Annotated in this window: 115 protein-coding genes and 10 pseudogenes (2 of these 125 running past the window's edge); 67 read left to right on the forward strand and 58 right to left on the reverse strand. The window is 64.4% G+C overall.

Going from position 1 to position 109,199, the window contains the following annotated elements; translation table 11 throughout:
* The 3 genes in view from HB778_RS03865 to HB778_RS03875 are tightly spaced (at most 3 nt apart) and all read right to left on the reverse strand, a layout consistent with a single transcriptional unit that may run on beyond the window.
* A protein-coding gene (locus tag HB778_RS03865) for a GNAT family N-acetyltransferase (RefSeq protein ID WP_183461617.1) crosses the window boundary here: on the reverse strand, window positions 1–1,231 show its 5' portion. 2 nt of this gene lie to the left of the window's left edge; only the first 1,231 of its 1,233 coding nucleotides appear in the window; its start codon is at window positions 1,229–1,231; the stop codon is cut by the window's left edge — 1 of its three bases falls inside, at window position 1.
* 3 nt (window positions 1,232–1,234) lie between these two features.
* Window positions 1,235–2,536, reverse strand: coding sequence for a hypothetical protein (locus tag HB778_RS03870; RefSeq protein WP_183461619.1), 1,302 nt, complete (start codon window positions 2,534–2,536; stop codon window positions 1,235–1,237).
* Window positions 2,533–3,702 (reverse strand): glycosyltransferase, encoded by a 1,170-nt coding sequence (locus HB778_RS03875; RefSeq protein WP_183461620.1) that lies wholly within the window; start codon window positions 3,700–3,702, stop codon window positions 2,533–2,535. Before HB778_RS03875 ends, HB778_RS03870 begins: the two co-directional genes overlap by 4 nt.
* Window positions 3,703–4,129: 427 nt before the next feature.
* Here HB778_RS03875 and HB778_RS03880 point away from each other — a divergent pair, with 427 nt between their 5' ends.
* On the forward strand, window positions 4,130–5,299 hold the full coding sequence (locus HB778_RS03880) for a DUF1972 domain-containing protein (RefSeq protein ID WP_183461622.1): 1,170 nt from the start codon (window positions 4,130–4,132) through the stop codon (window positions 5,297–5,299).
* Window positions 5,296–6,570: pseudogene (locus tag HB778_RS03885) on the forward strand (glycoside hydrolase family 5 protein). The gene HB778_RS03880 and the pseudogene HB778_RS03885 overlap by 4 nt, the downstream one beginning before the upstream one ends.
* Window positions 6,571–6,863: 293 nt before the next feature.
* Here the strand turns inward: HB778_RS03885 and HB778_RS03890 are convergent.
* Window positions 6,864–10,172: an autotransporter outer membrane beta-barrel domain-containing protein gene (locus HB778_RS03890; RefSeq protein WP_244661959.1), complete on the reverse strand. Its 3,309-nt coding sequence runs from the start codon at window positions 10,170–10,172 to the stop codon at window positions 6,864–6,866.
* 19 nt (window positions 10,173–10,191) lie between these two features.
* Here HB778_RS03890 and HB778_RS03895 point away from each other — a divergent pair, with 19 nt between their 5' ends.
* Window positions 10,192–10,503 (forward strand): hypothetical protein, encoded by a 312-nt coding sequence (locus tag HB778_RS03895; RefSeq protein WP_183461626.1) that lies wholly within the window; start codon window positions 10,192–10,194, stop codon window positions 10,501–10,503.
* A gap of 199 nt (window positions 10,504–10,702) precedes the next feature.
* On the opposite strand, the gene HB778_RS03900 is transcribed toward HB778_RS03895, so the two are convergent.
* The 3 genes from HB778_RS03900 to HB778_RS41245 are packed head-to-tail and all read right to left on the reverse strand — an operon-like array spanning window position 10,703 to window position 14,107.
* Window positions 10,703–12,019 carry a VpsF family polysaccharide biosynthesis protein gene (locus HB778_RS03900; RefSeq protein ID WP_183461628.1) on the reverse strand — a complete coding sequence of 439 codons (1,317 nt, stop codon included), beginning with the start codon at window positions 12,017–12,019 and terminating at the stop codon, window positions 10,703–10,705.
* Window position 12,020: 1 nt separating this feature from the next.
* Complete coding sequence (locus HB778_RS41240) at window positions 12,021–13,154, reverse strand: GNVR domain-containing protein (RefSeq protein WP_244661802.1); 1,134 nt, start codon at window positions 13,152–13,154, stop codon at window positions 12,021–12,023.
* Entirely contained in the window at window positions 13,151–14,107 is a 957-nt protein-coding gene (locus tag HB778_RS41245) for a GumC family protein (RefSeq protein ID WP_244661803.1), read from the reverse strand. The genes HB778_RS41240 and HB778_RS41245 overlap by 4 nt, the downstream gene beginning before the upstream one ends.
* Before the next feature lie 354 nt (window positions 14,108–14,461).
* On the opposite strand from HB778_RS41245, the gene HB778_RS03910 reads away from it, so the two are divergent.
* Both HB778_RS03910 and HB778_RS03915 read left to right on the forward strand, forming a co-directional pair.
* Entirely contained in the window at window positions 14,462–15,961 is a 1,500-nt protein-coding gene (locus tag HB778_RS03910) for a glucosamine inositolphosphorylceramide transferase family protein (RefSeq protein ID WP_183461630.1), read from the forward strand.
* Between the two features lie 95 nt (window positions 15,962–16,056).
* Window positions 16,057–17,265 carry an FAD-dependent oxidoreductase gene (locus HB778_RS03915; protein ID WP_183461631.1) on the forward strand — a complete coding sequence of 403 codons (1,209 nt, stop codon included), beginning with the start codon at window positions 16,057–16,059 and terminating at the stop codon, window positions 17,263–17,265.
* A 522-nt stretch (window positions 17,266–17,787) separates the two neighbouring features.
* Here the strand turns inward: HB778_RS03915 and HB778_RS03920 are convergent.
* The 5 genes from HB778_RS03920 to HB778_RS03940 all read right to left on the reverse strand — a co-directional run bounded on the left by HB778_RS03920 (window position 17,788) and on the right by HB778_RS03940 (window position 22,663).
* Window positions 17,788–18,642, reverse strand: a complete 855-nt coding sequence (locus tag HB778_RS03920) for a sugar phosphate isomerase/epimerase family protein (protein WP_183461633.1) — start codon at window positions 18,640–18,642, stop codon at window positions 17,788–17,790.
* A 1-nt stretch (window position 18,643) separates the two neighbouring features.
* A complete protein-coding gene (locus HB778_RS03925) occupies window positions 18,644–19,420 on the reverse strand; it encodes an ATP-binding cassette domain-containing protein (protein ID WP_183461636.1) in 777 nt (258 codons plus the stop codon).
* Complete coding sequence (locus HB778_RS03930) at window positions 19,417–20,388, reverse strand: ABC transporter permease (protein WP_183461638.1); 972 nt, start codon at window positions 20,386–20,388, stop codon at window positions 19,417–19,419. The genes HB778_RS03925 and HB778_RS03930 overlap by 4 nt, the downstream gene beginning before the upstream one ends.
* A 130-nt stretch (window positions 20,389–20,518) precedes the next feature.
* Entirely contained in the window at window positions 20,519–21,508 is a 990-nt protein-coding gene (locus tag HB778_RS03935) for a sugar ABC transporter substrate-binding protein (RefSeq protein ID WP_244661804.1), read from the reverse strand.
* A gap of 75 nt (window positions 21,509–21,583) precedes the next feature.
* Window positions 21,584–22,663, reverse strand: a complete 1,080-nt coding sequence (locus HB778_RS03940) for a LacI family DNA-binding transcriptional regulator (RefSeq protein ID WP_183461642.1) — start codon at window positions 22,661–22,663, stop codon at window positions 21,584–21,586.
* A gap of 202 nt (window positions 22,664–22,865) precedes the next feature.
* On the opposite strand from HB778_RS03940, the pseudogene HB778_RS03945 reads away from it, so the two are divergent.
* The 5 genes and pseudogenes from HB778_RS03945 to HB778_RS03965 all read left to right on the forward strand — a co-directional run.
* Window positions 22,866–23,898: pseudogene (locus tag HB778_RS03945) on the forward strand (hydroxyacid dehydrogenase).
* Between the two features lie 426 nt (window positions 23,899–24,324).
* Window positions 24,325–24,447: pseudogene (locus tag HB778_RS41250) on the forward strand (hydroxyacid dehydrogenase); the annotation flags it as partial.
* A 105-nt stretch (window positions 24,448–24,552) separates the two neighbouring features.
* A complete protein-coding gene (locus HB778_RS03955; RefSeq protein ID WP_183461646.1) occupies window positions 24,553–24,657 on the forward strand; it encodes a putative RiPP precursor in 105 nt (34 codons plus the stop codon).
* Between the two features lie 341 nt (window positions 24,658–24,998).
* Complete coding sequence (locus tag HB778_RS03960; protein WP_019859538.1) at window positions 24,999–25,214, forward strand: CsbD family protein; 216 nt, start codon at window positions 24,999–25,001, stop codon at window positions 25,212–25,214.
* A gap of 308 nt (window positions 25,215–25,522) precedes the next feature.
* Window positions 25,523–26,848, forward strand: a pseudogene (locus tag HB778_RS03965) (catalase); the annotation flags it as partial.
* 113 nt (window positions 26,849–26,961) lie between these two features.
* Here HB778_RS03965 and HB778_RS03970 read toward each other — a convergent pair.
* On the reverse strand, window positions 26,962–27,141 hold the full coding sequence (locus HB778_RS03970; RefSeq protein ID WP_183461650.1) for a hypothetical protein: 180 nt from the start codon (window positions 27,139–27,141) through the stop codon (window positions 26,962–26,964).
* Between the two features lie 247 nt (window positions 27,142–27,388).
* Here HB778_RS03970 and HB778_RS03975 point away from each other — a divergent pair, with 247 nt between their 5' ends.
* The 6 genes from HB778_RS03975 to HB778_RS04000 all read left to right on the forward strand — a co-directional run bounded on the left by HB778_RS03975 (window position 27,389) and on the right by HB778_RS04000 (window position 30,437).
* The gene (locus HB778_RS03975) at window positions 27,389–27,778 is read left to right on the forward strand and encodes a hypothetical protein (protein WP_183461652.1); all 390 of its coding nucleotides are present in this window, start codon (window positions 27,389–27,391) and stop codon (window positions 27,776–27,778) included.
* Between the two features lie 399 nt (window positions 27,779–28,177).
* A complete protein-coding gene (locus HB778_RS03980) occupies window positions 28,178–28,738 on the forward strand; it encodes a Crp/Fnr family transcriptional regulator (protein WP_348524674.1) in 561 nt (186 codons plus the stop codon).
* Between the two features lie 101 nt (window positions 28,739–28,839).
* Entirely contained in the window at window positions 28,840–29,049 is a 210-nt protein-coding gene (locus HB778_RS03985; protein WP_183461654.1) for a hypothetical protein, read from the forward strand.
* A 241-nt stretch (window positions 29,050–29,290) separates the two neighbouring features.
* On the forward strand, window positions 29,291–29,467 hold the full coding sequence (locus tag HB778_RS03990) for a hypothetical protein (RefSeq protein ID WP_183461656.1): 177 nt from the start codon (window positions 29,291–29,293) through the stop codon (window positions 29,465–29,467).
* A 7-nt stretch (window positions 29,468–29,474) separates the two neighbouring features.
* On the forward strand, window positions 29,475–29,948 hold the full coding sequence (locus tag HB778_RS03995) for a hypothetical protein (protein WP_183461658.1): 474 nt from the start codon (window positions 29,475–29,477) through the stop codon (window positions 29,946–29,948).
* A 297-nt stretch (window positions 29,949–30,245) separates the two neighbouring features.
* A complete protein-coding gene (locus tag HB778_RS04000) occupies window positions 30,246–30,437 on the forward strand; it encodes a hypothetical protein (protein ID WP_183461660.1) in 192 nt (63 codons plus the stop codon).
* A gap of 274 nt (window positions 30,438–30,711) precedes the next feature.
* Here HB778_RS04000 and HB778_RS04005 read toward each other — a convergent pair whose 3' ends face one another.
* The gene (locus tag HB778_RS04005) at window positions 30,712–31,005 is read right to left on the reverse strand and encodes a hypothetical protein (protein ID WP_183461662.1); all 294 of its coding nucleotides are present in this window, start codon (window positions 31,003–31,005) and stop codon (window positions 30,712–30,714) included.
* Between the two features lie 269 nt (window positions 31,006–31,274).
* Between HB778_RS04005 and HB778_RS04010 the strand changes: the two genes are divergently transcribed.
* Window positions 31,275–31,520, forward strand: coding sequence for a hypothetical protein (locus HB778_RS04010; protein ID WP_183461664.1), 246 nt, complete (start codon window positions 31,275–31,277; stop codon window positions 31,518–31,520).
* Between the two features lie 10 nt (window positions 31,521–31,530).
* Here HB778_RS04010 and HB778_RS04015 read toward each other — a convergent pair whose 3' ends face one another.
* Window positions 31,531–31,713: a hypothetical protein gene (locus HB778_RS04015; protein ID WP_183461666.1), complete on the reverse strand. Its 183-nt coding sequence runs from the start codon at window positions 31,711–31,713 to the stop codon at window positions 31,531–31,533.
* A gap of 126 nt (window positions 31,714–31,839) precedes the next feature.
* Here HB778_RS04015 and HB778_RS04020 point away from each other — a divergent pair, with 126 nt between their 5' ends.
* The gene (locus HB778_RS04020; RefSeq protein WP_244661805.1) at window positions 31,840–32,115 is read left to right on the forward strand and encodes a hypothetical protein; all 276 of its coding nucleotides are present in this window, start codon (window positions 31,840–31,842) and stop codon (window positions 32,113–32,115) included.
* Here the strand turns inward: HB778_RS04020 and HB778_RS04025 are convergent.
* Window positions 32,099–32,293, reverse strand: a complete 195-nt coding sequence (locus HB778_RS04025) for a hypothetical protein (RefSeq protein WP_183461668.1) — start codon at window positions 32,291–32,293, stop codon at window positions 32,099–32,101. The two genes, HB778_RS04020 and HB778_RS04025, sit on opposite strands and share 17 nt — an antisense overlap.
* A gap of 119 nt (window positions 32,294–32,412) precedes the next feature.
* Between HB778_RS04025 and HB778_RS04030 the strand changes: the two genes are divergently transcribed.
* Window positions 32,413–32,757: a low affinity iron permease family protein gene (locus tag HB778_RS04030; RefSeq protein ID WP_183461670.1), complete on the forward strand. Its 345-nt coding sequence runs from the start codon at window positions 32,413–32,415 to the stop codon at window positions 32,755–32,757.
* An 11-nt stretch (window positions 32,758–32,768) separates the two neighbouring features.
* On the opposite strand, the gene HB778_RS04035 is transcribed toward HB778_RS04030, so the two are convergent.
* Window positions 32,769–32,963 carry a hypothetical protein gene (locus tag HB778_RS04035; RefSeq protein WP_095200568.1) on the reverse strand — a complete coding sequence of 65 codons (195 nt, stop codon included), beginning with the start codon at window positions 32,961–32,963 and terminating at the stop codon, window positions 32,769–32,771.
* 182 nt (window positions 32,964–33,145) lie between these two features.
* Between HB778_RS04035 and HB778_RS04040 the strand changes: the two genes are divergently transcribed.
* Window positions 33,146–34,414 (forward strand): IS256 family transposase, encoded by a 1,269-nt coding sequence (locus tag HB778_RS04040; protein WP_183457400.1) that lies wholly within the window; start codon window positions 33,146–33,148, stop codon window positions 34,412–34,414.
* Between the two features lie 359 nt (window positions 34,415–34,773).
* Window positions 34,774–35,502 carry a Crp/Fnr family transcriptional regulator gene (locus HB778_RS04045; protein ID WP_183461672.1) on the forward strand — a complete coding sequence of 243 codons (729 nt, stop codon included), beginning with the start codon at window positions 34,774–34,776 and terminating at the stop codon, window positions 35,500–35,502.
* A gap of 142 nt (window positions 35,503–35,644) precedes the next feature.
* On the opposite strand, the gene HB778_RS04050 is transcribed toward HB778_RS04045, so the two are convergent.
* Together HB778_RS04050 and HB778_RS04055 are read right to left on the reverse strand one after the other, a co-directional pair.
* Window positions 35,645–35,998 carry a hypothetical protein gene (locus tag HB778_RS04050; RefSeq protein ID WP_183461674.1) on the reverse strand — a complete coding sequence of 118 codons (354 nt, stop codon included), beginning with the start codon at window positions 35,996–35,998 and terminating at the stop codon, window positions 35,645–35,647.
* Window positions 35,999–36,078: 80 nt separating this feature from the next.
* Window positions 36,079–36,369 (reverse strand): hypothetical protein, encoded by a 291-nt coding sequence (locus HB778_RS04055; protein WP_183461676.1) that lies wholly within the window; start codon window positions 36,367–36,369, stop codon window positions 36,079–36,081.
* 227 nt (window positions 36,370–36,596) lie between these two features.
* Between HB778_RS04055 and HB778_RS04060 the strand changes: the two genes are divergently transcribed.
* Entirely contained in the window at window positions 36,597–37,340 is a 744-nt protein-coding gene (locus HB778_RS04060; protein ID WP_183461677.1) for a helix-turn-helix domain-containing protein, read from the forward strand.
* A 149-nt stretch (window positions 37,341–37,489) separates the two neighbouring features.
* A complete protein-coding gene (locus tag HB778_RS04065; RefSeq protein ID WP_183461679.1) occupies window positions 37,490–38,164 on the forward strand; it encodes a GntR family transcriptional regulator in 675 nt (224 codons plus the stop codon).
* On the opposite strand, the gene HB778_RS04070 is transcribed toward HB778_RS04065, so the two are convergent.
* Together HB778_RS04070 and HB778_RS04075 are read right to left on the reverse strand one after the other, a co-directional pair.
* Window positions 38,161–39,408: an NAD(P)/FAD-dependent oxidoreductase gene (locus tag HB778_RS04070; RefSeq protein ID WP_183461680.1), complete on the reverse strand. Its 1,248-nt coding sequence runs from the start codon at window positions 39,406–39,408 to the stop codon at window positions 38,161–38,163. The two genes, HB778_RS04065 and HB778_RS04070, sit on opposite strands and share 4 nt — an antisense overlap.
* 61 nt (window positions 39,409–39,469) lie before the next feature.
* Window positions 39,470–40,858 (reverse strand): PLP-dependent aminotransferase family protein, encoded by a 1,389-nt coding sequence (locus HB778_RS04075; RefSeq protein ID WP_183461682.1) that lies wholly within the window; start codon window positions 40,856–40,858, stop codon window positions 39,470–39,472.
* A 288-nt stretch (window positions 40,859–41,146) separates the two neighbouring features.
* Between HB778_RS04075 and HB778_RS04080 the strand changes: the two genes are divergently transcribed.
* From HB778_RS04080 to HB778_RS04115, 8 genes are all read left to right on the forward strand, one after another.
* A complete protein-coding gene (locus HB778_RS04080) occupies window positions 41,147–42,274 on the forward strand; it encodes an ABC transporter ATP-binding protein (RefSeq protein ID WP_183461684.1) in 1,128 nt (375 codons plus the stop codon).
* A gap of 48 nt (window positions 42,275–42,322) precedes the next feature.
* Window positions 42,323–43,372 (forward strand): ABC transporter substrate-binding protein, encoded by a 1,050-nt coding sequence (locus HB778_RS04085; RefSeq protein ID WP_183461686.1) that lies wholly within the window; start codon window positions 42,323–42,325, stop codon window positions 43,370–43,372.
* Between the two features lie 2 nt (window positions 43,373–43,374).
* Window positions 43,375–44,655, forward strand: coding sequence for an ABC transporter permease (locus HB778_RS04090; protein ID WP_183461688.1), 1,281 nt, complete (start codon window positions 43,375–43,377; stop codon window positions 44,653–44,655).
* A gap of 2 nt (window positions 44,656–44,657) precedes the next feature.
* Window positions 44,658–45,485 carry an ABC transporter permease gene (locus HB778_RS04095; RefSeq protein WP_183461690.1) on the forward strand — a complete coding sequence of 276 codons (828 nt, stop codon included), beginning with the start codon at window positions 44,658–44,660 and terminating at the stop codon, window positions 45,483–45,485.
* A gap of 283 nt (window positions 45,486–45,768) precedes the next feature.
* Window positions 45,769–46,302, forward strand: coding sequence for a DUF2306 domain-containing protein (locus tag HB778_RS04100; RefSeq protein WP_183461692.1), 534 nt, complete (start codon window positions 45,769–45,771; stop codon window positions 46,300–46,302).
* A 469-nt stretch (window positions 46,303–46,771) separates the two neighbouring features.
* Complete coding sequence (locus HB778_RS04105; protein WP_183461694.1) at window positions 46,772–48,748, forward strand: acyltransferase family protein; 1,977 nt, start codon at window positions 46,772–46,774, stop codon at window positions 48,746–48,748.
* Window positions 48,749–49,184: 436 nt separating this feature from the next.
* A complete protein-coding gene (locus tag HB778_RS04110) occupies window positions 49,185–49,604 on the forward strand; it encodes a hypothetical protein (protein WP_183461696.1) in 420 nt (139 codons plus the stop codon).
* Window positions 49,605–49,681: 77 nt separating this feature from the next.
* On the forward strand, window positions 49,682–49,984 hold the full coding sequence (locus HB778_RS04115; protein ID WP_183461698.1) for a hypothetical protein: 303 nt from the start codon (window positions 49,682–49,684) through the stop codon (window positions 49,982–49,984).
* 57 nt (window positions 49,985–50,041) lie between these two features.
* Here HB778_RS04115 and HB778_RS43055 read toward each other — a convergent pair whose 3' ends face one another.
* Window positions 50,042–50,635, reverse strand: a complete 594-nt coding sequence (locus tag HB778_RS43055; protein ID WP_183464988.1) for a DUF6456 domain-containing protein — start codon at window positions 50,633–50,635, stop codon at window positions 50,042–50,044.
* A 475-nt stretch (window positions 50,636–51,110) separates the two neighbouring features.
* Window positions 51,111–51,725 (reverse strand): YdaU family protein, encoded by a 615-nt coding sequence (locus HB778_RS04125; protein ID WP_183461700.1) that lies wholly within the window; start codon window positions 51,723–51,725, stop codon window positions 51,111–51,113.
* 86 nt (window positions 51,726–51,811) lie between these two features.
* Here HB778_RS04125 and HB778_RS04130 point away from each other — a divergent pair, with 86 nt between their 5' ends.
* Both HB778_RS04130 and HB778_RS04135 read left to right on the forward strand, forming a co-directional pair.
* Window positions 51,812–52,093, forward strand: coding sequence for a DUF982 domain-containing protein (locus HB778_RS04130; protein ID WP_183461702.1), 282 nt, complete (start codon window positions 51,812–51,814; stop codon window positions 52,091–52,093).
* Window positions 52,094–52,192: 99 nt separating this feature from the next.
* Complete coding sequence (locus tag HB778_RS04135) at window positions 52,193–52,495, forward strand: DUF982 domain-containing protein (RefSeq protein ID WP_183464989.1); 303 nt, start codon at window positions 52,193–52,195, stop codon at window positions 52,493–52,495.
* Window positions 52,496–52,914: 419 nt separating this feature from the next.
* On the opposite strand, the gene HB778_RS04140 is transcribed toward HB778_RS04135, so the two are convergent.
* Together HB778_RS04140 and HB778_RS04145 are read right to left on the reverse strand one after the other, a co-directional pair.
* Window positions 52,915–53,598: a GcrA family cell cycle regulator gene (locus tag HB778_RS04140; RefSeq protein WP_183461704.1), complete on the reverse strand. Its 684-nt coding sequence runs from the start codon at window positions 53,596–53,598 to the stop codon at window positions 52,915–52,917.
* Between the two features lie 129 nt (window positions 53,599–53,727).
* On the reverse strand, window positions 53,728–54,150 hold the full coding sequence (locus HB778_RS04145) for a hypothetical protein (protein ID WP_183461706.1): 423 nt from the start codon (window positions 54,148–54,150) through the stop codon (window positions 53,728–53,730).
* Window positions 54,151–54,176: 26 nt separating this feature from the next.
* On the opposite strand from HB778_RS04145, the gene HB778_RS04150 reads away from it, so the two are divergent.
* Window positions 54,177–54,881 carry an XRE family transcriptional regulator gene (locus HB778_RS04150; RefSeq protein ID WP_183461708.1) on the forward strand — a complete coding sequence of 235 codons (705 nt, stop codon included), beginning with the start codon at window positions 54,177–54,179 and terminating at the stop codon, window positions 54,879–54,881.
* Between the two features lie 53 nt (window positions 54,882–54,934).
* Here HB778_RS04150 and HB778_RS04155 read toward each other — a convergent pair whose 3' ends face one another.
* A complete protein-coding gene (locus HB778_RS04155) occupies window positions 54,935–55,237 on the reverse strand; it encodes a hypothetical protein (protein WP_183461710.1) in 303 nt (100 codons plus the stop codon).
* A 180-nt stretch (window positions 55,238–55,417) separates the two neighbouring features.
* Between HB778_RS04155 and HB778_RS04160 the strand changes: the two genes are divergently transcribed.
* Complete coding sequence (locus tag HB778_RS04160; RefSeq protein WP_183461712.1) at window positions 55,418–55,780, forward strand: hypothetical protein; 363 nt, start codon at window positions 55,418–55,420, stop codon at window positions 55,778–55,780.
* Between the two features lie 97 nt (window positions 55,781–55,877).
* Window positions 55,878–56,456, forward strand: coding sequence for a flagellar basal body-associated protein FliL (locus tag HB778_RS04165; protein ID WP_244661807.1), 579 nt, complete (start codon window positions 55,878–55,880; stop codon window positions 56,454–56,456).
* Between the two features lie 195 nt (window positions 56,457–56,651).
* Here the strand turns inward: HB778_RS04165 and HB778_RS04170 are convergent, their stop codons facing one another.
* The 4 genes and pseudogenes from HB778_RS04170 to HB778_RS04180 form a co-directional block, all read right to left on the reverse strand.
* On the reverse strand, window positions 56,652–57,668 hold the full coding sequence (locus HB778_RS04170) for an ABC transporter permease (RefSeq protein WP_183461714.1): 1,017 nt from the start codon (window positions 57,666–57,668) through the stop codon (window positions 56,652–56,654).
* On the reverse strand, window positions 57,665–58,741 hold the full coding sequence (locus HB778_RS04175) for a sugar ABC transporter ATP-binding protein (protein ID WP_432421257.1): 1,077 nt from the start codon (window positions 58,739–58,741) through the stop codon (window positions 57,665–57,667). The genes HB778_RS04170 and HB778_RS04175 overlap by 4 nt, the downstream gene beginning before the upstream one ends.
* 42 nt (window positions 58,742–58,783) lie before the next feature.
* A pseudogene (locus HB778_RS43405) lies at window positions 58,784–59,164 on the reverse strand (ATP-binding cassette domain-containing protein); the annotation flags it as partial.
* A 309-nt stretch (window positions 59,165–59,473) separates the two neighbouring features.
* Window positions 59,474–60,421, reverse strand: a complete 948-nt coding sequence (locus HB778_RS04180; protein WP_096448447.1) for a substrate-binding domain-containing protein — start codon at window positions 60,419–60,421, stop codon at window positions 59,474–59,476.
* Between the two features lie 348 nt (window positions 60,422–60,769).
* On the opposite strand from HB778_RS04180, the gene HB778_RS04185 reads away from it, so the two are divergent.
* Genes HB778_RS04185 through HB778_RS04195 form a run of 3 tightly spaced genes read left to right on the forward strand, consistent with a single transcriptional unit; the run spans window position 60,770 to window position 62,099 of the window.
* Window positions 60,770–60,958 (forward strand): type II toxin-antitoxin system HicA family toxin, encoded by a 189-nt coding sequence (locus tag HB778_RS04185; protein ID WP_183461718.1) that lies wholly within the window; start codon window positions 60,770–60,772, stop codon window positions 60,956–60,958.
* Window positions 60,959–60,963: 5 nt separating this feature from the next.
* A complete protein-coding gene (locus tag HB778_RS04190) occupies window positions 60,964–61,365 on the forward strand; it encodes a type II toxin-antitoxin system HicB family antitoxin (protein ID WP_183461719.1) in 402 nt (133 codons plus the stop codon).
* Window positions 61,366–61,400: 35 nt separating this feature from the next.
* Window positions 61,401–62,099 (forward strand): RibD family protein, encoded by a 699-nt coding sequence (locus HB778_RS04195; protein ID WP_183461721.1) that lies wholly within the window; start codon window positions 61,401–61,403, stop codon window positions 62,097–62,099.
* 12 nt (window positions 62,100–62,111) lie between these two features.
* On the opposite strand, the gene HB778_RS04200 is transcribed toward HB778_RS04195, so the two are convergent.
* Window positions 62,112–62,996, reverse strand: a complete 885-nt coding sequence (locus tag HB778_RS04200) for an SDR family oxidoreductase (protein WP_183461723.1) — start codon at window positions 62,994–62,996, stop codon at window positions 62,112–62,114.
* Window positions 62,997–63,085: 89 nt separating this feature from the next.
* Between HB778_RS04200 and HB778_RS04205 the strand changes: the two are divergent.
* Window positions 63,086–63,917 (forward strand): annotated as a pseudogene (locus HB778_RS04205) (helix-turn-helix transcriptional regulator).
* Between the two features lie 27 nt (window positions 63,918–63,944).
* On the opposite strand, the gene HB778_RS04210 reads toward HB778_RS04205, so the two are convergent.
* From HB778_RS04210 to HB778_RS04220, 3 genes are read right to left on the reverse strand one after another with little or no spacing between them, the layout of a single operon-like run.
* A complete protein-coding gene (locus HB778_RS04210; RefSeq protein WP_183461725.1) occupies window positions 63,945–64,391 on the reverse strand; it encodes an SRPBCC family protein in 447 nt (148 codons plus the stop codon).
* On the reverse strand, window positions 64,388–65,170 hold the full coding sequence (locus HB778_RS04215; RefSeq protein ID WP_210308061.1) for an IclR family transcriptional regulator: 783 nt from the start codon (window positions 65,168–65,170) through the stop codon (window positions 64,388–64,390). Before HB778_RS04215 ends, HB778_RS04210 begins: the two co-directional genes overlap by 4 nt.
* 44 nt (window positions 65,171–65,214) lie before the next feature.
* A complete protein-coding gene (locus HB778_RS04220) occupies window positions 65,215–66,414 on the reverse strand; it encodes an adenosylhomocysteinase (protein ID WP_183461727.1) in 1,200 nt (399 codons plus the stop codon).
* A 179-nt stretch (window positions 66,415–66,593) separates the two neighbouring features.
* Between HB778_RS04220 and blh the strand changes: the two genes are divergently transcribed.
* The 5 genes and pseudogenes from blh to HB778_RS04245 all read left to right on the forward strand — a co-directional run bounded on the left by blh (window position 66,594) and on the right by HB778_RS04245 (window position 69,837).
* A complete protein-coding gene (gene blh, locus HB778_RS04225; protein WP_183464993.1) occupies window positions 66,594–67,889 on the forward strand; it encodes a bifunctional sulfur transferase/dioxygenase Blh in 1,296 nt (431 codons plus the stop codon).
* A 26-nt stretch (window positions 67,890–67,915) separates the two neighbouring features.
* Entirely contained in the window at window positions 67,916–68,221 is a 306-nt protein-coding gene (gene bigR / locus HB778_RS04230; RefSeq protein ID WP_183464992.1) for a sulfite-sensing transcriptional repressor BigR, read from the forward strand.
* Window positions 68,218–68,627, forward strand: a pseudogene (locus tag HB778_RS04235) (YeeE/YedE family protein). The gene bigR and the pseudogene HB778_RS04235 overlap by 4 nt, the downstream one beginning before the upstream one ends.
* A complete protein-coding gene (locus HB778_RS04240; RefSeq protein WP_183461729.1) occupies window positions 68,624–69,058 on the forward strand; it encodes a YeeE/YedE family protein in 435 nt (144 codons plus the stop codon). The pseudogene HB778_RS04235 and the gene HB778_RS04240 overlap by 4 nt, the downstream one beginning before the upstream one ends.
* Complete coding sequence (locus HB778_RS04245; protein WP_183461731.1) at window positions 69,055–69,837, forward strand: sulfite exporter TauE/SafE family protein; 783 nt, start codon at window positions 69,055–69,057, stop codon at window positions 69,835–69,837. The genes HB778_RS04240 and HB778_RS04245 overlap by 4 nt, the downstream gene beginning before the upstream one ends.
* Window positions 69,838–69,871: 34 nt before the next feature.
* Here the strand turns inward: HB778_RS04245 and HB778_RS04250 are convergent, their stop codons facing one another.
* The 9 genes and pseudogenes from HB778_RS04250 to HB778_RS04290 form a co-directional block, all read right to left on the reverse strand.
* On the reverse strand, window positions 69,872–70,363 hold the full coding sequence (locus HB778_RS04250; protein ID WP_348524676.1) for a class I SAM-dependent methyltransferase: 492 nt from the start codon (window positions 70,361–70,363) through the stop codon (window positions 69,872–69,874).
* Window positions 70,364–70,720: 357 nt separating this feature from the next.
* Complete coding sequence (gene arsK / locus HB778_RS04255; protein WP_183461735.1) at window positions 70,721–71,962, reverse strand: arsenite efflux MFS transporter ArsK; 1,242 nt, start codon at window positions 71,960–71,962, stop codon at window positions 70,721–70,723.
* Window positions 71,959–73,343, reverse strand: a pseudogene (locus HB778_RS04260) (NAD(P)-binding protein). Before HB778_RS04260 ends, arsK begins: the two are co-directional and overlap by 4 nt.
* Window positions 73,344–73,386: 43 nt before the next feature.
* On the reverse strand, window positions 73,387–73,707 hold the full coding sequence (locus HB778_RS04265; protein ID WP_010910714.1) for an ArsR/SmtB family transcription factor: 321 nt from the start codon (window positions 73,705–73,707) through the stop codon (window positions 73,387–73,389).
* A gap of 65 nt (window positions 73,708–73,772) precedes the next feature.
* Complete coding sequence (arsC, locus tag HB778_RS04270) at window positions 73,773–74,195, reverse strand: arsenate reductase (glutaredoxin) (RefSeq protein ID WP_183461737.1); 423 nt, start codon at window positions 74,193–74,195, stop codon at window positions 73,773–73,775.
* The gene (locus HB778_RS04275) at window positions 74,192–74,878 is read right to left on the reverse strand and encodes an aquaporin (RefSeq protein ID WP_183461739.1); all 687 of its coding nucleotides are present in this window, start codon (window positions 74,876–74,878) and stop codon (window positions 74,192–74,194) included. Before HB778_RS04275 ends, arsC begins: the two co-directional genes overlap by 4 nt.
* A gap of 7 nt (window positions 74,879–74,885) precedes the next feature.
* Complete coding sequence (locus HB778_RS04280) at window positions 74,886–75,218, reverse strand: ArsR/SmtB family transcription factor (protein ID WP_183461740.1); 333 nt, start codon at window positions 75,216–75,218, stop codon at window positions 74,886–74,888.
* 66 nt (window positions 75,219–75,284) lie between these two features.
* Complete coding sequence (locus HB778_RS04285) at window positions 75,285–77,198, reverse strand: diguanylate cyclase (protein ID WP_183461748.1); 1,914 nt, start codon at window positions 77,196–77,198, stop codon at window positions 75,285–75,287.
* 269 nt (window positions 77,199–77,467) lie between these two features.
* Window positions 77,468–78,301 carry an SDR family oxidoreductase gene (locus tag HB778_RS04290; RefSeq protein WP_183461750.1) on the reverse strand — a complete coding sequence of 278 codons (834 nt, stop codon included), beginning with the start codon at window positions 78,299–78,301 and terminating at the stop codon, window positions 77,468–77,470.
* A gap of 96 nt (window positions 78,302–78,397) precedes the next feature.
* On the opposite strand from HB778_RS04290, the pseudogene HB778_RS04295 reads away from it, so the two are divergent.
* Window positions 78,398–79,282 (forward strand): annotated as a pseudogene (locus tag HB778_RS04295) (LysR family transcriptional regulator); the annotation flags it as partial.
* Between the two features lie 11 nt (window positions 79,283–79,293).
* On the opposite strand, the gene HB778_RS04300 reads toward HB778_RS04295, so the two are convergent.
* A complete protein-coding gene (locus tag HB778_RS04300; protein ID WP_183461755.1) occupies window positions 79,294–80,199 on the reverse strand; it encodes a LysR family transcriptional regulator in 906 nt (301 codons plus the stop codon).
* Between the two features lie 93 nt (window positions 80,200–80,292).
* On the opposite strand from HB778_RS04300, the gene HB778_RS04305 reads away from it, so the two are divergent.
* The 5 genes from HB778_RS04305 to HB778_RS04325 all read left to right on the forward strand — a co-directional run bounded on the left by HB778_RS04305 (window position 80,293) and on the right by HB778_RS04325 (window position 83,790).
* Complete coding sequence (locus tag HB778_RS04305) at window positions 80,293–81,174, forward strand: aldo/keto reductase family oxidoreductase (protein WP_183461756.1); 882 nt, start codon at window positions 80,293–80,295, stop codon at window positions 81,172–81,174.
* A gap of 138 nt (window positions 81,175–81,312) precedes the next feature.
* Window positions 81,313–81,648 (forward strand): ArsR/SmtB family transcription factor, encoded by a 336-nt coding sequence (locus tag HB778_RS04310; protein WP_183461759.1) that lies wholly within the window; start codon window positions 81,313–81,315, stop codon window positions 81,646–81,648.
* Complete coding sequence (locus tag HB778_RS04315; RefSeq protein ID WP_183461761.1) at window positions 81,645–82,139, forward strand: SRPBCC family protein; 495 nt, start codon at window positions 81,645–81,647, stop codon at window positions 82,137–82,139. Before HB778_RS04310 ends, HB778_RS04315 begins: the two co-directional genes overlap by 4 nt.
* Entirely contained in the window at window positions 82,129–82,953 is an 825-nt protein-coding gene (locus HB778_RS04320) for an alpha/beta fold hydrolase (protein ID WP_183461764.1), read from the forward strand. Before HB778_RS04315 ends, HB778_RS04320 begins: the two co-directional genes overlap by 11 nt.
* Before the next feature lie 87 nt (window positions 82,954–83,040).
* On the forward strand, window positions 83,041–83,790 hold the full coding sequence (locus tag HB778_RS04325) for a pseudouridine synthase (RefSeq protein ID WP_183461766.1): 750 nt from the start codon (window positions 83,041–83,043) through the stop codon (window positions 83,788–83,790).
* Window positions 83,791–83,874: 84 nt separating this feature from the next.
* Here HB778_RS04325 and HB778_RS04330 read toward each other — a convergent pair whose 3' ends face one another.
* A complete protein-coding gene (locus tag HB778_RS04330) occupies window positions 83,875–84,144 on the reverse strand; it encodes a cyclase (protein WP_183461768.1) in 270 nt (89 codons plus the stop codon).
* A gap of 187 nt (window positions 84,145–84,331) precedes the next feature.
* Between HB778_RS04330 and HB778_RS04335 the strand changes: the two genes are divergently transcribed.
* The 4 genes from HB778_RS04335 (at window position 84,332) to HB778_RS04350 (ending at window position 87,511) form a co-directional block, all read left to right on the forward strand.
* Window positions 84,332–84,529 (forward strand): hypothetical protein, encoded by a 198-nt coding sequence (locus tag HB778_RS04335; RefSeq protein ID WP_183461770.1) that lies wholly within the window; start codon window positions 84,332–84,334, stop codon window positions 84,527–84,529.
* A 643-nt stretch (window positions 84,530–85,172) separates the two neighbouring features.
* On the forward strand, window positions 85,173–85,919 hold the full coding sequence (locus HB778_RS04340; protein ID WP_183461772.1) for an SDR family NAD(P)-dependent oxidoreductase: 747 nt from the start codon (window positions 85,173–85,175) through the stop codon (window positions 85,917–85,919).
* 42 nt (window positions 85,920–85,961) lie between these two features.
* On the forward strand, window positions 85,962–87,014 hold the full coding sequence (locus HB778_RS04345) for a sigma-70 family RNA polymerase sigma factor (RefSeq protein ID WP_183461774.1): 1,053 nt from the start codon (window positions 85,962–85,964) through the stop codon (window positions 87,012–87,014).
* Between the two features lie 95 nt (window positions 87,015–87,109).
* Entirely contained in the window at window positions 87,110–87,511 is a 402-nt protein-coding gene (locus HB778_RS04350) for a VOC family protein (RefSeq protein ID WP_183461776.1), read from the forward strand.
* 19 nt (window positions 87,512–87,530) lie between these two features.
* On the opposite strand, the gene HB778_RS04355 is transcribed toward HB778_RS04350, so the two are convergent.
* From HB778_RS04355 to HB778_RS04370, 4 genes are all read right to left on the reverse strand, one after another.
* Window positions 87,531–87,962: a nuclear transport factor 2 family protein gene (locus tag HB778_RS04355; RefSeq protein ID WP_183461778.1), complete on the reverse strand. Its 432-nt coding sequence runs from the start codon at window positions 87,960–87,962 to the stop codon at window positions 87,531–87,533.
* Window positions 87,963–88,044: 82 nt separating this feature from the next.
* Window positions 88,045–88,626, reverse strand: coding sequence for a histidine phosphatase family protein (locus HB778_RS04360; protein ID WP_183461780.1), 582 nt, complete (start codon window positions 88,624–88,626; stop codon window positions 88,045–88,047).
* 81 nt (window positions 88,627–88,707) lie between these two features.
* Window positions 88,708–91,905, reverse strand: coding sequence for an efflux RND transporter permease subunit (locus tag HB778_RS04365; RefSeq protein ID WP_183461782.1), 3,198 nt, complete (start codon window positions 91,903–91,905; stop codon window positions 88,708–88,710).
* Between the two features lie 4 nt (window positions 91,906–91,909).
* On the reverse strand, window positions 91,910–93,040 hold the full coding sequence (locus tag HB778_RS04370; RefSeq protein ID WP_183461784.1) for an efflux RND transporter periplasmic adaptor subunit: 1,131 nt from the start codon (window positions 93,038–93,040) through the stop codon (window positions 91,910–91,912).
* A gap of 233 nt (window positions 93,041–93,273) precedes the next feature.
* Here HB778_RS04370 and HB778_RS04375 point away from each other — a divergent pair, with 233 nt between their 5' ends.
* The 3 genes from HB778_RS04375 to HB778_RS04385 all read left to right on the forward strand — a co-directional run bounded on the left by HB778_RS04375 (window position 93,274) and on the right by HB778_RS04385 (window position 96,215).
* Window positions 93,274–94,806 carry an alkaline phosphatase family protein gene (locus HB778_RS04375; RefSeq protein WP_183461786.1) on the forward strand — a complete coding sequence of 511 codons (1,533 nt, stop codon included), beginning with the start codon at window positions 93,274–93,276 and terminating at the stop codon, window positions 94,804–94,806.
* A 288-nt stretch (window positions 94,807–95,094) separates the two neighbouring features.
* On the forward strand, window positions 95,095–95,544 hold the full coding sequence (locus HB778_RS04380; protein WP_183461788.1) for a universal stress protein: 450 nt from the start codon (window positions 95,095–95,097) through the stop codon (window positions 95,542–95,544).
* A gap of 113 nt (window positions 95,545–95,657) precedes the next feature.
* Window positions 95,658–96,215, forward strand: coding sequence for a sugar O-acetyltransferase (locus HB778_RS04385; protein WP_183461790.1), 558 nt, complete (start codon window positions 95,658–95,660; stop codon window positions 96,213–96,215).
* 8 nt (window positions 96,216–96,223) lie between these two features.
* Here HB778_RS04385 and HB778_RS04390 read toward each other — a convergent pair whose 3' ends face one another.
* The 3 genes from HB778_RS04390 to HB778_RS04400 are packed head-to-tail and all read right to left on the reverse strand — an operon-like array spanning window position 96,224 to window position 97,349.
* The gene (locus tag HB778_RS04390; protein WP_183461792.1) at window positions 96,224–96,973 is read right to left on the reverse strand and encodes a sulfite exporter TauE/SafE family protein; all 750 of its coding nucleotides are present in this window, start codon (window positions 96,971–96,973) and stop codon (window positions 96,224–96,226) included.
* 21 nt (window positions 96,974–96,994) lie between these two features.
* On the reverse strand, window positions 96,995–97,204 hold the full coding sequence (locus HB778_RS04395) for a hypothetical protein (protein ID WP_183461794.1): 210 nt from the start codon (window positions 97,202–97,204) through the stop codon (window positions 96,995–96,997).
* Complete coding sequence (locus HB778_RS04400; protein WP_183465333.1) at window positions 97,197–97,349, reverse strand: hypothetical protein; 153 nt, start codon at window positions 97,347–97,349, stop codon at window positions 97,197–97,199. The genes HB778_RS04395 and HB778_RS04400 overlap by 8 nt, the downstream gene beginning before the upstream one ends.
* On the opposite strand from HB778_RS04400, the pseudogene HB778_RS04405 reads away from it, so the two are divergent.
* Window positions 97,311–97,457: pseudogene (locus HB778_RS04405) on the forward strand (LysR family transcriptional regulator); the annotation flags it as partial. The gene HB778_RS04400 and the pseudogene HB778_RS04405 overlap by 39 nt on opposite strands.
* A gap of 84 nt (window positions 97,458–97,541) precedes the next feature.
* On the opposite strand, the gene HB778_RS04410 reads toward HB778_RS04405, so the two are convergent.
* On the reverse strand, window positions 97,542–98,270 hold the full coding sequence (locus tag HB778_RS04410) for an SDR family oxidoreductase (RefSeq protein WP_183461796.1): 729 nt from the start codon (window positions 98,268–98,270) through the stop codon (window positions 97,542–97,544).
* 135 nt (window positions 98,271–98,405) lie between these two features.
* Here HB778_RS04410 and HB778_RS04415 point away from each other — a divergent pair, with 135 nt between their 5' ends.
* Window positions 98,406–99,302, forward strand: a complete 897-nt coding sequence (locus HB778_RS04415) for an AraC family transcriptional regulator (protein ID WP_183461798.1) — start codon at window positions 98,406–98,408, stop codon at window positions 99,300–99,302.
* Between the two features lie 207 nt (window positions 99,303–99,509).
* On the opposite strand, the gene HB778_RS04420 is transcribed toward HB778_RS04415, so the two are convergent.
* Window positions 99,510–100,421: an AraC family transcriptional regulator gene (locus HB778_RS04420; protein WP_183461800.1), complete on the reverse strand. Its 912-nt coding sequence runs from the start codon at window positions 100,419–100,421 to the stop codon at window positions 99,510–99,512.
* Window positions 100,422–100,514: 93 nt separating this feature from the next.
* On the opposite strand from HB778_RS04420, the gene HB778_RS04425 reads away from it, so the two are divergent.
* The 7 genes from HB778_RS04425 to HB778_RS04455 all read left to right on the forward strand — a co-directional run bounded on the left by HB778_RS04425 (window position 100,515) and on the right by HB778_RS04455 (window position 106,188).
* Entirely contained in the window at window positions 100,515–101,252 is a 738-nt protein-coding gene (locus HB778_RS04425; RefSeq protein ID WP_183461802.1) for an SDR family oxidoreductase, read from the forward strand.
* Between the two features lie 110 nt (window positions 101,253–101,362).
* Window positions 101,363–101,866 carry an Lrp/AsnC family transcriptional regulator gene (locus HB778_RS04430; RefSeq protein WP_183461804.1) on the forward strand — a complete coding sequence of 168 codons (504 nt, stop codon included), beginning with the start codon at window positions 101,363–101,365 and terminating at the stop codon, window positions 101,864–101,866.
* Window positions 101,863–103,023 (forward strand): saccharopine dehydrogenase family protein, encoded by a 1,161-nt coding sequence (locus tag HB778_RS04435; RefSeq protein ID WP_183461806.1) that lies wholly within the window; start codon window positions 101,863–101,865, stop codon window positions 103,021–103,023. Before HB778_RS04430 ends, HB778_RS04435 begins: the two co-directional genes overlap by 4 nt.
* Before the next feature lie 102 nt (window positions 103,024–103,125).
* Entirely contained in the window at window positions 103,126–103,914 is a 789-nt protein-coding gene (locus HB778_RS04440; RefSeq protein ID WP_010910742.1) for an ABC transporter substrate-binding protein, read from the forward strand.
* Between the two features lie 131 nt (window positions 103,915–104,045).
* Window positions 104,046–104,717, forward strand: coding sequence for an amino acid ABC transporter permease (locus HB778_RS04445; RefSeq protein WP_183461808.1), 672 nt, complete (start codon window positions 104,046–104,048; stop codon window positions 104,715–104,717).
* A complete protein-coding gene (locus HB778_RS04450) occupies window positions 104,714–105,388 on the forward strand; it encodes an amino acid ABC transporter permease (protein ID WP_183461810.1) in 675 nt (224 codons plus the stop codon). The genes HB778_RS04445 and HB778_RS04450 overlap by 4 nt, the downstream gene beginning before the upstream one ends.
* A gap of 41 nt (window positions 105,389–105,429) precedes the next feature.
* Window positions 105,430–106,188 carry an amino acid ABC transporter ATP-binding protein gene (locus tag HB778_RS04455; protein ID WP_432421258.1) on the forward strand — a complete coding sequence of 253 codons (759 nt, stop codon included), beginning with the start codon at window positions 105,430–105,432 and terminating at the stop codon, window positions 106,186–106,188.
* 55 nt (window positions 106,189–106,243) lie between these two features.
* On the opposite strand, the gene HB778_RS41260 is transcribed toward HB778_RS04455, so the two are convergent.
* The 4 genes from HB778_RS41260 to HB778_RS04475 form a co-directional block, all read right to left on the reverse strand.
* On the reverse strand, window positions 106,244–106,780 hold the full coding sequence (locus tag HB778_RS41260) for a DUF6314 family protein (protein WP_244661808.1): 537 nt from the start codon (window positions 106,778–106,780) through the stop codon (window positions 106,244–106,246).
* Between the two features lie 44 nt (window positions 106,781–106,824).
* Window positions 106,825–107,964, reverse strand: coding sequence for a tetratricopeptide repeat protein (locus HB778_RS04465; RefSeq protein ID WP_183461812.1), 1,140 nt, complete (start codon window positions 107,962–107,964; stop codon window positions 106,825–106,827).
* Complete coding sequence (locus HB778_RS04470; RefSeq protein WP_183461814.1) at window positions 107,873–108,358, reverse strand: tetratricopeptide repeat protein; 486 nt, start codon at window positions 108,356–108,358, stop codon at window positions 107,873–107,875. Before HB778_RS04470 ends, HB778_RS04465 begins: the two co-directional genes overlap by 92 nt.
* A gap of 220 nt (window positions 108,359–108,578) precedes the next feature.
* Window positions 108,579–109,199: the end of a tetratricopeptide repeat protein gene (locus HB778_RS04475; RefSeq protein ID WP_432421259.1), read on the reverse strand. The gene runs 717 nt beyond the window's last position; only the last 621 of its 1,338 coding nucleotides appear in the window; its start codon lies off the right edge, out of view — the gene reads right to left on this strand; the stop codon is at window positions 108,579–108,581.

Raw genomic sequence — 109,199 nt, forward strand, 5'->3', positions numbered from 1 at the left:
AACGTCCTCCACGCGAACGCCGCAAACCTCGCATCAGTCCCTGGGCCACATTGAGCAGCCGTGGTTTGGATCGCACGAAGGCCTCGGTCCGGTTGCGGACATCGATTGCGGTGTTCGCCGCCCTGCCCCGCATCGTGTAGCCGTGGCAGAGTTCCACAAGAACCGAACCCTTGGCGCCCATATTTCCCTTGTAGCTCTGGTTGCCGACCGACAGGTCGAAATAGCCAAAGCCCTGCTGGCGTGCCCAGCTCATCAACCTGCCCATGATCAAGAGGCCCGGTGAGACGTTGGGCACGACGCTCTGGTCCATAGCTATCAGCAGAGCATGAACAGTCCCTTGATGGACCAGCAGATATTGAACCGCGATCAGCGCCTCGCCGACGCGCAGCCCGAACAGCCGCACCGAACCGTCCGTCAGGCCCTGCAGAGCTGCGTTGCGGTAGAACTCGACAACGGCCTCCTGCGTCAGCAGATCGAAGCGGCCAAGCTCGCGAAACCGGCTGAGCCGCATCCGCACCAGTTCGCCGAAGATATGCTCCACCTCGGCCGGCGTACCGGCCTCGACCAGTTCCACGCCACCGAGCCGTTCGAGGCGACGCCAGTCCTTGCCGAATTCCTTGACGAAGGAGGGCTTGCAAAGGCGCTTGAGGACGGTTTCCGGGTCGCCGTCGATGGCAAGACCAAAAGTGGTTTGGATGGAATCGCGCGCGGCCGCGAGCAAGGCCAGCGGATTGGCGACGCCGCTGATCCGCTGCGGTATTCCCGTGATATGGAAGCGGTCCGCCGGTGGCAGCACGGAACGCACCGCCGCCCACGCAGCCTGCGCGGATTGTGCGGTCCACGCGCTCGCATCGGCCAGCAGCGGTGCCGAATAGTCGCAGACGCCACAGCTCAGCCATTCGATCACCCGATGGCTGAAGGCTGGCCGCAGCATCAGCGGCACCAGCATTAAGGGCGCACCCGTCACCGCGTTGTTCACTTCAACGATGAGCAGTTCGGCACCTTGCGGCATCAGCCGCGCGACGATCCCCGCAGCCCACGCATAATTCTGGTGACCGGTGCACACACCGCTTTCCTGAAAGCGCAGCCAGAGCGGCCTGACCGCTTCGAGACTTGTGTGCAATCGCGCCGTGTAGGCGTCGTTCGCGAGAACGGCCACAGGATGGGAGGCTTCCCCTTCGGGCAAGCCGTCCACCGCAGCAATTTGCACTGCCTGGCCTGCCAAATCCATCTCCTATCGCCTCGCCGCGGCGAACGTGACCGCCCGCCGCCAGGAACCCAAGCGGCTGTTACGCTGCTGGTCCGGGTGCTCGATATTCCACATGCGGTGATGCACGAAATACCATGATGCCGCGAGCACGAAGATCTCGGAGACCGCGGAACCCAGCAGCGCCCACGGCGGGGACGCGATTGCCAGCAGCACGGCGATCAGCGCCAGCCCGACGATCGCGCCGCCCAAGGTTATGAAGGCGACGATGCGGAAATCGCCGAGGATCTCAAGCACGATGCGGGGCATGATGTAGAGCATGATCGGGATAAAATTCGCTGTCACGAAAAGCCCGATGAACCCGACCGAGGCATCCTGGAGAGCCTGGGATTTGATCATCGGCAGGACGAACAGGATGGCGCATCCATAGGCCAGGCCGCCGAGCCCCATGACCACCGACCAGATCTTCGCCTGCGCCCAGACGCGGCGCGTTTCGCCCAGCCGCATCAGCTTGGCCAGCTCCGGCTGCGTCATGTTCACGAAAGCAAGGCTGATGATGCGCAACGGGGCGAACAGCACGATCACCGCCGCCAGCGGTGCATAGGCGGCAGGCCCGGCAATGCCCGCGACCAGCAGCGCCAGGCATTGGCCCTGGATGTTGGTGGTGGTCGCGCTGAACGCCGACCAGCACAGCTGGCGCCACAGCCTGGTATAGCGCCGGCGCGTCGGCATGCGGAAGGAGATGCGGACCGTCCGGCGCGCCAGCCGGACCAGGACGAAGATGCCGACCACATTGGCCGCGGCAAGGGCATAGAACACGGTCTGCAGCGCGGCCCCCGCGAACCAGATCGCCAGCCCGGCGAACACGGTGCCGGAGATGGTGAAAGCCGCGTCGCTGATGGAGACGATCACCTGCTGGCGGCGCGCGAAGAAGGCCGTGCGCATATGGCTGCGCAGCGACCATGCGCCGACGAAGCAGCCGGCGGCAATGCCGCTCGGGTCGCCCAGGAGATGCATCAGGACAGCCGTGCCGACGGCCATCAGCAGCGCCACGACCAGCGCCGCCGTTCCGAACGCCACGTCATGGGCATCGACGCCGGCGCTGTTGGTGCTCTTGCCCATCCATATCGAGGCGGGAACCGCGGTGAGCGATCTGATGTAGGACAGGCCGACGCCGCCCATCACCATGGCGATGGCGAAAAGGCCGTAGCCTTGCGCCGACAGCATGTGCAGCAGCGCGATGTTGAGGGCAAAGTGAAAGCCGCTCTGCATCGCCTCGCCGCCGATCATCAGCACGAGGCGTCGTACCAGATGGATCGGGAACTTCACGGCCGTGTCTCCGCCTGGCGGGTGCTTGCCGTCCTGCCCGGCCTTGCGATCGCCGCTTTCAGCTTGTCGGCGGCGATCGCCGCGATCGCGGCGGCGGCGACCGGCTCACTGAAAATCGTCTCGTAGCGCTTGCGCCCGGCGGCGACAAAACCGCGCCAGGCCTCGGGGACTAGGATGATCTCCTGCAGTTTCGCGGCAAGGGCCGCTGCATCGCCCGGCGGAACATGCCAGCCGGTCTCGCCATCGGCGACCACCTCGACCAGACCGCCGATCGCCGACACCAGCGGCGGCCGGCCATAGGCCATCGCCTCGATGGCGACGCGGCCGAGCGATTCCGGACGCCGCGACGGCACGGTGACGATGTCGGCCCAGCGGTAATGCTCAGAAGGGTCCGGGATGAAGGGCAAGGCGCTGACCTGTCCGGCCAGCCCCATGGTCTCGACCAGTTCGGCGAGAGCGCGCTCGCGCTCGACGCTTTCGAAGGCGCCGCCGACCAGCCGCACCTCGATCCTCGACCTGAGTTCCGCCGGCAGCGAGGCGATCGCCTGCAAAAGCACTTCCTGGCCCTTGATCCGGTTGATGCGGCCAAGCAGCAGCACCCGCAGCGGGCGTTGGCCAGCATAGGTCATCGCTTGCGCCGCCGCCGGACCGGCAACGCCATTGTAGACAACGTAGGAGCGCGCGGATCTGGCCTCGCCGAAGGTGGCGCGCGTCGCTTTCGAGTTGAAGATGAGGTCGGCATGGCTCCAGTGCATCAGGCCGACGAGGATGCGGCGCAGCACGCCTTCGGGAATTTCGTGGATGTGCAGCAGTGCCTTGCTGGGCAACAGGCGCGACGCAAACGCATAGTCGGCGACGATCGAGGTGTTGACATAGACGAGGTCGCAAGCGCTGAGCCGCCGCCAGGCCCGCCACAGCGCCACCGGCAGCCGCGCCATCTCGACGGTCGCCAGCCTCAGCATTGCCTGGCGCCTCAGCACCCACAGCGGCTCGAAAACGATGCGGCTGGCATGAGGCTCCAGGATTTCGACGATCGGTCCGCTGCGCGGCAAGACCACCTCGATGTCGGCGGATGGAAACGCGGCGCGCAACGCTGCCACGCTCTCCGCGAAGCTGCGGTCGGAACCGTAGAGTTCGTACCCCTGATGGATGCAAGCAATCCGCATCTTCACATGCATCTTTCTGTCAGGGTGGTGAGACGATTCCGCAGCCTGACGCTATCGGCGGCCGGAAACTTCAAGCCAACACCCCTTTGGACTTCCCTCGTTGCCAGTGTGGTCATGAAACGGATGTTGAACCCGGATCACCACACCAATGCTGCACGCCCTCCGCCGATTCTGGCGCGCAGAAGTCCATTTGCAAGGATTATGCCGAGCTAATATATCCATTTGCGGGTCAACAAGCCCCGGCATCGCCTCGTTTCGATACACATACGTTGGGAAGGTTGACCGATAATGAAACAACCACGGCGGTTGGAACAAATATTTTACAACCCGGGTGCGACAATGGCTGGAATCGCGCCTGGCAGGGATATTGCAAGGCTGCGGTTTTAAGATGAGACAGTCAGCGGATCGAGCGGACCTGAAAGCAGCCATGAAATCGGAACAGCCTTCCATCCTGATCCTGGGGACGCGCGGCATCCCCGCCGCCCATGGCGGCTTCGAGACCTTCGCCGAGAAGCTGGCGCTGTTTCTGGCCGGGCGCGGCTGGAAGGTCGGCGTCTACTGCCAGGAGGAGGTCGAGCGGGTCGACCAGAGGGTGCGCGTCGACACATGGCGCGGCATCGACCTCATTCACGTCCAGGTCGCCTCGAAAGGCCCGCGCGCGACGCTGGAATTCGACTGGCAATGCGTGCTCGACGCCGCCCGGCGGCCCGGCGTTTGCCTTGTGCTCGGCTACAATGGCGCGGTCTTCCTGACCTGGCTCAGGCTGATGCGGCGCAAGGTCATCACCAATATGGACGGCATCGAGTGGCGCCGCCCCAAATGGGGGCGCGCGGCGCGCACATGGTTCTGGCTCAACGAGTGGATCGGCGCCTGGGCCTCGCACCGCCTGGTCGCCGACCATCCAGTGATTGCCGATCACCTGGCGACGCGCCGGCCGCGCAGCGCCATCGCCACCATCGCCTATGGCGCCGACCCGGTGACAGCGGCGCCCGAGGCGCCGGTGCGCGCGCTCGGCCTCGAGCCTGGAAAATACCTGATCTCGATCGCGCGGATCGAGCCCGACAACAACATCCTGCCGATCGTCGAAGCTTTCTGCAGCCAGAAGCGCGACATGAAACTGGTGGTGCTGGGCACGCTGTCCGACCAGATTCCCTATCACGTCGCGGTCCGCAAGGCGGCGAACGCCTCGGTGGTGCTGCCCGGCGCTATCTATGACCAGGCGGCGGTCAAGGCGCTCCGCTATCACGCCCGCGCCTATATGCATGGCCACACGGTCGGCGGCACCAACCCGTCGCTGGTCGAGGCGCTGGCCGCCGGCAACATGGTGATCGCGCATGACAATCCCTACAACAGATGGGTCGCGGGTGCGGCCGCCATCCATTTCACCGACACGCAAAGCTGCGCCGAGCGGATGCAGCAGGCGATGGAGGATGACGCGCTGGTCAAGGCCTGCGGCGAGGCCGCCAGGACACGCGCCCGCGAAGCCTTCCGCTGGGACGATGTCCTCTTGGCCTATGAGAACGAAGCCTACCGGCTTCTCGGCGTGAGCGCCCCAAGAACGGCCGCGATCGAACGCCCCTCGCCCGGCGCGGTATGACGGACTGGTCGCGACGGCGGGTTCTCGGCACCGCGCTGTCAACGGCGCTGGTGCCTGCCGCCGCTGCTCTGGCGCCGCTTTCCGTGCCATCCGCTCATGCCGCCGTCGGCGCATGGCCATTCCGCCGCGGTGTCAACGCCTGGCCCTGGTTTGCGCTGACGCGCGAATTTCCGGCACCGCGCACCGACTATGACTGGCCGCCCTTCCAGTCGCAGCGGCCGGTGCCAACCCCAGACGACCTCCGCCGGCTGCGCCAGACAGGGCTCGACTTCATCCGCCTGCCCGTCGATCCCGGCCCATTCCTGGCCGGAGACGCCACTACCCGCGGCAAGTTGCTGGACATGCTGGACGCCGCCGTCGCCGCCACGCTCGACGCTGGTCTCGGCATCATCGTCAACGTCCAGGCCAATGGCGCCACCCACTACTGGAACCCCGATCGCATGGTCTCCAGCACCGAAGCACCCGAATTCGCGGCCTATCGCGGGCTGGTCGGCGAGCTTGCCGGCAGGCTGGACCGGTTCACGCCAGGCATGGTGGCGCTGGAACCGGTCAACGAACCGGCGCAATCCTGCGATTCCAACGTCTGGTCGCAAGTCCAGGCGTCCCTGCTGACGGCGGCCAGGGCGTCATCCCGGACCTTGCCGCTGGTCGTCACCGGCGGCTGCGGCTCGATGGTGAGGGGGCTCTTGGCACTCGATCCGGCGCCGCTGGCTGCCTTCGAGCCGATCCTGTTCACCTTCCACTTCTATGAGCCCTATCTGTTCAGCCATCAGGGCGCGCCGTGGATGCGCGAGCCGGTCTATCACGCGCTGAACAACGTGCCATGGCCGGCCTCCGCCGGTTCGCTTGAGCAGACGCTGACCTCCGTCAAGGCACGCATGGCCGGGGATACCGAGACCTCCGAAGCCGACAAGAAGGCCGCCTATGCGGAAACCGAGCGCGTGCTGAAAGTCTATTTCGACGCTAAGCCCGACCGCTGGTTCATCGACAAATATCTCAGCCAGGCGCGCGACTGGGCCGACAGAAACGGCATCGCGCCGCAGCGCGTCATCATGGGCGAATTCGGCGCCCTGCGCACCGACGCCCACTATGTCGCCGCGCCAAACCCCGACCGCGCCCGCTACATATCAGATGTCAGGCAGAGCGCCGAGGCGGCCGGCTTCCCCCTGGGCCTTCTGGGACCTCTTCGACGGCATGGGCATGATGGACGGCACCAGCGCGCGCTGGACCCGGCGATGGTAGAGGCGCTTGGGTTGAGGATGCCGCAGTAGGCACCGCTCCATACAGGCTATCGTCGAGTTCCTTCGCGCCCCCCTCTGTCCTGCCGGACATCTCCCCCACAAGGGGGGAGATCGAACACGCGCCGGCTTTCGCCAATCGCCTATGCTGCAAGGGAGAGCCGGCGCCGAAACTGCCAATCTCCCCCAAGTGGGGGAGATGCCCGGCAGGGCAGAGGGGGCGCCGTAGAGCGCTACCTGCTGAAGCCTGGTAACTCCAGTCTCCCCGGTCCGGTCCGAATGGACAACCTCCCGAAAGCTCACACTTTAGAGCAGCCCGCCGCCCCTCAAAACACCATCTTCACCCCGACATTGGTGTCGATGCTGGCATTGTTGTTCAAGGCCGTGCCGTTGATGGCGCCGTAGAGCGAGACGGTGTCGGTCATCTTCCAGTTGCCACCAAGACCAAAGCTGATGCCGAAGAGGTTGCTGTCGCCTTCCGCCACTGTCGAGGCGATGCCGAGAAGGCTGACATCCGTGCCCGAGCCCTGGACGCGCTGCAGGGCGACGACACCGAGGGTGGTGGAGAGGCTCCAGCGCTCATTGTCGAATTCAAGCTTGGCCAGCGCCCGCTCCTCCAGGAAGCCGGTATAGTGCGAGGACACCGTCATGTCGGCGCTGGAGCCGGTTTCGCCGTAGCCCTCGGCGTCGACGCCGAGATAGCGGACGCGCAGTTGCGGCGTCAGGCTGACGCCGGGCTGCAGGGCGACCCGATAGCCAAGGGCGAGTTCAGGCGAGACGAAAGTCGAGCCATAGTCGCCGCTGGCCGTTTCCGTGGCGAGGCCGTTGGTGACCATGCGCTCGGAACGGTTCTTGGCATAGCCGCCAGTAACATTCCCCTCGACAAAGGCGGCACCGGGCGACCAGCTGCCATAGAGCCCTGCATAGTACCATTTGGACTTGAGCGAGGAATTGCCGTCGGTCCGGCTGTCCGCGAGACCGAAGAAGCCGCCGAGGCGCAGCGTGTCCGAGAAGCGATGATCGCCGCCGAAGGCAGCGCCGACGAAATTCATCCAGGAGGCTGCGCTGGCCGCGTCCTGCGAAGCGACGCTCCGCCCGGCCAGGACGCGCGACCAGACGATGTTGCCGGCGGCGTCGCCGACGGCGCCGTTCGAGAAGCCCGAGAACGCGTTTTCCTGGCCTGAGCCGGTCAGCGCCGCGGAGGTAAATGCCCTGTCGACGGCATTGTCGTCGGCATAGGCGAGCGCACCGCCGGAGGAACTGGCAACCGGCAGGGAGGAGGACGACAGCGACAGGGCGTCGCTGGCGATGCCCGAGAGCGAGCGGGTGATGTCGAGCGCGCTGCGCGCGCTGGCCTGCACCGCGGAACCATCGGCGACGATGATCTGGTTTTCCTTCACGACATAGGCGCTGCCGGCGGTGACGATCGCGTTGTCCGCGGCATCGTAGTTGGCGACGTCGAGGACCCAGCTGCCACGGCCGAAGCGGGTGGTGTTGCCGGTGGTGCCGGCATAGTCGATGACACCATCGAAGCGAGCGCCCTTGTCCAGGCCGATGCTATTGCCGTTGCTGTTCAACAGGACCGCCGCGTTGGCACCGGAGATCAGGCCGCTATTGGTCAGCGCGAGCATGCCATTGGCGTAGATTCCGGAATCGGAACCGGCGATGGTCCCCGAATTGTCGATCGTCGTCGTGGCAGCCAGCGAATAGACGCCGTGCAAGCCGGTGATCGTGCCGCTGTTGGTCAATGCCAGGGACCCATTGGCGGCCGCGGAATTAGCAGAGATGGCATCGTCATTCGTGCCGGTAATGCTCCCCGAATTGCTGATCGTCGTGGTTGCGAATCGCGAATAGACGCCGGAGTCGTTGGTGATCGTGCCGCTGTTGGTCAACGCCAGAGACGCATTGGCGGGTGCGTAGGCGGCAAAGACGCCAAAGCCACCCGTACCGGCGATCGTCCCCGAATTGTCGATCGTCGTGGTGACCTGCGAAAAGACGCCGGACGGGCCAGTGATCGTGCCGCTGTTGGTCAGCGCCAGGGACGCGTTGGCGACCAAGTTGTAAGTTTCGATGCCATAGGTCGCGCCGGCGATCGTGCCGGAATTGGCGATCGTTGTCGTTGCCAGCGAGACGACGCCGATGTCGCCGGTGATCGAGCCGCTGTTGGTCAATACCAGGGACGCGTCGGCGGCAGCGTCTTCCGCATACACGCCATACGCCTGGCCGAACGTGCCGGATATGGTCCCGGAATTGTCGATCGTCGTCGTGGCGAGCCGCGAATGGACACCGTACGCGCCGGTGATCGTGCCGCTGTTGGTCACCGTCAGAGATGCGTCGGCGGCCGCGTTTTCGGCATAAACGCCGGCATCGTAGACGCCGGTGATCGTGCCCGAATTGCCGATCGTCGTTTTGTCGACCAGCGAATCGACACCGTACTCGCCGGTGATCGTGCCGCTCTTGCCGTTGGTCAACGCCAGGGACGCGTTGGCGGCCGGGCTGTCCGCGTAGACGCCAGCGCCCCCCGTGCTGGTGATGCTTCCCGAATTGTCGATCGTCGTCGTGACGACCTGCGAGGAAACGCCGAATGTTGCGGTGATCGTGCCGCTGTTGGTCAACGCCAGGGACGTGTTGGCGTCGGTGCCGTCGGCGACGATGCCCGTGCCATAGACGCCTGAGTTGTAGATGTTGCCCGAATTGGTGATCTTCGTGGTGACGCCGTGGGCCGCGACACCATTCCAATTGCCCGAGTTGCCGATGGCGGAGATCCAGCCCGAATTGTCGAGTGTCAGGTCGCCGCCGGTCCAAATAGCCGCCGAAGCGCCCGAAATCGTGCCGGAATTGACAATAGTCGCACCGACAGTGGTGAAACCGTTGAAGACCGTATAGACTCCGATGTCGCCGCCGATCGTGCCGGTATTGGTCAGGCTGAAAGAGCCGACCGGCGTGTTTTTTATGTAGACTTCGGCGTGGATCCCATAGCCGCTGTCGGTCCAGATGCGCCCCGAATTCGTGATCACGGTGGTTCCGCCCCAGGCCCTGACAGCCGTGCTGTTGGTCGATGGGTCGGTGTCCGTGACGATGTCGCCCGAATTGTCCAGGGTCAGGTCGCCGATGGCCCTGAGGGCGAAGTAGCCGCCCGAGATCGTGCCGGAATTGGTCGCCTTCACCGTGTAGCCGTCGATGCCGAATGCCTGCCCCGCCATGATCCCTGTGTTCGTCAGGTCAAGGTAGTGGTCCCCATCGAGGGCGTACGCGCCTTCGATCCTGCCATCGTTGACGATCGTAGTGATGCCGCCAGAGCCCACGTTTATGGCTCCGCTCGATCCAAAGATGGTGGCGCCCAAGCGATTGGTCAGGGTCAGCGTTCCCTGCAACCGTATTGCCGAGGAGCCGTTGATCGAGCCGGCATTGTCGATCGTGGTGGTGTCGGTGCTCGCCGTATCCCGAACGCCGCCGATCATGCCCGTATTGGTGTTGGTCAGGTCGACAACGCCGCTCGTGCTGACCAGGCAGATCGCCGTCGCATTGGTGTAGGTCTGGTTGCTGAGGGACAGCTGGGGGCAACTGGCTCGCGCCACCGCGGGCGCGGCGAGGAGCGCGAGGATCGATGCGGAGGCGAGGAGAAACGGCTTCATCTTCACTGGGCGGGTCTCGATGGCTGGAACCAAATTGCCCCACCCTTGCCATGAATCCTTTGCGCAATCTTCTCATTCCAGAGAGCCGCGTCCGACTTTTTCTGGGAGGACTTTTGCGACTAAGTGCCTGGTATCCATGTCGCGAAGATCAGATGAGGCAACGGTCCAAACCTGGCGTGTTGCGCTTGACAATGGCCGCTGGGAGAAGCGCTGGCGCGGCGGATTTCCCCTGGCGTTCTGGGACCTCTTTGACGGCATCATGGACGACACCACGCACGCGCTGGACCCGGAGATGGTCGAGGCGCTTGGGTTGAGGATGCCCGCAGAATAGGCACCGTTCCTTGTAGGCAGCCGTCGCGTTCCTTGGCGCCCCCTCTGTCCTGCCGGACATCTCCCCACCAGGGGGAGATTGGCAGCTTTGGCGCCAGCTCGTTCCTTGCAACGTAGGCGATTGGCGAAGGCCGGCATGTATCCGATCTCCCCCTCGTGGGGGAGATGTCCGGCAGGACAGAGGGGGGCGCCGTAGAGCGCTAGCTTCGCCCGGCTTGCACCCTCTGCCCCACACCTCTTGCCGGCCTATAAAGCACCAGCGCGATCACCACGAATTTGGTCATCAGCGTCGTCTTCGAGGCAAGGCTCTCGGAGGTGTTGAGCAGGATCAGCCAGCCCAGCATCGTCAGCCAGATGCCGGAATGGCAGCGGCGCGCCACTTCGTGCATGAACAGGGCGAAGCCGACAAACAACAGCAAGGTGAAGAAGGCGCCCTGGTAGAGGACCAGGCGGATGATCGGGTTCTCGATGCCCTGCTCGAGACCACTGATGCGGCGCAGGCTTTCGATAAGGTCGATGTCCGGCCCGACGATCAGGTCGCGCAGTTCCACATGGTTGAACAGCTCGAACATCTCGACGCGGGCATTGGCGCTGCCACTGTCCGACACGAAGCGCTCCAGCAGCGCGTCGAAGAAACCGAATGACGCCGCGACCGCGATGACCACCGGCACCAGCGCGGCAAGGATGAGGCCGAGGGCCGCGCCAAGCAGGTTGACACGCCCCGTGCGCAGGCTACGCAGGCCCTGGATAAGCAAGTAGCAACCGCCGAGCACGATCGTCGTCACCATCGCGGACCGGCCGCCAAACGCGACCAGCGCCGCGAATTGCAGGCCGATCAGCCCGAGCCGCACTGGCATGGACAGCGATCGCGAACCGGAGAGCAGCGCCAGCACATAGACCGAGGTGACCGTGGCATTGGACAGCGGATGGCCCTGAAGCGCCGTCGAGCGCAGGTCGGCCATGAACACCTCGCCGTCGAGGCGATAGGGAAAGATCAGCGTCTTGCTGGCGAACTCGAACAAAGCGAGCAAAGCGTTCACGGTCATGATCGCATGCACGACTGTCTGCATCCGAGCGAATGTCTTCTCGTCGTCCTCGCCCAGCATCATCACCAGCAGCGCCGGCGCCACGAAGGTGTCGATCATGCCGGCCATGCCGGGACGCTGCCTGGCGATGACGACGAACAGCAGCACGATCGAGATGACCGCCATCAGTGTGCTGGCCGGCCGCCGGTCGGCGACGGCAACCATATAGCCGATCGGATTGCCGAAGGTGCAGGCGCGCCAGGCAAACACCAGCACGAGCAGGTAGGTCGACGGATGGATCTTGGTCGCCGGATTGCCGGTCAGGCCGTCGTAATTGTAGCCCACCAGCCACAGCATGCCGCCGGAGATGCTGAACAGCAACGCCACCGTTGCGACCAGGCCAAAGCTGGTCAGCCAGTCGACGGAGCTGCCGGCGACTTGACCCGAACCGGCCCAGCCGGCTGCCGGGTTGGTGGCCCGGATCGCAGCCATGTCAGGCCGCCTCGTCGACCAGCAAGGCGCCGGTCGGCAACCGCCCCATGACGGAAATGGCCTGCGAGGCCGCCGTGACGTCGGCCATCGGCGTCGAGTTGAGCGTCGCGACCATGACGATCTCGTCGACCATGGCGACCAGCGGCGAGGCGTTGAGATTGTCGGCCAGCGCGCCGCCGTCGACGACGACGAGGTCGAAGTTGCGGCCCGCCTGGGCCAGCATATGCTGCGTGAAATAGACGCCCTGCGCCTCGGAGAAGACGGCCGTCTGCCGGCCCCTGCCCAGAACCGCGACATTGCTGCCGGCCGTGTAGTGGCTCAGCGCCTCGAAGGCGTATTCGCCGCGCAGCACGTCGAGGAGACCGGGCTGCGGCTCCTTCTTGCCGCTGCCGGCATTGGTGTCGATGAACAGGACGCGGCTGCCCCTGGCTGCCGCGGCATTGGCGAGCAGGCGTGCCACCCGGCCCCGATGCGCGGCGTCTTCCGGCGGCGACGTCAGCAGGACGGACGGCACCAGCGGCCAGTTCGGCGGACGCCGGCTGGAAGCAAACAGGCGCCGCAGCGCCAGGCCCGCGACCGCATCCGTCTTCTGCCCCGCCGCGGCGGTGGCGCCGCCGAAAGGCCACCAACGGCGGCCACCGCCCGACCTTGCCGGCAGCACGCCAAACACCGGCGCGTCGATGGCCGATTGCATCTGCGCGCTGGAAAGCACGGTCGGCGAGGAATATTCCGCGATCAGCGCCAGCGCGGTGCCCAGCCCCAGCCCGCCGAAGAGGGCGCCGAACAGCAGCAGCGGCAAAGGCGGCCAGCTCTTCTTCAAGGCGGGCATGGCCTCGGAGATGATGCGCGCATTGGTGCTGTCGACATTGATCTGCTCGCGCGTTTCCTGCGCCCGCTGCAGATAGGTGGCATAGACGGAGCGCACGGCTTCGAGATCGCGCTGCAATTCGCGCAGCTTGACCGAGGCCTGGTCGGTGTCGAGCGACTTGCTCTTCATGCCGGCGACCTTGGCTTCCAGCGCCTGCTGGTTGGCCAGCGCCCGCTCGTAATCGGTCTCGGCGGCGGCGCCGATGCGGCCGAGTTCGCGCGCGATGAGCGCGCGCGTGTCGCGCAGCTGCTGCTGGGCGGCGATCATCGAGGGTGGCGCGGCCCGAGTTCCGTGCCGAGCTGCGAAACCTGGTCGACGAGCGTCGCCTCCTGCGCCCTAAGGCTCGAAATCACCGACGAGCGCATCGCTTCCGAGGTCGCATCAGGCGCGCCGCCGGACCGGCGCAGCTGGTCGACCTGCGCCTTCAGCGCCGCGGTGCGGCTTTGCGCGGCCGAGAGCTGCGTGTTGATCTCGGTCAGTTCCTGGTCGCTGACCAGGTTGCCCGCCGCCATCACCATGTTGTTGGCGGATTTGTAGGCCTCGACGGCATTCTCGGCTTTCTGCACGCGCTTGCGCTGTTCGTCCAGCCGCGCTGTGATGGAATCGGAAGCATCCGTCGCCATCTTCGCGCGCGCGCTCGCGTGGTCGGCCAGATAGGCTTGCGCGATGGCATTGGCGAGCTTCGCCGCCTTGTCGGCGCTCTTGGCGGTGACGATCACGTCGAGGACCAGAACCTTGTCGGCCCGCTTCACCGCCAGCACCCGGCGCAGCGCATCGAGTGTCTTGCCCGTCCTGTCGGTTTCGGCCGACCCCGAGCCCAGCACGCCGCCGAGCAAACGGCTCAGCAACCCGCCCTGCCCGTTGAATTCCGGATCCTCGGTCAGCTTGGTTGCCTCGATGGCCTTGAGCAGCACGCCCGTCGACTGGACGACGCTGACCTGGCTTTCCACCATGGTAATGCCGCCGTCGGGCGGAACGCGGCTCGGATTGACGTCGTTGGTGACCACCTGCAGGTCTTGCGGATCGATGATGATTTCCGCCACCGAGCTGTACAGCGCCGGCGTGAGCAAGCCATAGGCCAGCGTCACAAGGGTCAGCAGCGCGGCGGTGGCGATGATCAGGAAACGACGGCGCACCAATATGCGCTTCAGGTCACCCAGCTCGACGGTCGAGGATGCATAGGACGCCGTCGGCACGGGCTCCGGGGCAGCATATTGCATCGCCTCCGGAGCATGTTGTTGCGGCAACGAGAGCAGGGATGATTGCAAAGGTCGCTCCGACAACACTCCATGTGCCCCAAAAGATTAAATTGCGGCCTCAGCCTAGCTATTCCTTCAACTGTTAAAACACTGTTAATTATGTTGGGAGCTCGTCTGATTTTCGGCTGGCAGTTTACGCATTTTTGGCACGGAGTTTGCGTAATATTAGGCTCAGGCGCTGATACGGGCGCGAGCGAGCAGGAGACGAATGGAGATGGGGCAGCACTTAAGTCCAGCCCTGCCGTGCCGCCATCTCCCCTGCCCTGATATCGAACACCGGCCAGATACCGAACATCAAAACGCCAGGGGTGCGACATGCAAGTGAGCCTGCGCCTGGACAGCGAGTGCGTCCGTGCTTTTCACCTGCTGTTGCTGCAGCGGCTGGCGGCACTGGCGCAGGTCGAGATGTCCGTCGACGCCAGGCCTGCCGGGGGCGGCATTCCAGGCGGCGTCGCGGCATTGTTCCAGCTTGAGACGGTCCTCCATGGCCTGCCGGCGGACGGGCTGGCCAAGCGCCTGCCGCTGTCGGCGCTCGCTTCCTATCGCACCCAGCCACCCACCTCCCCTGACCTGGTGATCGACCTCTGCGGCGATGTGAGCTCGGAAGGAACGCGCGTCTGGCGCGTCACCTATGACGGCGCCGCCGGCGAAGCGGCTCTGCTGGCGCTGATCCTCGACGGCCGCACGCCGATTGCCCGCATCGAGGAGAACGGCGCCACCGTCGCCGAAGGACGCCTGGGCACCGAATATGGCGGCATCGCGCTCGCCGCCTTCCAGGACATGCTGGCGCGCACCGCAAGCCTGATCCTTGCGGCGATGACCGGCGCGGCGCGGACCATGCCGGTGCTGCCTGAGCCGGCGCAGGCCGGTGCCTCGCCGCAGATACCCTCGCCCACCAAGCTCGGCATCAGGGCGGGCAAGGCGCTGGCGCGGCGCGTCGTCCAGAAGATCTACCACCTCTGCTACAACGCCCCACACTGGAAGGTCGGCTGGCGCCAGACCAATGGCCGCGACCTGTTCGACCTGCGCGCGCATCCGGCATCGGGCTGGCAAGAGCTGCCCGACGACGGCAGCCGCTTCTACGCCGATCCGTTCCCGATCCTCTATCAGGGACAAGTGACGCTGTTCGTCGAGGACTATATCCACCGTCTGGGCCGGGCCATCATCTCCGCCGTGCCCTTCGGCCCATCGGGGCCGATCGGACGCCCTGAGCCGGTGCTCGACCTGCCCTACCACCTCTCCTACCCCTTCGTCTTCGAGCGCGACGGTGAGGTCTGGATGGTGCCGGAAAGCTGCGCCAACCGCACGGTCGACCTCTACCGCGCCACCGCCTTCCCCGGCGGATGGGTCAAGGAAGCGACGCTCTTGTCCGACATCGTCGCCAGCGACGCCACCTTGGTCGAGCATGGCGAACGCTGGTGGCTGTTCGCCACCGTCCGCGACGGCGGCGGCGCCTTCTCCGACGCGCTGCATCTGTGGTCGGCGCCGGATTTTCGCGGGCCGTGGACGCCGCATCCCAAAAATCCCGTGCTGGTCGACATCGCCTCGGCGCGGCCGGCCGGCCGCATGGTCGAACGCAACGGCCAATTGCTGCGTCCGGTGCAGGATTGCCGCAGGAGTTATGGCGCCGCCCTTGGCATCGCACGCGTCGCTCACCTTGATTTGAACGGCATGGAGCAGGTCGTCGAGACCATCTTAACTCCTGGCGCGCTATGGAATGGGCGCAAGCTGCACACGCTCAACGAGGCGGGCGGCCTGGAATTCATCGACGGCTCGGCGATCGCGCCGCGCTGGAAACAGCAGGTCCGCCGTTAAGGTAAACAAGTGTTACTACCGGGCACGCGCGTGGGTTGCTTGAGGTTGATAAAAGGCTGGAAGATATTTTCCACCACAGATTGTGGAGATGGAAGATGACTAGCAGAAAGGGCAGTGACATGACCCCCGCTGAGGCTGCCCCGACCGAAGTCGACGTGGCGATCATTGGCGCCGGAATGGCTGGCACCACCCTGGCAACGGTGTTGGGAAACGCCGGCCGCAAGGTGGCGCTGATCGACCCGCACCGCGTCCATCACGACGAGTTCCGGGCCGAGAAGATCGGCGCGAACCAGATGCGACTGTTCGAGAAGCTCGGTCTCGACAAGATGGTCATGCCTCTCGTCACCCCGTTTACCGACATCGATGTCTTCCGCCTCGGTCAATTCTTCGCACGTGAAAAGAAGTGGGAATACGCATTTTCCTACGGCGCGCTGATCAATGGCCTGCGCGATGCCTTGCCGTCGCAGGTACCGCTAACGGTCGGCAAGGTAACCGAGGTCTCGACCGGACCGGACCGGCAGCGGCTCGTGCTGGCCGACGGCACCGTCATCAATGCCCGCCTGCTGGTGGTGGCCACCGGCTACAGCGAATTGGTTCGGCGCGCCATCGGTGTCGAGCGCATCGAACTGTCGAAGGCGCATTCGCTGTCGATGGGATTCGACCTCGCCATTGCGCCGCGTGATTGCGCCTATCGGGCCGTCACCTGCTACGGCAAGCGGGCTTCGGACCGCATCGCCTATCTCACCGTCTTTCCGATCGGCGACAGGATGCGGGCGAACATGTTCGTCTATCGCACCGTCGCCGAACAGTGGACGCGGGATTTCCGCGCCGATCCGCAAAAGATGCTTTGCGAACTGATGCCGGAAATAGCGGCGCAGTGCGGCAATTTCGAAGTGGCGAGTCCCGTCGAGGTCAGGCAGGTCAATCTGACCACGACGCAAGGCCATCGTCGCGACGGGGTCGTCTTCATTGGCGATGCATTCGTGACGACTTGCCCGACGCCGGGCGTCGGCATCGGGCGGGTCATGATCGATGTCGATCAGCTGCATTCGGTTCACATTCCGCGCTGGCTGGAAACGCCAGGCATGGCGGCGGACAAGATCGGCGCTTTCTACGACGACCCGGTCAAGGTGGCTTCGGATGAGGAAGGTATGCGTGTGAGCGTCTACGCCAAGCAGATCACCACCGAAACCGGGCTGGAATGGCGCGTGCGGCGCCTGCGCAACAACACGGCGCGGCAGCTGATGATCATCGGCCGCAAGGTGCGCCATTTGGGACCGCGGCGGGAGCCCGGAATGGCGTGAGGGTCCTCCCACTCTCTTCCCGCCATCGAAGGCAGAGGCATCCTCCCTTCTCCTCCCCCGAGGAGAAGGGAAGCGCCTACCTTGTCTCGGGACGCCGGCCTCGCAGGATTTAGGTTCCTCGCTCCATGGAATGGGCTACGTCATGCACACATTTCCAAGCGGCTGGTCTTTGGCGATGGCGTGCATGGCAGCTTGGCGCATGCATTGTCTTATGCCGCGCTGGTCGACCCCCACTCCGTCTCGGCTTCGCCGAGCCACCTGCCGGGGCGAGCCACGGGTCTCGCCCGTCCTTCGGACCCCCGATCGACGGGGGAGAGGAAGGGCGCCAAGCTCTTTGCCGTCAACGCTCGTCCAGCAAAGCTCCCTTCCTTTCCCTCCGGAGGGGGAAGGTGGCGCTGCGAAGCAGCGACGGATTGGGGGAACCACGTGGCAATCAAGCCTCGGGCAGATCAGTCACGCCAGTCACACAAGATGTATGCATAGCGGAGATGAAATGGAGGAGAGGTGGCTCGGCCTTCCCCCTCACCCCAACTGCAGCCCAGCCTTCCTCGCCGCCTCGCGCAGGAACGGCAGGCCTACGCCGATCACATCATCCGGATTCTCCGCCACCGGTCGCCACACGGCGAGGCCGCCGGCGATGTCGACGTCGACATGGTTCATGCTCTCCAGCGTGATGGCGCCGGTGTAGCCGATATCGGCAATGGCTTTCATGCAGGCCGCCCAGTTGAGCATGCCGCGTCCCGGCACACCGCGATTGGCTTCCGAGACATGGACATAGCCGAGATGGGGCGCCGCCGCCTTGAAACCGGCCTCGAAACTCTCCTCCTCGATATGCATGTGGTAGGTGTCGAGATGGATGAAGATGTTGTCGGCGCCGACGCGCTCGATGATGCGCGTGGCGTCGATGCCGCGGTTGATCAGATGCGTCTCGTAGCGGTTGCAGGGCTCGATGCCGAGCTTCAGCCCATGTGCCTTGGCGGCCTTGGCCGCGCGCACCAGGAAGCGGCACATGCCGTCTATTTCCTCAGCGGTCGGCGCGCGTCCGGACGTCTTGCCGATCGTGCCATAGGTGACGCCGCCCAGCGCCCTGCTGCCCACCGCTTCGCAGACGCCAAAGGCCGGTTCGAGAAAGGCCAGCGCCTCGTCCGGCCGTACTGCCACGTCAAGTGAAGCCGGAAGGCCAAGCGACGGAATAAGCTCGACATTCCAGCGCTCGGCGAAAGCGCGCGTGCGCCTGGTGTCGATCTCTTCCGGACGCAGCAGCGGGATTTCGAGCAGGCCGATGCCAAGCCCCTTCAGCCGCTCCATCTGCGGCTCGATCAGGTCCAAATCCCAGACCGGAGCGATGGCGAAAGTGTGCAGTCCAAAGGTGTTCATCTCAGCCTCTCTGTTCGTGCGCCGCCGCGGCGCTGGTGTCGCCGCCGCCGACGATGCGGCCGACGACTTCATTCATGTTGGTCTTGGCCGTGGTGAGATTGGCCTCGGCGCGGCCGTGGCGCAGCACGACGATACGGTCGGTGACCGCCAGCACGTCGTTCAGCCGATGCGAGATCAGGATGACGGCGATACCTTCCGACTTCAGCCGGCGGATCAGGTCGAGCACGCTCTGCACCTCACGCACGGCAAGAGCTGCCGTCGGCTCGTCCATGATGACCAGTTTGGGATTGAAGGTCAGCGCACGCGCAATCGCCACCGTCTGCTGCTGGCCGCCAGAGAACGAGCCGACCGAGCGGTTGATCGAGGGCAGATGCGCGCCCAGCCGCTCGATCATCTTTGCCGCCTGCCGATCCATCTCGGCCTTGTCGACAAACCACGGAAACAGGCCGAACAGCTTCTTCACCGGTTCGCGGCCGAGGAAGATGTTGGCGGCCACGTCCTGCTGCTTGGCCAGTGACAGGTCCTGGTAGATCATCTCGATGCCGAGCTGGCGCCGCTGGCCGGGATCGAGCGGCAAGATATCCCGGCCGTCGAGCTGGATGGAGCCGGAATCGGCGCGATAAATGCCGGTGATGGTCTTCATCAACGTCGACTTGCCGGCGCCATTGTCGCCGACCAGGCCGATCACCTCGCCGGCCTCGACCGAGAGGTCGACGCCATGCAGCACGTCGACCGCGCCAAAACTCTTGCGGATGCCGTTGAGGACAAGGAGGGTCATACGCGTGACTCCTTGCGCACCTGGTACTGGTCGATGAAGACGGCCAGGATCAGCACCGCGCCAATCGCCATCTGCTGGTAATAGGATTGCACGGCAAGCAGCGTCAGCCCGTTCTGCAGCACGCCCATGATCAGCGCACCGATCATGGTGCCGAGGATCGAGGCGCGGCCGCCGAACAGATTGGTGCCGCCGATGATCGCCGCTGTGATGGCTGTCAGTTCGTAATTGATGCCGGCGGTCGGGTCACCGGCATTGACGCGGGCGGTGAACAGCAGCCCGGCGAGGCCCGCGAGCGCGCCCGACAGCGTGTAGATGATGCGGCGATGATGCTCGACGCGGATACCGGCGGCGCGTGCGGCACCCTCACTATCTCCCAGCGCCAGCGTGTGGCGGCCAAAGCGCGTATAGGCGAGCAGGCAGTGCGCGACAACAGCCGTCAGCACCAGCAGGATGACCGGCATCGGCACGCCGAACGGCCGGCCCTGGCCGATATAGACGATCTCGGGTGGCAGGCCGTAGATCGCCCTGCCCTGCGAGATGACCAGCGCCAGCCCGCGCGCCAGGCCAAGCATGCCGAGCGTGACGATGAACGCCGGCACGAAGGCACGGGTGACCAGCTGCCCGTTGATATAGCCGGCAATGCCGCCGGCGAGGATGCAGGCGAGAACCGCCAGCGGCGACCACCAGCTGAGATTGACGGCGACGAAGGCGCCGGCGACGCCGGACAAGCCCATGACCGAGCCCAGTGACAGATCGAGCCCGCCCGAGCCGATGACGAAGGTGGCGGCAATCGCCAGCACGCCGATCGTCGATGTCGCCAGCAGGATGTTGAGGAAATTGCTCAGCGACAGGAAATACGGGGACAGCACCGCCATGACGGCGCTGAGCGCCACCAGCACCAGCAGCGATTCCAGCCTGATATGAAGCCGTTCGACGGATGCGCGCTGCACCCGGGACCAGAATGACATTGGTTGCACCTTTGAGAGAGGGCAGTAGGGCAGTAAGGCAGTAGGGCAGTAGGTGAACAGAAGAGAGCCGAGACGCGCAAACCGTCTGGTTCCCCTACTGCCATACTGCCCTACTGCCCTATTCCCTTCCTTACTTCACGTATTCCAGCATCGGCTCCTTGCCGGCGTCGATGACCTCTTTGGTCAGCACCAGGGTCGGCACGGCGATGCTGTCTTCGACCTTCTCTCCGGCCAGCGCCTTCTTGACGTTTTCGACCGCCTGCTTGCCGACGAGGTAGGGCAGCTGCGCCACGGATGCATTGAGCCGGCCTTCCTTGATCGACTTCACCGCATCGGAATTGCCGTCGACGCCGATGATGGTCACCTGCGGACCCTTGCCGGCGGCGTAGACGGATTCCACGGCGCCCAGCGCCATGCCGTCATTGGCGCAGAAGATGGCGACGAGGTCGGGATGCGCCGTCAGCGTGTCGGTAGCGATCGATGCGGCCTTGCCGCGATCCCAGTCACCCGGCAGCGAGGCAACGATCTCCAGGCCGGGCGCCAGTTCCTTCAGCTTGTCGGCAAAGCCCTTGGCGCGCTTCTCGCCGGTGATGTTGCCCGACAGGCCCTCGATCACCAGCACCGGACCCTTGGCGTCCTTGCCGAGCTTGGAGACGAGATATTCGGCGCCTTGCGCGCCGGCGGCATTGTTGTCGGAGCCGATATGGAAGGTGACCTTGATGCCTTCCTTGTCGAGCACCGCCTGGTCGAGATTGTTGTCGAGGTCGACGATCTTGACGCCGGCCTCCTGCGCCACCTTCAGGCAGGGCAGAAGATTGGTCGAGTTGATGGCGGCGGTGATCATCGCCGCCGGCTTGCGCTCCAGCATGGTGTTGCACAGGTTCAGCTGCGGCTCGGCCGCCTGGTCGCTCTCGGCCGCCTGCTCGAAGATCTTGACGCCGGCGCCCTTGGCCCCGGCCTCGACGCCCTGGCTCATCGCGCCCCAGAACGGGTTGGCCAGCGTCTTCATCAGCACGCCGTATTCGGCGTCGTCAGCCCTCGCCGAATTCGCGGCGCACAGCGCCATGGCGACGCTAAAAGCGAGAGTAAATCGATTTATCTTTGGGATGAACGAGGTCATTTTGTTTCTCCTCCTGTTGATGTCTGATGCCGCGAGCCGTGGCCAGGCGCAGCGCTGGTTCGTCGACAATGGGGGCTATTGTCGGTTTCCTCCCCCGGAATGCGGGCCGTTGCCTGGCGAGCCAACGGATTCCCGCATCAAAACCCGGCAAGGCTCGAGCCGCGCTCTCGGCGGGCCCTCCTCGCCTTCAATCCTGGCAAACAGCGCCTCCATGGCGTGGCCTGCGATCTGGCGCACCGGCTGCACCACGGCGGCGATGGCCGGCCAGGTCACCTGCATCCATTCGGCATCGTCGAAGCCGACCAGCGAAATATCGTTGGGGCAATGCCAGCCGCGCCGGCGGAATTCCGACAGCGCCACCAGCGTGCCCTTGAGGAACAGCGAATAGACCGCCGTCGGGCGCCCGCTCCCACCCTTCCTTTCGCCCTTGTCAAAATAGTCGCGCAACTGCGCCCTGAGCGGTTCGACATCGGTTTCGGCAAGCACGACATCGATGCGCACATCCGGCGCCAGGTGCAGCGCGGTGGCGCGAAACCCGTCAAGGCGGGCGCGCACCGTTGCCGCCTGTTCGCCAAGGCCGACCACCAATATGTGGCGATGGCCCTTGCCGATCAGTTGGCCCGCCACTTCGGCGCTGGCGGCAGCACTGTCGGCCGACACCGTGTCGAAGGCGTCGTCGGACAGCACGCGGTCGATCAGCACACCGGTCATGCCATTGGCCTTCATGAAGGCGGCCGCCGGGCCATGCTCGTTGCGCACCGGCGCCAGCACCACGCCGGCTACCCGCCAGTCATGCATGCGGGCGAGGATCTCCGTTTCGCGTGCTTCCGATTCACGGCTCGACGCCGCCACCAGCGTGTAGCCGCGCTGTTCGGCGAGGCTTTCGAGCTGGGTGACCATTTGGCCGAAGAACTCGCTTTCGAATTCCGGCATGATGGCGCCGATGATGCGGCGCTTGGCCCGGCGCATGTCCGAGGCCAGCGGATCGACGCGATAACCAAGCTGTTCGATGGCATCCAGGACGCGTTGCGCATTCTCGGGCTTGACCGTGGTGACGCCGGCCATGACCTTGGAGACGGTGGCGGCGGATACGCCGGCACGGCTTGCCACGTCGTGGATCGACGCACGCCGCTGCTGGTCCTGCCTATGCGCCATTGTTCCTCCTCCCGAGGCGCGGACAGAGGCATTTTCCGTCCGCTGACGAAATGAGTAAATCGATTTTTCGCAGTTGTAAATCGGTTCATCGGCGGTATTTTAGCCACCGAGCCGCATATCGCCCAAAACTGTACAACGGTTTCGGGATAACGATATGGGCAAAGCAAAAATGCGGCGACGGATCGCGCCGGGAGGAATCGTCATGCCAAACAAGACCTTGCCGCTGGTCATCAGCGCGCCGGAACCGCGCTCGCTCGAGCTGATCTTCACGCCGCCGCAGCTGGCGCGCTTCAAGGCGAAATACCGCGTTGTCGAGACCACGCCCGACGGTGTCGCCAAACTGCCGGCCGATGTGCTTGACGAGGCCCGCTACATCGTCGGCCAGCCGCCAATCTCGCCGGAAACGCTCGACACGATGACGGCGCTGCGCTGCGTCTTCAATGTCGAGACCAACCTGCTCAACAACATGCCTTACGAGACGCTGTTCGCCCGCGGCATCCATGTTGTCACCACCGGTCTCGTCTTTGCCGAGCCGGTGGCCGAGCTTGGCCTTGCCATGGCGCTCAACCTTGCCCGCGACATCGTCGACGCCGACCTCGCCTTCCGCAAGGGCGAGGAGCTATGGGGCGGCGACGGCAACCAGACGGCGCGGCTCTTGTCCGGCGCCGATGTCGGCATCATCGGCTTCGGCGATCTCGGCCGCGCGCTGAACCGGCTGCTCACGGGCTTCCGCACCCGCACCAAAGTCTTCGATCCCTGGCTGCCGCCGTCGATCCTGATCGACAATGGCGTCGAACCGGCCTCGCTGGATGAGGTGCTGACGCAGAGCGACTTCGTCTTCGTCGTTGCTTCGGTGACCTCCGAGAACCAGGGTTTTCTCGGCGCGGACGCCTTTGCCTCGATGCGCAAAGGCGCTGCCTTCATCCTGCTCAGCCGCGCCGGCGTCGTCGATTTCCCCGCCTTGATGGCGGCGGTGAAGAAGCGGCCACATCGTCGCCGCCAGCGACGTCTTTCCCGAGGAGCCGCTGGCGGGCGACCATCCGGTTCGCACCCTGCCCGGCTTCCTGCGCTCGGCCCACCGCGCCGGCGCGCTCGACATTGCCTTCAAGCGGATGGGGGACATGGTGCTGGAAGACATGGACCTGATCGACCGCGGCCTGCCGCCGCTGCGCTCCAAGCGCGCCGAGCGCGAGACGGTGTCACGCATGCGCTCCAAGCCGGTGGACCGGAACTGACGGAAGGCGGCCGTTTCGCTGGTTTGTCCGTGGCTGGAGAAACCCCGCACACCATACACAGGCTCACACCCGCGATGGCCGCGCCATGACCGTGTTGGCGGTTGGCGGTCAGGCAATTGCACTATTGCTAATTTAGTGACAACTTAACTAAAGGATGCTGGCATAGGACGGATTCCAACCCACGGGTTGGAAATGGAGGTGGAAAGCGACATGTACTTTCCGCAATTTCTGGTCGGGATGTCTGCAACGACCATCGGCGTTGCGATCTGGGCCTATTTGGCGACCGGCTCGATCTGGGCGACCCTTGGCTGGTTCGTGCTGACGCTGGTCATCTTGCAGGCCGGTTACTTCGGCCTGGTCGTTCGCCTGCTGTTCAGGCGATCATCGAAACCATCGGACGCACGCTCGGCGACAGATTCGACAAGCATGGTCGACATGGTGCTGGAAGACATGAACCTGATCGACCGCGGCCTGCAGCCGCTGCACTCCAAGCCCGCCGAGCGCGAGACTGCGTCGCGCATGCGCTCCAAGCCGATGGACAAGAACTGATGGAAGAGCGGAAAGACGCGTCGGCATTGCGCCGCCCTGCCCGCGCGCTTGACAATGAGTCGGCATGCAACGACCCTCAGCCATTCGAACGGGCGGAGGACTCGAATGCGAAAGACCTATGACAAGCCGACATTCGTCAAACGGCAGAAACTGTCGGCGGTGACAGCGCAGGAAGCGGTCTCGGGCGGCCCAATCGGCCCGGCCGGTTAGTTTCTCGATTTTGAGTGATTGGAGACCTTCCGGCAGGCATCGAAGATCTGAGGCTTCAGACATAGGCGAGGTCTTGCGACCTCGCGCGGGGGAGTACTGGACAATCCGCAAGCCTCGAAAGCCCTCGCACCCAGCTGGTGGGCTTCCTGTTGTGATGGAACGATCATCTCGCTGACAGGTTTTGCAAATGGCCGGGCGGTGGACGCCCGGCCTACTCCAGAAGGCCCGTCACGATTCGCGTCGGTGGCGGGCCTTTTCGTTTGGCGCCCTCCCCGCGAGGAGCGGAACTTTCCAAACAAAGCGACGTTGGTCTCCGCAAACATTCCGCGAAAGGAAATCCCATGGGAAGCACCAGCGATAAGGCCTCGGGTCTCGCCAATCAGGCCGTCGGCAAGGCCAAGGAAGGTGTCGGCAAGGCCGTCGGCAATGACCGCCTGCGCGCCGAAGGCGCGGCACAGGAAGCCAAGGGCAAGGTCCAGAAGGCTGTCGGCGACGCCAAGTCCGCCGTCAAGGACGCAACCAACAAGACCGCCGCCGCGATCAACAAGAACCTCTGAGTTCTTCGCTCCTGAAAAAAACGACTGAAGGCCGCCGTGCGAACCGGCGGCCTTCTTGATGTCCGGATTTGAAATCGGCGGGGAACACATTGCCATCCCGGAGATTGAGGAACCAGCGCAGCCCGCGCATTGACCCCAGGGATTTTCCAATCATGGCGAAGCAAGCATCCACATTGGCGGGGACGGCCGCGACCATCCACGATCAGAAATTGCAGCGCGGCGAAGGCGGCGAACTGCACCAGACCGCGTCAGGTCCGACGCCGGTGTTGACCACCGCGCAAGGCGGCCCGGTCTCGGACGACCAGAACTCCTGGAACGAGGCGGTCAAGATCAACGGCGCCGATCCCGACTTCCATCGCCGCGACCTCTGGGACGCGATCCACGCCGGCAATTTCCCCGAATGGGAGCTGCAGCTGCAGCTGTTCGACCAGGCCTTCGCCGACAGTTTCGACTTCGACATCCTCGATCCGACCAAGCTCATTCCCGAGGAGCTGCTGCCGCCGATAGCGGTCGGCCGCCTGGTGCTCGATCGCATGCCCGACAATTTCTTCGCCGAGACAGAGCAGGTCGCGTTCATGACGCAGAACGTGCCGCCCGGCGTCGACTTCTCCAACGACCCGCTGCTGCAGGGCCGCAATTTCTCTTATCTCGACACGCAGATCAAACGGCTGGGCAGCACCAACTTCACCCACCTCCCGATCAACGCGCCGAAATGCCCCTTCCATAATTTCCCGCAGGATGGGCACATGGCGATGCGCAACCCGGTCGGCCGGGCCAACTATCAGCCCAATTCATGGGATGAAGGCCCGCGCGAATCGCCCGCCAGGGGATTCCGCTCCTTTGCCGAAGCCGAAACCGGACCGAAGGCCCGTTTGCGGTCGGAAACCTTTGCCGATCATTATAGCCAGGCGCGCCAGTTCTACATCAGCCAGCAGCCTGTCGAGCAGGGCCACATCGCCGCCGCACTGACCTTCGAGCTGAGCAAGGTGCAAACGCCGGTCATTCGCGAGCGCATCGTTTCCCATCTTCTCAACATCGATGACGCGTTGGCGCGCAAGGTGGCGGATGCGCTCGGCTTGAAGGCGATGCCGAAGCCTGCCGATGCGGCGGTGCCGACGCGTCGGGACCCTCCCGCGTCGGATGCGCTCAGCATCCTCAAGAACGGTCCCGGCCGCTTCGAGGGCCGCAAGCTTGGCATCCTGGTGACCGACGGCACCGACGCCGCCCTGCTCAATGCGCTGAAACAGGGACTGACCAAAGCCGGCGCGAAATTCGAGATCATCGCGCCGAAGGTCGGCGGCGCCAAGGCCAGCGACGGCAGCTGGATCGACGCGCAGCAGATGATCGCCGGCGCGCCATCGGTGCTCTACGATGCTATTGCGCTGTTGCCGGCAAAGCCCGCAATGGCCGACCTGCTGAAGGAACCCACCGCCCGCGACTTCGTCGCCGACGCCTTTGCGCATTGCAAATTCATCGGCTTCGTCGAGGCGGCGGCACCCCTCTTGGACAAGGCCGGCGTCGCCGAGGATGAGGCGGTCATCCCGCTTGCATCCGCCAGGGATGTCGCGGGCTTCATCACCAGGCTCGGCGACCTGCGCTTCTGGGCACGCGAACCGAAGGTGAAGCTGGGCTAAACTGCGACATGGATCTGGCTGCGCACACGGCACTGCCGCCGCAGTCAGATCCAGCCGCATATCCCTGGCGATTGTGAAGCCCGCTGCGAGATAGACGCCCTCGCCGGCGCAATTCAGGACGGTTCGGAGGCCTGCAGTCTCGTCAGTTGCTTCTCGGCTTCTTCGACAGCGTTGGCCATAACCCTGTCGAAATCGATCATCGCCTCGAGATGGCCATGGTCGGCGATGGATTTCCGCAGCATCCGGATTGCCAGGATCGCTTCGGCCATCGCCTGTTCGATGCTTACCACCATGGTGCGGTTCCTCGCTTCACAAATAAACCCTTCTGGAAGCGAGCGGTTCCACCCGGAGGTCCACCGCGACGCGAGGCTAGCGAGTTGGCCGAACAATGAAGGAGGTCGCTTGGTACGTTTCCGACAGTTCGCGGGACTGGCTAACCGATTGTCGGAAGCGTACAGTCTCTCTGTCGCTGGCCGTTGACTGGGCGCTGGCGCTTGAAAGAGCCGATCGCGCTTTCGCCCCACCGATGGGAAAGCGATGATGCCAAACGGTTCGGCGGACTCAAATCAGCTTTTGATCCTGGCCAAAGTGCTCGACGAGTATTGTCGCCAGGCCGGCATTGGTGACGGTCACGCTGCGCGGGAGCGGCTTGGCCGCCGCGTCATGGAACTGTTCCAGGGCGGCATGGACAAGTCCGCGGAATTGCATGCCGCCATGAACTCCAGCTACGCCGAATGGCTCGGCGAGGTCGATCGCCTGCCTTCATCTTCGCAACAGCCTGTCTTGTGGGCGATCGACCCTGCAATCACGGAACCATCCTCTGCCGAGACTGTTGATTCAGGTGGCGGCGGAGCATTGCGCTTCCCTCAAGCTGATGCGGTGGAGCACTCCGCCAATTCGTCGCCACACCCCTCCACAGAAGAGTTGTAAGCAAGCAGCGCATCCAGCTGCGGGTCCGCTTGTGTTTTCCTTGGCTCTGCTACCGTCGCTGAACGGAATGACTCGCTATCGGAATGTCGAAAGCGTACAGTTCGTCTGTCGCTAGCCACTGAACGGGCGCTGGCGCTTGAGAGTGTCGATCGTACTCCCGCCCCTGCGGGAGCTACGCGATGAATTACGAAATTCCAAAATCGACTGTCACCGGCCAAGCACTGGCTGACGAAACCTCCGCTCAGCCAAGATTCCGCAATGAACTGTTGCGCAAGATGAGCGGGCAGGACCTTGCGCTGCTTGAGCCCGGTCTGCACCGGACAGCTTTGCCGCTGAGAATGCCGCTTGTGACGCCCGGCGATTGCAGCCGTCTACTTCATCGAGCACGGCATTGCGTCGGTGGTCGCGCGCACGTCCGGCGGCCACGAGGCGGAGATCGGGTTCATCGGCTTTGAGGGAATGGCTGGATATTCGCTGGTGATGGCCGACAACCGCTCGCCGCAAGCCTGCTTCGTGCAACTCGAAGGCGAAGCGATGCGCATTGATGCAAACAGCTTTGACGCGGCTCTGACGGCCAGCCCCACATTGCGATTGTTCCTGTTGCGCTTCGTCAATTCTCTGCAGATCCAGACCGGGTATACCGCACTTGTCAACGCGCGGCTGAAGTTGGCAGGTCGCCTGGCTCGGTGGTTGCTGATGTGCGACGACCGCGTGGTGGGCGTGCGGTTTTCCATTACCCACGAATTCCTCGCCACGATGCTTGGCGTAAGACGGCCAGGCGTCACCATCGCCCTGCAGGAATTGGAAGGTCTCGCTCTGATCCGATCTCGCCGGGGTGAGGTTGTCATCCTGGACCGGCCTGGGCTGATTGCGCTGGCGCGCGGCGGATATGGGGTACCGGAAGCTGAATATGCCAGGCTTTTGGGAGCGGTCGGTTCGGAGTCTGAATTGACTGGCTAACGGATTGTCGGAAGCGTACAATTCTCAAGTCGTCCGCCGTCTACGGCACACGGACGCTTGGGAGCCAAATCAGGTGCTTTCGCCCTTTCGGGAGGAAAGTCATGACTGAAGCAGAACAACCAAACATTCTGCCGCCCAATCTTATTCCAGATGGCGTCGAAGTCACCGAGACCATGGGCGAATGGCGTGTTCGGGTCGTCATCAACGGCAAAGCGCATCTGAGCACGTTTGATGTGGAATCCTACGCCCGGTCCTTTGCCGATAGCCAGCGCATGCGCGTAGGGCTGACCCGGCTCGCGTCACGCCTTTAGTGCGAATTGCCTGCGCCAGATTGTCGGTTTGGTACCAATACCAACCAAAGAAATGTCGGAACCGTACGGTTTTCACCAAGTAAACATCGAAGTTTATTAAAATTTAATATTATTCGACCGATACGACATAGTTAATAGACGGCGCCTTGTTTAAGTGCTTAATCAAAATGTCATCAGCTTTTGCACGGGCGCTGGTGCTTGAGAGCGCTTAACATTCTCCCGCCCAAGCGGGAGCTATGCAGTGACCGTCAACCGGCCAAACATGTTTTCCAGAATTCCGATAGAGCGAAGTGGCGGCACCATTTCGGTGCTTTGTACACTTCCTCAAATGGCCGACGCCTTGGCAGACGGCTGGCCATCCGATGGCCCCATGTTTCTGGCGGCACTTGCCGCTCCCGACAGCTACATGAAGGAGTGAACGCGAAATGCCCATCACCCTGCGCACGACACTTTGCGAAACGAGAGATGCGTTGCATGTGCTGCGACGGGCTTTGTATGTCCGTGGGCATATCGACGCCATGGAAGAGATCGACTCCCTCATAGGGGTCGCAGAAGACAAGGCAGTCCACGCGATCGGCACCATTGACCGGACGGAGATTCGAAAGCCTGTCCTGGCTGCGGTCGCACATCCGGCGGAGCCGGCGGGTATTGTTGTGCCGATTGCGGGGCCGAAGAACCTTGGCGAGCTTCGGGACCAAGGCATGGGCCTCAGCGCCTATTGCGGCAATCCACGCTGCGGTCATCTGCGTTCGCTGGATCTCGATGGCCTGATCGAGACCTACGGCACCCACTATGATTTCAACACCGAAAGGCGGCTGGCATCGAAGCTCGTCTGCAAACGGTGCCAGAATGTTGGAGGGAGATTGGTCGTCGTTTCCGATAAAAGGCCCCGGTATTGAAGACCGGGCGACGGCCTAACCTCTGAGCCGCTCGTGCTGTGCGCGGACGGAACCTTTTGCATGACAACCCGTTCCTGGTAGCGTCTCGGAAGCCCCCCGCCGACAAGGCGCCGGAAAGTTAGTCAAACAACTTTTCATTGAGCCCGCCACTGCCCCTCGGTGGCGGGCTTACATTTGTCGGTACCAAGGCTCGCTATCCGATTGTCGGAAGCGTACAGTGTCGTTGTCGCTGGCCACTGAACGGGCGCTGGCGCTTGAGAGTGTACATCGTACTCCCGCCCTGAGGGAGTTGAGACGATGAACGACGACACCGACAGCCCAGTCTCTGCCCTCGATTTCCATACCCTTCGCAGCGCATTCAAAAGTCTGGTCGCCGAAGGCTTGCTGCCTGAAGCCATGTGGGTTAGCCATGCCGAGGAAATGGTCAGGCACCTGACCGGATCGAGTGTTGTCGACCCTGAGATTATCCTTCGGATCATCCGCAAGTAGAGCCGGCTTGAAAACCCAGGATCAGTCCGCGGCATCGTGCGCGTTTGACTTGGATCGGAATGCCCGGTTTCGCTCGGTCTCGAGTGACCGGACCTTCCTGCGGACCTCTTCATTTGCAACGCCGACCAGCGCATCTATCTCGAACATTTCATGATGCCCGCTGCCGGCAATCGCCTTGTGGGCTGTTGCGAACATCAACGGGCCCGCTCTTGTCAAAGCCTGGGCCCATTGTCAGGCAATGACCCATGAATTGTCGGAAACGTACAATCGAGATTCAGGCGGCGCGGCCAAACTCGTTCTGGACGATGTCGAGAAGCAGACCGTCATTGTCCCAACCGACAGGCTCTTTCAGTCGCCAATCGCACCCCGAGCGGTCGAAAACGACCGGTGCCGAATAGAGCTGTGCGAAGCCAAGCACCAGCCGTTCGGCGTCGGCGAACGACAGGTCGCCGTGGCGGTCGGCCAATTGAGCGGCCAGGATCGGAACGTTCACAATTCCAAACTCATAGATTGTCTTGACCAAGGTGTAATTCAGGTCGTCGCGCAGTTCGATCGGGTGGTTGTGCATGGCAAACTCCTGTCCGCAGGACTGGGTTTTCCCTCACTTTCACTATGCGCCAGGCGTTTCGCCAAAGCAAGACAATTGTCAAAAAAATATTAATAAAATCAATTAGTTAGTATATTTAGCCAGTGACGTGACCGAGGCCCTTTGAGTAGCAGATGCAACAAATGCATTTGGCTACCTCGGAACCAAACAGGCCATTGGCAGATTGTGAGGCACATAAGTCACTTACTCATTCGGCTCACCGGCTGGATTGCCGGAAGCAGGAGGCCATGATGACCGACAATCTTGAACGCCCCGAACGACTGCAGGTCATGCTGAACAAAGAGGAATTCGCGGCGCTCGACACATGGCGTTTCGATAAGCGCATGCCGAGCCGCGCGGCTGCGGTGCGTGAGCTGCTGCGCCGCGGCCTGGCCGCCGAGGGCTTTCTGCATGCCAACAGCGGCACCCGTTCAGCCGACTTCGGTCTTCTGAGCGGCGAACAGGGCGCCAGCAAGACCAAGCGTGCGGATGGGTGAGGATATCAGGCTACCGCGCCGACGGCGGATCGATGGCGTCCGCCGGGTCTTCGAAGCTTAAGACCTCGATCAGCATTTCGACAGGCGCGACCAGGCCCTCGAGGGTGGCACGTATGCCCAATGTCACCACAACAAGGTGATCTTCAGCCTCGCAATTGTCGTTCGCCAGCCTGGCGGTGAGCGGCCTCTTCACTTGCGGTTGATCCACTCGCTCTCAAGCACCAGCGCCCGTTTCGTGGCCGGTGACCCCTGACCTCTAAGGCGATTGCGAGCGCGCGCAACAACAAATGTGGTGTCGTTTTCGTACCGAGCGGCCCGGTTGCTGGAACGTTTTCTGCCGGCTCGCATTTTGACTGCCACCGAACCAAAGGAGAATACCGTGGCCCGACTGCCTCAGGACAAGGACCGGATTGAACGCGCTACCCGCGAAGCTCAATCGATCATTGCCATCGAACGCGAGGCGCGTGAGGCAAAGACCGCCCGGCTGCGAGAGCAGCGGCTTTCATCGGAGGCCCCGGCTTCCGCCGGCGCCACTGCGGCAAAACGCAAGCCCGGCGCCCGAAAGGCGACGCACAAAACTAGCGACGCGAGATGAACTCGTGCTCGACGCCCTCGTCTTCGTCGACCACTCTGAACCAGCGGTTCTGCAAGGCCGGCGTCCAAATCGTTTTGCCGGTGATCTTCTGCAGGGCTTCAAGAGCGGTTGTGCCGCTGGCGAGATGCGATGCCGAAGGCTCACCGCCGTCCATTTCGTGGATCTGATAGCGTGGCATGGCTGTCCTTCCTCTCAGCCAAACTTCGAGAGGTCACCTAGATTCCTGGAACGAAATTCCTTCGACGAACTTGCTGACATTATGGGCCTCGGTACGCGTCACGACCATTGGTGGGTGGCATGAACAAATTCCTTTTCATCGCCGCAGATTTCCTGTCTCGCCCGCCGGGTTTCTACGTCATGATCATCGCCATGGTGGTGTGTACCGCTTTGGTGCCTTTCGGTCTGACAAACGCCGTCACCTATGCGCTATCGGTCGCGGCCATCGTCATCACCGGCGTCGTCTTGATCCAGGGCTACCGCGACACCGCCGCCATCCATGCCAAGCTCGACGAGATTATCGTCGCGCTCAACGACGCCAGAAACGATGTTGTCGGGCTGGAACATGCCGACCCGGAGGAAATCAAGGCCAAGCTCGTCAAGCTCGAAGAAGAGGCGGCGCGAACCGCCACTGACCAGGCGTAAATCGGCAAGACCTACCTGCGCACGATCCACTCCACAATGTCCGGGTCGATCTCGTCAAGTTCGGTCAATTCGCGCGCCAGCACCCGGGCGTGCATGCGCCATTCGCGTTCGGTGATGCGATTTTCCACGACCAATTTCCTGAAGGCGCCGCGAAGAATCTCGCAGTCGAACGCCGTTACCCTTTTGCCTGAATGGTCCTCTGCCATTTCAGCCTCCGCGTCGATGGCGGGAGCACCTGAGTTGGCTACCAAGCGTCCGTGTGCCGTGTGAGGCGGACGACATAAGAAGCGGAGCTATGGCTGAAACTGGGTGATGACGGTTTGAGAAGGGCGGCGTATCGAGGCGGGTGATGAAGCCTGCCAGAACCTCTCAAGGAGAGCGATACGCCATGAACGAGACTATCAACATTGTTCGCCTTCGTCAGCCCGACGAAATCGATGATCCCCTGACGGATGTGCTTCGCACCGGCGCGCGCAAATTGCTGGCGCAGGCGATCGAGATGGAGGCCGAAGCGTTTCTTGCCGAGATGCGGGATCTCAAGCTTCCGGACGGACGTGACCGGCTGGTCCGGCACGGTCACGGGCCGGAGCGGAGCATCCAGACGGGGATCGGGGCGGTGCCCGTCAGCCGGGTGAAGGTCCGGGATCGCGGCGCGAACGGTGAAGCGGAGCGCATCCGTTTTTCCTCATCGATCCTGCCGAAATGGGCGCGTCGGACACGAAGTCTGGATGCGCTTCTTCCCGTTCTCTATCTGCGCGGCATTTCGACGGGCGACTTTCAGGAAGCTCTGGCAGCTCTGTTGGGCAAGGAGGCGCCGAACCTCTCACCCTCGGTGATCACGCGACTGACGGCGGAGTGGGGCATCGAATACGATCGTTGGCAAAAGCGCGATCTTTCGGCGCGCCGCTATGTGTATGTGTGGGCGGACGGGGTCTACCTGCAGGCCCGGATGGAAGATCATGCCGAATGCATGCTGGTCCTGATCGGCGCCACGCCCGAGGGCAAGAAAGAGCTGCTCGGCTTCCAGACCGGCATTCGTGAGAGCGCACAGAGCTGGCGCGAGCTGCTGGTCGACGTCAAGCGTCGTGGCCTGCAGATCGCGCCCGATCTTGCCGTCGGCGACGGCGCGCTTGGCTTCTGGAAAGCGCTCGATGAGCTCCTTCCCGGCACCAAGCACCAGCGATGCTGGGTGCACAAGACAGCCAACGTGCTCAACAAGGTGCCGAAATCGGTGCAGGCCGCCATGAAGACGGACTTGCGCGAAATCTTTTCCGCCCCGAACCGAGCCTCAGCCGAGACGGCGATTGCCGTCTTTGTCGAGAAATATGATGCGAAATACGGCAAGGCGGTCGACTGCCTGACCAAAGATCAGAATGCCTTGCTGGCGTTCTACGATTTCCCCGCCGAACATTGGGATCATCTGCGAACGTCCAATCCCATCGAGAGCGTCTTTGCGACCGTTCGCCATCGCACGGTGCGTACCAAGGGCTCACTCTCCTCGAAAACCGCCAGGCTGATGGTCTTCAAGCTGGTCATGGCCGCGGCCAGGACGTGGCGACGACTGAAAGGACAAAATCAGTTGCCTAAACTCATCGCAGGTGCAACGTTCCAGGATGGAATCGAGGTCATTGAACTGAAGCCGCAGAGCGCCGCTTGATCAGCCTCGTCACCCAAATTGCAGCATAGCTCTAAGAAGCGTACGCTTTCGTACAAAAATAGCGAGTCAATTCGCGGTGGGAACAATGGCCCTGCTTCAAGGCAAGGGTCCAAGAGATATGTGGCCCAAGAGATATGTCGGTTTCGTACCAAGCTGAGTTTGGTACGTTTCCGACACTAACGCTGCGGTCGATCTTCTCGTATGCGAAACGGTGAGAGGGGACGCCGTGCATCGAATTCCAGACCGCATTCCTAGGTTTCTTGGTCCCGAGTCCCCATATCCATGCAATCGTCGGCACGTTGATACGGGCGCGGACGGCTGGGAGATCGGATGGCTCTTGCCCTGCATTGGGCCGCGCCATGACTGAATTTGATCCCGACCGAAATCAATACCAAAACCAGCTGCTGCTGCGCATGAGCGCGGATGATCTCGCATTGCTGGAGCCGCATATGCAGCGTTGCGAATTGCCGCTGCGCATGATGCTTGTCACGCCCAATGTCGCGATAGAGGCCGTCTACTTTATCGAACAAGGCATTGGTTCGGTTGTCGCCAGGACGACGAGCGGCCGAGACGCGGAGGTGGGCTTCATCGGCTTCGAGGGCATGACCGGGTCCACCCTGGTGATGGGCGACGACCGTGCCGCGCATGCCTGTTTCGTGCAGCTCGAAGGCGAGGCCATCCGCATCGATGCCGCCCCGTTCAACGCGGCCCTTGCGGCGAGCCCGACCTTGCGCCTGTTCCTGCTGCGCTTCGTCAACACGCTGCACACCCAGGCCGGCTGCACCGCGCTGGTCAATGCAAGGCTGAAACTCGAGGAGCGTCTGGCACGCTGGCTGCTGATGTGCGACGACCGGGTGCCTGGCGAACGCCTTGCCATCACCCACGAGTTTCTGTCCATCATGCTTGGCGTGCGGCGGCCTGGCGTCACAGTCGCCCTGCAATTGCTGGAAGGCCGCGCGCTGATCCGCTCGCGCCGTGGCGAGATCGTCATTCGCAACCGCGCCGGACTGCTGGAACTCGCCAATGGCAGTTACGGCGAACCCGAAGCCGAATATGCCAGGCTGATCGGCGAGATCATGCCAGGCTGATCGGTGAGATCATGCCGGGCTGATCGGAAAGATCATGCCAGGCTGATCGGCGAGATCATGCCAGGCTGATCGGAAAGATCATGCCAGGCTGATCGGAAAGATCATGCCGGGCTGATGGGTGAGATCGTCGCCGGCCGACACATCAAGCGTCGGCATCCTCGCCGAACGTCCCCGCATCCGAAGCCACGGCACTTGCGCCGCGCCCGGTCTCGTCGCTTGCCTCCATGACGACCAGCCGCGCTGGTGGCGAATAGGCAGGCATGCTGATCTGATGCCACAGTCCGTCGAACTCTTCCGCCGTGCCCGGATGCTCGAAGAATGGCACACGCGGATCGAGCGGTGTCACGTCGAAGCGCTGCCCGGTCAGGAGGCTCTCGACGACGACATGCTTGTCGAGAATGTCGCCTGGAGACATCAGCCAGCCGCGCACCACCCGCCAGTCCGGATGTTCAGCGACAAAATCATTGCCGTTCTCATGCGCGTCGCAGCCGTCCATGAGAGACAGGCCCAACCTGAAATATCTGTAAGGGACCAGGACCGCCGCGCGGCTGCCGGCGCGAAGTCTGGCGAAAAGGCTCAAGGCAGGCGCCGCACGCGCGTCGCTGCCTTGCCCGCGCCCGGCTTGACCGCCCTCGTCTGGAAGTGGGCAACCGTGCCGTTTGCGCCGACGGGCGCATCCCTGCCAACCGGCATGCCGGCATGCTCCAGGCCAGCGAGCTTGCACCTGGTCTGCTCGGCCGCCGCGCCGATCAGGCAATCGATGGCGAACATGGTGCCGGCGTGATCGCTTGCCGCGACCGCCTGGCGGATCTTGCTCAATTGAGTGTAAGTATAGTCGAGAATATCGATCAACTCTGCGTGGTCCAAAGCACTCTCCATCATTCGATGTCGAGAGGCCGATCCAGGGTCGCTCTTCGCCTGAAGCTACGCCCATTCGCATGGCTTGCATAGGCGATATGTACGAAATCGTACAATTCGCGCCGGCCAGGCTATTGGCCAAAGGTCCCATTCGCGGCAGCGCGATGTTGTGCGAGATTGGCGCAATATAAGCAATTGCTGAATAATGGTCCGGACGGCTGTCGAGGGGCGGTGTCGTGCCAATCCGCAAGAATCTTGCCGCGAATCTGCGACGGCTGGTCTCCGGCCATGCGTCGGTGGCCGCCGTATGCCGCGGGCTGAACATGAGCCGCACGCAGTTCGAGCGCTATTTGCAAGGCAAGAGCGTGCCCAACCGGGCCACGGCGAAACTGATCTGCGCCTATTTCCGCATCGACGAGGATGAACTGTACCGCGCGCCGGAAGCCCCCGCGCCCGCACACCCGACCCTGTTGCCGATCCACCAGAGGCTTTACGAGAACATGGTGCGCGGCCCGGCTCCAGCCGTCGCCGGCGGCACCTATTTCACCTACTTTGCGGTTCCCGACCGTCCCGATCTTGTGATGCGGTCGGTCACCTTCGTGCGGCGCGAGGCCGAGCTGGTGACCTTCAGGCGCGTAACCCGCTGGGCCGAGGGCCATCGTCAGGGCGGAGCGCGGGCGCCGGGCTGGCACTATGGCGTGGCGATCTCGCGGCTGAACTGGATCTATTTCGCCGGGATCAACCGCCGGCAGACCGGCGAGCCGTCGATCGTGGCCGTGCAGTGGGCGCCGTTCTCGGAGCCGGTCCTGGTCGGCAACGCCTTCATCCTGACCCACGCGGGGCCAGTCAGCGTAAAGGTCATCATGCGCCAGGAGGTCCGCCGGATCAGCCTGAGACAGGCGCTGCAAATGTCGGGGATCGTCAGCCTCGACGACCCGCGCCTCGACCAGCTCGTGGCCAGCCTTTTCCGCGAAGGCTAGAGTGGCATCCCAGGTCAACAAAGATTAGCTTTGGCCAACAAGAGGTTGGCCGGGACCGACAAGGTCGGCCGGGACCGACAAGGTCGGCCGGGACCGACAAGGGTCGGCCTGGACCGACAAGGGTCGGCCTGGGAATGCAAGGGTTCGCGATGCTCAACAGTTTCGACTATGGCGGCAAGGAAGCCGACACCGTGCACGCACTGGAGGAGGACATCATCTTCGGCCGGCTGGCGCCGGGCGAACGGCTGGTCGAGGACGTGCTGCTCGCCCGCTTCCCGGTCTCGCGCCACACCATCCGCCAGGCGCTGTACCAGTTGGAAAAGCTCGGCATCGTCACGCGTGAGCGCAACAAGGGTGCCATGGTGCGCCGGCTCTCGCCCGACGAGGTACGGCAGATCTACGAAGTGCGCGAAATGCTGCAGCGCCAGGCCGCGCTGATGATCCGCCTGCCGGTCAGCGACGCGCTGATCGCGCAACTGGAGGAGATCCACCGCATCTACAGCGGCCATGTCGATGCAGGCTATCTCAGAGGCATCCACGAGGCCAACGACCGCTTCCATCTCACAATGTTCTCGGCCTGCGGCAACGCCTACCTCGTCTCCTCGATCGAACACTATATGCGGCTCAGCCTGCCGGTGCGGGCCAATTCGCTGGCCGACCGAGAAAAGCTCGACGTCTCGCGCCAGCACCACTGGATGATGATCGAGGCGCTGAAGCGCCGGGACAATTGGGTGCTTGCGCAGCTCTGCGTCGACCATCTGCAGCCGAGCAAGGTGTTTTATCTCCAGGAGATCGAGACAGCGCCGGCGGGTGGCGCTGGTTAGAACCGCCCAGCTGAAAACGGCGCGAGTCTTTCGCTGTTGGGCCGCCGGTCGGCGATGAGGTCGCCAACCAGCCGCGCGGTGACGGCCGAGAGCGTCAGTCCGAGATGGCCGTGGCCGAAGGCGTAGATGACGTTGCGATTGCCGGGCGACGGGCCGATGACCGGCCTCGAATCCGGCAGCGACGGGCGGAAGCCCAGCCATCGCGACGACGGCGGGCCGAGCGTGGGGAAGAACTGGCGCACGCCGCGATCGAGCAGCGCCAGCCGGCGCGGATTGGGTGGCGAGGCCAGGCGGCCGAGTTCCACCGTGCCGGCGACACGCAGCCGGCCGGCCATCGGCGTCATGTAGAAGCCGAGATCGACCGGGCACACCGGACGCGTCAACACCGGCGTCGGCGTCGCGAATTCAAGGTGATAGCCGCGCTCGGTTTCGAGCGGGATGCGGTCGCCGGCCTGTGCCGCCAGCGGCCGCGAAAAGGCTCCGGCGGCGATCACCACCTTGCTGGCGCGCAGGCTGAGGCCGGGGCCGCTGAGTTCGACGCCGCCGGCATCGGCGCGCAGCCCTGTCACCTCGCCCCGCAGCAAGGCGGCACCCCGGTCCGTCGCCGCCTTGAGCAGCCGCGCCATCATGGTTCGGGGATCGGTCAGGTTCATCGATTGCGGAAAGAACAGGCCGCCGCCCTGCACCGCCGGCAGGTTCGGTTCCAGCGCGGCCACTTCACCGGGGCTCAGCACCGCTTGGTCGACGCCGAATTCGGCGCGCAACGCCCGGCTCGACGCGCCGCCGGCAAGATCATTCAGGCGGCGATAGAGGTAGAGGCAGCCATTGCGGCGCAGCAAATCGCCGGCATCGGCCTCGTCAGCCATCTCCTCCCACGCCGGCAGGGAATCGGCCAGCAGGCCGGCCATCGCCACGGCGTTGGCATGGGTGGCGGCAGGCAGCGATTGCCTGACGAACCGCAGCAGCCATGGCGCCAGATGCAGCAGCGCCGTCCAGCGCAGCGAAAACGGGCTGTCGGGGTCGAGAAGCAATTTTGGCAACGCGCGCAGCACCGCGGGATTGCCGACCGGCATGCAGGCATATTCGGCCAGCGTGCCTGCATTGCCTGATGAGGCGCCCGAGCCCGGCTCGTTGGGATCGATGAGCAGGACTTCGCGGCCGTCGCTGGCCAGGCGCAGCGCCGTCGCCAGCCCGACCACGCCGGCGCCGATGACGGCGATCTCGACACTCTTCGAAGCTGTCACTTGCTGTTCCCCCATGCCTGTCCTTGTCCCAAAACCGCTGCGCACTTTTGGGCGGCAGGCATCAGACAAAACCCGGCAGCTGCAGGTGCCCGGCCGACAGCAGCTCGGCCATGGTGGTCAGCGCGGTGCGCAGATCGTCCTGCGAGCGCGCAGCACCCACATTGATGCGCACGCCATGCTGGACCGGTTCGCGGCCGACAGCGAAGGCGTCGCCCGGCAGCAGCGCCACGCCGCGCTCCAGGCAGGTGCGGGCAAAGCCGGCACCGCGCCAAGGCTCGGGCAGGCGCAGCCAGGCATGGGTGGCGCTCGGCTGGCTCTGCACATCGTAGCGGCCGAGGATTTCGCTGAGGATCGCCTGGCGCTGGCGCAGTTCGTGTTTCTGCACCTCGATGATGCGCGCTGCCGCGCCGTCCTCGATCATCCGTGCGCCGATCAGCGCCGTCAGCGGGCTGATGCTCCAGCAATTGATGCGCAGCGCCGCCGCGACCTGGCCGGCAATGGCGCGTGGCGCGATGACGAAGCCAAGCCTGAGGCCCGGCGCCAGGCATTTCGACAGCGCGCCGATATGCACCGTCAGCTCCGGCTCCAGGCTGGCGAAGGAGGGCAAGGCCTCGTCGGCCAGCGGCCGGTAGACGTCGTCCTCGATGATCAGGACATTGTGGCGGCGCGCGACGGCGGCAAGCTCGTGGCGGCGCGCTTCGCTCAGCGTAATGGTCGTCGGATTGTGCAGCGTCGGCACCAGGAATACCGCGCGGGGGCGCAGCTGCGCGCAGGCGGCGTCGAAAGCATCCGGCCGCATGCCGCCGCGATCCATGGCGACGCCCCTGAGATCGAGCCCATGCACCCGGCAGAGCGCGTTGATGCCCTGATAGGTCACCTCGTCGGCAAGCACCACCTCGCCCTGCCTGGTCACCGCGCCAAGCAGGCAGTCGAGCCCGTGCTGGGCGCCGGCCGCCAGCACCACGCGGCCGGGGTCGCCATCGCCGGCAACGGTCTTCAGCCAGTCGGCGACGGCCACGCGCGCCCACAGTGGCCCTTCCGGCGGATGGTAGTCCTGCAGCGAGGCATAGTGCGGATCCCTGGGCAGGCGCGGCAACAGCACCGCCAGCGCGTCGAGATAGGCCGAGGTGGCGGGCCGGTTGACCGAGAGGTCGATGATGCCGCTCTCGTCGCTCGGCGCCGAGACGAAGCCGGGCCGCTCGGCCGCCTGCCTGGCCGCCACGGTCGTGCCCCGCCCCGGCCGCGCCTCCAGCAGGCCGCGCTGCTGCAGCGTCGCCAGCGCCCGCGTCACCGTGGTGACGTTGATGCCGAGCGCGCGCGCAATGTCACGCTGCGGCGGCAACCGGTCGCCGACCGCCAGCGTGCCCGTGGCAATGCGCTCGGCGATCGCGTCGGCCAGACGACGATAGACCGGACTTTCATCCTCGGTAAGGCGGAGATCGCTGAGCATGCTGGATGGATTCGGGGCTTCGGCTTCGTCGTGGGCTTAGCATAAGACAATTCGCCGGACAATAGCACTTGTGTGACATGAATTCGGCTTTCCCAGCTGAAAATATCACACAATCGCGGCAAATACCGGCTTGACGGTCAAAGTTGTATGCATCTATGCTCGATTTCAGATAGATTGTGTGAGCATACAAGTTTGAATGACCCGCCGAGACGCGGGCATCCAATGGGACGGAACCATGCATCACAAGCCGCATAGTGTTTCAGCCGCTGCGTTTCGGGATCGCGTCCAATGAGCGCCCTGGCCGCATTATCGCCAGCGCCTGCCGCCGGCCCGGCTTTCGTCGATTTCGTCGATGTCGAGAAATCCTATGACGGCCGCGCCTTCGCGGTGACGCGGCTCAACCTCGGCGTCGCGCGCGGCGAATTCCTGACCCTGCTCGGCCCTTCCGGTTCGGGCAAGACGACGACGCTCAACATGCTGGCCGGTTTCGAACGGCCGACCAGCGGCACCATCACGCTGGAGGGCAGGCCGGTCGACCGCTTGCCGCCCTACCAGCGCAACATCGGCATGGTGTTCCAGAACTACGCCCTGTTTCCGCACATGACCGTTGAGGAGAATGTCGCCTTCCCGCTGTCCGTGCGCCAGGTCAGCAAGGCCGATATCGCGGCCCGTGTGGCGCGCGCGCTGGACATGGTGCGGCTGAAGCAGTTCGGCGACCGCAAGCCGGCGCAGCTTTCCGGTGGCCAGCAGCAGCGTGTGGCGCTGGCCCGCGCGCTGGTGTTCGAGCCGAGCCTGGTGCTGATGGACGAGCCGCTCGGTGCGCTGGACAAGAAACTGCGCGAGCACATGCAGCTCGAGATCAAGCAGATCCACACCATGCTCGGCGTCACCATCGTCTACGTCACCCACGACCAGAGCGAGGCGCTGACCATGTCGGACCGCGTCGCCGTCTTCAACAATGGCGCCATCGCCCAGCTCGGCTCGCCCGACGATCTCTACAACGCCCCGCAAAGCTCCTTCGTGGCGAGCTTCATCGGCGAGAACAACACCCTGGAAGGCGTCGTCGACCGCGTCTCCGGCCAGCAATGCCGCGTGCGGCTGACCGGCGGCGGCGAGCTCACCGCGCTCGCCATCGGCGTGGCGCAAGGTACTGCCTGCCACGTCGCCATCCGCCCGGAGCGGCTGAGCCTGACGCCGGCCGGCGGCAACGCCCTGCCCGCGACCGTCGATGGCCGCATCTATCTCGGCGACCATCTGCGCCTGCTCGCCAGGCTCGGAAACGACCAGGTGCTGACCGTCAAGGTCGGCCCCGAGGCAACCATGGCCAATGGCGAGGCCGTCACAGTGTCCTGCGCGCCGGGTGACTGCCGCGCCTTTCCTGCCGATGCCTCGGCCGCCAAGGCGGGGCCGTCCTGAACCAGCAATCTCAAGAACAGGTCCATCTCAAAAACAGGGGAAGAAAAAATGAAAATCGCAAAGACCCGGCTGCTCGTATTCACAGCGGCCACCGCACTCTTCACCATCGGCCATGCCTTCGCCGACGAATTGTCGATCATGGCCAGCGGCGGCGCCTGGCAGGACGCCCAGCGCAAGGCCTGGTTCGAGCCGTTCAGCAAGGAGACCGGCGCAAAAATCCTCGAGCAGGAATATCTCGGCGATCTCGGCAAGGTCAAAGCCATGGTCGACACCGGCAACGTGCCGATCGATTTGGTGACGGTGGAAACCGCGACCGTGCTGCAAGGCTGCGACGCAGGCATCCTGGAGCGCCTCGACTATGCCAAGATCGGACCGCGCGACAAATTCATCGAAGGCTCGGCGCTGGATTGCGGTGTCGGGCTCGATGCTTACGGCGACATCCTCGCCTATGACCCGACCGTGCTGAAGGAAGCGCCGACCTCGGTGCTCGACCTCTTCGACACCAAGAAATTCCCGGGCAAGCGCGCCATGCGCAAATTCCCGGCGCAGAACCTGGAATGGGCATTGATGGCCGATGGCGTCGCACCCGCCGACGTCTACAAGGTTCTGGCGACGCCGGAAGGCGTCGACCGCGCCTTCAAGAAGCTCGACACCATCAAGAAGGACATTGTCTGGTGGGATGCCGGCGCGCAGCCGGCGCAATTGCTCGCCTCGCAGGAAGTGGTGATGACCACCGCCTGGAACGGCCGCATCCAGAACGCCATCGACACCGACAAGAAGCCGTTCAAGATCGTCTGGAACAACCAGATCCTCGAATACGACATGATCGCCATTCCGAAGGGCGCCAAGAACCCGGATCTCGCCTACAAATACCTCGCCTATATCTCGAAGCCGGAAAACAACGCCAAGCTCGCCAGCTACATCACCTACGGGCCGGTGCGCACCGACGCTGCCTCCTTCGTCGCGGCCGATGCCTTGCCGAAATTGCCCAATGCCCCCGACCATCTTGCCGGCGCCTATCTCGTCGCCGACACCGAGTTCTGGGGCGACTATGGCGAAGACCTGGTCAAGCGCTTCAACGCCTGGCTGGCCCAGTAAGGATGTCGGCCTTGCTGCCCAGCGAACTCGACCGGCCCGCGCTGGCCCGCGGCCGGTCAGCCGCCGACGCTGACCCAAGGTCGGTGTCGGCGGCGCTGCGGCGCGCCGAATTCGGCGACCGGCTGCGCACGCTGGCGCTGGCTGCCCCCCTGCTCCTGCTTCTCGCCTTAAGCTTCGGCATCCCGATCGTGCTTTTGCTGTCGCGCGCCGTCTACGACCCGACCATCGCCGACGCTCTGCCGCGCACCAGCGTGGCCCTTGCCGACTGGAACGGCCAGGGCCTGCCCGGTGACGCCGCCTTCATCGCGCTCGCCGCCGATCTCAGCGAAAACCAGGCCAAGGGCGCCGCCTACGAACTGGCCAAGGCGCTCAACGCCCGCCTGCCCGGCGCCCGCAGCCAGGTGCTGAAAACCGTACGCCAGCTCGAAGCCGCCGGCGGCAAGCCGCCGCTCGACATCATGAAAGCCGTGCCCTTCTGGTCGGCGCCCGGCACCTGGCCGGTGATCGCCAACGGCACCCACGCCATCACCTCGTTCTATCTGTTGAGCGCGCTCGATCTCAGGTGGAACGCCGATGGCGGCATCGAGCGCGTGCCACCCGAACAGGCGATCTTCCTGCAAGTGTTCCTGCGCACCTTCTTCGTCGCGGCAGCGGTGACGCTTGCCACCTTGCTGCTCGGCTTCCCCTTGGCCTATCTCATATCAAGCGTGCCGAAGGGACTGGCGGCGATCCTGATCGTGGCGGTGCTGTTGCCGTTCTGGACCTCGATCCTGGTGCGCACCGCGGCCTGGACGGTGCTTTTGCAGAAATTCGGCCTCGTCAACGACCTGCTTCTGTGGCTCGGCATCGCCTCCGAGCGGCTCGACCTGATGTACAGCCGTATCGGCCTGATCATCGCCATGACGCATATCCAGCTGCCGTTCACGCTGCTGCCGATCTACTCCGTCATGCGCACCATCGCGCCCTCGCAGATGAAGGCCGCCTATTCGCTCGGCGCAAAACCCTTCACCGCCTTCCGGCGCGTCTATCTCCCGCAGGTTTTCCCGGGCGTCATGGCCGGCTGCCTGCTCACCTTCATCCTGTGCCTCGGCTACTACATCACCCCCGCCCTGATCGGCGGCGCCAGCGACCAGCTGATCAGCAATTTCATCGCCAACTACGTCAATGTCGAACTGAACTGGGAGATGGCGGCCGCACTGAGCTTCATCCTGCTCGTCTTCACCCTGGCCCTGTTCGGCATCTTCGCCCGGATCCTCGGCCTCGACCGCCTGAAGATGGTGTAGCCATGCTGTTGTCGCCCTATCCGACCCCTGGTGAACGCATCCGCGTCGCGCTGCTCTGGCTGTGGTGCGGACTGGTCATCCTGTTCCTGCTGGTGCCGATCCTCATTCCCGTGCCGCTCTCCTTCAACAGCGGCGCCTTCTTCATCTTCCCGCTCGAAGGCCTGTCGACACGCTGGTACGAGGTGGTGCTGGGCACGCAGCGCTGGCAGTCGGCGATCGGCAACAGCCTGATCGTCGCCTTCGGCACGACGCTGATCGCCACCACGCTCGGCACGCTGACGGCCATCGCACTGTCCAACGAGAAGTTTCCCGGCCGCCGCATCGTCATGCCGCTGCTGCTCTCGCCGCTGATCGTGCCGGTGGTGATCACCGCCGTCGGCTCGTATCTGTTCTACGCCCGCGTTGGCCTCGCCAGCACCTATGCCGGCATCATCCTGGCGCATACCGCCCTTGCCAGCCCCTTCGTCGTCGTCACCGTCGGCGCCAGCCTCACCGGCTTCGACCGCAATCTGATGCGCGCCGCCGCCATCTCCGGCGCGAAACCGCTGACCGCTTTCTTCCGCGTGATGCTGCCGCTGATCCTGCCCGGCGTGCTTTCGGGCGCGGCCTTCGCCTTCGTCACCTCCTTCGACGAGGTGGTGGTGGTGCAGTTCCTGGCCAGTGCCGGCCAGCGCACCATGCCGCTCGAAATGTTCATCGGCCTGCGTGAAAAACTCTCGCCCGCCATCACCGCCGCCGCGACGCTGATGATGGCGCTGTCGATCGTGCTGTTGGTGGTGGCGAACCTTCTGGCCCGGCGCGGCCAGGGCCGACGGGCAGCAGCCGGCTGAGGCCGGTTTCGACAGCCATCGGCAATCCGGCGCGGAAACAGTGAAACTTTTCGCGCGGCGTTCTCGTTGCTGCCGGCATCGCCTTCCCAAGGCGATCGCAGACCTCCGATCATGCCCCGCCGGCCCCCTGCTGGTGGGGCTTTTTTTGAGGCAGCCGGCGCGGAGCAATCAGGGAGCCGGAAGTTTCAAATCGGCCGGACCCCGGCACCTCTGGTCAACTCCCGGCGCCCTTGCTGCCCCGACGCCCCATCGGCCATAATCCGCCCTCTCGCGGAGAACACCTATGTCGCTCAGCCCGTTGCTCCAGGCTTCGCCCGTCATCCAGCTCCACGCGCTGATCGCCATTGCCGCGCTGCTGCTCGGCGCCATGCAGCTCTGGCGCAGCAAGGGCGACCGGCTGCACCGGGCGCTTGGCCGCGTCTGGGTGGCGCTGATGGCGACGGTCGCCGGCTCCGGCCTGTTCATCTGGACGATCCGGCTGTGGGGACCGTTCAGCCCGATCCACCTTCTGTCGGTTCTGGTGCTGGTGATGCTGTGGCGCGGCGTGCGCGCCGCGCGCGGCGGCAACATTGCCGCACACCGCCGCATCATGCAGGGCACCTACATTTTCGGCCTGATCATTACCGGGCTTTTGACCTTCATTCCCGGCCGCACCATGTATGCCGCCGCCTTCGGCCCCCAGGGCGCGACGCCACAAAAGCTGCTGGTCTTTGCCGGCCTGGTCATGGCGGCGGCCGCCGCCGGCCTCTATGCCGCGCGCGGTGCACGGGCGGCAGCGCCGCCCATGCGTGGAGAATCGCGGCCCGGAAGCGCATAGAGCCGCAGCTTGCAGGCCGGCTGGACGGCATGTGCCAAGCCGCGATCGAGATGTCAGCCGGGTGGCGGCGACCGGAAAGCCCGCCCTGTCGCATTGTCACCACGAACGGGCCGGCGAAAATCCCCGCTCAGACCGGGCCGGACGCAACGAACGCGACGACGGCGGACAGTTTTTCGCGCTTCACGAGAACCGGCTTTTCGTAAGTCTTCTTCATGGAATGCCCCAATGCCCCAGGATTTGCCCGCGCAGGTCGCTACGGAAGCCCTTGCTTGTCAAGCAAACGCCCAACAAGGTTCCGTGATCGCCGGCCGGAATTCGCGGCCGTCCCATCGTTGCGGGTCGAGACATCCTCCGATTTTATCCGCTTCCTTGTTCTGGCCATGTTGCACTGCGAAAGAAATGCTGCATTGCGATATCGGCTGACCGGGCCGACATGCGCGGCGGGCTGGGGCACAACGAAGGAGCTATAGTGGCGGCATCGTTCCGGCCTGATATCCAGGGATTGCGCGCGCTGGCGGTCGGCGGCGTCGTTGCCTATCATTTCGGCCTCACCGCCCTGCCCGGCGGTTTTGCCGGCGTCGACATCTTCTTCGTCATTTCCGGCTGGCTGATCACCACGCATTTGATGCACGAGATCACCGAGACCGGCCGGCTCGACCTCTTGCGTTTCTATGCCCGGCGCGCCCGGCGCCTTCTACCGGCGGCCCTGTTCGTCATCCTGGCGACGCTCGCCGCCGGCTACTTCATCCTGGCACCGCAGGAGCAGGCGCTCTATTCGCGCGGCGCCATGTTCGCCTCGGCCTATGCCATCAATCTGTGGCTGTTGCGCTGGTCGTTCGACTATTTCGCTTCGGATGCCTTAAGCAATCCCTTCATCCACTTCTGGTCGCTGTCGGTGGAGGAGCAGTTCTATCTCGTCTGGCCGGCGCTGCTGCTGTTCGCCGCCTGGCTGCATCCGGGCAAACGCATGGCCGTGATCGTGATCGGCGTCGCCGGCCTCGCCTCCTTCACCGCCTGCCTGTGGCTCACCAGCCTCTCGCCGGCCTGGGCCTTCTACTTCTCGCCGCTGCGCGCCTGGGAGTTCGCCGCCGGCGGGCTGGCGACGCTGGCGCCGGCGACATTGCTGCGGAACCGCGCATGGCTGCGGGCCGCACTAGGCTGGCTCGGCCTGGCGCTGATCGCCGTCGCCTATCTCTGCTTGAGCGAAGACCTGCCCTTCCCTGGCTGGTACGCGCTGCTGCCGGTCGCCGGCACGGTGCTGGTGCTGCTGAGCGGCGCCGGCGAAGAACACGACAAGCACACAGCCAGCCCAACCGGCTGGCAGGCCCTCACGCCCGCCGCAGCACTCTCGCTGCCGCCTCTGCAATGGATCGGCGCGCTCTCCTATTCGCTCTATCTCTGGCACTGGCCTGTCATCGTCTATGCCGGCATGCTGGCGCCGGATCTCACCGCCCCGCAGCGCCTTGGCTGCGGGGCCTTGGCGCTGGCGCTGGCATTCCTCACCTATCATTTGATCGAAAACCCGGCGCGGCGCGGCGGCTGGCTGACCGTTGGCGTTCGAGCGCTGGCTCCGGCGCTTGCGCTGACTGGCGTGGGTGTGGCGGTGGCCTATGCCAATGCGCATCTGGCCACCCGCAATATCGACCCGGCCCAGCGCGGCATCGAACAGGCGGCCGAACAGCCTTCCACGGCCCGCGCCACCGACGAAAACTGCCTGCTCGACTTCCACACGGTGAAGCCCAAACCTTGCACCTTCGGCGCGGCCGACGCCGCCCACACCATCGTGCTGTTCGGCGATTCGCACGCCGACCACTGGTCGACGCCGCTGGTCGAAGCGGCCAGACGCAACGACACCAAGGTCGTCACCTATCTCAAATCCTCGTGCCGCGCCTCGCGGCTGCCGACCTTCAGCGCGGTGCTGAAGCGCGACTACACCGAATGCGACGCCTGGCGCGAACAGGCGATCGCCGACATCATCCGCCGCAAGCCGCGCCTGGTGGTGATCTCCGAATTCTCGATCGGCAACCTGACGCGCGACATGCCCGCCGCCGGCCGCAAGGCCGAAACCGCGCGCTGGCAGGCCGGCCTGCGCTCCACCTTGCAGGCGTTCAGCCAGGCCGGCGTCGAGACCGCCGTCATCCGCGACACACCGATCGGCGACAGTTTTGCGGACTCCTGCGTTGCCCGAGCGCTATGGTGGCGCGAGCCCCCCTCGAACTGCGACACGCCGAGGGCGCAGGCCGCCAATGACAGTGCCGCCGCGCAAGAGCGCGCCGTGGTCAAAAGCGTACCCGACACGCTCTACGTCGACCTCACCGACCGCTTCTGCGGCCCGACGGAGTGCCACGTCTTCATCGGTGGAAAGCTGGCCTTCCGCGACCGGCATCATCTGGCGACGGCGTTCGCAGAGACATTGGAGGGGCCGATTGAGAGGGCGCTGTTTTAGGGGGTGAGGCGCCCTTCCTTCTCCCCCTTGCGGGGCCTGAAGGGCGGGCGAGACCCGTGGCTCGCCCCGGGGTGGCCTCGCGAAGCGAGGTCGGATGAGGGATGCTCCAGCTTGACGCCGACGGCACTCCGTCACCCACCCCTCAACCGTCTCGGCGCTGCGCGCCGATCCACCTTCTCCCACAAGGGGAGAAGGAAAGAGCCGCTCAGCCACCCCCAGCCAACTTCGCCACATAGCGCTCAAGCGTCACCACGCCACGCTCGGACCTGGTCGGCGGGTAGTAGGCTCTTCGAAACGCATGCGCTTTATACTGATGACCTTGAGACGTTTTTGGTTTTGCGATTGATTGGGAGCAGTTTCGGGCCGGAATCAATTCTGAAAAATTTCAACACGTCTGGGATCAAAATAGGTGTCTAGGATGGGCGGGATAGACTTGTTGAAGCGGCTGGCGGTCAATCTTGTTGCCTTGGCGCTGGCCACGTTTATCGGATCAGTCGCCGTCACCCAGGTCGCCTATGTGTTTCACGTCCATGTGGCAAAGAACCCGATGGCTCCGCTTGTCCTAGGATTCCTCATTGCGCTTATCGTAGCCGCGATTGCGCCAAGGACAGCGTTCTGGCCAAGGTTTCTCGTGTTCACCGGCATTTTCCTCTTGGAACTTGCCTTGTACGTCGTCTTTACCAATACGATGCTGTTCCTTTTAGAGCACTACTGGAGTGGAAATTTGGAGGCGGCCAAACCTTGGCTGCATATCGGCTTGTTGATGCACATCATAACCTTCGTGGCCGGCCTCTTGGTGCTGCGCCGGTTTCGGCTACCAAAACCTACCGAGATCGACGTGGATTGGGCTCGGTAGCCAGTCCATTTGCAAATCCATGGAACGGGACCGCCCCTCGGGGGTTATATTAGATCGACCTTGAGAAGGAGGTAGCCATGAAGAAGCTCCTGCTTGCCTCGGTTATCGCCATTGCTTCGGCGGCGGCGATGATCGCCCCGGCCAACGCCCGCAGTCACGTCTTTATCGGCATCGGCGGCTACAACGACTATTATGGCAACGACTATTATGATGGTTATGAGGACTATGGCGGCCGCTATGTCTATAGCCCCTACGACCCCTACGATGACGGCTACAGGCCGCGCTATTTCCACCGGCACCACCACCGTTGCCACATCGAAGTGATCAATCACTGGCGTCATCATCACAGGATCATCGAGGAAGTCCGCGTCTGCGGATAAACTGAACTTGTGAACTGATCCGGCCGGCATTGCCGGTCGGATTGTTTTGCGGGCCCCTCACCGCGCCATCATCATCCCATAGTGCACCGCCAGCAGGTCGAGCCCGACCTTCAGCAGCTTCGTCACCACATCCCTTCCCTCGCCCGTTTGTTCCGCCAGGCTCTTGATCGAGCCACCCGCGCAACAAACTTTCTGCACCACCGCCGCGACCTCCCGGTGTCCCAGCGCTCTCGTTGCGGCGGCATGCGCCCGGCCGGCGTCGAGCACGCTGTCGGCGATGCCGCCGCCATGGCGGCCGCCGCCGACGCGCTCGCTCCAGCGCATCGGTTTCACGCCGGCCTGCTGGCTGCACTGAAAGTCCTCGCGGTAGCGCTGGCCGGCCTCGCGCTGCTGGCGCGACAGCGAGGTGATGCCGATGAGCGGATCGACATTGCGCACCCGCACGATGCCGCCGGTGGAGGTGTAGCCGTCGTTCGACACTTCGTAGACGCGCCGTGCTTCGGCCGTGCCGGCGTTGAGCCGCTTGCGGCCGAAGGCGTCGTCGCTGAGCGCGAAATCATGGCCGACCTCCCGGCGGATGCGCACCTGCTCGGCCTCGCCCTTGGGGAGCTTCGGCGCCTGCGGTTTGGCGGGTTTGGCCTTTTTGGGCATGGGGTGGCTCCTTGGGCTTGGGGATGTTGGATAGTGGGCTGGGCCTTGCAGAACTTGGGTTCCTCGCCCCCGCAAAGCGGGGAGAGGTGGATCGGGCGAAGCCCGAGACGGAGCGGGGGCAGCGCCGACGGTCGAAGAGAAGGCGACACGGCGAAACAAGTAATCTCGTGCTCCATTCTCAACCGGCTTTGGTTTCAGACAGGGCGTCCCCCTCTCCGTCCCGGCTTCGCCGGGCCACCTCTCCCCGCTTTGCGGGGGCGAGGAACCCAGGACTTGCGAGGCCGCCCGTCTCGCCATCAGCTCGCGCATCACCCGCCGCTCCCGCACCTCGATGCAGAGCTGCGCGCTCGATGGGCAGAACTGGGCGTTGCCGCTCTTCACCTCGCCGCGCACGAAGCGCTGGATGGCGGCTTGCAGATCGGCAAGCTCGGCGTCGCGCACAGCACTGAGATAGCCGCGCATCTGCATGTCGACATCAGTCAGGGCGGATTGCGGGAAGCATGAGAACATCGCGGCAAGCGCCTTCGTCGCCTGCTGCAGTTCGGCTGCGGTCATGGCTGCGGATCTCCTCGATGATGGTGTTGGCGGCGTCGGTATGGGTTTTCGGCCGCTGCCAGCCGGGTTTTTTCTCCGACAAGACCGGAGCCGTTTTGTTACCTGCAGGGGAAAAAGCGGAAGCTTTTTCACTCTGGTTTCTGGAGTCTGGAGAATGCCGCGGCAAAGCGCCGGCATTTGCCGCCCCATGTGCCTTTGTTTTCAAGGCGGTGGCGGCTCCGCCGCGCGCGCCGGCGGCGGCCCTCGCCTCGCTTTTGACCTGCGCCTTGTGCAGCTCTTTCGTCAGCCTTTTATGGCCGATCTCGCCCGCCTCGCGCTCGAAGAAGGTCAACAGATCGGCGCTGATGGCGCGCCATCTTTTCTGGGAAAGGCGCGTGATCCGCGCCAGCTTGGCGTCGTCGTCGGGCAGCCGGCCGCCGGCGTTCCACATCGCCATCAGCATGAGCATGTAGGCGCCGATCTGTTCGGTGGAGAGCTGCAACGTGTCGCCGACGAAATCGGAGACGTAGAGCTGCATGAACGGCCGCTCGCTCATGCCGGCCCCATGCTTGCACGCTCGCTAATGGAACCAGCCGCAGGCCCGCACGTTATGACGCGACCATGCCAGAGGGAGGTTTGCCGATGACGGCGTTCATGCCGATTACGCTGCGTTTTTGCGACAACAAGACCATGCTGGTCGGCTCGGTGGCCGACGCCGAGGCGGCATTGCGACACCAGTGGCCCGACAAGACGGCACCCGCCTATGTCGAAGCTGCAAGGTTGGTCAGGCTGGCGGTCGAGGGCAGTTGCTGCCCGCGCACCGCCTTCGAGGCCTTCAGCAAGGCCGCCCGGCAACAGGACATATTGGTAGCCAAGCCGCGAAGCCGGGCGCATGATTGGCTCGACGCCGCCGCCAACCCGTGACGCCCGCGCGAAGGCGATGCAACCGCTTGGCGGCCTCGCGCGTTTATAAGCGTCGGCTTGAAAGCCGCGCCGAGATCGAGGGTGAACGCCGTGGGTACGATGAAAACGCCGCTCAAAGTAAGCCTGGACGGACATGTCGAGGAGATCGACAGCGTCAGTGATGCCGCCGACTTCCTGCAACGCTGGCCGATCGATCGGCGCGGCCACATCTACCGCAGCGCGCTCAACGCCTGCAGTGCCGCGATCGCGGCGCAGATTTCCGAATCCGACGCGATGAAAGTGTTCACCGGCTTTGCCCGCGTCGCCGGCATCCTGGTTGCCGAAGCTGGCCCGGCCATGCGGCTGGAGCCACGCAGCGTGCAAAGCCGCATGCCCAAACAGGGCCGACAGATACCGAAATAGGCCAAGCGTCTTTCTCCCCGTCACTATACGGGGGTGAGGCGTGGTCCGCGCAGCGGACGAAAAGCCAATTGCTTGGCTTTTCGAACAACGAACGCCCGGCAGGGCAGGCAGCGCCAGCGCTCCCGAGGCTTGATTGCCACGTGGTTCCCCCAATCCGTCGCTGCTTCGCAGCGCCACCTTCCCCTCCGGAGGGAAAGGAAGGGAGCTTTGCTGGACGAGCGTTGACGGCAAAAAAGCCTGGCGCCTTTCCTCGACCCCGTCGATCGGGGAGAGGTGGCTCGGCGAAGCCGAGACGGAGTGGGGGTCGACCAGCGCCGCATAAGCCAATGCATGCGCCAGGCTGCAATGCACGCTATCGCCTAAGACCATCTGCTTGGAAATGTGTACATGCCGTAGCTTTGAACGGGGAGAAGGGAAGCTCACTGACAAACCCGCCGCTGAAACCGCGCCTGGTGGTAGCTGCAGTAGCTTTTCAGCGCCTTCGTGCGCATGCCGCAGCACAGCATGTCGGCGCCGGGCCGGCCGCCTGGCGCGTCGTTTTCCGGGTCCTCTTCCAGCGTCAGGTCCAGCGGCGCACGGCAGCGGGAAAACAGGCAGTCGATGAAGCGCATCGCCACGCCATGCGGCTGGCGGCCGATCGGTCCGCGCTGCGGTGCCGGCACCTTGAAACGGTAGGCTTCGCCATCGGCGATCAGCATGCCCACCTCGCGCACGAACAGACGCGGCGGCAGCCAGGCCGGCGAAGCGTCGCGCCTGGCCCCGGCTTTGTTCTTGCGCGGGATGGTGTCCTCGGCGGCATGGACGCCGGTGCGTTTTTCCGCAACCGCCTTGCCGTTGGCCTTGTCCTTTGCCCGCTTTGCTCCCGCCGGCTTGCGCACTGTCCGTTCGCCTGCAGCTTGTCTCGCGGCCGGCGGCATCCCCCGCCCATTGGCAAAGCCGATCGCACCCAGCATGGCGTTGCGGTGGACGATGCCGATGATGGCGTTGCGCGAGACTGGGCTGCTGCGCAGCGCGCTGAACGCCGCCGCGATCCGCGAGGCTGAAAGCCCCTCCTTCAGCCAGCGGGCGATCTCTTGCAGTTCGGCGTCGCTATAGCTTGCCATGTCCAGGCTCCATCCAGGGGTACGCCTTCGGCCGCGCTCGAGAGCGCACCGTCGGCCAGGCGTCAGGGTGCGGGCCCGGTCCGGGCCACGGTCAGGGTGTTCGGTTCGGAAACCGGCTCGCGGCCGGTATCAGCCGGAGCGGATCGAGTGCCCGGCGGCCAGGCGCGCCAGCCGCGCCTCGGCGGCCTTACTGTCGGGGGCGGAAACCGCCCTGCCCGTCATCGGCTCGAACAGGATGACGGTCTGCGTGCGGATGCAGGAGCGCGCATAGGGACCGGCAGCGTGCCGATCGAATGGGGGGCCGAAGCCGAGGGGAGCGGCGGCTCCGGCCGTTCCGGCCGCCGCTGACGGGCGGGCCGGACCCGAGGCATCAAAGCGCTCGGGCTTCGCCCCGGCCGGGGAGGACGGCCGGGACGGAAGGGAATAGCTGGCGACTTCGGTCGCCCTGTTTGCCTCACGGGAGGCTGGCGCTACGGCGCCATCAAAGCTGGACAGGTTTTGCATGGCCAGATATAAGCATAACTCAAAAATAGATGCAAGCCATTCTTTCATAGACGAGAGCCGCTTTCATCGCTCACATGGGCGCCATGGCCAAAACGGAACTGTCGATCAAGGTCGGGGCGGCGATACGCCAGGCGCGCAAGCAGCGCGGCCTGGTCATGCGCCACATTGCCGAGCACAACGACACCGATGTCGCTGCCGTCGGCAATTGGGAAACCGGGCGCAATTTGCCCAAGACCGAGAACCTGTTGAAGACCGCCGCCTTCTTGCGCGTCGACCCGGTCGCGCTGGGCAAAGGCGAGGTCGTCTTCCTCGACGATGCCGGCCCGGTGGCCGATGCCGAGATCGTCACCGATGCCGGCCCGATGCCCGCCGGCTCAATGGATATCGAGGTGCTGGGTGCCGCGGTCGGCGGCGACGACGGCGACTTCACCTTCAACGGCGAACCCGCCGGCTACGTCCAGCGCCCGCCTGGCGTGCGCAACCTGCCGAAAGTCTTCGCGCTGCATGTGCTGAGCGACTCCATGGTGCCGCGCTACGAACCCGGCGACCTGATCTATTGCGGCGGCCGCGACGCCGTGCCCGGCGACCATGTGGTGATCGAGACATTTCCGGAGGAGAACGAGAAGAACGGCAAGGCCTTCGTCAAGAAGCTGGTCAAGCGCACCGCGGGCGAGCTGGTGGTCGAGCAGTACAATCCGCCGAAGACGCTGACATTCAACCGCTATGCGATCAAGCATGTCTGGCGGGTTATACCGCTGAAGGAACTGCTGGGGTATTGAGGCGGGACGCCCCTTCCTTCTCCCCTTGTGGGAGAAGGAAGAACGATCCCCCCTCAAGCCCGTCTCGACCCCTCCACCAACACCTCCCGGTCGCTCAGCATCTGCGCCTCGCTGCGCACGCGCTGGCGCTCGTCGACGAAGGCGGCCTGGATCGAGATCGCCGTGCCCGGCAGCCCGTCGGCGCGGCAGGCCGAGCAGACGATGCGGCCCGAAAGTTCCGCCAGCGGCGTGTTGCCCGTCACCCCGAAACGCCGGAGCTCATCCGGTTTCCACCACCTGTTGCGGCCGCAATCGGCGCATTCGACCGATATCGAGACGACATGCGCGATAACTGGTTTCCTGCCCGGCAATGCCATTGCCCCTCCACCCCGTTTGTTCCTGATTTGTTCGTATATTCCTGCGTTTTGAGCTGGGAGTCGAGTCGCAGTTTTAACACTTCTCCAGAAGTTTCCCTTTTACCAATTTTTGAGTTATGCTTTCATAAACTCACAAACGTGAGTCGGCAGGGAATTGCCGCATCAGACCCGGGAGCAACGATGGATGCCGCCGATTTCGCCCGCGCCTGCGGTTACACCGGCGACAGCCCTGCTCTGCTCGAAGCCTTCGAGGCGATCCGCCGCAACGGCATCGCGCAGGCCCGCCAGGATCATTTCCGGCGCAAGGCCGTCATCGACGCGCTGAAGCAGTCGGAGCCGCTGTTCCTGGCCGCGATCGGCCCGGCGCTGTCGGCGGACGAAGCCATCGAGGACACCGCCCGCTTCATCGCCTGCTGGCGCAACATGCCGCGCTGGCGCCAGGAGCGGCGCCTGCCCGACCTCGTCAGGGCGAGGCAGCAGCGTCTCGTGGCGCGCTTCTTCCGCCGCTACGGCCATCGCCTGTGGGCGCTCGAAGCGGCTTGAGCCGCCTGCAATTGACCATCCGGCTGGCCTGACCGGCCCTGATTCCGTCGGATTGCTGCGCTGATTGGTGCTTCGAAACCCGCCGGAAGGACCCACCATGAAACGCCTTGTTCTCGCCGCCCTTTGGATCATGGCGCTTGCTCTGTCCGCGCACGCCGCCGGCGACACAACCACCGGGCTTGCCGACATCACGGTGCTGATCGTGCGCCATGGCGAAAAGCCCGACAGCGGCCCCGGCCTGTCGCCCGAGGGCGAAGCCCGCGCCCAGGCCTATGTCGCCTATTTCCAGCCCTTCCTACTCGACGGCGTCGCCTTCCGGCCCGATATGCTGGTGGCCAGTGCCGATTCCAAGAGCAGCGCGCGCGAACGGCTGACGCTGACGCCGCTCAGCCAGGCGCTGAAACTGCCGATCGACCAGCGCTTCGCCGACCACGAAGTCCAGAACCTCGTCGCCGCGCTGTCGACTGAAAGCCACGGCAAGTCGATCCTGATCGCCTGGCATCACGGCCAGCTGGCCAAACTCATCAAGGCTTTCGGCGCCGACCCAAAGACGCTGCTGCCGAACGGCAAATGGCCTGATGATGTCTTCAACTGGGTGGTGGTGCTGCGCTTCGACCATACCGGGCAGCTGGAGCCGGATTCGGCGCGGGTGATTGAGGAGAAGCTGGCGGGTTAAAATGACCTACGCTGATGCGAGGCACCCCCCTCTGTCCTGCCGGACATCTCCCCCGCAAGGGGGAGATTGGTAGTTTCGTCGGCTTCGCTTTTTCCTCAGCGTTGAAAATTTGCGAAAGCCGTCATGACATCCGATCTCCCCCTTGCGGGGGAGATGTCCGGCAGGACAGAGGGGGTGCCTGGGCGCGACCTCTCCCTACCGCCTCACCCGCGACTTCAACCACCGGTCAAACGCCACCGCCAGGATCAGGATCAACCCGATCACGATGCTCTGCGTGTAGGACGACACATTGTTGAACTGCAGCCCGTTCTGCAACACGCCAATCAGCGCGGCGCCCACCACCGTGCCGCCGACCGAGCCGATGCCGCCGAACAGCGAGGTGCCGCCGATGACGACGGCGGAGATGACCGTCAGCTCGTAGCCGATACCGGCGACCGCTTCGGAAGAATTCAGCCGCGCCGACAGCACGAAGGCCGCGAGCCCGGCGAAGAAGCCGACGATGACATAGACCGAAACCAGGATGCGGTCGACGCGCAGGCCCGACAGGCGCGCGGCCTCGGCATTGCCGCCGACGGCATAGACGGCGCGGCCATAGCGCGTGTAGCGCAGCACGATGTGGCACAGGATCGCGGCGATGGCGAAGATGATTGCCGGCACCGGCACCGGGCCGATCAGCCCCGTGCCGAACCAGCGCATCGAGGCGTCGAAGCCGGAGATCGGCCCGCCATTGGAGATGGTCAGCGTCAGCCCGCGAAACACCGTCAGCCCGCCCAGTGTGACGACGAAGGGCGGCACTTTCAGCCTGGTGATGGCAAGCCCCTGCACGCCGCCGGCGGCAGCACCGACGATGACGGCGGCCAGCAGCGCCGCGAACCAGCCATAGCCCTGCGTGCCTGAGGTCGACAGCGACAGCGTGTTGGCCGCCCCGCCCTTGGCGATGACGGCGGCGACCATGCCGCAGAAGGCGAGCAGCGAGCCGACCGACAGGTCGATGCCGGCGGTGAGGATGACGAAGGTCATGCCGAGCGCGATCAGCCCGGTGATCGAGATTTGCCTTGTGATGTTGAACAGATTGATCGGGTCGATGAAGCTCGGCTTCAGCACGGTGAAGACGATGACCAGCGCCGCCAGGAACAGCAGCGGCCCGAAACTCATCAACAGCCGTGCGATCGTCACGCCGCCGCGCTGGTTCTGTTCTTCGGCGATGCTCATCGTGCCTGTCCCTCCGCATCCCGCCCAAGCGCATCTTGGCTGTCGAGCGCCATCAGTTCCATCAGTTTTTCCTCGTTCGCCTCGACGCCCGGCATCTCACCGGTGATGCGGCCCCGGCGCATGGTGACGATGCGGTCCGACACCGCCAGCACTTCGGGCAGTTCGGACGAGATCATCATCACCGCAATGCCGCGCGCCGCAAGCTGCACCAGGATCTGGTGCACCTCGGCCTTGGCGCCGACATCGACGCCGCGCGTCGGCTCGTCGACGATCAGCACTTTCGGGTCGCGCGCCAGCCAGCGCGCCAGGATCACCTTCTGCTGGTTGCCGCCCGACAGGCCCTCGATCGCCTGCTCCGCCGAGGCCATGCGGATCGACAGCATCTTGCGGAAGCCGGAAAGCGCGTCGCGCTCGCGCCGCTCGGCCATGAAGCCGAAACCGTTGCTGAATGTGCCCAGCGAGGCGACGGAGAAATTCGGCAGGATGCCCAAAGCGGCAAAGATCGCCTGGTGCTTGCGGTCCTCCGGCACCAGGCCGATGCCGAGCGCGATGGCATCCGCCGGCGAGGCCGGCGCGATCGGTTTGCCGTCGAGCGTGATGGTGCCTGCAGCGATACGGTCGGCCCCAAAGATGGCGCGCGCCAGCTCCGTGCGGCCGGAACCGACAAGCCCGGCCACGCCGAGAATTTCGCCGGCCTTGAGGTCGATGTCGACGCCGTCGAGCACGATGGCATGCGGCGCTTCGGGATCGCGCACGGTGCGCAGGCCGCGCACCGACAGCACGACATCGCCGGCGACCGCGCGCTGCGCCGGCCGCGCGTAAAGTTCGGAAGCGGCGCGGCCGACCATCTTCTCGATGATGCGCGGCAACTGGATCGGTCGCCCCTTGTCGCGGTCGAGATGCCCGGCCAGCCGGCCGTCGCGCAGCACCGTCATGCGGTCGCAAATGGCGGAGGCCTCCTCCAGCCGGTGGGTGACGAACATGATGGCGACCTTGTCCTGGCGCAGCCGATCCATGATCGACAACAGCCGCTGCACCTCGGTCTCGGTCAGCGCCGAGGTCGGCTCGTCCATGATGATCAGCCGGCTCTTCAGCGACAGCGCCCGGGCGATCTCGACCAGTTGCTGTTCGGCCACCGACAGCGCCGAGACCGGCGTCATCGGATCGATGGACAAGCCGACGCGAGCGATGATGTCTCGCGACGACGCCTCCATCCGCCGCCAGTTGACCAGCCCCAGCGGCCCGACCGGCGCGCGGCCGATGAAAATGTTCTCGGCCACCGTCAGCGTCGGGATCAGGCTGAGTTCCTGGTAGATGGTGACGATGCCGAGCCGCTTGGCATCCTGCGGACTGGACGGCGCGTAGTCGGCGCCGTCGAAAGTGATGCGCCCGCTGGACGGTGGCATGACGCCCGACAGGATTTTCAAAAGCGTCGATTTGCCGGCGCCGTTTTCGCCGAGCAGACCGAGGATTTCGCCAGGGCGGATGTCGAGGGAGACATCGCTCAGCGCGGTGACGCCGGAGAAGTGTTTGGTGACGCCGTCGACGGCGAGCAGGGCGGCTTCAGCTGGCAAGGGTTGCTCCCGGATTGTGGCAGGCCGCGGGACAGCGCCCCCTCTGTCCTGCCGGACATCTCCCCCACGAGGGGGAGATTGGCAGTTTTGCCGGCAGCGCCTGTTCTGCAAGGCCGGCGATTGGCGAAAGCGGAGACGACGTCCGATCTCCCCCGTGTGGGGGAGATGTCCGGCAGGACAGAGGGGGCGCTGTCCCGCCAACCTTGCCAATGAGCCTGTCCCCGCCAAGTTCTACTTCGTCTCGCTCAACCTCTCGGCCTTATCAAGATTGTCCTTGCCGATGACGATCGGTGTCAACAGCACCAGCTTCTCCTTCGGCTCGGTCTTGTTCTTGGCGTAAGCGACCGCGATCTGCACGGCGGTGCGCGATTGCTGGCCGGGGAACTGTTCGACCGTGCCGGCGAGCTTGCCGTCGCGCACGGCAACCAGCGCCTCGGGAAGCGCGTCGAAGCCGTAGATCTTGACGTCGGTGAAGTTGCGCGCAGCACACGCCTCGAGCGCGCCGAGCGCCATGTCGTCATTGGCGCAGATGATGGCGTCCGGCTTGCCGTTGGCGGCAAGGCCGGCTTCCGTCACCGACAGCGCTTCGGCGCGGGCGAAGTTGGCGGTCTGCTCGAAGATGATCTGGTACTTGTCCTTCAGCGGATCGAGCACATTGTGCACGCCCTTGTTGCGGTCGATCGCCGGACCAGCACCCGGCTGGCCCTGCAGATGGAACAGCTTGGCGCCGTTGGGGAACGCCGCCACCATGGCGCTGGCCTCCGCCTCGCCGCCCTTGACATTGTCGGCGCCGACATGCGCCAGGATGCCCTGGACACCGTCGACCCGGCGGTCGATCGTCACCACGGGAACGCCGGCCTTGACGGCTTCCTCGATGGCCGGCGCCAGCGCGTTGACGTCGAGCGGCGAAATGACGATGGCGTTGACCTTCTGCACCAGCGCCGCCTCGATGTCGGCGGTCTGCTTGGTGGCCGAATTCTGGCCGTCGCTTTCGGTCAGGTTGACGCCCTGGGCGGCGGCTTCCGCCTTGATCTCGTTCAGCATGTGCACGAAGAACGGAAAGCCGAGATTGGGCACCGAGCCCAGTATGGTGAGCTTGTCCTCGGCGAATGCCGAAGGCGCGGCCAGCATCATGGCGCCCGCGGCCACGGACGTCATCAGGAATTCACGTCTGTTCATGGTTGATCCTCCTCCACAAGAACGCACAATCCCCAAGACCGGATCGGTCTTGGGAAGGGATCGTGCGTCGGTTCAAAGTGTTGGAGCATCCTCCTTGCGCGGGACCGCGCATGCCGCTCCAGCTGATCGCCGTTGCAAAAACTGCCTCCCATCGGCACCAGCCTGGGGATGCTAACCCAGGGTCAACCATTTGCGCAACATCGATATAACAGTGCTGGGCAGCCAATTATCGGAATTGTCGGAATTTTGGATTGCCGGTTTCCTGCGCGTCGGTGGTTCGGGCCGGGAAGCGAGAGCGCGGCTTGACATTTCGGTTGAAAGGCCAATTTTCAGTGTGTATAAATACACATGAACAGCGCTGACATTATCCGCCTGTTGCAAGCTGATGGTTGGTTCGAGGTTGCCCGCAAGGGCAGCCATGCGCAATTCAAACACCGTGACAAGCAAGGGCGGGTCACCGTTCCCCACCCCAAGCGTGACATCCCAATAGGCACTCTGCGCAGCATCGAAAAGCAATCTGGACTGAAACTGAGGTGACGGACATGAAGCAGTATATCGGACTTATCCATAAGGATGCCGGCAGCGACTTCGGTGTGTCTTTCCCTGATTTCCCAGGCGTGATTACCGCCGGCAAGGATCTGGATGACGCCCGGTCCATGGCTGAAGAGGCCCTCGCCCTCCACATCGAAGGGCTGGTCGAGGATGGCGAAGCCATTCCGGAGCCTTCCAGTCTGGAGGCTGTGATGGCAGACGCCGATAATCGCGACGGTGTTGCAATCCTGGTCGCCGCCAGGACCGAGGCGAGGAAGGCGGTGCGTATCAACGTGACGTTGCCGGACGACGTTCTCCGGCGGATCGATGCCTTTGCCGAAGCCCATGGCTATACGCGATCCGGGTTTCTCGCGAAGGCGGCTGAGAAAGCGATGGAGCTTGAATCGGCCTGATGCATGTCACCCAAAAGTAATCCCTGGAGAATTGCATGAAGCCGCACATCATCTGCCATATGCTCGCCTCGCTCGACGGCAGCCTTCATCCCAGCCGCTACACAGCCAGTCCGGATGGGACCACGGCGGAGTGGTCAGGCCTGTATGAGCAGATCCACGGCGACCTCCAAGGTGACGCCTGGATCGTCGGCCGCGTCACCATGGCCGAGATGAGCAAGGCCGGTGCGCACCCGCCGGCGCAAATCGGCAAGGTCGACCGGCCGCATCATTTCGCGCAGCGCGATGCGGGAACCTATGCCGTGGCGCTCGATGCCTCGGGCAAGCTCCACTTCGCCAAGCCGGATGTCGGCGGTGACCATGTCGTGGTGCTGCTCGGGCACGGCGTCTCCGACAGCCATCTGGCCGAGCTCGCCGCCGACGGCGTGTCCTACATCGTGTCGGAAACGACTGATATCGACCTCGCCGCCATGCTCGACGTGCTCGGGCGTGAACTCGGCATCAGCCGGCTGCTGCTCGAAGGCGGCGCCGGCATCAACGGCTCCTTCTTCGCGGCAGGGCTTGTCGATGAGCTTAGCCTGCTCGTTGCACCCGCGTTCGATGCGCGGGCGGGAAACCAGGGCTTTGTCGAGTTCGGCGAAAGCGGCCTCGCCGGCAAGATGCAGCTGTCGCTGACAAGTTGCGAAACGCTGGCGCATGGGCTCATCCACTTGCGCTACGCCGTCAGCCCTGGCTGAGGCCGTAGCGCATCAATAGCGCATGGCGTCGAGGTCGGCGATCAGCGTCGGGCCGGTCGGATGCCAGCCGAGCCGGGCCTGGGTCAGCGCGCTGGAGGCTGGCAGGTCCGCCGGGGCGAACATAGCCATCCAGCCAAAGTGTTCCGCCGCCTTTTCCGGCGCGATCGAAACGACCGGCAATTTCAGACCCCTGCCAAGCGCCTCGGCGATGGCGCGCACCTCGACGCCTTCCTCGCCGACGGCGTTGTAGCGTGCGCCGGGCTGCCGCTTTTCCACGGCAAGCCGATAGAGGCGCGCCACGTCGAGCAGGTGGCCCGCCGAGAAGCGGTTGCGGCCCTCGCCGACATAGGCCGAGACGCCTTTGTGGCGCGCGATCTCGATGAGCGGCGTGATGAGGCCTTGCTTGACCGGATTGTGGACCTGCGGCAGGCGCATCACCGACACATTGACGCCGGCCTCCAGCAAGGCATTGCCGGCGAGTTCCGAGGCGATGCGCGGATTGGGATGGCTTGCGTTGAAGACGTCCTCGACCGCCACCTGGCCATGTCCGGGGCTGCCCATGCCGACACCCGACGTGATGACCAGCGGCCGGTCGGATCCGGCCAGCGCTGCGCCGAGGGCGGCGATGACACGCTTGTCCTTTTCGCAATTCTCGGCAAAGCGCGAAAAATCATGGTCGAAGGCGGTGTGGATCACGGCGTCCGCCTTCGCCGCGCCGTCGCGCAGACCCTCTGGCTCTTCAAGCGTCCCGCGATGCACCTCGGCGCCTGCCGCAACCAGCGCTTCGGCGCCGGCGTCGGAGCGGGTGACGCCGACCACCTCATGGCCGGCCTGGATGAGTTCGGGAACGATGGCCGAGCCGATGAAACCGGTCGCGCCGGTGAGAAAGATACGCATGCAAAATCTCCTGACAGTTGCCTGCGTAATATCGACGGTCTATTATTCCATTAAAGTAGTGACTTTATCATGGTATAGTCTTTAACAGGATGGCTAACAGGATGCCCACCCCCGGCTCACTCGCTGCCTTCCTGAAGGACCGGCGCACCCGGCTCGATCCCGCCTCGTTCGGCTTTTCCGGGCGCCGGCGCACGCCGAAGGCTGCGCCGCGAAGAGGTCGCCCAGCGCGCCAACATCAGCCCGACCTGGTACACATGGCTGGAACAGGGTCGCGGCGGCGCGCCTTCGGCCGATGTGCTGAACCGCATCGCCAAGGGACTATTGTTGACCGAGGCCGAGCGCGAACATCTCTTCATGCTCGGGCTCGGGCGCCCGCCCGAGGTCCGCTACCGGGGTGACGAGGGCGTCAGCCCCCGGCTGCAGCGCCTCATCGACACGCTCGAGGCCAGCCCCGCTTTGGTCAAGACCGCGACCTGGGACGTCGTCGCCTGGAACCGCGCCGCCGAGATCGTGCTGACCGACTATGGCACCATCCCCGCCGGCCGGCGCAACATATTGCGCTTCATGTTCCTCACGCCCCACATCCGCGCCAAGCAGCACGATTGGCAAAACCTCGCCCGTTTCGTGGTCGGCGCGTTCCGGGCCGATGCGGCGCGCGCCGGCGCGGTCTCCGAGGTGACGCAGCTGGTGGACGAACTGTGCAGCGGCAGCCCCGAGTTCGCTAAGCTGTGGCAGGAGAACGACGTGCTTGCCCATGGCGACGGAACAAAGCGCCTGAAGCACCCGGAACTGGGCGACATCGAGCTGGAATACTCGTCCTTCGCGGTCGACGGCAGGCCGGATCTGAACCTGACCGTCTACAACCCGATCGACAGCGATGTCGCCGACCGCATCCGGGCGCTGGCCCGGCGCCCCAGGTAAGACCGGCGCCGCTGCGATGGCGCCTGCTCAAGTTCGTTCGCACACCGCCTTCAGGATCTGCAAGGTCGGGCCCCAGTAGAGATTGGCATGCGGGCGGATCGCCGGTTCGGCGAAGTCGCTGAGCGTCAGCGTCAGCAGCGTGCCTCCGTCAGCCGGCGCCAGGACGAAGCTGACCAGCGTGTGGTTTTCCGGCGCGTCCGCCAGGCGCGAGGCCGACAGTGTGCTCCAGTAGCTGTAGGCAAAGCTCTTCTCCGGCTCGAACGCGCGGACCGTGCCGTGGTTTTCGAACGGCATGCCATGCAGCAGCCCGCTGATCACGATCGTCCCGCCGGCATGCCCCTGCAGGCTGACGGTCAGGTCCTCGTCCGACATCCATTGCGGGATCAGTTCGGGCGCCGTCAGCACGTGCCAGACTTTGGCCGGTTTGGCATCAATGGCAACGGTCTTGACTATCGGTGCGGAGGGATCGGTCATGGCGCGCTTTGGCCTGATGGCTCGGGCGCCAACACCAGCCCGATCTCCCGCGCCGCCTGCGCGGCATGGCGGCGCACGGTGGCAAGGTCGAGCATGCTGTAGGTGGTCGCCACATAGGGCACGGTGAGTGCTGCGACCGAGTGGCCGAACGGCCCGATCACCGGAAAGGCAAGATCGATGACGCCCGGCTGCAACCCGTCGGCGACCTCCTCATGGCCGGCTGCGCGGATGCGGGCAAGCGCATCGCGCACATCGCCCTTTTCATCAGGGATACCAGAGGCTTGCAGCCATTGATTAACTCTGTCCTGCGGCTGGAACGCCATCAGCGTGCGGCCGGTGGCGGTGGCGAACAGCGGAAACTCGGCGCCGACGCGCACCCGGAAGCCGAACGCCGCCGGGCTTTCCACCTGCGCCAGGATCAGCACCCGCCCGGCATTGTGGACGCCGAGATTGCAGGATTGCTGGATCGCGTCGGACAGCCGCCGCATCGACGGCAGCGCCGCCTGGACGAGGCCGCGCAGCGGCTCGTGCCGGTGCGCCAGCTCGAACAGGCGCGGCGACAGGAAATAGAGCCCGGCCGGGCGATCGCGAAAAATGTAGCCGCGCCGCTCCAGCGCCTGCAGCACGCGGTAGATCTGGTGGATCGAGCGGCCGACCGCCTCGGAAATCTGACCCTGGTTCAGCCCGTCCTTCTGCTCGGCCAGGAGTTCGATGATGTCGAACGCCTTGTCCAGGGCCGGTACCGAATAATCCGGCGCGTCAGCAATTTTGCCAGCCATGCAAGCTTTCCAGCACCAGAATCAGGAATTACGGGCAAGTATAGTCAGCGTGCCGCCCCCATCGTAGCCATCATCAGCCGGGCGATACGCCGGTTGATGTCGTCTGGCACCGGCTGCGCGCCTGCCGCCAGCCTTTCGCCCTTCACCACCCGCTCCAGCGACAGCGCCTGCAGCATGAAGCCGATATCCATGGATTCGATCGAATTGCCCTTCGGCTCGACGCCGGCAAGGTTGAACATGCGCCCCTCGGCGACAAGGATGACATGCCTTCCATTGGCGAGGTCGAGACGCCGCAAGGTACCGTCGAGATCGGTGGTGCTGGTCGTCACGGCGGCGAGACCCTCAGTGTCGATCTCCCACGGGAAATGCCCGGAATTGGCGAGCACCGCGCCATCCGCCATGGCGGCGATCGCCTCGGCCGGCAGCACGCCGGCGCGGCCGGTGGCGGTGATGAACACTTCCGCCCACGGGGCAAGGTCGGCCAGCGGTGCCACCCGATAGCCGTCGAGGGCGGCCTCCAGCGCCTTGATCTCGTCGACCTCGACAACGGCCACCCGGCCTCCGAGCGCGCGCAGATATTGCGCGATGCCGCGCCCGCACCAGCCATAGCCGATGACGCAGAAGCGGCGGCCAGGGATCATCAGATTGGTGATGCGCATGAAGCTTTCGACCACCGACTGGCCGACCGCGTGCTTGTTCTCGCCGATCGCCTTCAGGGGGCTGTCGTTGATGACGATGGACGCGAACGGCACCTTGCCGGCCAGCTCGCCACGCAGCCGGTCGCCGCCCGACGTCGTCTCTTCGGTGCCGCCAAGGATGGACGCCGCCCTGCCGCGTTCGACAATGCCGGCGGAAAGGTCGGCGCCATTGTCGAGCAGCATGTCGGGCTCCGCATCCAGCACGCGTGCCAGATTGGCGTGATGGTCGGCCAGCGTGTCGGCGCGGCGGCCGAACACGCCGATACCCTGGCTTTGCAGGAAGGCGACGACATCATCCTGCGTCGAACCGTGATTGCCGGTACCGATTATCTCGGCGCCGCCTTCGGCCAGCACTTCGAGCAGCACCGCCGTCTTCGGCTCGATATGCAGCGACATGCCGATGCGCCTGCCGGCGAAGGGGCGGCTGGCACGGAACTCTTCACGCAGCGTGGCCAGCATCGCCATGCGCGAACGGATCCAGGCGACACGGCCGCGACCACGCTCGGCCAGCGCGGCGGTCGCCGGATTGGCTTGGGCTTGGGTCATTCGAAGTCTCCGATCACGATCCACATTTTCCATATACAAAAAAGTTTTTGCATATGGCGAATATGACAGAAGATCGTCAGGCCGGCAACCCGGCCGCGAATTTCCAGGCAGGCACCTTGTGCGAGCTTTCATTATACATTATATGCAATTGTATATTGATAGGAATACAGGTGCCCGAGATGACCATGATCCGTGTAAATGACGTGTTGAGCGTCGGTCCCCAGCCCTCGATCTCCGAAATCCGGTCGCTTGCCTTCCATGGCTTTGCGGGAATGATCAACGCCCGTCCTGACGAGGAAGAGGCCTCCCAGCCCGGAAACGCCGCCGAGCGGGAAGCGGCTGGTCACGCCGATGTTTCCTACGCCTTCATACCCGTGACCATGCCGACCATCACCGAGGCGGACATGTGGGCCTTCCAGGCGGCTATGGCCGATGCCGGCGGCCCGGTCTTTGCGCATTGCAAGACCGGCACGCGCGCCCTGACCCTGTATGTACTGGGCGAGGCACTCGATGGCCGTATGTCATCCCAGGATATCGCGGCTCTCGGCTTGAAACTCGGCATCGACCTGTCGGCGGCGTCGCGATGGTTCGAAGCGCACAGGCAACTGCGACCGGAGGTGAAGGGGTTCTTCGATCCCCGGACAGGGAGCGTGCAATATGTGGTTTCGGACCCGGATACCCGAAAATGCGCCATTGTCGATCCGGTTCTTGATTTCGACGAGAAGTCCGGAGCGACCACGACGCGCAACGCCGACGCGCTGCTTTCCTATGTTGCGGAGAACGGGTTGAGTGTCGAATGGATACTCGACACCCATCCTCATGCCGACCATTTGTCGGCCGCGCAGTATCTGAAGCAGAAGACGGGCGCCCCGACCGCGATCGGAGCGCCGGTGGTCGATGTCCAGCGCCTGTGGCGGGGCATCTACAACTGGCCCGAACTTCGTGTCGACGGCTCGCAATGGGACAGGCTGTTCTCGGATGGCGACACGTTCAAGGTCGGTTCCATAGCCGCGCGCGTCATGTTTTCGCCCGGTCACACCTTGGCGTCGATCACCTACGTGATCGGCAACGCGGCCTTTGTTCACGACACCATCTTCATGCCTGACAGCGGCACGGCTCGTGCCGACTTCCCAGGTGGTGACGCCCGCATCCTGTGGAAATCGATCCAGAATATCCTGGAACTTCCGGACGAAACCCGCCTGTTTACAGGCCATGACTACCAGCCGGGCGGACGCGCGCCGAAGTGGGAAAGCACGGTCGGCGAGCAGAAGCGCGCCAATGCACACCTGGCCGGCGTGGACGAAGAGGCCTTTGCCGGATTGCGTGTGGCGCGTGACCGAACGCTGCCGATGCCGAAACTCATCCTGCATGCCTTGCAGGTCAACATCCAGGCGGGGCGTCTGCCGGAGCCGGAAGCAAACGGTACGCGCTATCTGAAATTTCCCCTCGATGCATTGCAAGGAGCCGTGTGGTGAGCGAGATCCAGCCTGATGCGGTGAAGATGTCGCCCGCCGCCATGGAATCGCGCGCCGGTGAAGTGGCGGCTCTGTTGAAGATCCTGGCGCATCCAATGCGGCTGATGCTCGTCTGCACCCTTGTCGAAGGCGAGTATTCGGTCAGCCGGCTGGAAGAAATGCTCGGCATCCATCAACCGAGCCTTTCCCAGCAACTGACGGTGTTGCGCGACGCCAACATTGTGGAAACGCGGCGAGACGGCAAACAGATCTTCTACCGGCTGACCGCCGAGAAGGCCGCTCAATTGGTGGCGGCACTTTACACGATCTTCTGTTCGGACGGCCGGCCATGACCTCATATCTCATATCCCTTCTTGGCGGAGCCCTTATCGGTCTTTCCTGCGCCGTCCTGCTGATCCTGAACGGCAGGATCGCCGGCGTCAGCGGGATTGTCGGCAGGGTGGTCCAGGGCATCGATGTCTGGACAAACGCCGCCTTCGTCGCCGGACTGCTGCTTGGCCCGGTGGTGTACTTCGCGGCCTTTCATCATTGGCCAACCGTGACCGTGACGGCGTCGCTGCCATTGATCATGCTTGCGGGATTGCTGGTCGGCTTTGGCTCCCGAATGGGCTCGGGCTGCACCAGCGGTCATGGCGTGATGGGGCTGGCCCGGCTCTCGCCACGGTCGATCGCCGCGTCCTGACATTCCTTGCGAGCGGCATCGTGGCCGTCGCGCTTCTTCGCGGAGCCGTCTTGTGAAACACACCAAACTACGGCCTGTCGCCGCCTTGGCCGCGGGCACGCTTTTCGGGTTTGGCCTGGCCCTGTCGGGCATGCTCGATCCTGTCCGCGTCCAGGGCTTTCTCGACGTCTTTGGCGTGTGGGATCCAAGTCTTGCCTTCGTGCTGGGCGGCGCCGTCGCGGTCGCGATGGCAGGCATGGCCTCTATCCGGCGGATGTCGCGACCGCTGCTGGCGGATCGTTTCCATGTGCCAATGAACTCGCGGATCGACGCCCCTCTCGTCATCGGCTCGGCGATCTTCGGCCTGGGATGGGGCCTGGGCGGGTTTTGCCCCGGCCCGGCCTTGGCTTCGCTGTCGCTTGGGCTGACGCCAACCCCGGTCTTCGTGGCCTTCATGCTGGCGGGCATGGTTGCCCATGACCGCTTCTTCGTCGAGCGGCCATCATGAGCGCTACATTGTTTGCCACCCTGGGCTCTGGCAGCCTGGTCGGTTTCACCCTTGGCCTAGTCGGCGGTGGCGGATCGATCCTTGCCACGCCGCTCCTGCTCTATGTCGTCGGCGTCGCCCAACCCCACATCGCCATCGGCACCGGCGCGCTTGCGGTGGCCGCCAACGCATTCGCGAACTTTGGCAGCCATGCCTTGAAGGGTCACGTCTGGTGGCGCTGCGCGCTTGTCTTCGCCGCACTGGGTTCCGTGGGAGCTTTCGCGGGATCGACGCTCGGAAAGTCGATCGACGGGGCGCATCTGCTTTTCCTCTTCGGGCTGCTGATGCTGGTGGTCGGCGGCTTGATGGTCCGACCCAGGCGTAGCACTTCGACCACGGTCCGGCGCGTCGACGCCAAAATGTGCGCGATGACCGCAGCGGTCGCCATCGTCGCCGGCGCGGCCTCCGGCTTCTTCGGCATCGGTGGCGGCTTCCTCATCGTTCCCGGGCTGATCCTGGCCACCGGAATGCCGACAATCAATGCGATAGGCACATCCCTGCTTGCCGTCGCGGCCTTCGGTCTTGCCACGGCCTTCAACTACGCACAATCGGGAATGGTTGACTGGCAGTTGGCCGGCGAATTCATCATTGGCGGCATCGGCGGCGGCTTGATCGGCATGTTGGCGGCGACGCGCCTGGCATCCTACAAGAACGCGCTCAACCGCGTCTTTGCCGCGCTGATCTTTGTCGTTGCGGGCTATGTTCTCTACCGGAGCATCGGCGCGTTCGCGCTGGGGTAGCGGCCGATCCGGGGTCTTGGAACAGGCGCCCGCGTCATCCCTTGTGTTCGAACACCGCCCCGTAGTGATACGGTGGCAGATCAACCATTCGCAGAAGCCGGAAACCAGCAGCCTCCACAACCGCCGACACCGCTTCGGGTGACATGCGCATCTCCGTCCTGGGGCCGCGCGGCTGACCAAGCACGGTCGTGTGCTCTCGCGGCAGCTGATGCCAATTGACGAGTGCAAACAGGGCGCGCGGCTTAAGCGTACCGGCCACGGCTTTGACGAGGGCCGGCTGATCGGGCACACCGTGGAAGGTGTTGGCGATCAGCACAAAATCGATCTTTTCAGGTATCAGTTCCGCGACTTCGCCGGCATCCGCGACAATCCACTTCAGGACCGAAACGCCGAGCTGCTTCACCTCGGCCTTGGCCGCCACGATCATTTCCGGGTCGAGGTCGAGCGCATAGACGCGACCACTGACGATTTTCGCAAGCGGAGCGGTGAAATAGCCGTCGCCGCAGCACAGGTCCAGAGCCGTCATGCCGGGCTCGACACCCAACGACAGCAAGAGGCCCGACGGGTCTGGCCAAAGCGCCTGCCACCAATCGCGGTCAGGCATGGAGGTGGCGGGAAACATTCCAGTCATGGGCGGACGCTTTAAAGCAATTCCAGGAAAAGTGTGAGCGGTTTTCCCCGGGAAAAGCGCATAGCGCTTTCCCTAGGGAATTGCGTCAAAACAAAGAGTTAGAGCGGTTCGCCGTTTCCATGAAACGGTGAAACGCTCGAGCATTGCGCTGCGGGGCAGCTTTGACCGGCAGGCCGCCAAAGGCAACGCTTCCGTTGCCGACGGCGGATCGAACCGATGGCGGTCAGCGAAATCTGGAGGCACCGGCGACGGTCATCCAGCCGCGTGCGGCGCGACCGCTGCCGTGCCGCTCTCCTCACCCTTGCGCGATTGCCGGCTGATCAGCGCGACGGCGGCGAAGGCGGCGATGCCGAACAGGCCGACCACGACGTTCAGCCACAAGGCCGGGAAAACGCCGAGGCCCGATATCATCAAGGTGAGGCCGAACGGGGCGAAGGCGGAGCTGAACTGGCGCGCCGCCGTGATCCAGCCGACATAGGACCCGTAGCGCTCCTGGCCGAACAATTCGAGCGGCAGCGTGCCGCCGACAATGCTCATCAGGCCCGAGCCGAAGCCGAAAAGCACGGCAAACAGCATGGCGCCGGGAATGGAGGGCGCCACCACAAGCAGCAACGCAAGGCCGCCGGCGAGTGCCGCGGTCGCGCCGAGCGCCAGTGATGTCTGCGTCAGGCCCCGGCCGAACAGCATGTTCACCAGCCGGCTCGCCACTTGCGACGGACCAAACAGGCTGGCGACCAGCACCGAGGCGCCGCCGAGGCCGACAAGGGTGAGCAACGGCACCATCTGCACGAGAACAGCCGAAAGCATGAACCCCTCTATGGCAAATCCGGTCAGCACCAGAACGAACAGCGGCGACCATCGCCGGTCGAGCGTGGGGCCTGACAAGCCTGATGTCACCGGGACGATCCTCTCCCGCGCCTTGCCGATGCGACGCGAAAGCCGGGCCAGCCACCAATGGATCGGCAGGCAGACAAAGGCGTTGAGCGCGGCAAAGAGAACGAGCACCTCGCGCCAGCCGAGATGCTGGTGCAACAGCGTCGTCAAGGGCCAGAACAGGGTCGAGGCGAAGCCGGCGATCAAGGTGAGATGGGTGATGCCGCGCCGCGCGCCGCCAAGCTGCACGATGGCGACGAAGGCCGTGCTGTAGAGCACGAAGCAGGAGGCAAGTTCCATGGCCAGCACGCCAAGCGCGAAGCCGGCGCGCCCCGGCGCCAGCGCGCACAACAGCAACGCGCCTGCCGCCGCCAGCGATCCCGGCACCATCAGGCGCCCTGCCCCGACCCGGTCCGCCAGGCTGCCCGCGAACGGCGCCAGTATGGCGCTCGCCAGCAGCGACACCGACAGCACGGCGAACACCCATTGCTGCGACCAGGCGAGTTCCGCCGCCACTGCCGGCGCCAGGATGCTGTAGCTGTAGTAGAGCGTGCCGTAGCCGATGATCTGCGTGGCGCCCAGCGCCCAGATGGCGGAGGCAGGGATTTTGCTGTCGGTCACTCCGCGGCTTCCATCTTGCCGGCGCAGCCGCTTTTGCCGGCCGCCTTGGCGTCGGCATCCGCCACGCAGCAGGCATCGATCGCCGCCGGCGCCGGTCCGCCGCAACAGCCCTGCGAAGCGCGGCCTGCCGGCACCGTGCAGACGCCGGTTTCGGGCAGCACCAATTGCACCGCATCGGCCGCCGCCATGTCGCCGGCGAGCGCCGCCGCGACCGAGCGCACCTGTTCGTAGCCGGTCAACAGCAGGAAGGTCGGCGCACGGCCATAGCTCTTGATGCCGACCGTGTAGAAGCCGGGCTCCGGATGGCCGAGTTCGCGGTGGCCGTGCGGCGGCACGTCGCCGCAGGAATGCTCGTTGGGATCGATGAGCGGACCAAGCGCCTTGACGCTTTCCAGCCACGGATCGAGATCGAGCCTGAGCTCCCTGGTCAGCGACAGGTCCGGGCGCTGCCCGGTCGCGGCGATGATGCGGTCGACGGGGCCGAGTTGAGCCAATCCCTCGCCGCTTTGCCCTTCGGCGATCAGCCTTCCGTTGTGCTCGCGGATCGCAAGCGTCGCAAGCCCGTCACCAGTTGGACGCGGCCGCTTTCAGCGAGCTCACGCACATCGGCGCCGAGTTCGCCGCGCGCCGGCAATTGGTCGGCGTCGCCGCCGCCATAGATGCGCACGAGGTCGGTTCCGCGCACCGCCCAGATGAAGGCGGTGCCGGGTTCGGCCTCCGCCAGCCTGGCGAGATCGAGCAAGGCGTTGGCCGCCGAGTGGCCCGATCCAGCAACCAGCGTCGTGCGGCCGGCATAAAGCGCGCGGTCGCGGCCGAGAATATCGGGGATGCCGTAGGCGATGCGGTCGGCAAACTCCGCCTCGCCCTCCGCCGCGATGCCGCCGGCACCGATCGGATTGGGCGTGCGCCATGTCCCCGAGGCGTCGATGACCGCGCGGGCGCTGTCGCGCCTGGTGCCATTGGCGGTCTCGACCACGAGCATGAAAGGCCGCGTCGCGCGCTCGCTGCCGCGCACCTTGTCGGCGCCCCAAAGCGATATGGCGACGACACGCGCCTTGGTCTCGATTGCTGGCGACAGTTCCGGCAGGCCGGCGAGCGGCTCGAGATAGTGCGCCACGAGTTCATCGGCGGTGGGAAACGCTTCCGCGTCCGGCATCCGCCAGCCATGGCTTTCGAGCAGCCTGCCGGCCGCCTGGTCGACGCAATAGCGCCAGGGCGTGAACACCCGGACATGGCCCCAATCGCGCAGATTGGCGGCGACACCGCTGCCGGCTTCATAAAGCTTCACCGGCAGGCCCCGGGCCATGAGATGAACGGCGGCCGCCAGGCCAACCGGGCCGGCGCCGATGACGGCGATGGGCAGATCGTTTTGCGTGGCCATAGCTTCTATCCTTCCGGTATTATCGAAATAACAGGCAAAAAAATCAGGCGGCCGCGTCACCCGCTGCCGGATTGCAAGCGGCATCGGCGCAGCATTCGTCGGCCAGGAAGCCGATCAGATCGTTCATCATGGGATAGTTGGCGCGGCAGATCAGCGTCGTCGCCTGCCGCTCCTGGCTGACCAGCCCGGTCAGGATCAGCCGATGCAGATGGTGCGACAGCGTCGAGGCGGCGATGCCGAGGCTTTCCTGCAGGAAGCCGACCGGCCGGCCCGCTTCGCCGGCCCGGACCAGGATACGATACAGGTTCAGCCGCGTCGGATTGCCGAGCGCTTCCAATTGCTTCGCTGCTTGTTCGAGTTTCATGGAAGTAGCATGCGGCCAGCGACGGAAACCGTCAAGCCCTATTTCGATGTTTTTCGAAATAGACCTCAGACCACCCGCTTGCCGCCCGCATCGACGACGACCTCGCCGTCCTCCTTGGTGAACGGGCCGATATCCGGATTGGGCAGGATATCGAGTACCGCTTCAGACGGTCGGGCAAGGACGACGCCGAGCGGGCTCACCACGATCGGCCGGTTGATCAGGATCGGATGCGCCAGCATGAAATCGAGGATCTCGTCGTCGCCCCATTTGGCATCGCCGAGGTTGAGTTCGGCATAGGGCGTGCCCTTTTCGCGTAACAGCGCGCGCGGCGTCATTCCCGTTGCCGCGATCAGCTCGATAAGCTTTTCGCGCGACGGCGGGTTCTTCAGATACTCGATCACCTCCGGCTCCTCGCCGGACTGGCGGATGATGGCCAGCGTGTTGCGCGAGGTGCCGCAATCGGGATTGTGGTAGATGGTGATGGTCATTCTGCAGCTCTCATTTCTGGCACGGGCTTGGGTTCGGAAAGCAGCCAGCCGGCCAGCGCCATGGCGAGCAGCGCGCCCGCCAGTTCCGCGGCGATGAAGGCCGGCACATCGGTTGGCCGGATGCCGGCAAACGTGTTGGAGAAGGCGCGGGCAATCGCCACCGCCGGATTGGCGAACGAGGTCGAGGCCGTGAACCAATAGGCCGATGTGATGTAGAGCCCGACCAGCCAGGGGATAGCGTCGCTGCGAAAGCGCAGGCCGGCAAGGATGGTGAAGACCAGGCCGAAACTCGCGACCAGTTCGGCCAGCCACTGCCCCTGCCCGCTGCGCACCGTCGCCGACACCTCCAGCAAGGGCAGTTCGAACATGGCATGCGCGACCAGCGTGCCGGCGAGGCCGCCGAGAATCTGGGCAGTGATGTAGCCCAGCAGGGCCAGCCAGCCGATGTCGCGCCGCAGCCCGAAAACCAGCGTGACGGCCGGATTGAAATGCGCGCCGGAGACCGGTCCCAGCGTGGTGATCAGCACCACCAGAATGGCGCCGGTGGGAATGGTGTTGCCGAGCAGCGACAATGCGACATCGCCGGTCAGCCGGCTGGCCATGATGCCCGAGCCGACCACCGTGGCGACCAGCATGGCGGTGCCCAGAGCTTCGGCTGCGAGACGGCGTCGAAAGTCTGTCATGTCCAGCTCAACATTTGCAGGTCACCGCCCCGAGGATCGGCTGGCAAAGCTCCGGGGCGCCGTTGCAGCAATCCTCCATCAGATAGGCGAGCAGATCGCGAAACCCGGTCATGTCGGCCGTGTAGCGGATGCTGCGCCCTTCGCGCTCGGCATGCACCAGCCCGGCCTGGCCGAGGATCTTCAAATGCGCCGACATGGTGTTCTGCACCGTGCTGAGCCGCGCGGCGATCTCGCCCGCCGGCACGCCTTCGGACCCGGCCCGCACCAGCAGCCGGAACACTTCCAGCCTGGTTTCCTGGCCGAGCGCGGCGAGCGCCAGCAATGCTGTAGTCTTGTCCATCAATCCATCTATCCAGATTTATGGATTAATGGCGGCGGACCATGACAGTGCCGTGACAGCCAGGGCTCACGCCTTGCGCCGGGAACCCGTCGCGCGTGGTTCGCTGAGATGCGGGCGCCAGCCATGCACGCGGTCGCGCCCCGCGGCCTTGGCGCCGTAGAGCGCCTCGTCGGCGCGCCGCAAGAGATCGGCGATCTCGATCGCAGCACTGCCGTCAAAAGTGCCGACCCCGATGCTGACGGTGACGATGCCCTTTTCGCTGCCGGCATGCGCGAGCCGGAGGTCGCGCACCTTGCCCCTGAGGCTTTCGGCGATGACGAAGGCACCCCGCGCGTCGGTTTCGGGCAGGACGAGCGCGAACTCCTCGCCGCCATAGCGGGCCGCCGCGTCGGCCGGCCGCCGCGCCGTTGCCTCGATGCAGCGGCTGACGGCGCGCAGGCATTCGTCACCCGCCGGATGGCCGTAATGGTCGTTGAAGCGCTTGAACCAGTCGACGTCGATGATGAGCAGGCTGAGCGGCGTCGTGTTGCGCCGGCCGCGGGCGAATTCGCGCGCCAGCGCGTCGTCGAAGGCCCGCCGCGTCAACAGTTCGGTCAGCCCGTCGCGATGCGCCAGCAGGTTCAGCTTCTCATTGGCCGCCAGCAATTCGGCCTCGACCTGCTTGGCCTCGGTGATGTCGGAAAACACACTCAGGCTGCCGCCATCGCCGGTCGGCCGGGTCCGCACATCGAGCCAGCGCCCGTCGGCAAGCTGGACCTGGCGGTGGCTGGATAATGTCTGCAGGGCCATGATATCCGCGATCCACGCCTCGACCGCGTCGGGCGGGGTGACACTTTCGCCGCGCGCCACCGAGGCGCGCAGGATGTCGCGATGGTGAGCACCGGGTACCCTCAAGTCCGCCGTCTTCGGAAACATGGCGCGGTACTGGGCGTTGCACAGCACCAGCCTGTCCTCGGGGTCGAACATCACCAGGCCGTCGGCCATATGCGTCAGCGCGTCTCCGAGCCTGGCCTGGCTTTCGGCCAGTTCGGTTTCCAGCTGCTTGCGCTGGGTGATGTCGCGATTGTGCGTGATCAGGCCGATGACGGCCCCGGTCCTGTCACGAAACGGCGCCTTCAGCGTCGCCAGCCAGGCATCGGTGCCGTCCGCATGGTGCACGTGCTGTTCGATGGTGGAGGAGACGCCGGACGCCAGCACCGCAAGCTCGTCCTCGCGGAATCCCTGCGCTGTTTCGCTGGGAAAGAAATCGAAATCCGTCTTGCCGATCAGCGCCTTGGCGTTGGCCGCCTGCATCAGCGCGGCGGTCGCCGGATTGGCGGCGATGAACCGGCCCTCAAGATCCTTGACGTTGAGGCAATCAGGCAAGGTCTCGACCACGGCCTTGAAGATGCGCCGCGACTGCAGCGCTTCCAGGCGCCGCCGCTCCTGGTAAATCGCCAGCCCCGACATCGCCACGGAGACGAAGATGAGCAATGTCGAGGGAAACACCACTTTTGGCAGGACCGTCTCGATAACGGACCGCGGCAGGACACTGAGGCCAAGCAGCGATCCGCAGGCCGTCGCGGCACCCAGGATCATGATATCGCGCATGGCGGGGGCGCGGCCCCTGAGCGCAAGATTGCCGGCAATGCCGACCAGCATGGTCGCCGCGATCCCCACCGCGCCGGCGAAAGCGCCGATGCCGCCCTCGAAAGTGCGGAAGGCGCCGGCCGTCACGCCCGCGACGATGCCGGCGACAGGACCGCCGAAGAAGCCGGCAAGGCCAACCATCGTCGCCCTGAGATCGATAAAAACGCCTGGCTGCAACTGCATTGGTGTCAGCATCAGGACGATGGCGCCGGCGCCCATCAGCAGGCCGAAGGCCGCCGCCTTTACCGCGGCCGGCCTGCGGTCCAGCCACACATGCGTGTGGATCCAGACCGAAACGAACATCGCAACGACCGCGAGATTGGCCAGCAATTCAGACCAGGGCGAACCCATGCTTCGTCCCCCTTCCTTCATGCGTCGAGGGTGCGTCGGCAATCAGCGACGCTGCCCTCGTGGATACGCCGGGCAAGAAAACAAAGTGTTACGGACCGGGTTTGGATTGTTTGGATGTGCGGACGGGTGAGTGTCTCCAGGGGTAGCCCACCGCCGCCAGAAGCGGGCCAAGACTTTCCACAATGGCATAGATTCATCCATAAAACAGACACTTAAGCGCGTCGGTTGAATCGATTTCGACCCGACGCGGTTGACGCCCGCAGCAGCGATTATCCGTCGATCGCCAGTGAGCTTGAAAGCGCGCGATAGGTTTCGATCTGTTGCTGCAATGTCGCAATCTTCTGTTCAGCCGTGGCGATAGCATCGGCGCCGGCCAGGAAGCGCCGGGGAAGCGCGGCCTCCTTGTCCAGCGTGATCAGCGCCTGCGCCAGTTTTGCGGGGTCGCCACCCTGTGTGCCGTTCGCCCCTGTCCAGAAGGCCTCCTGCTGCGCACGGCGCGCGCTGTAATCCGCGACGGCGAGATCGGCATATCTGGTCGATGCCTCGGTGAGAAGTTCGGTGCGGAAGAAGCCTGGATTGACGATCATGGTCTCGATCCCAAACGGCGAGACCTCGATCTGCAGCGCTTCCATCCAGCCGTCGAGACCGAACTTGGACGCCGAATAGGCGGTGCAGAATTCGTAACCCACGAGGCCCGCCGTCGACGAGATCGAGATGATCCTGCCCGATCCCTGCTTGCGCATCGCCGGCAGAAAAGCGCGGGTGACATTCATCGGGCCGACCAGGCTCGTGGCCAGTTGCAGGTCCATCTGCCGAGGCGACAGTTCCTCGAAATAGCCGGCCTGGAAGCTGGCCGCGTTGTTGACCAGGACGTCGATGCGGCCAAAGCGCTCGATGGTGGCCTTTGCCGCCGTCTCGGCGTCGGCGATGCTGGTGACGTCCAGCCTGACGACCAGAAGCCTGTCGGATTGGCCGACAGCCCCGGCCACCTTGTCTGTATTGCGGCCGCTAGCGACAACTTGATGGCCGGCGGCCAGGGCAGCCTTGGCAATATGCAGGCCCATGCCTCGCCCGGCGCCCGTGATGAACCAAACTTTGCTCATGTTGCGAAATCCCTTCGTTGCCGGGGTTAGATAACCCCTGCTGACGAATGGAATTAGATGGTATTATCGGCATGAACTTAGAAATGGGATTGATGAATGCGAAGGCAGAACGTCAACGACCTGCTGGCCTTTATCGCGGTCGCCCGGGAGCAGAGCTTCACCAGGGCAGCCGCCAGGCTCGGCGTGTCACAGTCCGCATTGAGCTATACCATCCGCACCCTGGAGGAGCGGCTTGGCCTTCGGGTTCTGACCCGCACGACCCGCAGCGTCGGCCTGACGCAGGCCGGTGAGAGGCTTCTGAGCAGCATCGGACCAAGGTTCGATGAGATCGAGCGCGACATCGAGGCGCTGGGGGAGATGCGCGACAAGCCGGCCGGCACCGTCAGGATCAATTCCGTCGAGCACGCCGCTGAAACCATCCTCTGGCCGGCCATGGCGCGGCTGCTGCCGCAATACCCTGACGTGAACGTCGAGATCATTTCGGACTATGGTTTGATCGACATCGTGGCGGAGCGCTACGACGCCGGCGTGCGGCTTGGCGAACAGGTGGACAAGGACATGATCGCGATGCGCATCGGTCCTGATTTCCAACAGGCGGTGGTCGGGGCACCGGCTTACTTCGAAGGCCGGACGTTCCCGGGCACACCGCAGGAGCTCACCGAGCACCAGTGCATCAACATGCGTCTGCCGACGCATGGCGGTTTCTATATCTGGGAGTTTCGCAACGATGGCCGAGAATTGAAGGCCCGCGTCCAAGGTCGTGCCGTGTTCAATTCGATAAGCCTGATACGGCAAGCAGCGCTCGACGGGTTGGGGCTTGCCTACCTGCCATTGGACGTGGTCGAGCCTGAGATCACCGCCGGTCGGCTGCTACGCGTACTGGACGACTGGTGCGCACCACGCCCGGGCTATCATCTCTACTATCCCAGCCGCCGCCAGCCCTCACCTGCCTTCGCTCTGGTTCTCGAGGCGCTTCACTACCACTCCACCCCTCACCCCCAGCGCATCGTGCCGACAAAATCGATGAACGCCCGCAGCGGCGCCGGCGTCAGGCGGCGGCCGGGGTAGTAGAGGAACGGGCCGGAAAATTCCTGCCACCAGGGTTCGAGCACCGGCTCCAGCCGGCCATCGTCGAAATAGGGGCGCAGCCAGTCCTCGAACAGCGAGACGATGCCGCCGCCGGCGACCGCCACCTCGAGCGCAAGGGCCATTGCCGTGCCGGTGCTGACCAGAAGCGGGCCGGTCGGCTCGACGCTCACCACCTCGCCGTCGCGTTCGAATTCCCAAGGCGGCGTCAGGCCGCTGGCGAAGCGGCCGCGCAGGCAGGCGTGATCGAGCAGGTCGCGCGGATGCTCGGGCCGGCCATGCCGGTCGAGATAGGGCGTTGCGGCGGCTGTGGCGAAGCGCTGCCGGCGCGGGCCGATCGGCACGGCGATCATGTCCTGCTCCAGCCGCTCGTCATAGCGGATGCCGGCGTCGCAGCCGCTCGCCAATATGTCGACGAAACTGTCCTCGGCGGTCACTTCCATCCGGATGTCGGGATAAGCGGCGAGGAAAGGCGGCAGCAGCCGCGGCAGCACCAGCTTGGCCGCGACGACCGGCACGTTGAGCCGCAGCGTGCCGGCCGGGCGGCCACGAAAGCCGTTGACCACGTCGAGCGCCGCCTCGACCTCGCCGAGCGCCGGACCCAGCCGCTCAAGCAGCCGCGCGCCGGCCTCGGTCGGCGCGACACTGCGCGTGGTGCGGTTCAAGAGCCGCACGCCGAGCCCGGTCTCCAGCCGCCGCACCGTCTCCGAGAGGCTGGACGCGCTGACGCTGCCCGTCCTGGCCGCTTCGCGAAAACCGCCGGCGCGCACCACCGCCATGAACGCCTGGAGGTCTCCCAGATCCGTCGCCATTGTTCGCCTTTCCGCACAGGCTGTGCCGATTGCACCATATTATCGCGCAGGCGCGCTTTGTCTACATTGAGCCGATCCACAGGAGATGAGACCATGACCGACATCAGCAAGGCCGGAACCTTCAAACTCGGCGACCGCACAGTAAAACGCCTCGGCTACGGCGCCATGCAACTGGCGGGACCCGGCGTCTTCGGCCCGCCGAAGGACCGCGACGCCGCCCTTGCCGTGCTGCGCGAGGCGATCGCCAGCGGCGTCGACCACATCGACACATCGGACTTCTATGGCCCGCACGTCACCAACCAGATCATCCGCGAGGCGTTGCACCCCTACCCTGCCGGCCTCACCATCGTCACCAAGGTCAGCGCCCGGCGCGGCGCCGATGCATCCTGGCTTCCCGCAATGTCGCCCAAGGAACTGACTGAGGCCGTGCACGACAATCTGCGCAATCTCGGGCTTGATGTGATCGAGGTGGTCAACCTGCGCTCCATGCATGGCATCCACGGCCCCGCCGAAGGATCACTCGAGCCGCAGTTGAACACGCTCGCCGAATTGCAGCGCCAGGGCCTCATTCGCCATATCGGCATGAGCAACGTCACATCGACCCAGATCGCCCAGGGACGCAGTATCACCGATATCGTCTGCGTGCAGAACCAGTACAACATCGCGCATCGCGAGGATGACGCGCTGATCGACGAGCTGGCCGCCGACGGCATCGCCTATGTGCCCTTCTTCCCGCTCGGCGGCTTCACGCCGCTGCAATCGGGCACGCTGGCCAATGTCGCCCGCAAACTTGGCGCGACCCCCATGCAGGTGGCGCTCGCCTGGCTGCTGCAGCGCTCGCCCAACATCCTGCTCATTCCCGGCACTTCGTCGGTCGGCCATCTCCGCGAAAACCTGGCGGCGGCTGAACTCGACCTGCCGGCCGACGCGATCGCCGTGCTGAACGGCATAGCGGACGAGAAGGCGGCCGCCTGAGACCTTGAACACGGCCTGCCGGGCGGACCGCCCGGCAGGCGCCCTTGCCTGCCAACCGCTTCACCCTCCGAAGCGGCTTGACCCATTCAGCCAATTCCATTATAGAACCATTTAGTTCCAGAACTATATGGTTCCATAATGACCGCTCAAATCTCACTCGACGACACGTTCGCCGCCCTCGCCGACCCCACGCGCCGGGCGATCCTTGCCCGGCTGCTCGACGGCGAAGCGTCGGTTGCCGAGCTGGCGCAGCCTTTCGCGCTCACCGTGCGCGCCGTCTCCAAACATGTCGGCGTGCTGGAACAGGCCGGCCTGGTTACCCGCAGCCGGGCGGCGCAAAAACATCTCAGCCGCATCGAGCTCAAACCGCTGCGCGACATCGACCGCTGGCTCGACGACTACCGCAAGCTGTGGGAAGACCGTTTCGATCGCATGGAAGACCTCCTGCGGCGCGGCGCGGACAGATCGGAATGAGCGCGCCCGCAACCGCCGACCGCAGCTTTGCCATCGAGCGGATTTTCAACGCCCCTGTCGAGCGCGTCTTCCGGCTGTGGACCGATCCGCTTCTGGTGGCCCAGTGGTGGGGCATCAGGGATTGCACCATTCCCCATTGCGCGCTCGATTTGCGCGTCGGCGGCCGCTGGCGCATCGACATGCTGACCGCCAGCGGCGCGCTCTACCGCAACCAGGGCAGCTATCTCGACATCGTCGAGAACGTCAGGCTGAGCTACAGCGACGAACCGGATCCCGAGATCCAGGAATGGGCCGGCAAGCCGCCGGGCCGGAGCCGTCACACGGTCAGCTTCACGGCCAGCGGCGCGCGCACCCATGTCCATTTCGAAGTCACCCTGGCCAGCGTCGCCGACCGCGAACGCCTGCTGGCGCTCGGCATGCGCGGCGGCTGGATGCAGAGCTTCGACCGGCTGGAACAGTTGATCAACCGGGGAGCCGACCATGCTGGCTGAAAGCGCCAAGCCGACCACGCAAGCCGCGTTGTCGCGGGATGGAACACCGATCGCCTGCGAGCGCCGGGGCAAGGGTCATCCGCTCATCCTCGTCGACGGCGCGCTCTGCTCGCGCGCCATGGGGCCGAGCGGCCCGCTGGCCAAGGCGCTGGAAGACGATTTCACCGTGTTTCGCTACGACCGCCGTGGCCGTGGCGACAGCGGCGACACTGCGCCCTACGCGGTCGAGCGCGAGGTCGATGACATCGAGGCCGTGCTGCAGGCGGCCGGTGGTGAAGCCCATGTCTGGGGCATGTCTTCAGGCGCCATGCTGGCGCTGATGGCGGCGGCCCGCCTGCCCGGCATCAGCAGGCTCGCGCTCTACGAAGCGCCGCTGATCGTCGACGACAGCCGCCCGGCCACGCAAGGCGACTGGGCAACGATCCGGCAAGCCATCGCCGACGACCGGCGCGGCGATGCTGTGCGCGCCTTCCTCAAATCGGTCGGCATGCCCGGCCTGCTGATCGCGGTCATGAGACTGACGCCGATCTGGCGCAAGCTCAAGGCGGTGGCGCATACGCTGCCTTATGACGGCGCGATCGTCGCCGGCGACCAACTCGGCAAGCCGTTGGACCCCGCCCGCTGGAGCGCGCTCAGCGTGCCGACACTGGTGACCGATGGCGGCAAAAGCCCGCCCTGGATGCGCCATGGCAACAAGGCCTTGGCGCAGGCGCTGCCCAATACCCGCTACCAGACACTGGCAGGCCAGAACCACATGCTGAAACCCGCCGCGCATGCGCCGGTGCTGACGGCGTTTTTCAACGGGCGGGATTAGGCGGCCAACCACTTCGGCGCAGTCAGTGTTGCAGAGCCATCGCGGCCCATGCCATCTGTCTGATGCAACCGACCGATCCGGATCAGCATGGCATCACGACCACCCCCCACCGGCAGGCCGGCCAGCGCCGGCGTCAGCCTCAATCGCGCCCTGTCAAAGCTCGGCCTGTGCTCGCGCACGCAGGCCGAGGTGCTGATCGCGGAAGGCCGCGTGCGCGTCGGCGGCAAGGTGGTGCGCGATGCAGCACTTCGCGTCGACCTGAATCGCGACCGCATCGTCGTCGATGGCGAAAAGCTGGTCGCTGAGCGCAAGGTCTATGTCATGCTCAACAAGCCGCGCGGGCTGGTCACCACCCGCGACGACCCGCAACAGCGCGACACGGTCTATGCTTGCCTCGAAGGGCTCGATTTGCCCTTCGTCTCGCCGGTCGGCCGCCTCGACAAGGCGAGCGAAGGCCTGCTGCTGATGACCAACGACACGCATTTCGCCAATCGGCTGATGGACCCGGCCTCGCATCTGGCCAAGACCTATCATGTGCAGGTCGGCACGGTGCCCGATGAAACGATGCTGGAGGCGCTGCGCGCGGGCGTCACCGTCGATGGCGAGACCCTGACCGCCAGTTCGATCGCGCTGTTGCGCAGCGGCGGCCGCACCGCCTGGCTGGAGATCGTGCTCGACGAGGGCCGCAACCGCCACATCCGCCGCCTGCTCGCCGCGCACGGCATCGAGGTCAAGCGCCTCATCCGCATCGCCATCGGCCGGCTGCCCCTGGGCGACCTCGCCAAAGGCACGGCGCGGCATTTGACGGCGGAGGAGCTGGTGTTGCTGGCGGAGTGAGGAAACGTCCCGCCCGCCAGGCCGCGAGCGGCCTGGCTCATCTTCCGTCTGGAATTGCGGCGGAACAGGAGATGGAGCGGTCCATCAAGCCTTGTTGGTGATCCACATGCTTGGCGCACCGACCACGCCGGCGCTCCCCATCGCCTCTTTCAATTTTGGGTTTTTGATGAAGGCCTGCGCCTCGCCGACACTGGCGAAATCATGCGTCACGGTGACGTCATTGGGGTTGTCCGCCGCCTGATAGACGGTCTCGGCCTTCACGCCGTTGGCTTTTTGAACCGGCGCGAACCCGTCATAGACTTTGCGCCAGGCCTTGTAGTCGGACACGGTATGTCTCACGAACAGCGTCGTCATCGTACATTCCTCCCAGGTTATTGGTGCGCCCAAGAGATCGGCGATGGGCCGTCCAGTTTATCGCCTCAAGCAGATCTTTGGCAAACCAGCGAACGAATGGGTAGTGTCTCAGTTTGAAATTTGACGCCGCGCTTGTCGCGATCCGCGCCATACACCTATATGCTTAGCGCAAAGCATGGGAGGTTTCATGGCCAAGCCGACAAATGCCGCAGATATGGCCCGAGCCGTCGGTGTCGATCCGAAAGCGTTTCGACAGGCGTTGCGAAACGCGAACTTCCCTTGGCACAAGCTCAATGATGATTGGATTGTTGATCTCGACAGCGCAGAGCACTCGTCAATGCGCACAGTGCTGGTGACTCTCTTGAAGCGGAAGAAAGCCTCCTAAATGCCCACCGGGCCTAAGGGCCAGAAGCGACCCTGTTGCGCCTAAGCCGGGCAAGCGTGGGCCATACAAACGAAGACTGTGACCTAGAAAAGACTCACCCCCACAAGCCTTTGCGGCAGTTCAAATGCGATCTTATTTCTTGAAGCTTATTTCGGCAGGTCCCAGCTATATGATGGCAAATTTCGGTCGGTAGGAATCGACGTGAAGGTACTTGGGCGCGAAATCTATCTGCCTCCGCTACGACCAGGAGACGCTACTGGCATCCTATTGGTGTTGGTGTTGTTGGCAGTCGTAGTTATTGCGCTGTCGATTTTTCCGATGCAAACGCGAGAGATACAGACGCAAGGAAATTTCGGCTTCGGACCGGAATGGGACTGTGCGTGGCCCGGTAAAGGCGGACCAGTGTGCGTCAAATCTTCCAAAACGCAGACGCCGCCACAAATCCCAGTTAATCGCTGAATTGCTTGGCTACGCCTTCCACCCACAGCCGAAATTCAAACCGAGACACTACCAACGAATGAGAGCCGCCTGACAGGCGCCCCGCGAAAGATTTTACCCCCGCACCGATGATTTCCACCCGCCCGCGCTGTCCTGATCATTAGGCGCTGGAATGGTTCCGGCAGCCGGAGAAGCGAGGTGAGCCATGCAATCGTTGAAAGGTCAAAATGTCGTCGTGGTCGGAGGCAGCCGGGGTGTCGGCCGTTCGATCGTGGAAGCTGCGCTCGGCGAAGGCGCAACCGTGCTTGCCGTCGCGCGCGGCACGGAAGCGTTGAAGGAGCTCGCCTGGGAAGCGTCAGGCGTGAAGACGCTTGCCGCCGACGCCACGCAGGAGGCCGCGCCTGACGCGGTGTTCGCCGCGCTGCCGCCGGACGTGCTGGTCATCTGCGCCGGCGCCTTCGCTCCGTCGGCCTGCATCCAGGACCAGAGCTGGGACGATTTTTCGGCGAATTGGGAGACGGACGTCAAGGCATCGTTCCTGTTCTGCAGGGCAGCGCTGCAGGGCCGGTTGAAGCCGGGCAGCCGCGTGGTGCTGATCTCCAGCGGCGCCGCATTCAGCGGCGGACCGCCGAACTCCGGCGGCTATTCCGGCGCCAAGCAAATGCAGATGTTCCTTGCCGCCCACAGCCAGAAGGAAGCAGACCGGCTTGGCCTTGGCCTGCGCTTCATGGCGCTGGCGCCGATGCGCATCATGGCCGGCACCGGCGTCGGCCAGCGCGGCATTTCGAGCATTTCCGCCTATCTCGGCATCAGCCCGGCGGATTTCCTGGCCAGCTTGAGCGATGTGCAGACGCCCGCCGATGTCGGACGCGCCGTGGTCGCGCTCGCCGGCGGCAAGCTGCCAGGCATCGCCTTCACGGTGAGCGGCAGCGGCCTTGCCGCGGCAGCATGAGGCGCGCAGGATGCAAGGCGAATTGTGCACGGCAGGCTCGACATGACAGACGCTCCCGGCCCGCTTGAGCCGCTGAGCCCGACAGGCGGGCCGATCCTCGATCGGCCTGCCTTCGAGCGCCTGACGATGGCCTACCGCCGCGCGCTGAAGCTGCATTGCTACCGAATGATGGGCTCGCTGCACGAGGCCGACGATCTTGTCCAGGAGACGTTGCTGAAGGCCTGGCGCGGCCGCGCGCAATTCGATGGGCGCGGCTCGCCGCGCGGCTGGCTCTACACCATCGCCACCAACGCCTGCCTCAACGCCATCAAGGCACGGGCCACGGCGCCTCGCATCCTCGAAGAACCTGCACGGCCGCCAACGGAAGGGCGTGCCGCCGCGGGGCCGGCCGCCGAGCTTTCCTGGCTGGAGCCATACCCCGACGCCGAGCTGCCTGATATCGCCGATAGCGAGCCCGGCCCGGACGCGCGCTACGAGACAAACGAGGCCGTCCGCCTTGCCTTCGTCGCCGCCATCCAGCTTCTGCCGCCCCGGCAACGCGCATCCCTTCTGCTGTGCGACGTGCTGGGCTGGTCGGCGCTGGAGACCGCGCAATTGCTGGGCGGCTCGACCGCCTCGGTCAACAGCGCCCTGCAGCGGGCGCGCGCGACGCTCGGCGAGCGCTATCCCGGGGGACGCCCTTTGCAGCGGTCGCAGCCCAACCCGGAGGAAAGCCTGCTGCTCGAACGCTATATCAGGGCCTGGCAGGCTGCCAATCTCGACGGCTTCGTCGCCCTGCTGCGCGAGGACGCCACCTACCACATGCCGCCATGGCGCGACTGGTACCAGGGCCGCCAGGCGATCCACGGTTTCTTCAGGACCGTGTGGGGCAATTACGCCGGCTACCGCGCCGTGGCGACACGGGCCAATGGCCAGCCCGCCGTCGCCATCTATGCGCGGCGCCATGAGGAGCTGGAATGGCGCGCGCAATCGCTGCATGTCATCGAGCCGGCCGCTGGCGGCATCGCCTCGCTGACGGTCTATGTCGCCCCGCTCGGCCCTGGCCTGTTCGCCGCCTTCGGCCTGCCGCTGATGTGGTCCGAACCGGAAGCGTGATCATCGCATCTCTCTCCTGACAGAAAGCTGGCAGGAGGCCTGGCCTATAGATCGGTCGGGAGCCCGCGCGGCTTCAGCAATCAAGGACCCCTGCGATGAATTTCGTCTCTGTCCGCATCATCACATCAGACGTTCAGCGCCTCGTGCGCTTCTACGGCGAGATCACCGGCATGCCGGTGACCGTCTACACGGAAGACTTCGCCGAACTCGCGACACCTTCCTGCACGCTGGCGATCGGCAGCACGCGCACCTTGATGCTGTTCGGCGGCGACATCGCCCGCCCCGCCGACAACCACACCGCGATCCTCGAATTTCGCGTCGGCGACGTCGATGCCGAATTCGCCCGGCTGTCGGATTTCATCAGGGACACGACCGTGCAGAAGCCGACCACCATGCCCTGGGGCAATCGCTCGCTACTGTTTCGCGACCCCGACGGCAATCTGGTGAATTTCTTCACACCGGTGAGCGCCGAGGCGATCCGGAAGTTCGACAAGTAGGGGCGGACGCGGACGGGCGTCAGGTCGGCTTCTGCGGAGATCGGCTGGTGCTCGTCCAACGGTCCTGGGCGGTCGCATCCGTCCATTTCGTGTCCGGCGCCAGCATCGAAATCCAGGTTTCGGCGAGCTTGCCATTCTCGATCCGGTAGCTTTGCATGCCGGCCCGGCTGCGCGGCTCGCCGGTTTCGGGATCGGGCCACACGAAGGAAAAGCGAAACCATGCGCTGTCATCGGTGAAGGCGTGATCATAGACGACGACACGGATGCCCGGCCGACCATCCCGGACGGAAGCGAGTTCGACCGCATAGTCCTCGCGCGTCACCGTGCGGTCGCCCTTCTCGTCATGCCTGATGTAGTGCGGCTCGACGCAAGCCGGGATCAGATCGTATTGGCCATCCACCCAGACCCGTTCCCACCTGTCAAACAGCTCGCGCACCAACTCTTTTGACATCGACAATCCCTTTCTCGCTCATGTCGCCGACCATACACTGGAGGCGCGGGATTTCTGTCAGGAGACTGGAGGCCGGTGACCGCTACTTCATATTCCATTTGCGCACGACCGGCTCGCTGAGATCATGCTCGTAGCCGAGCACGCTGATGCTGGCCGTATCGAGCACGAACAGCGCGCCGCCTTCCGGCGGCAGGCCTAGCCAGCGGGCGGTGAGCACGCGCAGGAAATGCGCGCTGGAGAAGATCAGGATCGAGCCGCCAGCTTCGCAAAGCTGTCTGACGATCCTGTCGGCGCGGGCGCCGACATCGGCGGCCATCTCGCCTTGCGGGCAGCCGTCGCGAAAGACGTTCCAGCCCGGCCGCTCGGCCAGGATTTCTTTGGTGGTACGCCCTTCGTAGGCGCCGTAGTCCCACTCCTGCAGATCGTCGTTTCTGACGCTTGTCGCGCCAAAGCCGGCCAGCACGCTGGTGTTGTAGGCGCGCTGCGAAGGGCTCGACCACACCGCCGAGAACGACAGGCCCTCGAGCCGCTCCGCCACGCCCCGCGCGGCGGCCTCGCCGGCCGGCGTCAAAGGCATGTCGGTGCGCCCGGTATGCTGCCCCGAAAGGCTCCACGCCGTCTCGCCATGCCGGACCAGGTGGATTTGGGGTAATGCGCTGCTCATACGCTCGGCCTTTCGTTGGTGTCAGGCCAAGCTGTAGCGGTCGGCGCAAGAGAGCGAAAGACCGGGCGGCTATCGCAGTCCTCAGCGCCGCTTCGCCACCCGCGTTTCGCGCGGCTTGGGTGGCGGCGGTGCCTGCACGACCTCCGCCCGTGGCCCGGCCGCCAGCGCCGGCTCGGCGGCGGGCACGACGATTTCAGGATCGGCCTTGCGGCGCCAGAACCACCTGAGGTGGCTGAACCGGCTGAGATAGATGTAGATGACGGGCGTGGTGTAGAGCGTCAGGAACTGCGACAGGAGCAGGCCGCCGACGATGGCGATGCCCAGCGGCCGGCGAAGCTCGGAGCCAGCGCCGCTGCCCAGCGCCAGCGGCAGGCCGCCGAGCAGGGCTGCCATCGTCGTCATCATGATCGGTCGGAAGCGCAGCACGCAGGCCTGGTAGATGGCCTCCTGCGCCGTCATGTTGCGTCGTCGCTCGCCCTCCAGCGCGAAGTCGATCATCATGATCGCGTTCTTCTTGACGATGCCGACCAGCAGGATGACGCCGATCAGCGCGATCAGCGAAAAATCATAGCCGAGCGCCATCAGCGCCAGGAAGGCGCCGACGCCCGCCGACGGCAGCGTCGACAGGATGGTGAGCGGGTGCACGAAGCTCTCATAGAGGATGCCGAGCACGATATAGACGGCGATGATAGCCGCCAGGATCAGATAGGGCTGGTTGGCCAGCGATGACTGGAACACCTTGGCCGAGCCTTGATAGCGTGTCGTCAGCGCCGGCGGCAGGATCATCGACCCTTCGAGCTTCTGGATAGCCGTGATCGCGTCGCCGAGCGAATGCCCGGCCGCCAGGTTGAACGACAGCGTCACCGCCGGAAACTGGTCCTGGTGGTTGATCGTCAGCGGCGATACCGACGTCTCGTAATGCACCAGCGCCGACAGCGGCACCATCTGGCCGCTGGTGCTGGAGCGCACGAACAGGCGGGCCAAAGCCGAGGCGTCCTCCTGGAAGCGCGGCTGCAACTCCAGCACGACATGGTGCTGGTCGAGCTGGGTGAAGATCGTCGCCACCTGGCGCTGGCCGAACGCATCGTAAAGCGTGTCGTCGACCGCCTGCGGCGTGATGCCGAGCTGGCCGATCAGGTCGCGGTCGATCTTCAGCGTCATCCGCGGCGCTCTCGCCTGCAGGTCTCCGGTCACATCCTGCAATTCGGGCAAGGTCTGCAATTTGGCCAGCATGATCGGCGCCCATTTGAACAGCTCGTTCACGTCGGGGTCCTGCAGCGTGTACTGGTACTGCGTCTTGCTGACCCGCGCGCCGATCTGCACGTCCTGGCGAGCCTGACCGAACAAAGCGATGCCCTCGACCTTGGTCGCCGCCTTGCGCAGGCGGTTGATCACCTGCGTCGCCGTCGAATGGCGCTCGCGCAGCGGCTTCAGGTCGATCATAAGCCGGCCGCTGTTGACGGTCGGGTTGGCGCCGACCCAGTAATAGACCGTCTGCACGTCCGGGTCGGCGGTCACCACCTTGGCCAGTTCGTGCTGGCGCAGCACCATGGCGTCGTAGGAGATGTCCTGCGCCGCTTCGGAACTCCCGGAAATGGTGCCGTTGTCCTGCTGCGGGAAAAATCCCTTCGGGATGATCTGGTAGAGATAGACGGTGGCGCCGAGCGTCGCCGCCATGAACAGCAGCATCACCGGCTTGTGGTTGAGCACCCAGCGCAGGCCGACCTCATAGACGTGCAGCATGCCGGCAAAGGCGGATTCCAGCGCTCGCGACGCGATGTTCTCGCGGGCGTTATGGTCGATCGGCTTCAACAGCCAGCCGCACATCATCGGCGTCAGCGTCAGCGAAATCAGTCCCGACATCATGATGGCGATGCTGACGGCGACCGCGAATTCGCGGAACAGCCGGCCGATCAGGCCGCCCATCAAAAGCAGCGGGATGAAGACGGCGACCAGCGACAGCGTCATCGAGATGATGGTGAAGCCGATCTCGCGCGATCCGCTCAGCGCCGCCTGCAGCGGCGTGTCGCCATTCTCGATATGGCGGATGATGTTTTCCACCATGACGATGGCGTCGTCGATGATGAAGCCGACGGCGATGGTCAGCGCCATCAGCGACACGTTGTCGATCGTGTAGCCAAGCAGATACATCGCCGCGCAGGTGCAGAGCAGCGACACCGGAATGGTGATGCTGGGGATGAGCGTGGCGCGCACATGCCGCAGGAACAGGAAGATGACCAGCACGACCAGGCCGATGCTGATCGCCATGGTGAACTGCACCTCGGACACGGACGAGCGGATCGTCTGCGTGCGGTCGCCCAGGATCTGCATCTTGACCGACGGCGGCAGCGTGCGCTGCAACTCGGGCAGCGCATCCTTGATCAGCTGCACCGTCTGGTTGATGTTGAAGCCGGGCTGCTTGTGGACATCGATGATGACGGCCCGCTGGCTGCCCAGCCACGCCGCCTGCCTGATATCCTCGACGCCGTCTATGGCCGCGCCAATGTCGCTGACGCGGACCGGCGCGCCGTTGCGGTAGGCGATGATCACCGAATTGAACGAGGCCGCGTTGGACAGCTGGTCGGTGGCGGCGAGCGTCAGCGATTGCCTGGGGCCGTTCAGCGTGCCCTTCGGCGCGTTGACGCTTGCCGTCGCTATCGCGGCGCGGATGTCTTCCAGGCTGAGGCCAAGCGCCGCCGCGGCCGACGGGTTGACCTGGATACGGACCGCCGACTTCTGCTCGCCATGGAAGTCGACGAGCCCGACGCCGGTGATCCGCGACAACTGCAGCGCCAGATAGTTCTCGACATAGTCGTCGACCTTGTCGATCGGCAGGTCGGCCGAGGTGACGGCGATCGACATCAGCTGCGCATCGGCCGGATTGGCCTTCTCGTAGGTCGGCGGGCTGGGAAGGTCCTTCGGCAGGTCGCCGCTGGCGGCGCTGATCGCCGTCTGCACATCTTGTGCTGCGCCGTCGAGGCTGCGGTCGAGGTCGAATTCGACCTGGATCGAGGTGCGCCCGAGCGAACTGCTCGAACTGATCGACGTCACGCCCGAGATCAGCGCCAGCTGCCTCTCCAGCGGTGCCGCGACCGTCGTCGCCATCGTCTCGGCGTTCGAACCCGGCAGGTTGGCCGAGATCTGCAGCGTCGGGATTTCGACCTGCGGCACGCCGGCGATCGGCAGCAGGAAATACGCCACCAGCCCGACCAGCGTCACGCCGATGGCCAGGAGCGTGGTGGCGATCGGCCTGACAATGAAGGGCGCTGAAATGTTCATGGCGCTAGTTCGCCGCCTGGGCCGGCCCGGTCACGTCGACCAGGTCTCCTTCCTGGATGCGATACTGGCCGTCGGTGACGACGGTGTCGCCGGGCTGAACGCCTTCGCCCACGACGGCAAGCTCGGCATTCGAATAGGCCACCGTCACCGGCCGTTTGACGATGTGCCTGTCCTTGCCGACCACGAAAGCATAGGTCCCGTCCGGACCGCGCACAATCGCCGTCACCGGGACTGTGACCACGCCGCGCTGCAATTCGACCTGGACGCGGACATTGACGAACTGTCCCGGCCACAGCAGGTCATCGGCATTGTCGAAGACGGCGCGTATCCTGATTGTCGCGCTGGCGCTGTTGATCTGGTTGTCGACAACACTCAGGCTGCCGGTGGCCAGTTGTTGGCCGCCATTGTCCTGCGCGACCACCGGGGCATTGCCTGCCTTCATCACGGTCTGGATACGGGGCAGCGCGTCGGATGGCAGCGAGAAGTCGACGGCGATGGGGTGGATCTGGTTGATGCGGACAATGCCGCCCGTGTCGCTGGCGCGGATGATGGCGCCGGCGTCGACCGTGTGGATGCCGGCGCGGCCGTCCAGCGGCGAGCGGATCTGCGTGAAGCGCAGCTGGATCTGCGCGATGTCGATGGCGGCCTGGTCGACCTTGCCGGTCGCCTCGAGCTGCGCCACGGCGGCCTTGGCCGTGTCCAGCGCCTGGGTCGAGCCGACGCCCTTGGTGGTCAGCGTCTGCGCCCGGGCAAGGTCGAGCCTGGCGTTTGCCAGCGACACGTCGTCCCGCGTCTTGGTGGCCTGGGCTTGGGCAAGGGCGGCCTGCAGGGGCTCGGGGTCGATCTCGGCAAGCAGGTCGCCGGCATGCACATCCTGGCCATCGGCGAAGTCGAGCTTGACGAGCTGGCCGTCGATGCGGCTGGTCACGGTCACGCTGCGCAGCGGCACAACCGAGCCGAGACCGACCAGGGATATTGGAACATCGCCGCGGCGCGCCACATCGGCCACCACCGGGATGGCGGTGTCGGCCGCCAGGGCGCGATCGATGGCCGAGACGTTTGCCAGGCCTGGAATCAGCAAACCAAAGGCCACGGCCCGAAGGATTCGGGAGGCCTGGCACCAGTCGGCGGTCATGCGCGGTCTCTCGTCCGTCCGGCTCTAGGTTATGGACTTGAACAATGGACGTGCGGCGAGTTGCTGACAAACCACGGTCCCGTGACCTGTATCCTGCGGGGGCAAACCTTTCCGCCGCATCACCGCTGGCTTACCAATCCGTAAGGTCCTTTGCCAACGAGTTTTCATGAACCTGTCATGTCCACTTGCCTATCCTTGATCCATCGCGGGGTTGCGAGATGAGGGACACTTCAATGAAAAAATTATCTCTAGCGCTGGCTGCGGGTACGCTGTCGGCGGCGTTGGCTGGCGCGCTGTTTGACTCCAGCGCCGTTGCCGCACCTTACAAGCATGTACTGCTCATCAGCGTCGACGGGCTTCATGCGCTCGATCTGGCAAACTATGTCGCCGCAAATCCGACAAGCTCGCTCGCCGCGCTCGCCCATACCGGGATCTTCTATCCGAATGCGCTCGCCAGCGCCCCGTCCGACTCGTTTCCTGGCCTTGTGGCACAGGTAACCGGCGGCACACCGAAATCGACGGGCGTGTTCTACGACGACAGCTACGACCGCACCTATTTCGCACCGGCCTCGGATTGCAAGGGCGAGCCGGGCGCCGAGGTGGCTTTCGCCGAGAACATCGACGTCGACGCGACGCGCCTTGATGGTGGTGGCAAGCCCGGCGACTACCGCAGCCAGATCGACCCGGCAAAGCTGCCGATGACGCTGATCAACGGCAAATGCTCGGTGGTCTATCCACATGATTTCGTGCGGGTCAACAATGTCTTCGAAATCGTGAAAGCGCATGGCGGCCGCACGGCCTGGTCCGACAAGCACCCGGCCTACGAATGGCTGAACGGACCTTCGGGCAAAGGCGTCGACGACCTCTACGCGCTGGAACAGGACAGCTTGATCCCCGGCACGAAGGTCAAGACGACGGGCAGCTTCAAGGCCGAGCGTGACTTCGATGAAGCGCGTGTCCATGCGGTGATCAACGAAATCAAGGGCCTCGACAGCACCGGCGCGCATCCCGCTGCGGTTCCGACGCTGTTCGGCATGAATTTCCAGGCGGTGAGCGTGGGCCAGAAGCTTCCCAAGGCCGGTCCTGGCGACGAGGCCGGTCTGGTCGGCGGCTATCTGGATGCCAGCGGCGCGCCGAGCAATGGTCTTGCCGGGCAGCTCGCCTATGTCGACGGCGCCCTCGGCGAACTGATGGCTGCACTCAAGGGCAATCATCTGGCCGACTCGACCCTGATCATACTTGCCTCGAAGCATGGCCAGTCGCCCATCGACCCAGCATCGTTCCAGCCTCTGGACGATGATCCCTATACGAAGACACCGGGCTATGCCTTCCACATCGCCGACGACGCCGCGCTGATCTGGCTCAAACCGCAAGACAGGGTGAAAAACCTCGCGGCCGCGCAGGATTATCTCGAGAAATCGAGCAAGGCTGAAGGCATCGCCCAGATCCAGCCGCCGAATGCGCTTGCTCTCGCCTATCAGGATCCGGCCACCGACAGCCGTACGCCCGACTTCATAGCCACCGTCAATCCAGGCGTGGTCTACACATCCGGCTCGAAGATTGCCGAGCACGGTGGTGCCAATGTGAACGACCGCAACGTGGCGCTTCTCATCAGCGCTCCTTCGCTCAAGCCGAGGTCGGTGCCAGCTCTGGTGCAGACGACACAGGTAGCTCCCACCATCCTGCGGGCTCTTGGCTATGACGCGAACGAACTCCAGGCTGTGAAGCTCGAAGGCACCCAGGAGCTGCCGGCGGCACCTTTCTAAGCCGATCTAAGCCGAGGATCATAGCGTTTGACGATTGGCCGCCGGGCATGCTCGGCGGCCAATCGTTTGCGATCGGCAATGTTTGCAGACAGGTGACCGCATCGCTGATGGCTGGCTGCACCGGAATGGCCTGACATTGGCGCGAATTCCCAAACTGCCCTTGCCTGGCCTTCATCCGCATCAAGCTGGCCCTGTGACGGAGCGGCTAGCGAACTTATATCAAGGTCAGCCCGACAAGGCTCCCGCCACCCCAAGGGCACCGGCACTTGCACAACAGGTCAGATCATCATGTACAAACATCTGCTCATCGCCACCGACGGATCGGAACTGGCCGACAAGGGCGTTGCCCATGGCCTCACATTGGCGAAAGGCATCGGCGCCACCGTCACCTTTGTCACCGTCTCGGAACAATTCCCGATCTTCGCCTGGGGCGGCGCCATGGCCGGCTTTGCCGCGGGCGATGAACTGGCCACCTATCAGGAAGAGGCGCGCAAATACGGCAAGGAGGTTCTGGCCAAGTGCAAAGCTTCAGCCGACACGGCCGGCGTGTCCGCCAAGGTGGTCCATGTCGAGGACAAAAGGCCAGCCGAAGCGATCCTGGAACTGTCGCAGGCGCAAGGCTGCGACCTCATCGTGATGGCCTCACACGGCCGCCGCGGGCTGGGCAAGCTGCTTCTCGGCAGCCAGACGGCGGAAGTGTTGTCCTATACCACAATCCCGGTGCTGGTGGTTCGGTAGACGTTCTCCCAAGCTGGAACCGGCTTTCGGAATCATGCTCGAATAGACAGCCAGGGCGCTCCCGGCGCGGACGCGCCAAAATTCGTTCGACCGTGCCCGGAGGAAAGCAACGAATGGCGGATGACGGTCGCACCAGGATAATCCCCGGAAGAACGGCGGAATCGGCGGCCATGCTGGCGGACGTCAAACGGGCGATGGCGATCACCGCCCGTCTCAACCGTTTGACGTTCAACGACGCAGCCGAAGTCCGCGCCGTGTTCAGCGAACTCATCGGCAGACAAGTGGATGACAGCTTTCTGCTGATCCCGCCCTTCTACACGACCGGCGGGGCCGACATCCGCGTCGGCCGCAATGTCTTCATCAATCAGAACTGCACGTTCTATGATCTTGGCGGGCTCGACATCGCCGACGATGTGCTGATCGGGCCGAATGTCAGCCTCATCACCTCAGGCCATCCACTCGAACCGTCACGGCGGCGCGCCTTCACCACCGCAAAGCCGATCGTCATCGAACGCAACGTCTGGATCGCCGCCGGCGCGACGGTGATCGGTGGCGTGACGGTGGGCGAAAACTCTGTTGTCGCGGCGGGCTCGGTGGTCACGAAGAACGTTCCCCCGAACACGCTTGTGGGTGGAAACCCGGCGCGGGTTATCAGGTCGATTGCCGAGTGAGGGCAACCTCACCGCAGCGCCTCCAGCGCGAGATACACCCCAAGCGCCAGCAGCCCGACGAAGAACACCGTGCGAAAAGTCTCGACGCTCATTTTCTGGCGCAGCGCCTGGCCGATGAACATGCCGGCCAGCGCCGGCAGCAGCGCCAGGATCGACCCTGTCAGTTGCGCCGTCGGCGACGCCAGTGCTCCCGTCCGGAACAGGCCAATAGCAAGGGCCGCCGTCGAGACCGTGAAAGACAGGCCGAGCGCCTGGATGAGATCTTCTTTCTCCAGCCGCAGCGATTGCAGATAGGGCACCGCCGGGATGACGAAGACGCCGGTGGCGCCGGTGACCAGCCCGGTCGCCACGCCGGCCAGCGGTGACATCAAGGCCTCGTGGCGCGCCGGCGTGATGAAGCCAAGCCTGAGCAGGCCGAGAATGGCGTAAAGCACAAGGGCTGCGCCGAGCCCCGCAGAGGCCGCGCCCGCATGTGCGCCGGTCAGCACCCCTGCCCCGGCGACGGTGCCCAGCAGGATGCCGGCCATCATCGTCCACAGCCGCTTGCACAGGCCGCCGAAAGATGGACCGGTAAACAACTGCCAGAGATTGGTGACCAGCGACGGGATCAGCAGCAAGGCGGCGGCCTCGGCCGGCGGCATCGTCACCGCCAGCAACCCCATCGCCACGGTCGGCAACCCCATGCCGACGACGCCCTTGACGAAGCCGGCGGCGAAGAAGACGGCACAGATCCAGGCGGTGATGCCGGCACTCAGCATGACCGCACCTGCACCACGGGATCAGTCATGCAGCAGCATGTCCGTCGCGTCGGCGTCGGGTCGGGGTTTCGCCGGCGCGGCATCGGGGCTGATTGAAGCCGCCGTTGTCGTACATCCCCGCAACCCGGGCTGTGCCTGCGCCATGGCAAGCGAAGCCACAGCGACGGCCAGCACGATCGCCATGCTTTCAAGAAGTCCGAGCCCTTGCTGGCCTGAGGTCTTGTCACTCATCGCATATCTCCATCGCAAAAGATTTGACGGACATGCGGCTCGCGCACAACGTGAAAGTTGCGCTGTCAGCCTTCGCCTCGGCGGCCATCTGCACATCCGCATCCGCGTGCCCGGCCTCGACAATGTCTGCCGGCTGGTCGCGCAAGGCGCGGGCATCGCCATCGTGCCGGAAAGTGCCGCGCGCCGCTCGGCCCGCCGGCTTCGCAGCCTGCGGCTCAGCGACGACTGGGCGACGCGCCAGCCCAACCTCTGCGCCCGCAGCTTCGACGAGCTGACACCACAGGCGAAGCTGCTGGCGCGGCGCTGGCGTGAACAGAGAGGGTGGCCTGCCGGGCCTTCACCAGGGCAACGGACCCTCATCGTAGAAATAGCCGCCGGTCGGACCATTCTCGTCCAGGGTCGCCAGGCGAACAATGATCTCGGCCGCCTGCTCCACGGTGCGATAGCCAGTGTGTCCGTTGAAGTCCGTCGCGGTATAGCCGGGATCGGCCGAATTGACCTTGATATCAGCCGCGGCAAGCTCCTTCGAGAAGGCAACGGTGGCGGCGTTTAGCGCCGTCTTGGAGCTGTTGTAGCCAAGGATATTGATCGCATAAAATTCATTGGCCGGATCGGTCAACCCGCCGAGTGACCCCAGCCCGCTGGAAACCATCACCACATTGGCGCGCGGAGCTGCCTTGAGCAGCGGCAGGAAGGCCTGAGTGGTGCGGATCGGGCCAAACACATTGACCTCGTAGACATCCTTGATGATGGCTATGGGCTCTTCGCTGGGAGCGAGCATTGAGCCGAGGACGCCGGCATTGTTGACCAGCACATCGAGACGTCCGTCCTCCTGCAAAAAGCGCGTGGCGGCCGCCTTGACGCTGGCGTCGCTGGCGACGTCGATATCCAGCACGCGCACGTCATGGCCCTTCTGCCTGAGCGCGGCTGCCGCCGCTTCGCCGCGTTCCCTGTCGCGGCTGCCCAGCCAAACCCTGTAGCCGGCTTCGCCCAGCCGGCGCGCGGTTTCGTAGCCGATGCTCTTGTTGGCACCGGTCACCAATGCGGTCTTGTCGGTCATTTCCATCTCCAGTTTGATCCGTGGTTGGTCTGCGGCAGAGATGGTGCGGACCGCTGGCCGCCGCGTGCCGAAAACTGGTAAGTTCTTGCCTATTCCTGCCGGAAGCTTGATTGCCGGCCGTGCCGATGCGATCTACAGGCTGTGATGAAATCGCTCGACGACCTCAAAGCGCTGGTGATGCGCCATGCGCGCGGCCGGCTGACCGAAACCGGCATTCCCCGTGTCGCCATCATGAAGGGCGAGGCGACGACCGGGCCGTTGCCGGGGCTCTACGACCCAAGGCTTTGCCTGGTCTTGCAGGGCGCCAAATCCGTCATGATCGGCGATCAGCTGCTGCATTACGATGCCGGCCGCTACTTCATCGCCGCGGTCGAGGTGCCAGCTGTCGGCAAGGTTGTGCAGGCCAGCCCGCAACATCCCTACCTCTCCGTCAGCCTGGCCTTCGACACCACGCTCATCGCCTCGCTGCTGCTCGACATGCCGCCCGTGGCCGAGGCGCCGATCGGCCATGGTTTTGCCGTCAGCCGGGCCGACGAGGCGCTGGTCGATGCGTGGCTACGCATGATCGAGCTCATCGATCATCCGGCCGAAATCCCCGTGCTGGCGCCGTTGCTCGAACGCGAAATCCTGTTTCGGCTGCTGCAGGGACCGCAAGGCGCCATGCTGCGCCAGATTGCCGGCGCCGACAGCCGCCTGTCACAGATTCGCCGCGCGCTGGGCTGGATCCGCGCCCACTATGCCGAGCCGTTCCGCGTCGAGGATCTCGCCCGGACAGCCGGCATGAGCGCCTCGGTGTTCCACCGCCACTTCAAGGCGGTCACGGCAATGACGCCGATCCAGTACCAGAAGCGCATCCGCCTCAATGAAGCGCGCCGGCGCCTGCTCGCCACGTCAGGCGATGCGGCCGGCGTCGCCTTCTCCGTCGGCTATGAAAGCGCTTCCCAGTTCAGCCGTGAATATGCCCGCCTGTTCGGTGCGCCACCCCTGCGCGATATCGGCCGCCTGCGCGCCACGCCAGAGCCCACTGAGCTCGCCTGAACGGCATCGCCATCGTGCCGGAAAGTGCCGCTCGGCCCGCCGGCTTCGCAGCCTGCGGCTCAGCGACGACTGGGCAACGCGCCAGCTCAACCTCTGCGCCCGCAGCTTCGACGAGCTGACGCCGCAGGCAAAGCTGCTGGCCGCGGCCATGGCCTGAACCCGGCAGCTCGAGGACGAGCAGTGGGCGACCCAACTACAGCTCGACGTTTACTCCGCGTTTTCGGCCTGCCGGAGCTGCGTCGGGGAACGCCCGAACACGCGCTTGAATGCATTGCCGAAAGCACTTTCGGAGGCGTAGCCGAGCGATTGCGCCAGACTGCCAACCGAAGCCCCGGACCGACGCATGGCGTCCCGTGCGCGATGCATCCGCCAACGAGTCAGATAGTCGAGCGGTGCCATGCCGACGAGTTCCTTGAAATAACGCGCAAAGCCGGAGCGCGACATGCCGATGGACGTGGCAAGTTCATTGACTGTCCAGCCATGGCCGGGATCATTGTGGATCAGGCTGAGGGCAGCGCCGATGCGTCGGTCGGTCAACGCGCCGACCCAGCCCATGCTGCTTGTGCCTTCCTTGGCGACGTAAGCCCGCAACGTCTGCACGAGCAGGATGTCGCCCATGCGGCGTGTCATCAGCGTCGCGCCCATCGACGCCGCATCGAGTTCTTCGTCGAGCACCGCCAGCGAGCCGCGCAGGATCGTCGCTGCCCGATCGCTTCCAGGGATGTGCATGAATCGGGGAAGGGCATCGAGCAGGAGCTGCGCATTGCCGCCTTCGAACACGAAGCTTCCCGCGACCAGCGCCGTTTCATCACCGCCGTGCCGGGCGACATTCGAATGCTCCCAGTCGAAGAACGACATCCCGTCTTCGGGCTGCATGGAAAGATCGTTGGCGATCACATAGGCAGGGGCGTTGGCCAGCAGAAAAGTATCGCCGGGGCCGAGCGGAAAAGGTTGCTCCTCCGGCAATGCGATCCAGCATCGACCACGAAGAACAGCCGCGAACTTCAGCGCGGGTTTCGCCGGAAAACGAAACGACCATCGCCCGCCCACTTCGAGACGCGTGCAACGCGCGCTCGCGATGTCGAGAAGCGAGAGCACGTCGGATAGGGGATCGATCATGGCAGGATTGGACGATCGCGACGAAACAATGGAGTTTCAAGCATAGATAATCCAGACGCCTTTCACAATATTAGATCGTGAAAGGAGACAATCATGTCTGGAATAAAGGGAAAAGTCATCGCAATCACGGGTGCAAGCAGCGGCATGGGCGAGGCAACCGCGCTTCTGCTGGCCGGGCGTGGGGCCAGGATGGTGCTCGGGGCCCGGCGTTCCGATCGCCTTGAGGCGCTCGTCGATCGTATCGAGAGCGCGGGCGGCAAGGCGGCATTCCTGGCAATGGATGTGAAGAACCGTGAGGATCTCACCAAGCTCGTTGCCCTTGCCTGCGACAGGTTCGGCAAGATCGATGTCCTGATCAACAATGCGGGCATCGGTCCGATCTCGCTCCTCGATGAACTGCGCGTCGAGGATTGGGAGGAGATGATCGACATCAACATCAAGGGTCCGCTCTATGGCATCGCTGCCGCCCTGCCGGTGTTCCGCCGCCAGGGCTTTGGCCACTTCATCAACCTTCTTTCCACAGCCGGGCTGACGATCAGCCCGACAATGGCGGTCTATGCCGGAACAAAGAATGCGGTTCGGGCGATCGCCGAAGGCCTGCGGCTTGAAGCCGGCCCCAAGCTGCGCGTGACGAACATATCGCCGGGCATCGTCCAGACAAACTTCGCCGACTCGATGACCAATCCCAAGGTCAAGGCGGAGATCGAAAAACGCATGGGCGAAATCGCCATCACCCCCGATGCGATCAGCCGAGCCATCGCCTTCGCGATCGAGCAACCGGCCGAGGTCGATGTGGGCGAGATCGTCATTCGGCCCACCGCACAAGCCTGATCGTGCTTCTCAGCAACTCTCTCTTGCTGTTATTAAAAATACACCATAAGGTCTTTTCACATAAGAAAGAAAAATCGTTCAATTTTTCTCATTTGTGAAAGACAGGAACTTTGCGGGAACATCTCGATCTGACCGATCGACGGCTGGTCAAACAGCTGTCGCAGGACGCCCAGCCGGGCATCAACCGCCTCGCCGAGACATTGGCGATTTCGGTGCCGACGGTGCGCTCGCGGCTGCGCAACCTGCTCGACCGCAACCTGCTCAAGATCGTCGGGCTGTTGAACCTGACCGAGCGTCCCGAACTGATCTCGGCCATTGTCGGCATCAATGCCCAGGGCCGCGGCCGGGCCCGCGAGCTGGCGCAGCGCATTTCCGAACTGCCCTTCGTCAACTCGGCTTCGGTGGTCACCGGGCGCTTCGACATCATCGTCGACGTGACGGTGGCCGGTGACGTCGCCGATCTCTACCGTGTCACCAGCGAGCTGATCCCCGGTGCCGGCGAGCCGGGCGAAGTCATGCGCAGCGAGACCTTCGTCGTCATGGCGTCCTGCAACAAATGGGTCAGCCTGCCGGAAGGCTGCTGGTCTGAAGACGCGCGCAAGGAGCCGGCATGAAGATCGCGGTTCTCGGCGGCCTCGGCCTGCAAGGCCGGGCGGCCATCGCCGATCTCGTCGCCAGCGGTGTCGAGGAGGTGACCTGCGTCGATACCGCGCCGGATGGTGCGGCCCGGCTGGCTGATCTGACCGACCTTTCCCGCGTGCGTTTCGTCGTGCCTGAAGGCGCGATCGGACCGGCACTTGTGAGCGTGCTGGCTAACGCCGACGCCGTCATCGATCTGTTGCCGCAGCCATTGATGCGCGAGGCAGTGCAAGCCGCCATCGCCACCCGCACACCGCTGGTCACCACCAATTACGGCAAGGCCATCGCCGACCTGGCGCCGGAAGCCGAACAGGCCGGTGTCTCGATCATGACCGAATGCGGGCTCGACCCCGGCATCGACCTCGTGCTCTACGCCCGCGCCGCAAGGCAGTTCGACGCCATCACGTCAATCGATTCCTATTGCGGCGGCATTCCCGAGCCGAAGGCGATGGCCAAGCCGCTTTGCTACAAGGTGAGCTGGAACTTCGACATGGTTCTGGTCAGCCAGAACCGCGACAGCGTGATGATCGAGGACGGCAAGCGCGTCGAAGTGCCCGCCGCCCGCCAGCACGACAGTGCTTTCATCCATGAGATTGAGGTCGCCGGCCTTGGCCGGCTGGAAGCCTTCCCCAATGGCGACGCGCTGCATTATGTCGAGATGCTTCCGGCCGCCAAGGGCCTACAGCGCTCCGGCCGCTACACGCTGCGCTGGCCGGGATGGTCGGCCTTCTGGGCGCCGCTGAAGGAGCTCGGTTTCCTGTCCGAGGACAAGGTGCCCGGCACCTCCAACAGCCCGCGCGAATTCCTCGGCCGGCTGCTCGGCCCGCAACTGCAATACGGTCCCGGCGAAAAGGATTTGTGCGTGATGCGCAATGTCTTTTCCGGCCTCGAAGATGGCCGTGCCAAGACGGTGACATCCGATCTGATCATCGAACGCGACCTGGTGTCCGGCCTGTTCGGCATGAGCCTCGGCGTCGGCTACCCCGCCAGCATCGTGGCGCAGATGCTCGCGCGGCGCGAGATCACCACACCGGGCCTTTTGAACCCGCTGCTGCATGTGCCCGACGAACCCTTTTTCGACGCGCTGGCCAAACGCGGCATCAAGGTTGCCGAGACGGTGACCTGGGACTGAGGATTTTCGAACGGCCCGCCGCCAAACGGCGCCGCCGCTCAAAAAGCGCCCAAGGAAACCCTCGGGCAAAACAACAAAACGACAACAGGGAGGAATGCCAAAATGAAGATTGCCAGACTTTTCATCGCCGGACTTGCGCTCGCGGGCTTGACCGCTGCCGCCAGTGCCGGAACGCTCGACGAGATCACCAAGCGCGGCGAATTGCGCGTCGCCGTGCAAACGCAGGGACCGCCCTTCTCGCTGGTCGGCGCCAATGGCGAACGCACCGGCAGTTCGGTTGAACTGGCCGAGCTGATGGCCAAGGAAATGGGCGTTAAAATCAAATTCCTCGACTTCGACTGGGACGGCCTGATCCCGGCGCTCTTGTCCGGCAAGGCCGATCTGCTGGTCGCCGACATGACGCCGACGCTGGCGCGCGGCATGAAGGTCGCCTTCACCACGCCCTACATGTATACGGGCAGCACCGTCTTCACCAAGGCCGACAGCAAGTTCAAGACCACCGAGGACTGCAAGGCCAAGGGCACCAAGATCGCCGTGCTGCTCGGTGCCACCGGCGAGAAGGAAGCCAAGACCGCCTTCCCCGATGCCGACATCAAGAGCTACAAGGGCGGCGGTCCGCTGCTGCTCGACGCCGTCAACAACGGCCAGGCCGATTGCGGCGTCAACGACGTCTCGGCGGTCAAGGGCCAGTCGACAGCCTATCCGGCCGGCAGCTTCACCATCATGCCGGACCTGCTGTCGAAGGAGCCGCTCGCCTTCGCCACCCGCTATGACGAGCCGGACCTGCTGGTCTGGATGAACCTGTTCCTCAACCAGGTCACGATCGACGGCCGCCTGCAGAAGAACCTCGACTACTGGGTGAATTCCGACGCCTGGAAGAAGGATCACTGAGGAATTAGCGAGTAGCGAATAGGGAGTAGCGAATAGGGAATGGCCGTTCCGGCCACGCTTCGCTGCTCCCTACTCCCCTACTCGCTATTCGCTATTCCCTATTCGCTATCACCTCTCACCGCCGCACGGCCATGCTCGAAAATTTCAGTTTCCGCACCATCGTCGAATACCTGCCTTTGTTCGGGCAGGGCCTGGTCACGACCGTCTGGCTGTCGGCGCTGTCCTTTGTCGGCGCACTCGTCGTCGGCATCGTGCTGTGCGCCATGAACTTGCAGCGCGGCTGGCTGTTTCGCGCGCCGGCCAAGGCCTATATCGACGCCGTGCGCGCCACGCCCCTGCTGGCGCAGCTTTACTTCCTCTATTTCGGCCTGCCCCGGCTCGGCTTCGTGCTGCCGGAACTCGTCGTCGGCATCCTCGCACTATCTTTGAACAGCGGCGCCTATATCGCTGAAATCATTCGCGCCGGCATCCTGTCGATCCCGCGCGGCCAGGTCGAGGCGAGCGTCGCTTCCGGCATGACCTATGTCCAGCGCATGCGCCTGGTCGTCCTGCCGCAAGCCTTCAAGGTGACGATCCCGCCGCTGCTCGGCCAGGCGATCGTGCTGGTCAAGGATTCCGCCCTGCTGTCACTGATCTCGGTTGCCGAACTGACGCGCGCCGGCCAGTTGCTCGCCTCCGACCGCTTCATGCCGGCGGAAGGTTTTGTCACCATCGCCGCCTTCTATTTGCTGCTCTACTATTGCCTGAAGGGACTGGCCGTTCTCTCCAGCCGCTGGCTCGGCACGGCGGGGGCGCGCACATGATCTGGCAACAATTCCTCAGCCTCGCCGGCTCCTATCCCCTCGCCTTGCGCGGCCTCGGCATGACGGTGGTGCTGTCGCTGATCAGCCTGGTGGCGGGCACCTTGCTCGGCTTCGGCCTCGGCATCTTGCGCACCGGTGGCAACCGGCTGCTCTCGGGTGTCATCGGCGCCTGGGTCGACCTGATCCGCGGCACGCCGTTCCTGGTGCAGATCTTCCTGATCTTCTTCATCCTGCCGGAATTCGGCATCGAGCTCGATGCCTTCACCGCCGGCATCATCGCGCTGACCAATCTCGCCGCCTGCTTCATCTGCGAGATCGTCGCCGCCGGCATCCGCTCGGTGCCGACAGGCCAGGTCGAGGCAGCGCTGGCATCCGGCCTGTCGCGCTGGCAGCGCATGCGCCAGGTGGTGCTGCCGCAGGCGATGCGCATCGTGCTGCCACCGCTGGTCGGGCAATATGTGCTGCTGATCAAAGACTCTTCCGTCGTCTCGGCGATCGGGCTGACCGACCTCACCCGCGTCGGCTGGCTGGTGGTGCAGCGTGTGCCCAACGGGCTGCTGGTCTTCTTCCTCGTCGGCGTCGGCTATTTCATCGTCTGCTATCCCTTGATCATGCTGGCCCGCCGGCTCGAACGCCGCATGGGCGCGGCGCATGGCGAGGTGCAACTGTGACATCGAACCCCAGAGGGCGCACGGATATGAGCACGCCAAGTATGACCAAAACGGGTCTCGCCAAAATCGGCATGATCGACTTTCGCGGCGTCAACAAATGGTTCGGCGCGCTCAACGTGTTGAAGGACATCACGCTCAGCGTCGAGCCGCGCGAAGTGGTCGTCGTCTGCGGCCCGAGCGGCTCGGGCAAGAGCACGCTGATCCGCTGCATCAACGGCCTGGAGACGATCAAGGACGGCGACCTCGTCGTCGACGGCCAGCGCCTCGGCGACCCCGCCACCAACATGACGCAACTGCGCACCGAGATCGGCTTCGTCTTCCAGTCCTTCAACCTCTATCCGCACAAGACCGCGCTCGAAAACGTCACGCTGGCCCCTATCCATGTCCGCAAAATCCCGCGCGCCGAAGCTGAAAAGGCCGGGCGCGACTTGCTGGCCAAGGTCGGGCTGGCCGACAAGGTCAACGCCTATCCGGCACAGCTCTCCGGCGGCCAGCAGCAGCGCGTGGCGATCGCGCGTTGCCTCGGCATGCGGCCGAAAATCATGCTGTTCGACGAGCCGACCTCGGCGCTCGATCCCGAGATGATTTCCGAGGTGCTCGACGTCATGGTGGCCGTCGCCGAGGAAGGCATGACCATGATGGTGGTGACGCACGAGATGGGCTTTGCCCGCAAGGTCGCCCAGCGCGTGGTGTTCATGGACGCCGGCGCCATCGTCGAAAGCGGCACGCCCGACGAATTCTTCTCACATCCCAGGACCGACCGCAGCCGGGCGTTTCTGAGCAAGATTCTCAGGCATTGAGGGCGTGCGGCTTAGGGTTTTCCCTTCTGCGCCCTCGAACCTATGTTAGCGGCGCTCACCTAGCATGCTTGGCTCGCATCTTGCTCAGGAATGCAGTGCTGTCGAACGCAATGGGTGCCCCAGATTCTTCCCCGGCAATGAGAGCGTTCTCCAACGCGCGGACTTCGTCCTCATACTCTAAGCGCAAGCGAGACGATGTATCCTGCTGTCGATAAAACCACCCAAGGCTTGCGTAGTTCTTGCGCGGCCCCTTGACGCGCCACGCCTCGGCCCATTCGTCCCGTCCGCGAAAGAAGAAGCGCCCGACATAGAGATCGGCGCCGCAGAGATGGCGCACGGCCTGCGCCGCCTTCGGCTCCAGTTCGATGAAGTCGCTTCCATCGGCATGAAGGATGCGCATCGAAGCCTCGCCCGGCTCGAGCCGGTAGCGCCGGCTTGCCGGCATTTCATGGGCGCCGATCCGCATGAGCCCACGCTCGGTGAAGGCATCTTCCGTGACCACGGCGTCGCCGGCGAAGCGGTGGGTCGCGCCGGTCAGGAAATCGATCATGGTGCGGCGGACCTTCCAGTCGCCGACAAGGTGGTCTGTCATTGCCTCACTTGGCCCGCCATGGGGATCAGGTGTGTCTCCCTTGGTCATGGAGCGTTGCCTGTGGAACGCAGTGCGCTGATCGTCGCCAGATATTCTATGAAGTGTCGTGGGCAACCACCCAATGCCAGCCGATAGAGCCTCAGGGCCTCGTCGTCACGGCGCTGCAGCCTTTGGAACTCCGCCGCGTAGAAATTGGCCTCGCAGACCTGCCCGTTCCTGATGGTCTCGTGTGGATTCTCGGCTGCCGCCAAGACCGCTTCCGGCGTCTGCTCCCCCAACAGCATGCGCACCACCGGCGCCGGCCATTGCGTCATGTCGAGCTTGGCGTCGTGCAGAATACTCGGCTGTCCGTTGTGGCGCCGAGCAAGATCCGCCCAGATTGCGTAATACGAATCCTGAGGGCGCATCGCCGCCCCTCTTTCGAAATCGTCCTGAGCACTGATCGGAGACGGGAAATAGAAGCTGGCTATGCCGCGGCTAAGATAAAAACGGGCAAATTTTCGATCCAGACGAACAGCTTTGCTATAGTCGGCAAAAGCCCCGACATAGTCGGTCCTGTACATGTCGGCGTCACCCAAAGATGCGTAAGCATCGGCATAATTCGGCGAATAGCGCAATGCGCCGTAACAGTCATCCATCGCCCTGTTATATTTTGACTTGTATATCCAGGCATCGCAGCGCCCAAGGTAGGCGGCGGCATCACCAGGATCGATGCTGAGCGCGTGATCATAGTCCGCGATAGCCTGGTCATATTTGCCTTTGTGGCCCCAGGCAGCAGCGCGGCTCCGATAGACCCCGGCATAGAAGGGGTCCATCACCATCGCGATATTGTAGTCGGCAATGGCGCGATCGTAGTCATCCTTGGCGGCCCAGGCGAGACCCCTGTTATCGTAGGCTTTCACATAGCCGGGATTGATGGCTATGGCATGATCATAGTCGCCAAGAGCCAGGTCGTACTCACCCTTGTCGGACCAGATCCGACCGCGATTGTTCAACGCCTCGGCATAGTCCGGATCGAGGTCGATCGCCTGGTTGATGTCGGCGATCGCTCGATCCGTATCACCCGTCTGGGACCAAAGCAGACCGCGGTTGTTATAGCCGACGGCATTTTTTCGGATCGAGGCCGATGGCCTGATCGTATTCGGCGATGGCTCGTTTGTAGAATGCCTTATCGGCCCATGCATCCGCGCGATCCCGATAGATCGCCGCATTGCCGGGATCGAGCCTGATTGCTTCGTCATAATCCGCGATGGCGCGGTTGTTATCGCGCTTCTTGAGCCAAAACCACGCCCGCTGGCGAAAGGCGCCGCTGTTGCCGGGATCGAGTGCGATCGCTCGGCCCAGACCAGCGATGGCGCGATCATGTTCGCGGTTGATGTCCAACAGGGCCGCGCGCATCGAGTAGGCCTTGGCTCGCTCGCCGGCGGAGGCGCCCTTATCCTCCAGCAAACGCGTGCATTCGGAGATTCTTATCTCGGCATTGAACCTGTCATTGCCACAATCGTTCGGCTCAGCGGCCATGGCGGGAAGACTGAATGCATGCAGGGCCATCAGGCAAGCAAGATAGCCCCGCACCATTTCGACCACCCCAATCGATGAACTTCACGTCAGACAATTCGTGAAACGACTGTGAACCGGCAATATCCATGCCGTCTCGTTCAGGCAAATTGTTGACCCAATCAAGTCGAGAAATGGATCAAATTGTCGGCTGCGCCAAACAGCCGACATCCAGCCGTCGCCGCCGTGCCGAGCGCGAACAGCACTGCCGCGGCGGCCAGACCGGAGCACCACCGGAACGTCACGGCGCCCTGCCCATGACGCGCAGCGCGTTGGTGGCGGCGGTATACTCAATGAAATCCCGAGGACAGCCGCTCAGGGCCAACCGGTAGAGCCGCAGGGCCTCATCGTCGTGGTGCTGCAGCCGCAGGAACTCCGCCGTGTAGAAATTCGCCTCGCAGACCTGCTCGCTTTTCTTCGTCGCGTCCGGATTGTCGGCGGCCAGCAGCGTGGCCTCCGGCGTCTGCTGGCCGAGCAGCAGGCGAACCACCGCCGCCGGCCATTTGGTCATGTCGAGCTTGGCGTCCGCAAGGATGCTGGGCTGCCCGTTGCGCCGCCGCGCAAGGTCGAGCCAGATCGCATGGTAGGAATCCCCGGGCTTGATCTCGGCCGCCTGGTCGAAGTCGGCCTGTGCCTTGGCGGGCAGGCCGAAATAGAAGCTGACGATGCCGCGGTCCTGATATGCGCTTGCATTTTTCGGGCTGAGGCGGATCGCTTCATCGTAATCGGCCAGGGCGCCGGCATAGTCGGCCTTGTAGACCATCGCCAAGCCGTGCGTGTCGTAGGCACGGGCGCTTTTGGGTCCGATGCGGATCGCCTGATCCAGATCGGCGATGGCCTTGGTATAGTCCGCCTTGTAGAT

The sequence above is a fragment of the Mesorhizobium huakuii genome, assembly GCF_014189455.1.
GTDB lineage: Bacteria > Pseudomonadota > Alphaproteobacteria > Rhizobiales > Rhizobiaceae > Mesorhizobium > Mesorhizobium huakuii_A.

What these genes read in the sequence shown, in the direction of transcription:
- HB778_RS04195 (WP_183461721.1), top strand. Translation starts at nt 61,401, where the DNA reads ATGAAGCCGCACATCATCTGCCATATGCTCGCCTCGCTCGACGGCAGC.
- HB778_RS04370 (WP_183461784.1), bottom strand. Translation starts at nt 93,040, where the DNA reads ATGACCGCCGACTGGTGCCAGGCCTCCCGAATCCTTCGGGCCGTGGCC.
- HB778_RS41245 (WP_244661803.1), bottom strand. Translation starts at nt 14,107, where the DNA reads ATGCAATATGCTGCCCCGGAGCCCGTGCCGACGGCGTCCTATGCATCC.
- HB778_RS03890 (WP_244661959.1), bottom strand. Translation starts at nt 10,172, where the DNA reads ATGAAGCCGTTTCTCCTCGCCTCCGCATCGATCCTCGCGCTCCTCGCC.
- HB778_RS04285 (WP_183461748.1), bottom strand. Translation starts at nt 77,198, where the DNA reads ATGGGTTCGCCCTGGTCTGAATTGCTGGCCAATCTCGCGGTCGTTGCG.
- HB778_RS03920 (WP_183461633.1), bottom strand. Translation starts at nt 18,642, where the DNA reads ATGAACACCTTTGGACTGCACACTTTCGCCATCGCTCCGGTCTGGGAT.
- HB778_RS03935 (WP_244661804.1), bottom strand. Translation starts at nt 21,508, where the DNA reads ATGACCTCGTTCATCCCAAAGATAAATCGATTTACTCTCGCTTTTAGC.
- HB778_RS41240 (WP_244661802.1), bottom strand. Translation starts at nt 13,154, where the DNA reads ATGATCGCCGCCCAGCAGCAGCTGCGCGACACGCGCGCGCTCATCGCG.
- HB778_RS04170 (WP_183461714.1), bottom strand. Translation starts at nt 57,668, where the DNA reads ATGAGCATCGCCGAAGAACAGAACCAGCGCGGCGGCGTGACGATCGCA.
- HB778_RS04145 (WP_183461706.1), bottom strand. Translation starts at nt 54,150, where the DNA reads ATGAAAGAATGGCTTGCATCTATTTTTGAGTTATGCTTATATCTGGCC.
- HB778_RS04045 (WP_183461672.1), top strand. Translation starts at nt 34,774, where the DNA reads ATGACTGAATTTGATCCCGACCGAAATCAATACCAAAACCAGCTGCTG.
- HB778_RS04185 (WP_183461718.1), top strand. Translation starts at nt 60,770, where the DNA reads ATGAACAGCGCTGACATTATCCGCCTGTTGCAAGCTGATGGTTGGTTC.
- HB778_RS04100 (WP_183461692.1), top strand. Translation starts at nt 45,769, where the DNA reads ATGTCGCTCAGCCCGTTGCTCCAGGCTTCGCCCGTCATCCAGCTCCAC.
- HB778_RS04190 (WP_183461719.1), top strand. Translation starts at nt 60,964, where the DNA reads ATGAAGCAGTATATCGGACTTATCCATAAGGATGCCGGCAGCGACTTC.
- HB778_RS04030 (WP_183461670.1), top strand. Translation starts at nt 32,413, where the DNA reads ATGAACAAATTCCTTTTCATCGCCGCAGATTTCCTGTCTCGCCCGCCG.
- HB778_RS04365 (WP_183461782.1), bottom strand. Translation starts at nt 91,905, where the DNA reads ATGAACATTTCAGCGCCCTTCATTGTCAGGCCGATCGCCACCACGCTC.
- HB778_RS04075 (WP_183461682.1), bottom strand. Translation starts at nt 40,858, where the DNA reads ATGCTCAGCGATCTCCGCCTTACCGAGGATGAAAGTCCGGTCTATCGT.
- HB778_RS04355 (WP_183461778.1), bottom strand. Translation starts at nt 87,962, where the DNA reads ATGTCAAAAGAGTTGGTGCGCGAGCTGTTTGACAGGTGGGAACGGGTC.
- HB778_RS04310 (WP_183461759.1), top strand. Translation starts at nt 81,313, where the DNA reads ATGACCGCTCAAATCTCACTCGACGACACGTTCGCCGCCCTCGCCGAC.
- HB778_RS04350 (WP_183461776.1), top strand. Translation starts at nt 87,110, where the DNA reads ATGAATTTCGTCTCTGTCCGCATCATCACATCAGACGTTCAGCGCCTC.
- HB778_RS03915 (WP_183461631.1), top strand. Translation starts at nt 16,057, where the DNA reads ATGACTAGCAGAAAGGGCAGTGACATGACCCCCGCTGAGGCTGCCCCG.
- HB778_RS04080 (WP_183461684.1), top strand. Translation starts at nt 41,147, where the DNA reads ATGAGCGCCCTGGCCGCATTATCGCCAGCGCCTGCCGCCGGCCCGGCT.
- HB778_RS04090 (WP_183461688.1), top strand. Translation starts at nt 43,375, where the DNA reads ATGTCGGCCTTGCTGCCCAGCGAACTCGACCGGCCCGCGCTGGCCCGC.
- HB778_RS03995 (WP_183461658.1), top strand. Translation starts at nt 29,475, where the DNA reads ATGCCCATCACCCTGCGCACGACACTTTGCGAAACGAGAGATGCGTTG.
- HB778_RS04425 (WP_183461802.1), top strand. Translation starts at nt 100,515, where the DNA reads ATGTCTGGAATAAAGGGAAAAGTCATCGCAATCACGGGTGCAAGCAGC.
- arsC (WP_183461737.1), bottom strand. Translation starts at nt 74,195, where the DNA reads ATGACCATCACCATCTACCACAATCCCGATTGCGGCACCTCGCGCAAC.
- HB778_RS03985 (WP_183461654.1), top strand. Translation starts at nt 28,840, where the DNA reads ATGACTGAAGCAGAACAACCAAACATTCTGCCGCCCAATCTTATTCCA.
- HB778_RS04025 (WP_183461668.1), bottom strand. Translation starts at nt 32,293, where the DNA reads ATGCCACGCTATCAGATCCACGAAATGGACGGCGGTGAGCCTTCGGCA.
- HB778_RS04215 (WP_210308061.1), bottom strand. Translation starts at nt 65,170, where the DNA reads ATGGCTGGCAAAATTGCTGACGCGCCGGATTATTCGGTACCGGCCCTG.
- HB778_RS04360 (WP_183461780.1), bottom strand. Translation starts at nt 88,626, where the DNA reads ATGAGCAGCGCATTACCCCAAATCCACCTGGTCCGGCATGGCGAGACG.
- HB778_RS04000 (WP_183461660.1), top strand. Translation starts at nt 30,246, where the DNA reads ATGAACGACGACACCGACAGCCCAGTCTCTGCCCTCGATTTCCATACC.
- HB778_RS04280 (WP_183461740.1), bottom strand. Translation starts at nt 75,218, where the DNA reads ATGGACAAGACTACAGCATTGCTGGCGCTCGCCGCGCTCGGCCAGGAA.
- HB778_RS04390 (WP_183461792.1), bottom strand. Translation starts at nt 96,973, where the DNA reads ATGCTGAGTGCCGGCATCACCGCCTGGATCTGTGCCGTCTTCTTCGCC.
- HB778_RS03975 (WP_183461652.1), top strand. Translation starts at nt 27,389, where the DNA reads ATGCCAAACGGTTCGGCGGACTCAAATCAGCTTTTGATCCTGGCCAAA.
- HB778_RS04115 (WP_183461698.1), top strand. Translation starts at nt 49,682, where the DNA reads ATGAAGAAGCTCCTGCTTGCCTCGGTTATCGCCATTGCTTCGGCGGCG.
- HB778_RS04065 (WP_183461679.1), top strand. Translation starts at nt 37,490, where the DNA reads ATGCTCAACAGTTTCGACTATGGCGGCAAGGAAGCCGACACCGTGCAC.
- HB778_RS43055 (WP_183464988.1), bottom strand. Translation starts at nt 50,635, where the DNA reads ATGCCCAAAAAGGCCAAACCCGCCAAACCGCAGGCGCCGAAGCTCCCC.
- HB778_RS04410 (WP_183461796.1), bottom strand. Translation starts at nt 98,270, where the DNA reads ATGGAAATGACCGACAAGACCGCATTGGTGACCGGTGCCAACAAGAGC.
- HB778_RS04335 (WP_183461770.1), top strand. Translation starts at nt 84,332, where the DNA reads ATGGCCAAGCCGACAAATGCCGCAGATATGGCCCGAGCCGTCGGTGTC.
- HB778_RS04300 (WP_183461755.1), bottom strand. Translation starts at nt 80,199, where the DNA reads ATGGCGACGGATCTGGGAGACCTCCAGGCGTTCATGGCGGTGGTGCGC.
- HB778_RS03930 (WP_183461638.1), bottom strand. Translation starts at nt 20,388, where the DNA reads ATGTCATTCTGGTCCCGGGTGCAGCGCGCATCCGTCGAACGGCTTCAT.
- HB778_RS04250 (WP_348524676.1), bottom strand. Translation starts at nt 70,363, where the DNA reads ATGACGGCTCTGGACCTGTGCTGCGGCGACGGCTATTTCACCGCTCCG.
- HB778_RS04175 (WP_432421257.1), bottom strand. Translation starts at nt 58,741, where the DNA reads ATGGACGAGCCGACCTCGGCGCTGACCGAGACCGAGGTGCAGCGGCTG.
- HB778_RS04245 (WP_183461731.1), top strand. Translation starts at nt 69,055, where the DNA reads ATGAGCGCTACATTGTTTGCCACCCTGGGCTCTGGCAGCCTGGTCGGT.
- HB778_RS03875 (WP_183461620.1), bottom strand. Translation starts at nt 3,702, where the DNA reads ATGCGGATTGCTTGCATCCATCAGGGGTACGAACTCTACGGTTCCGAC.
- HB778_RS04440 (WP_010910742.1), top strand. Translation starts at nt 103,126, where the DNA reads ATGAAGATTGCCAGACTTTTCATCGCCGGACTTGCGCTCGCGGGCTTG.
- HB778_RS04010 (WP_183461664.1), top strand. Translation starts at nt 31,275, where the DNA reads ATGACCGACAATCTTGAACGCCCCGAACGACTGCAGGTCATGCTGAAC.
- HB778_RS04445 (WP_183461808.1), top strand. Translation starts at nt 104,046, where the DNA reads ATGCTCGAAAATTTCAGTTTCCGCACCATCGTCGAATACCTGCCTTTG.
- HB778_RS04180 (WP_096448447.1), bottom strand. Translation starts at nt 60,421, where the DNA reads ATGAACAGACGTGAATTCCTGATGACGTCCGTGGCCGCGGGCGCCATG.
- HB778_RS04140 (WP_183461704.1), bottom strand. Translation starts at nt 53,598, where the DNA reads ATGGCAAGCTATAGCGACGCCGAACTGCAAGAGATCGCCCGCTGGCTG.
- HB778_RS04160 (WP_183461712.1), top strand. Translation starts at nt 55,418, where the DNA reads ATGGATGCCGCCGATTTCGCCCGCGCCTGCGGTTACACCGGCGACAGC.
- HB778_RS04435 (WP_183461806.1), top strand. Translation starts at nt 101,863, where the DNA reads ATGAAGATCGCGGTTCTCGGCGGCCTCGGCCTGCAAGGCCGGGCGGCC.
- HB778_RS03970 (WP_183461650.1), bottom strand. Translation starts at nt 27,141, where the DNA reads ATGGTGGTAAGCATCGAACAGGCGATGGCCGAAGCGATCCTGGCAATC.
- bigR (WP_183464992.1), top strand. Translation starts at nt 67,916, where the DNA reads ATGTCGCCCGCCGCCATGGAATCGCGCGCCGGTGAAGTGGCGGCTCTG.
- HB778_RS03880 (WP_183461622.1), top strand. Translation starts at nt 4,130, where the DNA reads ATGAAATCGGAACAGCCTTCCATCCTGATCCTGGGGACGCGCGGCATC.
- HB778_RS03900 (WP_183461628.1), bottom strand. Translation starts at nt 12,019, where the DNA reads ATGGCTGCGATCCGGGCCACCAACCCGGCAGCCGGCTGGGCCGGTTCG.
- HB778_RS03955 (WP_183461646.1), top strand. Translation starts at nt 24,553, where the DNA reads ATGCGAAAGACCTATGACAAGCCGACATTCGTCAAACGGCAGAAACTG.
- HB778_RS04305 (WP_183461756.1), top strand. Translation starts at nt 80,293, where the DNA reads ATGACCGACATCAGCAAGGCCGGAACCTTCAAACTCGGCGACCGCACA.
- HB778_RS04210 (WP_183461725.1), bottom strand. Translation starts at nt 64,391, where the DNA reads ATGACCGATCCCTCCGCACCGATAGTCAAGACCGTTGCCATTGATGCC.
- HB778_RS04150 (WP_183461708.1), top strand. Translation starts at nt 54,177, where the DNA reads ATGGGCGCCATGGCCAAAACGGAACTGTCGATCAAGGTCGGGGCGGCG.
- HB778_RS04450 (WP_183461810.1), top strand. Translation starts at nt 104,714, where the DNA reads ATGATCTGGCAACAATTCCTCAGCCTCGCCGGCTCCTATCCCCTCGCC.
- HB778_RS04035 (WP_095200568.1), bottom strand. Translation starts at nt 32,963, where the DNA reads ATGGCAGAGGACCATTCAGGCAAAAGGGTAACGGCGTTCGACTGCGAG.
- HB778_RS04130 (WP_183461702.1), top strand. Translation starts at nt 51,812, where the DNA reads ATGACGGCGTTCATGCCGATTACGCTGCGTTTTTGCGACAACAAGACC.
- HB778_RS04095 (WP_183461690.1), top strand. Translation starts at nt 44,658, where the DNA reads ATGCTGTTGTCGCCCTATCCGACCCCTGGTGAACGCATCCGCGTCGCG.
- HB778_RS04465 (WP_183461812.1), bottom strand. Translation starts at nt 107,964, where the DNA reads ATGCATGGGCCGATAAGGCATTCTACAAACGAGCCATCGCCGAATACG.
- HB778_RS03910 (WP_183461630.1), top strand. Translation starts at nt 14,462, where the DNA reads ATGCAAGTGAGCCTGCGCCTGGACAGCGAGTGCGTCCGTGCTTTTCAC.
- HB778_RS04085 (WP_183461686.1), top strand. Translation starts at nt 42,323, where the DNA reads ATGAAAATCGCAAAGACCCGGCTGCTCGTATTCACAGCGGCCACCGCA.
- HB778_RS04340 (WP_183461772.1), top strand. Translation starts at nt 85,173, where the DNA reads ATGCAATCGTTGAAAGGTCAAAATGTCGTCGTGGTCGGAGGCAGCCGG.
- HB778_RS03960 (WP_019859538.1), top strand. Translation starts at nt 24,999, where the DNA reads ATGGGAAGCACCAGCGATAAGGCCTCGGGTCTCGCCAATCAGGCCGTC.
- HB778_RS04320 (WP_183461764.1), top strand. Translation starts at nt 82,129, where the DNA reads ATGCTGGCTGAAAGCGCCAAGCCGACCACGCAAGCCGCGTTGTCGCGG.
- HB778_RS04040 (WP_183457400.1), top strand. Translation starts at nt 33,146, where the DNA reads ATGAACGAGACTATCAACATTGTTCGCCTTCGTCAGCCCGACGAAATC.
- HB778_RS03940 (WP_183461642.1), bottom strand. Translation starts at nt 22,663, where the DNA reads ATGGCGCATAGGCAGGACCAGCAGCGGCGTGCGTCGATCCACGACGTG.
- HB778_RS04420 (WP_183461800.1), bottom strand. Translation starts at nt 100,421, where the DNA reads ATGATCGATCCCCTATCCGACGTGCTCTCGCTTCTCGACATCGCGAGC.
- HB778_RS04265 (WP_010910714.1), bottom strand. Translation starts at nt 73,707, where the DNA reads ATGAAACTCGAACAAGCAGCGAAGCAATTGGAAGCGCTCGGCAATCCG.
- HB778_RS04380 (WP_183461788.1), top strand. Translation starts at nt 95,095, where the DNA reads ATGTACAAACATCTGCTCATCGCCACCGACGGATCGGAACTGGCCGAC.
- blh (WP_183464993.1), top strand. Translation starts at nt 66,594, where the DNA reads ATGACCATGATCCGTGTAAATGACGTGTTGAGCGTCGGTCCCCAGCCC.
- HB778_RS04290 (WP_183461750.1), bottom strand. Translation starts at nt 78,301, where the DNA reads ATGAGCAAAGTTTGGTTCATCACGGGCGCCGGGCGAGGCATGGGCCTG.
- HB778_RS04200 (WP_183461723.1), bottom strand. Translation starts at nt 62,996, where the DNA reads ATGCGTATCTTTCTCACCGGCGCGACCGGTTTCATCGGCTCGGCCATC.
- HB778_RS04375 (WP_183461786.1), top strand. Translation starts at nt 93,274, where the DNA reads ATGAAAAAATTATCTCTAGCGCTGGCTGCGGGTACGCTGTCGGCGGCG.
- HB778_RS03895 (WP_183461626.1), top strand. Translation starts at nt 10,192, where the DNA reads ATGGCTGGAACCAAATTGCCCCACCCTTGCCATGAATCCTTTGCGCAA.
- HB778_RS04395 (WP_183461794.1), bottom strand. Translation starts at nt 97,204, where the DNA reads ATGAGTGACAAGACCTCAGGCCAGCAAGGGCTCGGACTTCTTGAAAGC.
- HB778_RS04135 (WP_183464989.1), top strand. Translation starts at nt 52,193, where the DNA reads ATGAAAACGCCGCTCAAAGTAAGCCTGGACGGACATGTCGAGGAGATC.
- HB778_RS04165 (WP_244661807.1), top strand. Translation starts at nt 55,878, where the DNA reads ATGAAACGCCTTGTTCTCGCCGCCCTTTGGATCATGGCGCTTGCTCTG.
- HB778_RS04050 (WP_183461674.1), bottom strand. Translation starts at nt 35,998, where the DNA reads ATGGACGGCTGCGACGCGCATGAGAACGGCAATGATTTTGTCGCTGAA.
- HB778_RS04220 (WP_183461727.1), bottom strand. Translation starts at nt 66,414, where the DNA reads ATGACCCAAGCCCAAGCCAATCCGGCGACCGCCGCGCTGGCCGAGCGT.
- HB778_RS41260 (WP_244661808.1), bottom strand. Translation starts at nt 106,780, where the DNA reads ATGACAGACCACCTTGTCGGCGACTGGAAGGTCCGCCGCACCATGATC.
- HB778_RS04325 (WP_183461766.1), top strand. Translation starts at nt 83,041, where the DNA reads ATGGCATCACGACCACCCCCCACCGGCAGGCCGGCCAGCGCCGGCGTC.
- HB778_RS04345 (WP_183461774.1), top strand. Translation starts at nt 85,962, where the DNA reads ATGACAGACGCTCCCGGCCCGCTTGAGCCGCTGAGCCCGACAGGCGGG.
- HB778_RS04470 (WP_183461814.1), bottom strand. Translation starts at nt 108,358, where the DNA reads ATGGTGCGGGGCTATCTTGCTTGCCTGATGGCCCTGCATGCATTCAGT.
- HB778_RS04005 (WP_183461662.1), bottom strand. Translation starts at nt 31,005, where the DNA reads ATGCACAACCACCCGATCGAACTGCGCGACGACCTGAATTACACCTTG.
- HB778_RS04155 (WP_183461710.1), bottom strand. Translation starts at nt 55,237, where the DNA reads ATGGCATTGCCGGGCAGGAAACCAGTTATCGCGCATGTCGTCTCGATA.
- HB778_RS04275 (WP_183461739.1), bottom strand. Translation starts at nt 74,878, where the DNA reads ATGACAGACTTTCGACGCCGTCTCGCAGCCGAAGCTCTGGGCACCGCC.
- HB778_RS04385 (WP_183461790.1), top strand. Translation starts at nt 95,658, where the DNA reads ATGGCGGATGACGGTCGCACCAGGATAATCCCCGGAAGAACGGCGGAA.
- HB778_RS04315 (WP_183461761.1), top strand. Translation starts at nt 81,645, where the DNA reads ATGAGCGCGCCCGCAACCGCCGACCGCAGCTTTGCCATCGAGCGGATT.
- HB778_RS04455 (WP_432421258.1), top strand. Translation starts at nt 105,430, where the DNA reads ATGACCAAAACGGGTCTCGCCAAAATCGGCATGATCGACTTTCGCGGC.
- HB778_RS04330 (WP_183461768.1), bottom strand. Translation starts at nt 84,144, where the DNA reads ATGACGACGCTGTTCGTGAGACATACCGTGTCCGACTACAAGGCCTGG.
- HB778_RS03925 (WP_183461636.1), bottom strand. Translation starts at nt 19,420, where the DNA reads ATGACCCTCCTTGTCCTCAACGGCATCCGCAAGAGTTTTGGCGCGGTC.
- HB778_RS04125 (WP_183461700.1), bottom strand. Translation starts at nt 51,725, where the DNA reads ATGAGCGAGCGGCCGTTCATGCAGCTCTACGTCTCCGATTTCGTCGGC.